Source organism: Frondihabitans sp. Leaf304 (assembly GCF_001423105.1).
Classification (GTDB): Bacteria; Actinomycetota; Actinomycetes; order Actinomycetales; family Microbacteriaceae; genus Frondihabitans.
Genome location: NZ_LMNV01000002.1, coordinates 2089563 through 2204905, shown reverse-complemented (window position 1 = coordinate 2204905; position 115343 = coordinate 2089563). Strand labels below are relative to the sequence as shown.

Annotated in this window: 104 protein-coding genes, 1 tRNA gene and 1 pseudogene (1 of these 106 only partly in view); 51 read left to right on the top strand and 55 right to left on the bottom strand. The window is 67.5% G+C overall.

Going from position 1 to position 115343, the window contains the following annotated elements:
* Positions 1-107 precede the first annotated feature (107 nt).
* Positions 108-455, bottom strand: coding sequence for an MmcQ/YjbR family DNA-binding protein (locus ASF54_RS10010; RefSeq protein ID WP_055961546.1), 348 nt, complete (start codon positions 453-455; stop codon positions 108-110).
* A 36-nt stretch (positions 456-491) separates the two neighbouring features.
* Between ASF54_RS10010 and ASF54_RS10005 the strand changes: the two genes are divergently transcribed.
* Positions 492-839, top strand: a complete 348-nt coding sequence (locus ASF54_RS10005; protein ID WP_055962423.1) for a LysR family transcriptional regulator — start codon at positions 492-494, stop codon at positions 837-839.
* A gap of 31 nt (positions 840-870) precedes the next feature.
* On the opposite strand, the gene ASF54_RS10000 is transcribed toward ASF54_RS10005, so the two are convergent.
* Genes ASF54_RS10000 through ASF54_RS09990 form a run of 3 tightly spaced genes read right to left on the bottom strand, consistent with a single transcriptional unit; the run spans position 871 to position 4260 of the window.
* Positions 871-2604 carry a glycosyltransferase family 2 protein gene (locus ASF54_RS10000; RefSeq protein WP_084816088.1) on the bottom strand — a complete coding sequence of 578 codons (1734 nt, stop codon included), beginning with the start codon at positions 2602-2604 and terminating at the stop codon, positions 871-873.
* A gap of 1 nt (position 2605) precedes the next feature.
* Positions 2606-3802, bottom strand: a complete 1197-nt coding sequence (locus tag ASF54_RS09995) for a hypothetical protein (protein WP_055961544.1) — start codon at positions 3800-3802, stop codon at positions 2606-2608.
* Positions 3799-4260 (bottom strand): MarR family winged helix-turn-helix transcriptional regulator, encoded by a 462-nt coding sequence (locus ASF54_RS09990; protein WP_055961541.1) that lies wholly within the window; start codon positions 4258-4260, stop codon positions 3799-3801. The genes ASF54_RS09995 and ASF54_RS09990 overlap by 4 nt, the downstream gene beginning before the upstream one ends.
* Before the next feature lie 118 nt (positions 4261-4378).
* On the opposite strand from ASF54_RS09990, the gene ASF54_RS09985 reads away from it, so the two are divergent.
* Both ASF54_RS09985 and ASF54_RS16965 read left to right on the top strand, forming a co-directional pair.
* The gene (locus ASF54_RS09985) at positions 4379-5377 is read left to right on the top strand and encodes an alpha/beta hydrolase (RefSeq protein WP_084816087.1); all 999 of its coding nucleotides are present in this window, start codon (positions 4379-4381) and stop codon (positions 5375-5377) included.
* A gap of 82 nt (positions 5378-5459) precedes the next feature.
* Entirely contained in the window at positions 5460-6641 is a 1182-nt protein-coding gene (locus tag ASF54_RS16965; protein ID WP_162237118.1) for a C40 family peptidase, read from the top strand.
* A gap of 241 nt (positions 6642-6882) precedes the next feature.
* Here ASF54_RS16965 and ASF54_RS09975 read toward each other — a convergent pair whose 3' ends face one another.
* The 3 genes from ASF54_RS09975 to ASF54_RS09965 all read right to left on the bottom strand — a co-directional run bounded on the left by ASF54_RS09975 (position 6883) and on the right by ASF54_RS09965 (position 9754).
* Entirely contained in the window at positions 6883-8646 is a 1764-nt protein-coding gene (locus tag ASF54_RS09975) for an MFS transporter (protein ID WP_084816085.1), read from the bottom strand.
* A gap of 80 nt (positions 8647-8726) precedes the next feature.
* Positions 8727-9305, bottom strand: coding sequence for a PadR family transcriptional regulator (locus ASF54_RS09970; protein ID WP_055961535.1), 579 nt, complete (start codon positions 9303-9305; stop codon positions 8727-8729).
* A gap of 95 nt (positions 9306-9400) precedes the next feature.
* Positions 9401-9754: an SdpI family protein gene (locus ASF54_RS09965; RefSeq protein ID WP_055961533.1), complete on the bottom strand. Its 354-nt coding sequence runs from the start codon at positions 9752-9754 to the stop codon at positions 9401-9403.
* A 53-nt stretch (positions 9755-9807) separates the two neighbouring features.
* Here ASF54_RS09965 and ASF54_RS09960 point away from each other — a divergent pair, with 53 nt between their 5' ends.
* Complete coding sequence (locus ASF54_RS09960; RefSeq protein WP_055961530.1) at positions 9808-11322, top strand: cryptochrome/photolyase family protein; 1515 nt, start codon at positions 9808-9810, stop codon at positions 11320-11322.
* A gap of 24 nt (positions 11323-11346) precedes the next feature.
* Here the strand turns inward: ASF54_RS09960 and ASF54_RS09955 are convergent, their stop codons facing one another.
* The 3 genes from ASF54_RS09955 to ASF54_RS09945 form a co-directional block, all read right to left on the bottom strand.
* On the bottom strand, positions 11347-14160 hold the full coding sequence (locus ASF54_RS09955; RefSeq protein ID WP_157510105.1) for a hypothetical protein: 2814 nt from the start codon (positions 14158-14160) through the stop codon (positions 11347-11349).
* A gap of 165 nt (positions 14161-14325) precedes the next feature.
* Complete coding sequence (locus tag ASF54_RS09950; protein WP_055961524.1) at positions 14326-15384, bottom strand: glycoside hydrolase family 6 protein; 1059 nt, start codon at positions 15382-15384, stop codon at positions 14326-14328.
* 152 nt (positions 15385-15536) lie between these two features.
* Positions 15537-16751 (bottom strand): multidrug effflux MFS transporter, encoded by a 1215-nt coding sequence (locus ASF54_RS09945; RefSeq protein ID WP_055961519.1) that lies wholly within the window; start codon positions 16749-16751, stop codon positions 15537-15539.
* A gap of 40 nt (positions 16752-16791) precedes the next feature.
* Between ASF54_RS09945 and ASF54_RS09940 the strand changes: the two genes are divergently transcribed.
* On the top strand, positions 16792-17292 hold the full coding sequence (locus ASF54_RS09940; protein ID WP_055961516.1) for a MarR family winged helix-turn-helix transcriptional regulator: 501 nt from the start codon (positions 16792-16794) through the stop codon (positions 17290-17292).
* A 134-nt stretch (positions 17293-17426) separates the two neighbouring features.
* On the opposite strand, the gene ASF54_RS09935 is transcribed toward ASF54_RS09940, so the two are convergent.
* Entirely contained in the window at positions 17427-18674 is a 1248-nt protein-coding gene (locus ASF54_RS09935; protein WP_055961513.1) for a mannosyltransferase family protein, read from the bottom strand.
* 83 nt (positions 18675-18757) lie between these two features.
* Here ASF54_RS09935 and ASF54_RS09930 point away from each other — a divergent pair, with 83 nt between their 5' ends.
* Positions 18758-19336, top strand: a complete 579-nt coding sequence (locus ASF54_RS09930; protein ID WP_055961509.1) for a molybdopterin-dependent oxidoreductase — start codon at positions 18758-18760, stop codon at positions 19334-19336.
* A 37-nt stretch (positions 19337-19373) separates the two neighbouring features.
* Entirely contained in the window at positions 19374-20093 is a 720-nt protein-coding gene (locus ASF54_RS09925) for an FAD-binding oxidoreductase (protein ID WP_235480998.1), read from the top strand.
* Positions 20094-20179: 86 nt separating this feature from the next.
* Here ASF54_RS09925 and ASF54_RS09920 read toward each other — a convergent pair whose 3' ends face one another.
* The 3 genes from ASF54_RS09920 to ASF54_RS09910 form a co-directional block, all read right to left on the bottom strand.
* Positions 20180-21211, bottom strand: a complete 1032-nt coding sequence (locus ASF54_RS09920; protein WP_055961506.1) for an aldo/keto reductase — start codon at positions 21209-21211, stop codon at positions 20180-20182.
* Positions 21212-21279: 68 nt separating this feature from the next.
* Positions 21280-21639, bottom strand: a complete 360-nt coding sequence (locus tag ASF54_RS09915) for a hypothetical protein (protein WP_157510104.1) — start codon at positions 21637-21639, stop codon at positions 21280-21282.
* 38 nt (positions 21640-21677) lie between these two features.
* On the bottom strand, positions 21678-22838 hold the full coding sequence (locus tag ASF54_RS09910) for a fatty acid desaturase family protein (protein ID WP_084816083.1): 1161 nt from the start codon (positions 22836-22838) through the stop codon (positions 21678-21680).
* Between the two features lie 194 nt (positions 22839-23032).
* Here ASF54_RS09910 and ASF54_RS09905 point away from each other — a divergent pair, with 194 nt between their 5' ends.
* Together ASF54_RS09905 and ASF54_RS09900 are read left to right on the top strand one after the other, a co-directional pair.
* Positions 23033-23731, top strand: a complete 699-nt coding sequence (locus ASF54_RS09905) for a DUF308 domain-containing protein (protein WP_055961501.1) — start codon at positions 23033-23035, stop codon at positions 23729-23731.
* Complete coding sequence (locus tag ASF54_RS09900; RefSeq protein ID WP_200919588.1) at positions 23728-24015, top strand: hypothetical protein; 288 nt, start codon at positions 23728-23730, stop codon at positions 24013-24015. Before ASF54_RS09905 ends, ASF54_RS09900 begins: the two co-directional genes overlap by 4 nt.
* Before the next feature lie 62 nt (positions 24016-24077).
* Here the strand turns inward: ASF54_RS09900 and purB are convergent, their stop codons facing one another.
* From purB to ASF54_RS09885, 3 genes are read right to left on the bottom strand one after another with little or no spacing between them, the layout of a single operon-like run.
* Positions 24078-25460: an adenylosuccinate lyase gene (gene purB / locus ASF54_RS09895; protein ID WP_055961498.1), complete on the bottom strand. Its 1383-nt coding sequence runs from the start codon at positions 25458-25460 to the stop codon at positions 24078-24080.
* Positions 25457-26014, bottom strand: a complete 558-nt coding sequence (locus tag ASF54_RS09890; protein WP_055961496.1) for a low molecular weight protein-tyrosine-phosphatase — start codon at positions 26012-26014, stop codon at positions 25457-25459. Before ASF54_RS09890 ends, purB begins: the two co-directional genes overlap by 4 nt.
* A 3-nt stretch (positions 26015-26017) precedes the next feature.
* Complete coding sequence (locus ASF54_RS09885) at positions 26018-26422, bottom strand: phage holin family protein (RefSeq protein WP_055961492.1); 405 nt, start codon at positions 26420-26422, stop codon at positions 26018-26020.
* A 53-nt stretch (positions 26423-26475) separates the two neighbouring features.
* Here ASF54_RS09885 and ASF54_RS09880 point away from each other — a divergent pair, with 53 nt between their 5' ends.
* The 4 genes from ASF54_RS09880 to ASF54_RS09865 are packed head-to-tail and all read left to right on the top strand — an operon-like array spanning position 26476 to position 31146.
* On the top strand, positions 26476-27540 hold the full coding sequence (locus ASF54_RS09880) for a histidinol-phosphate transaminase (protein ID WP_055961489.1): 1065 nt from the start codon (positions 26476-26478) through the stop codon (positions 27538-27540).
* A gap of 35 nt (positions 27541-27575) precedes the next feature.
* Entirely contained in the window at positions 27576-28739 is a 1164-nt protein-coding gene (locus tag ASF54_RS09875) for a thiamine pyrophosphate-dependent dehydrogenase E1 component subunit alpha (protein WP_055961487.1), read from the top strand.
* Positions 28736-29755, top strand: a complete 1020-nt coding sequence (locus ASF54_RS09870; protein ID WP_055961484.1) for an alpha-ketoacid dehydrogenase subunit beta — start codon at positions 28736-28738, stop codon at positions 29753-29755. The genes ASF54_RS09875 and ASF54_RS09870 overlap by 4 nt, the downstream gene beginning before the upstream one ends.
* A 14-nt stretch (positions 29756-29769) precedes the next feature.
* Entirely contained in the window at positions 29770-31146 is a 1377-nt protein-coding gene (locus ASF54_RS09865; protein ID WP_055961482.1) for a dihydrolipoamide acetyltransferase family protein, read from the top strand.
* Here ASF54_RS09865 and ASF54_RS09860 read toward each other — a convergent pair.
* From ASF54_RS09860 to ASF54_RS09850, 3 genes are all read right to left on the bottom strand, one after another.
* Positions 31143-31811: a DedA family protein gene (locus ASF54_RS09860; protein ID WP_055961481.1), complete on the bottom strand. Its 669-nt coding sequence runs from the start codon at positions 31809-31811 to the stop codon at positions 31143-31145. The genes ASF54_RS09865 and ASF54_RS09860 overlap by 4 nt on opposite strands.
* 173 nt (positions 31812-31984) lie before the next feature.
* Positions 31985-32629 (bottom strand): response regulator, encoded by a 645-nt coding sequence (locus ASF54_RS09855; RefSeq protein ID WP_055961478.1) that lies wholly within the window; start codon positions 32627-32629, stop codon positions 31985-31987.
* Entirely contained in the window at positions 32626-33852 is a 1227-nt protein-coding gene (locus ASF54_RS09850; protein WP_055961475.1) for a sensor histidine kinase, read from the bottom strand. Before ASF54_RS09850 ends, ASF54_RS09855 begins: the two co-directional genes overlap by 4 nt.
* Before the next feature lie 92 nt (positions 33853-33944).
* On the opposite strand from ASF54_RS09850, the gene ASF54_RS09845 reads away from it, so the two are divergent.
* The 9 genes from ASF54_RS09845 (at position 33945) to ASF54_RS09805 (ending at position 40306) form a co-directional block, all read left to right on the top strand.
* Positions 33945-34850: a metal ABC transporter solute-binding protein, Zn/Mn family gene (locus tag ASF54_RS09845; protein ID WP_055961472.1), complete on the top strand. Its 906-nt coding sequence runs from the start codon at positions 33945-33947 to the stop codon at positions 34848-34850.
* A 13-nt stretch (positions 34851-34863) separates the two neighbouring features.
* Positions 34864-35703 carry a metal ABC transporter ATP-binding protein gene (locus tag ASF54_RS09840; RefSeq protein WP_055961470.1) on the top strand — a complete coding sequence of 280 codons (840 nt, stop codon included), beginning with the start codon at positions 34864-34866 and terminating at the stop codon, positions 35701-35703.
* Positions 35700-36620, top strand: coding sequence for a metal ABC transporter permease (locus ASF54_RS09835; protein WP_055961467.1), 921 nt, complete (start codon positions 35700-35702; stop codon positions 36618-36620). The genes ASF54_RS09840 and ASF54_RS09835 overlap by 4 nt, the downstream gene beginning before the upstream one ends.
* Positions 36617-37024, top strand: coding sequence for a Fur family transcriptional regulator (locus ASF54_RS09830; RefSeq protein ID WP_055961464.1), 408 nt, complete (start codon positions 36617-36619; stop codon positions 37022-37024). Before ASF54_RS09835 ends, ASF54_RS09830 begins: the two co-directional genes overlap by 4 nt.
* 168 nt (positions 37025-37192) lie before the next feature.
* Entirely contained in the window at positions 37193-37429 is a 237-nt protein-coding gene (gene rpmB / locus ASF54_RS09825) for a 50S ribosomal protein L28 (protein WP_055961461.1), read from the top strand.
* The gene (gene rpmG, locus ASF54_RS09820) at positions 37429-37596 is read left to right on the top strand and encodes a 50S ribosomal protein L33 (RefSeq protein ID WP_055961458.1); all 168 of its coding nucleotides are present in this window, start codon (positions 37429-37431) and stop codon (positions 37594-37596) included. The genes rpmB and rpmG overlap by 1 nt, the downstream gene beginning before the upstream one ends.
* A 2-nt stretch (positions 37597-37598) precedes the next feature.
* On the top strand, positions 37599-37904 hold the full coding sequence (gene rpsN / locus ASF54_RS09815; protein ID WP_055961455.1) for a 30S ribosomal protein S14: 306 nt from the start codon (positions 37599-37601) through the stop codon (positions 37902-37904).
* A gap of 126 nt (positions 37905-38030) precedes the next feature.
* Positions 38031-38318 carry an HU family DNA-binding protein gene (locus ASF54_RS09810; RefSeq protein WP_055961452.1) on the top strand — a complete coding sequence of 96 codons (288 nt, stop codon included), beginning with the start codon at positions 38031-38033 and terminating at the stop codon, positions 38316-38318.
* A 101-nt stretch (positions 38319-38419) separates the two neighbouring features.
* Positions 38420-40306 carry a cytochrome c oxidase assembly protein gene (locus tag ASF54_RS09805; protein ID WP_084816082.1) on the top strand — a complete coding sequence of 629 codons (1887 nt, stop codon included), beginning with the start codon at positions 38420-38422 and terminating at the stop codon, positions 40304-40306.
* A 116-nt stretch (positions 40307-40422) separates the two neighbouring features.
* Here ASF54_RS09805 and ASF54_RS09800 read toward each other — a convergent pair whose 3' ends face one another.
* Positions 40423-41538, bottom strand: coding sequence for an LLM class flavin-dependent oxidoreductase (locus ASF54_RS09800; protein WP_055961449.1), 1116 nt, complete (start codon positions 41536-41538; stop codon positions 40423-40425).
* A 60-nt stretch (positions 41539-41598) separates the two neighbouring features.
* Entirely contained in the window at positions 41599-45516 is a 3918-nt protein-coding gene (locus tag ASF54_RS09795) for an SCO7613 C-terminal domain-containing membrane protein (RefSeq protein WP_235480997.1), read from the bottom strand.
* A 137-nt stretch (positions 45517-45653) separates the two neighbouring features.
* Between ASF54_RS09795 and ASF54_RS09790 the strand changes: the two genes are divergently transcribed.
* From ASF54_RS09790 to ASF54_RS09780, 3 genes are all read left to right on the top strand, one after another.
* Positions 45654-46265 (top strand): TetR family transcriptional regulator C-terminal domain-containing protein, encoded by a 612-nt coding sequence (locus ASF54_RS09790; RefSeq protein WP_055961443.1) that lies wholly within the window; start codon positions 45654-45656, stop codon positions 46263-46265.
* Between the two features lie 179 nt (positions 46266-46444).
* The gene (locus ASF54_RS09785; RefSeq protein WP_084816081.1) at positions 46445-48226 is read left to right on the top strand and encodes an APC family permease; all 1782 of its coding nucleotides are present in this window, start codon (positions 46445-46447) and stop codon (positions 48224-48226) included.
* Positions 48227-48232: 6 nt separating this feature from the next.
* Complete coding sequence (locus tag ASF54_RS09780; protein ID WP_055961441.1) at positions 48233-49459, top strand: saccharopine dehydrogenase family protein; 1227 nt, start codon at positions 48233-48235, stop codon at positions 49457-49459.
* Between the two features lie 70 nt (positions 49460-49529).
* Here the strand turns inward: ASF54_RS09780 and ASF54_RS09775 are convergent, their stop codons facing one another.
* The 5 genes from ASF54_RS09775 to ASF54_RS09755 form a co-directional block, all read right to left on the bottom strand.
* The gene (locus tag ASF54_RS09775) at positions 49530-51197 is read right to left on the bottom strand and encodes an HAD family acid phosphatase (protein WP_055962410.1); all 1668 of its coding nucleotides are present in this window, start codon (positions 51195-51197) and stop codon (positions 49530-49532) included.
* A gap of 129 nt (positions 51198-51326) precedes the next feature.
* Positions 51327-51728: a DUF6314 family protein gene (locus ASF54_RS09770; protein WP_055961438.1), complete on the bottom strand. Its 402-nt coding sequence runs from the start codon at positions 51726-51728 to the stop codon at positions 51327-51329.
* Between the two features lies 1 nt (position 51729).
* Positions 51730-52968: an ABC transporter permease gene (locus tag ASF54_RS09765; RefSeq protein WP_055961435.1), complete on the bottom strand. Its 1239-nt coding sequence runs from the start codon at positions 52966-52968 to the stop codon at positions 51730-51732.
* Positions 52968-53942, bottom strand: a complete 975-nt coding sequence (locus ASF54_RS09760; protein ID WP_055961432.1) for an ABC transporter ATP-binding protein — start codon at positions 53940-53942, stop codon at positions 52968-52970. Before ASF54_RS09760 ends, ASF54_RS09765 begins: the two co-directional genes overlap by 1 nt.
* A gap of 58 nt (positions 53943-54000) precedes the next feature.
* Positions 54001-55041, bottom strand: coding sequence for a hypothetical protein (locus ASF54_RS09755; RefSeq protein WP_157510103.1), 1041 nt, complete (start codon positions 55039-55041; stop codon positions 54001-54003).
* 78 nt (positions 55042-55119) lie between these two features.
* Between ASF54_RS09755 and ASF54_RS09750 the strand changes: the two genes are divergently transcribed.
* Positions 55120-56430 (top strand): ATP-dependent DNA helicase, encoded by a 1311-nt coding sequence (locus ASF54_RS09750; protein WP_055961427.1) that lies wholly within the window; start codon positions 55120-55122, stop codon positions 56428-56430.
* Between the two features lie 111 nt (positions 56431-56541).
* On the opposite strand, the gene ASF54_RS09745 is transcribed toward ASF54_RS09750, so the two are convergent.
* From ASF54_RS09745 to ASF54_RS09730, 4 genes are all read right to left on the bottom strand, one after another.
* A complete protein-coding gene (locus tag ASF54_RS09745) occupies positions 56542-57207 on the bottom strand; it encodes a biliverdin-producing heme oxygenase (RefSeq protein ID WP_055961424.1) in 666 nt (221 codons plus the stop codon).
* Between the two features lie 80 nt (positions 57208-57287).
* Entirely contained in the window at positions 57288-57713 is a 426-nt protein-coding gene (locus ASF54_RS09740) for a DUF4383 domain-containing protein (RefSeq protein ID WP_055961421.1), read from the bottom strand.
* A 118-nt stretch (positions 57714-57831) separates the two neighbouring features.
* A complete protein-coding gene (locus ASF54_RS09735; protein WP_055961418.1) occupies positions 57832-59091 on the bottom strand; it encodes a chloride channel protein in 1260 nt (419 codons plus the stop codon).
* Entirely contained in the window at positions 59088-60173 is a 1086-nt protein-coding gene (locus tag ASF54_RS09730) for a type IV toxin-antitoxin system AbiEi family antitoxin domain-containing protein (protein WP_055961415.1), read from the bottom strand. Before ASF54_RS09730 ends, ASF54_RS09735 begins: the two co-directional genes overlap by 4 nt.
* A 483-nt stretch (positions 60174-60656) precedes the next feature.
* Here ASF54_RS09730 and ASF54_RS09725 point away from each other — a divergent pair, with 483 nt between their 5' ends.
* Positions 60657-61619 (top strand): glycoside hydrolase family 6 protein, encoded by a 963-nt coding sequence (locus ASF54_RS09725; RefSeq protein WP_055961412.1) that lies wholly within the window; start codon positions 60657-60659, stop codon positions 61617-61619.
* Positions 61620-61635: 16 nt separating this feature from the next.
* A complete protein-coding gene (locus ASF54_RS09720) occupies positions 61636-62427 on the top strand; it encodes an oxygenase MpaB family protein (protein ID WP_055961410.1) in 792 nt (263 codons plus the stop codon).
* A gap of 345 nt (positions 62428-62772) precedes the next feature.
* Here the strand turns inward: ASF54_RS09720 and ASF54_RS09715 are convergent, their stop codons facing one another.
* The gene (locus ASF54_RS09715) at positions 62773-63777 is read right to left on the bottom strand and encodes a ketopantoate reductase family protein (RefSeq protein ID WP_055961407.1); all 1005 of its coding nucleotides are present in this window, start codon (positions 63775-63777) and stop codon (positions 62773-62775) included.
* Between the two features lie 45 nt (positions 63778-63822).
* Complete coding sequence (locus ASF54_RS09710) at positions 63823-64431, bottom strand: helix-turn-helix domain-containing protein (protein WP_055961404.1); 609 nt, start codon at positions 64429-64431, stop codon at positions 63823-63825.
* 190 nt (positions 64432-64621) lie between these two features.
* On the opposite strand from ASF54_RS09710, the gene ASF54_RS09705 reads away from it, so the two are divergent.
* Both ASF54_RS09705 and ASF54_RS09700 read left to right on the top strand, forming a co-directional pair.
* Positions 64622-66292: an NCS1 family nucleobase:cation symporter-1 gene (locus tag ASF54_RS09705; protein WP_084816079.1), complete on the top strand. Its 1671-nt coding sequence runs from the start codon at positions 64622-64624 to the stop codon at positions 66290-66292.
* On the top strand, positions 66292-67032 hold the full coding sequence (locus tag ASF54_RS09700) for an aspartate/glutamate racemase family protein (protein WP_055961401.1): 741 nt from the start codon (positions 66292-66294) through the stop codon (positions 67030-67032). Before ASF54_RS09705 ends, ASF54_RS09700 begins: the two co-directional genes overlap by 1 nt.
* Positions 67033-67131: 99 nt before the next feature.
* On the opposite strand, the gene ASF54_RS09695 is transcribed toward ASF54_RS09700, so the two are convergent.
* Entirely contained in the window at positions 67132-68235 is a 1104-nt protein-coding gene (locus ASF54_RS09695) for a calcium:proton antiporter (RefSeq protein WP_055961398.1), read from the bottom strand.
* 127 nt (positions 68236-68362) lie between these two features.
* Here ASF54_RS09695 and ASF54_RS09690 point away from each other — a divergent pair, with 127 nt between their 5' ends.
* From ASF54_RS09690 to ASF54_RS09640, 11 genes are all read left to right on the top strand, one after another.
* Positions 68363-68575 (top strand): Rv0909 family putative TA system antitoxin, encoded by a 213-nt coding sequence (locus ASF54_RS09690; RefSeq protein WP_055962408.1) that lies wholly within the window; start codon positions 68363-68365, stop codon positions 68573-68575.
* Positions 68576-68826: 251 nt separating this feature from the next.
* Entirely contained in the window at positions 68827-70203 is a 1377-nt protein-coding gene (locus ASF54_RS09685; protein ID WP_055961397.1) for an MFS transporter, read from the top strand.
* Between the two features lie 426 nt (positions 70204-70629).
* Entirely contained in the window at positions 70630-71313 is a 684-nt protein-coding gene (locus tag ASF54_RS09680) for a DedA family protein (RefSeq protein WP_055961394.1), read from the top strand.
* 122 nt (positions 71314-71435) lie between these two features.
* Positions 71436-72878, top strand: coding sequence for a sensor histidine kinase (locus ASF54_RS09675; RefSeq protein ID WP_162237117.1), 1443 nt, complete (start codon positions 71436-71438; stop codon positions 72876-72878).
* A gap of 4 nt (positions 72879-72882) precedes the next feature.
* A complete protein-coding gene (locus tag ASF54_RS09670; protein ID WP_055961388.1) occupies positions 72883-73542 on the top strand; it encodes a response regulator transcription factor in 660 nt (219 codons plus the stop codon).
* Positions 73543-73724: 182 nt separating this feature from the next.
* Positions 73725-74753 (top strand): LacI family DNA-binding transcriptional regulator, encoded by a 1029-nt coding sequence (locus tag ASF54_RS09665; protein ID WP_055961385.1) that lies wholly within the window; start codon positions 73725-73727, stop codon positions 74751-74753.
* Positions 74754-74851: 98 nt separating this feature from the next.
* Positions 74852-76177, top strand: coding sequence for an ABC transporter substrate-binding protein (locus tag ASF54_RS09660; RefSeq protein WP_055961382.1), 1326 nt, complete (start codon positions 74852-74854; stop codon positions 76175-76177).
* A gap of 102 nt (positions 76178-76279) precedes the next feature.
* Positions 76280-77269, top strand: a complete 990-nt coding sequence (locus ASF54_RS09655; protein ID WP_055961380.1) for a carbohydrate ABC transporter permease — start codon at positions 76280-76282, stop codon at positions 77267-77269.
* Positions 77266-78210, top strand: coding sequence for a carbohydrate ABC transporter permease (locus ASF54_RS09650; protein WP_084816076.1), 945 nt, complete (start codon positions 77266-77268; stop codon positions 78208-78210). Before ASF54_RS09655 ends, ASF54_RS09650 begins: the two co-directional genes overlap by 4 nt.
* A 31-nt stretch (positions 78211-78241) precedes the next feature.
* A complete protein-coding gene (locus ASF54_RS09645) occupies positions 78242-80131 on the top strand; it encodes an amylosucrase (RefSeq protein ID WP_055961377.1) in 1890 nt (629 codons plus the stop codon).
* A 277-nt stretch (positions 80132-80408) separates the two neighbouring features.
* On the top strand, positions 80409-80852 hold the full coding sequence (locus tag ASF54_RS09640; RefSeq protein WP_055961376.1) for a hypothetical protein: 444 nt from the start codon (positions 80409-80411) through the stop codon (positions 80850-80852).
* Between the two features lie 688 nt (positions 80853-81540).
* Here the strand turns inward: ASF54_RS09640 and ASF54_RS09635 are convergent.
* On the bottom strand, positions 81541-82428 hold the full coding sequence (locus ASF54_RS09635; protein WP_055961373.1) for a helix-turn-helix domain-containing protein: 888 nt from the start codon (positions 82426-82428) through the stop codon (positions 81541-81543).
* Between the two features lie 102 nt (positions 82429-82530).
* On the opposite strand from ASF54_RS09635, the gene ASF54_RS09630 reads away from it, so the two are divergent.
* Positions 82531-83400: an oxidoreductase gene (locus ASF54_RS09630; RefSeq protein ID WP_055961369.1), complete on the top strand. Its 870-nt coding sequence runs from the start codon at positions 82531-82533 to the stop codon at positions 83398-83400.
* A 156-nt stretch (positions 83401-83556) separates the two neighbouring features.
* Here the strand turns inward: ASF54_RS09630 and ASF54_RS09625 are convergent, their stop codons facing one another.
* The 5 genes from ASF54_RS09625 to ASF54_RS09605 all read right to left on the bottom strand — a co-directional run bounded on the left by ASF54_RS09625 (position 83557) and on the right by ASF54_RS09605 (position 90508).
* Positions 83557-85263 (bottom strand): CBM35 domain-containing protein, encoded by a 1707-nt coding sequence (locus ASF54_RS09625; protein ID WP_055962402.1) that lies wholly within the window; start codon positions 85261-85263, stop codon positions 83557-83559.
* A 59-nt stretch (positions 85264-85322) separates the two neighbouring features.
* Positions 85323-87293, bottom strand: a complete 1971-nt coding sequence (locus ASF54_RS09620; protein WP_055961365.1) for a glycoside hydrolase family 127 protein — start codon at positions 87291-87293, stop codon at positions 85323-85325.
* Positions 87294-87296: 3 nt separating this feature from the next.
* Positions 87297-88190 (bottom strand): carbohydrate ABC transporter permease, encoded by an 894-nt coding sequence (locus ASF54_RS09615; RefSeq protein WP_200919587.1) that lies wholly within the window; start codon positions 88188-88190, stop codon positions 87297-87299.
* On the bottom strand, positions 88190-89167 hold the full coding sequence (locus ASF54_RS09610; protein WP_084816075.1) for a carbohydrate ABC transporter permease: 978 nt from the start codon (positions 89165-89167) through the stop codon (positions 88190-88192). The genes ASF54_RS09615 and ASF54_RS09610 overlap by 1 nt, the downstream gene beginning before the upstream one ends.
* An 81-nt stretch (positions 89168-89248) precedes the next feature.
* The gene (locus tag ASF54_RS09605; protein ID WP_235480996.1) at positions 89249-90508 is read right to left on the bottom strand and encodes a sugar ABC transporter substrate-binding protein; all 1260 of its coding nucleotides are present in this window, start codon (positions 90506-90508) and stop codon (positions 89249-89251) included.
* A gap of 164 nt (positions 90509-90672) precedes the next feature.
* Here ASF54_RS09605 and ASF54_RS09600 point away from each other — a divergent pair, with 164 nt between their 5' ends.
* Complete coding sequence (locus ASF54_RS09600) at positions 90673-91695, top strand: LacI family DNA-binding transcriptional regulator (RefSeq protein WP_055961362.1); 1023 nt, start codon at positions 90673-90675, stop codon at positions 91693-91695.
* Between the two features lie 11 nt (positions 91696-91706).
* On the opposite strand, the gene ASF54_RS09595 is transcribed toward ASF54_RS09600, so the two are convergent.
* The 5 genes from ASF54_RS09595 to ASF54_RS09575 all read right to left on the bottom strand — a co-directional run bounded on the left by ASF54_RS09595 (position 91707) and on the right by ASF54_RS09575 (position 95812).
* On the bottom strand, positions 91707-92912 hold the full coding sequence (locus ASF54_RS09595; protein WP_055961359.1) for a hypothetical protein: 1206 nt from the start codon (positions 92910-92912) through the stop codon (positions 91707-91709).
* On the bottom strand, positions 92902-93516 hold the full coding sequence (locus ASF54_RS09590; RefSeq protein WP_055961356.1) for an ABC transporter ATP-binding protein: 615 nt from the start codon (positions 93514-93516) through the stop codon (positions 92902-92904). Before ASF54_RS09590 ends, ASF54_RS09595 begins: the two co-directional genes overlap by 11 nt.
* Positions 93513-94442, bottom strand: a complete 930-nt coding sequence (locus ASF54_RS16670; RefSeq protein WP_235480995.1) for a hypothetical protein — start codon at positions 94440-94442, stop codon at positions 93513-93515. The genes ASF54_RS09590 and ASF54_RS16670 overlap by 4 nt, the downstream gene beginning before the upstream one ends.
* An 82-nt stretch (positions 94443-94524) precedes the next feature.
* Positions 94525-95040 (bottom strand): hypothetical protein, encoded by a 516-nt coding sequence (locus ASF54_RS09580; RefSeq protein ID WP_055961351.1) that lies wholly within the window; start codon positions 95038-95040, stop codon positions 94525-94527.
* 118 nt (positions 95041-95158) lie between these two features.
* Positions 95159-95812, bottom strand: a complete 654-nt coding sequence (locus ASF54_RS09575) for a DUF6518 family protein (RefSeq protein ID WP_157510100.1) — start codon at positions 95810-95812, stop codon at positions 95159-95161.
* Positions 95813-96249: 437 nt separating this feature from the next.
* Here ASF54_RS09575 and ASF54_RS09570 point away from each other — a divergent pair, with 437 nt between their 5' ends.
* The 3 genes and pseudogenes from ASF54_RS09570 to ASF54_RS09560 form a co-directional block, all read left to right on the top strand.
* Positions 96250-97158: a hypothetical protein gene (locus ASF54_RS09570; RefSeq protein WP_055961345.1), complete on the top strand. Its 909-nt coding sequence runs from the start codon at positions 96250-96252 to the stop codon at positions 97156-97158.
* Positions 97149-98426 carry a hypothetical protein gene (locus ASF54_RS09565; RefSeq protein ID WP_055961343.1) on the top strand — a complete coding sequence of 426 codons (1278 nt, stop codon included), beginning with the start codon at positions 97149-97151 and terminating at the stop codon, positions 98424-98426. The genes ASF54_RS09570 and ASF54_RS09565 overlap by 10 nt, the downstream gene beginning before the upstream one ends.
* Positions 98378-98947 (top strand): annotated as a pseudogene (locus ASF54_RS09560) (ABC transporter ATP-binding protein); the annotation flags it as partial. The gene ASF54_RS09565 and the pseudogene ASF54_RS09560, both read left to right, overlap by 49 nt.
* Positions 98948-99619: 672 nt before the next feature.
* On the opposite strand, the gene ASF54_RS09555 reads toward ASF54_RS09560, so the two are convergent.
* Both ASF54_RS09555 and ASF54_RS09550 read right to left on the bottom strand, forming a co-directional pair.
* Positions 99620-100618, bottom strand: a complete 999-nt coding sequence (locus ASF54_RS09555) for a hypothetical protein (RefSeq protein ID WP_157510099.1) — start codon at positions 100616-100618, stop codon at positions 99620-99622.
* Positions 100619-100802: 184 nt separating this feature from the next.
* Positions 100803-101594, bottom strand: coding sequence for an alpha/beta fold hydrolase (locus ASF54_RS09550; protein WP_235480994.1), 792 nt, complete (start codon positions 101592-101594; stop codon positions 100803-100805).
* Positions 101595-101951: 357 nt separating this feature from the next.
* Here ASF54_RS09550 and ASF54_RS09545 point away from each other — a divergent pair, with 357 nt between their 5' ends.
* The gene (locus tag ASF54_RS09545; RefSeq protein ID WP_055961333.1) at positions 101952-105317 is read left to right on the top strand and encodes a type ISP restriction/modification enzyme; all 3366 of its coding nucleotides are present in this window, start codon (positions 101952-101954) and stop codon (positions 105315-105317) included.
* Between the two features lie 476 nt (positions 105318-105793).
* Here ASF54_RS09545 and ASF54_RS09540 read toward each other — a convergent pair whose 3' ends face one another.
* Positions 105794-106168, bottom strand: coding sequence for a hypothetical protein (locus ASF54_RS09540; protein ID WP_235480993.1), 375 nt, complete (start codon positions 106166-106168; stop codon positions 105794-105796).
* A gap of 374 nt (positions 106169-106542) precedes the next feature.
* On the opposite strand from ASF54_RS09540, the gene ASF54_RS09535 reads away from it, so the two are divergent.
* On the top strand, positions 106543-107334 hold the full coding sequence (locus ASF54_RS09535; protein ID WP_055961327.1) for a hypothetical protein: 792 nt from the start codon (positions 106543-106545) through the stop codon (positions 107332-107334).
* Between the two features lie 974 nt (positions 107335-108308).
* Here the strand turns inward: ASF54_RS09535 and ASF54_RS09530 are convergent.
* The 4 genes from ASF54_RS09530 to ASF54_RS09515 form a co-directional block, all read right to left on the bottom strand.
* Positions 108309-108379, bottom strand: a tRNA-Gly gene (locus ASF54_RS09530).
* Positions 108380-108563: 184 nt separating this feature from the next.
* A complete protein-coding gene (locus ASF54_RS09525) occupies positions 108564-109028 on the bottom strand; it encodes a hypothetical protein (RefSeq protein ID WP_055961324.1) in 465 nt (154 codons plus the stop codon).
* Positions 109029-109067: 39 nt separating this feature from the next.
* Positions 109068-109646, bottom strand: a complete 579-nt coding sequence (locus tag ASF54_RS09520) for a hypothetical protein (protein WP_055961321.1) — start codon at positions 109644-109646, stop codon at positions 109068-109070.
* A gap of 92 nt (positions 109647-109738) precedes the next feature.
* A complete protein-coding gene (locus tag ASF54_RS09515) occupies positions 109739-110581 on the bottom strand; it encodes a hypothetical protein (RefSeq protein ID WP_055961319.1) in 843 nt (280 codons plus the stop codon).
* Positions 110582-111067: 486 nt separating this feature from the next.
* On the opposite strand from ASF54_RS09515, the gene ASF54_RS09510 reads away from it, so the two are divergent.
* From ASF54_RS09510 to ASF54_RS09500, 3 genes are all read left to right on the top strand, one after another.
* The gene (locus tag ASF54_RS09510; protein WP_084816072.1) at positions 111068-111538 is read left to right on the top strand and encodes a GNAT family N-acetyltransferase; all 471 of its coding nucleotides are present in this window, start codon (positions 111068-111070) and stop codon (positions 111536-111538) included.
* Between the two features lie 279 nt (positions 111539-111817).
* Complete coding sequence (locus ASF54_RS09505) at positions 111818-112330, top strand: NADPH-dependent FMN reductase (RefSeq protein ID WP_055961314.1); 513 nt, start codon at positions 111818-111820, stop codon at positions 112328-112330.
* Positions 112327-112854: a flavin reductase family protein gene (locus ASF54_RS09500; protein WP_055961310.1), complete on the top strand. Its 528-nt coding sequence runs from the start codon at positions 112327-112329 to the stop codon at positions 112852-112854. The genes ASF54_RS09505 and ASF54_RS09500 overlap by 4 nt, the downstream gene beginning before the upstream one ends.
* 15 nt (positions 112855-112869) lie before the next feature.
* On the opposite strand, the gene ASF54_RS09495 is transcribed toward ASF54_RS09500, so the two are convergent.
* The 3 genes from ASF54_RS09495 to ASF54_RS09485 all read right to left on the bottom strand — a co-directional run.
* Positions 112870-113733 (bottom strand): ATP-binding cassette domain-containing protein, encoded by an 864-nt coding sequence (locus ASF54_RS09495; protein ID WP_055961307.1) that lies wholly within the window; start codon positions 113731-113733, stop codon positions 112870-112872.
* Between the two features lie 4 nt (positions 113734-113737).
* Positions 113738-114745, bottom strand: coding sequence for an ABC transporter permease (locus ASF54_RS09490; RefSeq protein ID WP_235480992.1), 1008 nt, complete (start codon positions 114743-114745; stop codon positions 113738-113740).
* Positions 114746-114864: 119 nt separating this feature from the next.
* Positions 114865-115343, bottom strand: partial view of a substrate-binding domain-containing protein gene (locus tag ASF54_RS09485; RefSeq protein ID WP_326934334.1) — the 3' portion only. 361 nt of this gene lie beyond the right edge of the window; the window shows 479 of its 840 coding nt (coding positions 362-840); its start codon lies beyond the right edge, outside the window; it ends in the stop codon at positions 114865-114867.

Sequence of the window (115343 nt, the reverse complement as noted above, 5' to 3'; positions counted from 1 at the left end):
CAACTCCGTAGAGCGCAACTCCGTAGAGCTCTGGGCTGGGCGCAGTCCGGGCCTGCGGCCTGCGTCGCTTCCTCAGGATCCGGCGGGTGCGACCGGGCCCAGACGCATCACGCCACCGGCCGCCGCACCCGGGGCAACGTCTGCACCACGAGCCGGTACGACTCGGCGATCAGATCCGCCACGAGGTCGTCGGGCAGGGCGCCGTCGAGGTCGACCGTGATCCAGTGCCGCTTGTTCATGTGGTAGCCCGGCGTGATCTCGTCGTGGTCGCGCACCAGCACGAGGGCGTCCTCCGGATCGACCTTCAGCGTGATCGACCCGCGATCGCCCACGAGCGGCGAGAGGGCGAAGACCTTGCCGCGCACCTTGTAGACCGCCGTCTCGAAACCGAACGGGTGCGTCAGCTCCGCCGACGGCAGATTGGCGCAGAGGTCGTATGCCGCCTGGTCGTCCATGCGTCGATCCTGCCGCACCGACGGTAAGTTGTGCAGGTGAAGATCAGCCAGCTGCGCCATTTCGTCGTCGCGGCCGAGGAGCTGCACTTTCCCCGAGCGGCTCAGCGGCTCGACATCTCGCGCCAGAAACTCAACTCGTCGCTCGCCGCCATCGAGGCCGAATACGGCAAGACGCTCTTCGACCGCACCGACCCCGAACCGCGACTGACGCGGGCCGGTCAGGCGGCGCTCGCCGACGCCTACGCGGAGCTCGCCAAGCCCTCGACCCCGCCTCCGCCCGAGCCGAAGCCGGCAGGCGGCAAAGCGAAGGCCTCGAAGGGTGTCGGACGCGGCAAGGTGCTCAAGGGCGAACCCAAGCCCTTCAAGAAGCGTCAAGGACGCTGACGCGGATCCTGAGTTCTCGACGAGACGAACGCTACGACGTCTGCTGCGTCAGACCGTGCTCGGTTTTCTCCCAGTAGTGCGGGCGGGTCAGCAGCTGCCAGAGCCCCTTGTACGCGGCGAGCGAGTGCAGGATCCAGTACACCGGGTTCAAAAGTGACCACAGGATCAGGTTGAACGTTCCGCGTTTGAAGGGCCCCATCATCGACAGGTACACCATGATCCCGTTGCCGATGAGGAAGTTGAACAGGCAGATCCAGAGCACCCAGACCGGGAACACCGACGAGATGACCGTGCTCGGGATCGCCAGCGAGGCCGCGGTCAGCAGATAGAACGGGATCACTCCGAGGAAGGTCGCCGGGGTTCCTCCGATCAGGAGGGCGAAGGCGAGGAACCGGACGATGCCGACCTCGCGGATGAGAGCGACGGGTCGCCTCGCGTGCACGAGCGTGGTCTGCATGTAGCCCTTGATCCACCTCGATCGCTGGCGGATGAAGTTCGGAATGGAGGTGTTCGCCTCCTCCATCGTCGTGGAGTTGATCACGCCGACGCGGTAGCCGATGGCGGAGGCACGGATGCCGAGGTCGGCGTCTTCGGTCACGTTGTAGGGATCCCAGCCGCCGAGCTCGATGAGCGCCTCGGTGCGGAAGTGGTTCGAGGTGCCGCCGAGGGGGATCGGGAGGTTCGAGCGGTCGAGGCCCGCGAGCATGTAGTCGAACCAGTACGAGTACTCGAGCGTGAACATGCGAGTGAGGGCGTTCTCGGTGGCGTTGAAGTAGTTGAGCGCCGCCTGCACGCACACGGTGTCGTCGCCGCCACGGTCGAACGCGATCAGGGCCTTCTTGAGCTGATCGGGATCGGGGGTGTCTTCGGCGTCGTAGATCACGAGGTAGCTGCCCGAGGCGAGGAAGAGGCCCACGTTGCAGGCGCGGGGCTTCGTCTGCGGGTGCCCCTTCGGCACGGTGACGATGTGGAAGTGCGCTGGCGGCTCGGCCTTCTCGATGGCCTGGCGCGTTTCGAGGTCTTCCTCCTCGATCAGGATGAGTACCTCGAGCCTGTGCACCGGATAGTCGAGTCCGCCGAGGTTGTCGATCAGCTGCGCGACGATGTTCGCCTCGTGGAACACGGGCACCAAGACCGTGTAGACCGGCAGGTCGTCGTCCGAGAGCTCGGCGACCTCGGTGTCGGTGATGCGCTCCACGACGTCGAACCGCGCGCCCTGCAGAGACACGAAGAATTTGAACGCGGTGCCGGCGAGGAACACCAGGCTCACCGTCGCGAGCACGCCGATCGCCGTCTCGCGCGGCCACAGCAGGGCCAGCACGACCAGCGCGATGCCGAAGACGAGGCCCGAGATCTTCTGGCTTCTCGAGAACACGATCCGGCCCGAGAGCTCGGGGTTGCGGTGGAACAGGGCGTTCGCGGCGTCATCGGCGACCTTGTCGCCGAAGACCTTGAGGGCGATGCTCTTGAGCTCCCACGGCCCCACGCGCGTGAAGACGACCGGCTCGTCGAACTCCTCGCTGAGGGCGTCGGCGAGGGCGGCGTCGTTGAACCGCTCGGTGGAGGCGATCAGGAGGGTGCCGTCGGCAAGCCGGCGCAGGGGCAGCCAGTCTTCGGTGATGTAGCGCTGCCCGGATCCTCGTCGAACCAGGTCGAGGTCGATCGAGTGGGCCCAGGCCGGATCGAGCGACAGGGGGCGGCCGGCGCGGTGCCGACCGGCGCCCGGCTCAGAGACCAGGGGGGTCGAGGTCGTCGTGGCGTCCATGTCAGTTCCATCCGAGCGTGTGCGTGAGGGAGCCCATCCAGTCGAGCACGACCGGACGGTTGTAGGCGGCCGCCCAGGCGATGATGATCTGCGCCCCCGCGACGATGGTGATCAGGGTCGTCGCCCGCCTCGTGGTGGCGGCGGGCAGGATTGCGATGCCCATCATGGTCATGATTAGAAACGTGTTGCCGGCCGCGTTCAGCGGGATGAGGTCGAACACGTAGCCGAAGATCAGCGCGACGAAGAGGAACGTCGAGATGAGGATCGCGCCGGGCCGTCGGACGAGCAGCGCCAGGGCCCAGCCGGACAGCATCGGAGCGAGGATCAGAAAGCCGTTCAGGGTTGTGACGAGTTGCGGGAAGAGCGCCCAGCGAGTCGGGTCGTAGGTGAACTGGGTCGTCAGCACGGCGAAGGGCCGGTGGAGGAACACCAGCTGGAGGAAGAACACCGTCACGAAGGTCGACAGGGTGGGGAAGAGGATCACGAGGATGTTCGAGGCGCGCGCTCCGCGCTGACCTCTCCGTGCGAGCGTCAGCAGGGGCGCGGTGACACCGGCGACGGCGATGAAGACGAGGCCGCTGGTGCTGCTCAGGGCACTCACCATGAAGAGGAGCCCGGCCCGGAAGCCCGCCTGGGTGTTGCGGTTCACGATGAAGCGGAACATGTTGATCGCACCCACCCCAAAGAACGCGATGCCGAGGAAAGCCTCGAAGTTCGTGGTGACCGTGTAAGCGAAGAGGGGATTGACCGCGAGGGCGATGAAGAACGCGGTCGCCTTGATCCGGGGGAACCGGCGCTGGTGCATGACTTCGATCATCTGCTGCAGGAACGGCCCTGCCACTACGGCGCCGGCGATACCGAGACCGAGCGTTCCGCCGGGGATGAGCGAGGCCAATACCGTGCCGATCGGCGGGTAGAGGCTGCCGACCCACGACACATCGGCGCGGGTCCAGTCGATCTGCTCGACCCGGGCCAGGAGATCCTGGTTGACGGTCGTGCCCGACGTGAGTCCGCTGGAGAAATGCTCGATCAGCGCGATGACGACGAAGGGCGCGGCCAGCGCGAGTCGCAGCAGCCAGCGGTTCGAGGCTTTGCGGGGGAAGGCGTCGAGGCGGACGCGGGGCTGGCGGGGCGCGACGCGCGGAAGGGCGGTCGACTCTCTGTGTGCGGGGGCCGCGCCGGTCGGCAGGACGGTCATCGCGTCGCCTCGACCGGTATGGCTGCGCTCAGGTCGTCGAACACCCGCGTCAGCCGGCCGACGTCGTCGCGATCGACCACGGTGCTGAACAGCAGGCGGTAGCGCTTCCAGATGTCGGCGACGACTTCTCCGCCGTCCGACGTCAGCGAGACGAGCAGGCTGCGCCGATCAGTGGGGTTCGGTCGTCGCGCGAGGTAGCCGGCCTTCTCGAGGCGGTCGGCGAGGAACGTGATCGTGCTGGGGATCTGACAGAGGAGCTGCCCGAGCCGGGTCAGAGTCATCTCGCCGTGAACGCGCAGAGTCAGCAGGGCTCGAAGCTCGACGGCGCCGACGCCGTGCTCGACGATCAGCTGCGAGGTCATCCGCTCGTTCTGACCCTGAAACCGCTGAAACGCGCCCAACAGGTGGTGCACGCTCGTCTCGTCGGGAGCCTCGGCTGCGCTCTGGGTGGTGATCACGTCTACTCCCGGTGGATCTCCGGTCTGAAGTTCAGAGGCCGGATAGTCCAAGGGTAAAAATTCTCACCGTCCGTGCCAAGCCCCCAAGGGAGGGGTGTACAAGGGTCAGACTGGAACGATGCGCACCCCCACCGCCCTCCTCGGTCTGGCCGCCCTCACCGCAAGCGCCGTCGTCACGAGCGAGCTGATCACGCCCCGCCCGGCGGTGGCCGCGATCCGGTGGCTGTTCGACCGCGGCACCCGATCATGCGTGCGCGAGATGGAGCAGTACTCGACCGCGGGCCCGGTGGCGGGGCGCCCCGGTATTCGCTACGGCAGGATCCGGGACGACCTCCGCTACGACCTCTACCGCCCTCTCGGCGAGGTGCGCCCCCGCCCGACCATCGTGTGGATCCACGGCGGCGCCTGGGTCTCGGGGTCGCGGGCCGACGTTCGCCCCTACTTGCGCGACCTGGCCTTCGAGGGCTACACGACGGTGGCGGTCGACTACACGGTCGGCCCCGACGCTCGCTACCCCACGCCGCTCCGCCAGATCGACGACGCCCTCCGGCATCTGCTCTCGAACGCCGCCGAACTCGGCGTCGATCCCGGCCGGATCGTGCTCGCCGGTGACTCGGCCGGTGCGCAGCTCGCCAGCCAGCTCGCCGCCGCCGTGACGAACCCCGCCTACGCCGCACGGATCGGCTTCGAACCGAGCCTCCGCCCCGAGCAGCTCGCAGCGACGATCCTGCACTGCGGCATCTACGACTTCGAGGCCGTGGCCGAACTGCGGGGCATCATGGCGTGGGGGTTCCACAAGGCACTGTGGGCCTACACCGGCACCCGACGATGGACACGCTCGCCGAAGGCGGCGGGCCTCTCGACGCTCCCCGCTCTCACCTCCGCCTTTCCGCCCTCGTTCGTGTCGGGCGGCGACGCGGATCCCCTCACCAGGATCCAGTCGATCCCGTTCGCCGATCGCCTCACCGAGCTGGGAGTGCCGGTCGCTCGGCTCCTCTGGCAGGACGGGCGCCGACCCGGTCTGCCGCACGAGTACCAGTTCCACGCGCACCTGCCCGAGGCCCGCGAAGCCTACGAGGCGACCGTGAAGTTTCTGAGCACGACCCTCAACCCCTAGTTGAACCGGATATCGCGAGAAGACCGCGACCCTAGGAATGGAGGTTGATCCGGCCCCAAAATCCCCCCTAGGGTGGATGCCGATGACAACGACAGACCTCGCCTCCGTTGAGCCGCTAACCCGCCGCTCCGGTCGTCGAGCGGCTCCTGTCGTCTCCCAGAGCAACGACCTTCCCCGAGTTGCCGGTGCGTCCGAGGTCGTCGGCGCCTCCGGGCCGGTGCTCGACACGGTCATCAGCCCGCGCCGCGCCGCGCGAGCGGCTCGCGAGGCCGCTGCCGCCGCCGAGCTCTCATCCGGTGCTGCCGCGTCGGGTGCCCCCGCGGCTGTGCCCACCTCGCCAGTTGTTGCGCCCATGCCCACCCGGGTTGCGACCGCGGCACCCGTCGTCGAGTCGCCGGCCGCGTCGGATCCTGCGCTTTCTGCCCCGACCTCGTCGGCCACCGGCTCGTTCGGCGGGCTCGCGGCGAGCATCCCCGGGCACGTGCACGGGCGTCGGCAGACGTTCGTCTCGGCTCCTGCCGCTCCCCGCCGCCGCACCGCCCCGCAGACCGCTGCGGTGCGCCCGGCCGAAGTCGCTCGCACCCGTCGCGGCAGTGTCGCCACGACCGCTCGACGCGTCGGTCTGCTCACGATCGTCTGCGGCATCGTCGCGACCAGCATCATCCCGGCGCTCGACGCCACGCAGAGCCAGGCATTCGCCGCAGGCACGGGTACGGGCGCCGCTTCGGTCGCCTCGGGTAGTCAGCAGTACGCGGTCTCGAGCAGCGTGACCACCACAGTCGGAGCCCGCGACGGCTACGGCGCCACCTCGGTCGTCGACTACGAGAAGACCGCGATCTCGGCCCGCGAAGCCCTGGGGGTCACCGACTACACCGGGCCCTCCGCCGCCGACTACCTGGCCAAGCCGCTCTACGATCACCTCGATCGCGCCGAGGTCTTCCAGGTCGCCCTGCAGTACCTCGGCACCCCCTACGTGCACGGCGGCGGCGACCCCTCCGCCTTCGACTGCTCCGGCCTCATCATGTTCGTCTACGCGCAGTTCGGCATCGATCTGCCGCACTACGTGCCCACGCAAGACGCAATGGGCACGACGATCTCGCAGAGCGAGGCCGTTCCCGGCGATCTGGTCGTCTTCGACAACGAAGAGCACGACGGCATCTACGCGGGCAACGGCATGATCCTCGACGCGCCGAAGCCCGGCGGCTTCGTGACCGTCCGTCCCATCTGGGATCAAGCGCACCACTTCGTGCGCATCGCCGGCTAGGTCCGTTCAGAACCCTGGCAAAATCGGCCGATTCTGGCGCCTGAGCGGGTAGAAACGTCGCTTTTGCCAGCGTTCTGAACACGTTCGGGCCCTCAGCCGACGAATTCGGCTTTTATTGGCCTGTCTCGCGCGTGGTCTGACCTGTTTTGTCGGCTGACGGTCCGGCCTAGCGCTACGAGAGTGCAGAAAACGGCCCCCGAGCAAGACTCGGGGGCCGTTTTGTGCACTTTCGCCGGGCGGGTTAGGGCTTCGGCTCGGCGTCGGGCTCGACATCGGCCGCATGCGAGCCGTGCGTCGTCGCGGGCGCCGCGGCGTGGGCCCCGTGCCCGGCGTGGATGGGCTCGGCCGGGTGCTCGGGATCGGCCGCGTGGGCGCCGTGCGCGCCAGCACTGCCGTGCGCGTCAGCACTGCCGGCGTTGCCAGCCACGTCAGCACCCGGCTTGTCGCCTGCACTGGCACTGGCACTGGCACTGGCACCTGCACCTGCACCAGGACCGGCCCCGGGCTTCCCGCCGGCCGGCGCTCCGCCGAACCCGACGCGCTTCGGCAGCGCGAACACCAGCACGAAGGCGGCCACGGCGAAGATCGCGCTGACCATCATCGCGTGCGCCGACGCGGTGGTGAACCCGGCCGCGAACTCGGCACCGGCGTTGGGGCCCGGCTTCGGGGTGACGATGCCACCGAACAGCACCGAGCCGATGATGGCGATGCCGACGGCGGAGCCGATGCGTTGGATGGCTGCGATCACGGCCGAGCCGGATCCTGCGTCTTTGCGGTCCACCGTCGCGACGATGAACTGGGCGTTCGGCGCGATGAAGAGCCCGTTGCCGATACCGGCGATGGCGAGCGGCGCGAGGAGCATCCAGTGCGAGAGGTCGGTGCCGGTGACGTTCAGCAGCAGAAGCCAGATCCAGATGAGGCCGATCGCGACGAGGGCCGTTCCTACGATGAGGACGGTGCGACCGAGGCGCTGCGAGAGACGGTTGCTCTGCGAGGATCCGAGAATCGACCCGACCGCGAAGGGGATCGTGACGGCGCCGGACTCGAGCGCCGAGTGCTGGAGGCCGGTCTGCCAGAGCAGCGAGATCGTGAAGAAGATGCTGGTGAAGGCCGCGAAGTAGACCAGCGCGAGGATCAGCCCGCCGGTGAACTGGGGGTGCTTGAACAGCGACGGCGGCACGAGAGGCGAGCCGTCGCGGCGGGCGACCCGGACCTCCCAGAGGCCGAACAGGGCGAGGAGTACGACGCCGCCGGCGAGGGTGAGGTAGGTCCAGAGCGGCCAGCCGGCGTCCTGGCCCTGGATGAGCGGCACGAGGAGGGCGACGAGGGCGGCCGAGACGAGGATCACGCCGAACCAGTCGAGGCCGGCCGGAGGGCGCGGGGCGCTCTTGTCGCGCTTCGGCAGCCAGATCGCCGCGAAGATCAGGGTCGCTGCGCCGATGGGCAAGTTGACGTAGAAGACGGTCCGCCAGCCATCGGTGTCGCCGAACGCCTGGATCAGCAGACCTCCGACGATGGGGCCGAGCGCCGACGAGACGCCGATGACGCTGCCCATGATCGCGAAGGCCTTACCGCGGGACTGCGGCGGAAAGAGGATCTGGATGAACGCGGTCACGGCCGGAACGTAGATGCCGCCGGCGAGCCCCTGGATCACGCGGAAGACGACGAGCTGCTCGTCGGTCTGCGCAATTCCACACGCGAACGACGCGACGGTGAACAGGGCGATGCCGGTGAAGAACACCCACTTGTGGCCGATGCGATCGCCGATACGGCCGGCCGGGATCAGCGCGAGACCGAACGCGAGCGCATAGCCCGAGATGATCCACGAGATCGTCGACTCTGAGGCGTCGAGCGAGGTGCGGATGGTGGGGAGCGCGACGTTGACGATGGTCGTGTCGAGCAGGGCGATGAACATGCCCATGAGGAGGACGACGAGGGATCGCCACGCCGTCTTCGAAATGGGCGGTGCGCTGGGCTTGGAGGCCGCTGCGGTCGCGGTGGTCATGATCGGGCCTTTCGTGCCGCAGTCCGGTAGGGGCCTGAGCGGCCGGTACTGGTGCGGGGGTTGCGGGGTGTGGGGAGGGGTTAAGAGGTGGCGCGGTCGGGCTCGACCCGCGCGCGTTCGTCGTCGACGATTGCCGGAAGATGCTTCTGCAGTTTGTGGAGCCAGTCGATCTCCGAGCGGAGCCGGTGCTCACCGTGGGCGATCACGAACTCCTCGCCGACCGTGAGCCACTGTCGGGCCCGCTCGTTGTTCGCGACGGTCTCGTCGAGCAGGCGCTCGTACGCGTCGACGCGCTCCTGGATCGTACGCGGCAGTTCGTCGAGGCGCTCACGGTCGAGGCGGGCGAGTGCCAGGTCGAACGGGTCGGGCTTCGGCGAGACCTCGAGAAGGGTCGACCGGTGCAACGTGGCGAGGACGTCACGGCCCCGGTCGGTGATGGCGTAGACCTGGCGCTCAGGGAAGTTGCCTTCGCGCTCGGTCCGCACCTCGGTCAGCAGCTCGTCGGCCGCCAGCCGCTTGAGGGCGCCGTAGAGTGCCCCGACGCTGATGTCGGTCCACAGCGCGATGCGCTCCTGCTCGGCCTGCAGGCGGAGCTGGTGCCCGTGCATCTCTCCGTAGCGCGCGAACGCGTCGAGGATGAACAGGCGGATGGAGGACACGCGACTACTCTCGCGTGACTAGTGGTTCTTGTCAAGCCGCGTGAAACCCCAAAATTGACGGTCGCAGCTGACTGAAACCCGTCGAATTCGAGGTCTCACGCCTCGTCGACGTGCTCGGCGGCGACCGTGTCGAGCGCCGCACGGTTGCCGCGGATCACACCCCACGCCGCGAACACCAGGAAGAGCACGATCACCGCGACGACGAAGAGCTCGGGCGTCGCGGGCCGCAGCAACAGCACGACGCCGCCCGCGGCCATGATGACGCCGCCGATGGTCACCGGCAGCAGCGCGGCGTGGTGCCCGGCCTGCCAGGCGCTCTCCGACGCCATGAAGTAGCGGTAGCGGATGCCGGCGATGCTGTTGATCGGGAGGAGCCCGCCGGTGGCGGCAACGGTCACGCCGACGATCAGGAGGGCGGCGACGAAGAGGACGATGGCGGCGACGATCACCCGCCAAGCCTAGAGCCGGTACGAGACGACGGCGGGCGGGTACCGTCCACCGCATGCCCGAGCACGACGCGCCTCCGGAGGCCCCCACCCGCTGGCTCTTCACAGGCCAACTCGGCTCGCTGTTCGACGACGGCGGCCGGATCCTTCTGATCGAAGCGAAGTCGCTGATCTCGGGCCGTCCGATCCACCGGGCTAAGGCGCACCTGCTGCTCTCCGCGATGCGGCACCGCGCCCGCGAGCTCGGCGATCGCTGCGCGTACCACCGCGTCGACAGCTACGACGAGGCGTTGGCCGCGCGCACCGAGGCGGGCTTCGACAACGCCGACCTCGAGGTGATCGACCCGACCTCGTACGCGGCGAGGCGCTTCGTGCGGAACGTGGGGTGCAGGATCCTGGTCTCCCGCGGCTTCGTCACCGACGAGAGCGTCTTCCGAGAGTGGGCGGATGCACGCAAGCCGGGTTCGAGGATCCTGCTGGAGGATTTCTACCGGACCGTGCGGGAGCGCACCGGGCTGTTGATGGAGGGCGACCAGCCCGTCGGCGGGCAGTGGAACTACGACCACGACAACCGAGCCGCTCCGCCGAAGAACGCCGTCACGCTGGGTCTGCCCGATCCGTGGTGGCCGACCGAAGACGACATCGACGACGAGGTGCGCAGCGACCTCGACCGCTGGCAGGCCGAGGGGAGCGTGACACTGGTCGGGGCCGACGGACCGCGCCGGTTCGCGGTCACCGAGGCGGAGGCGACCCTCGCGCTCGATGACTTCGTCGAGTCGCGGCTCGGCGACTTCGGGCCGTTCGAAGACGCCACGCTGACCGGCGACTGGACGATGGCGCACTCGCTGCTGAGTGCGCCGCTCAACCTGGGGTTGCTCGATCCGCGAGCCGTCGTCGAGCGGGTCGCAGCCGAGCACGCGAACGGCAATGCCCCGCTCGCGAGCGTCGAGGGGTTTGTGCGGCAGGTCGCCGGTTGGCGCGACTACGTGTGGCACCTCTACTGGTATCTCGGTGAGGGCTACACCGCCGGCAACAACGCGCTGGAGGCACACGAGCCGCTGCCGGAGGCGTTCACCACGCTCACCCCGGATGCGATCGAGGCGAACTGTCTGCACCACGCCATCGACGGGGTGCGGGAGCACGGCTGGGCGCATCACATCCAGCGGCTGATGGTGCTCGGCAACTGGGCCCTGCAGCGCGGCTACGACCCGAAGGCGCTCAACGACTGGTTCGTCGACATGTTCGTCGACGGCACGCCCTGGGTGATGCCGGCCAACGTCGTGGGCATGTCTCAGCACGCCGACGGCGGCATCGTCGCGACGAAGCCGTATGCCTCGGGTGGCGCGTACATCAACCGGATGACGGACTACTGCGGCGGCTGTCGGTTCTCGCCGAAGAAGCGGCTGGGCGAGGATGCGTGCCCGTTCACGGCCGGGTATTGGGCGTTCCTCGACCGGAACCAGGCGCGGTTGGCGACGAACCATCGCATGGCTCAGCCGTTGGCCGGGCTGCGGGGGCTCGCCGACCGCGAGGCCGTCGTGGCGCAGGAGCGGGAGCGGCCGCCGCTCTAGGTCGGAGTGCGGCCCCGGCCCCGCCTACTTCTTCGCCGCCACGGTGAACGACCCCGCCGCCCGGTGCGCCGACCCGTATCCGGTTGCCGTCAGCAGGTGCTTGCCCGCCTTGAGGCTGGCCGTCTTCGTCACCGGAAAGCGGATCGTGCCCTTCGAGCTGGCCGTGATCGTCTGCAGGACGACGCGTCCGTCGAGCGTTGCCTTCACTCGCTCACCCACCCGGAACCCGGCTGCGCTGAGTGCCACCGCTTTGCCGGACGTGACTGTGGCCGGGCTCGCGCTGATCGTCGTCGCCGGGGCCTGGGCCTCCGCGCAGGGGTCGCCGGCTTTGCCGACGGCCGGGGCCGACGCGACCGGGCGACCCTTGTCGGTGATCACCCCGTCGTCTTCGCGGACGGTCAGCTGGCCGATCGAGTCGCCGATGATCACGCCACCCTGCGTGTTGCTGAGGGTCATGCCGTAGCCGGTGAGGGGCTGATTGGACGCCTTCTTATCGCCCAGCAGGGGGATGCTGACGGCCTTGCAGGTCTGCCCGGGCTGGAACGTGACCTTCTGCATCACCGCGCCGACCCGGTCGTCGTAGGCGTAGTCGAGGTCGAAGTAGACGGCCCCGGCCGAAACCGCCGGCTTCGACAGGACAATCGCGGCTTTGGCGCTGGCGCGCCCGTTGCCCTCGTCGATGGTGCGGTTCGCCAGGCTGGCTGCGACTCGCGTCGCACCGCCCGGAGTGCCGAGGGTCGGGGTGGGCAGCAGCGACAGGTCACTGAGAAGGATCCCGCCGTTCTTGGCGGGCACGTCGATGGTGACCTCGGTCACGGCGGTGAGATCGACGGCGCCCGCACCGGCACCCGTACCGGAACCCGCACCCGTACCAGCGGTCGCGAAGGCCGAGAGGGGGATCCGCGCCTGCTGCAGCAGGGTCTTGCGTGGCGCACTGGAGCTCCCCGGCAGCACCTGTCCGGCGTCGCTGAAGTCAGAGAGGCGCCTGGTCGACACCTTTCCGGCGGCGTCGTGCAGGCTGATCGAGACGTCGGCGGCCTTGGTCGCCTTATCGTCGGGAGTGAGTCGCAGCGAGAGTGTCGAGAAGCCTGAGAAGTCGCGAGCGGCCGCGGCGACGGGCACGTGCACCTCACCGCCGGTCTTCTTCGCCTTCGGGACGACGTGCAGCGACGGGGTCGACGGCACCGACGGTGCCAGGTAGGCCTCGGTGAAGTCGGGCACCGTCGTCACGTAGCCGTCGACGCAGGCGGGCAGGGCCGGCGCTGCGCCGTACCCCATCGCGCTCGCGCAGGTCACGGCGGTGATGTCACCAGAAGCCGTCACCGAAGGATCCTTCGTGGTGAAGAGGGCGAGATCGCGCCGGGTCGCACCCGGGAGCGAGGCCGACACTCGCAGGTCGGCGTCGCCGATGCTCGCCGGCTGGCGGTTGCTTCCGTCGAACATCGGCAGGAACTGCTGGTCGCCGCCGAGGGTGAGGCGGAAGAATCCGCTGATCAGGGTGGTGCCGACCGCCGACTGGCGATCCGCCGACAGGCGCGTGGTCGTCGCCGACTTCGCCCCGCAGACCGCGTCTTCGTCGTCGTACCAGTCGTCGGACGACGCCAGCTTGTACTTGCTGGGCGTCCAGATCGAGTTGAAGAAGTTGTGGTCGGCGCCCATGACCAGCACGGAGGAGCGCAGCACGTCGTCGCCGAAGGCCGTCCGGGAGTCGTCGTAGAAGTGCTGGCCCTGCAGATCGGAGACGTCGCCGTCGCAGTAGGGGAGCACCACGGCCATGTTCGTTGCGGGAAGGGTCATCCGCCCGAAGTCGGTCGGGGCGAGGGGGAGGACGGCCTTGATTCCGAACGGGGTGGCGCGCTGCTGGTTGAGCAGCGCCGCGCGGACGACGCCGTCGCCGCCGCGCGAGTGCCCCATGAGGCCGACGTCGTTCAGGTCGAGTTTTCCGGCGAGCAGGGGCGACAGACCGGGGGCCGTGCCGGCGTCGGCGCGCTTGAGGAGGTCGAGGTGGTCGAGCACGAGCTGGCCGCGGGCGACCGCTCCGCCGTCGTCGGCGAGCGAGCCGTCGAGGGCGTTGATGGCATTCGCCGAGATCGAGACGACCACGTAGCCGTTGCTCGCCAGCGCGTTGGCCGCCGAGTTGTAGCCGAGGTAGCTCGGAATATCGGTCTGGTGGCGTGTGCACGGCCACGCCTGCTCGCTGGGGAGACCCCCGACGCAGGCTTCGTGGCGACCGTGCAGGAAGACGACGACCGGGCGCTTGCCGGGGGCATCCGTCGGCACGAAGACCGCCGCGCGCATCTCGCCCTTGCGACCGCCGAATCCGCGGAGGGTCACGGCCTCGTCGCCGAGGTCGTAGTCGGCGCGGGCGACGGTGTACTGCCCGGTGGCCGCCGGGTCGGTCGAGAGCGGTGTCGGCTTGTTGTCGGGGGTGACGAGGGGGGTCGCGTCGGCAGCCGCGGCACCGGTAGACGACGCGTCGGAGTCGCTCGACCAGCCGAGCTCGACCGATTGCGCGCTCGCGGCGGCGGGATCGGTGGTGGTCACGGTCAGCTGACGCCGGTCGAGGCTCTCGGCGGCAATGCCGACCGTCTGACCGTCGACCTTCAGCACGGGGGCGGCTCCGCGCAGGGGCACCGGCGAGTCGACGTCGAGCTTGACCTCGTAGCCGCCCGCCGTCTTGGTGACCGTCCAGTCGGAGCCCTCGGCCACGGGCGCACCCGCGGCGGCATGCGCCGGAGTGGCGAGCGCAGTGCCCGCCAGGGCCAGTACGCAGGCGACAGCGGCGGCGCCGAGCAGTCGGCCCCGCATCGGTGTGCGGATTGTCGTCGTTCGACCCATGATCGTCCCCTCGTGCAAGCAGGGGGAGTGCCAGCGCGTCCCCCGCCGGTCACACTAGGGCACCGAGCGGCAGCGGCGCGAGCACTTTTCGGTGCGGTCGAACGCCGACCGGAGCACGGAGCGCAGGATCCTGCGGTTCGCCGCTCGGGTTTCGGTCGAGGGCGCTCAGCTCCCGGCCGCGTTGCGGACGAGACGCTCGGCGTACGACGCGAACCAGACGCCGGCGTCGGGCCCGCCGTTGCAGTTGCCGTCGCTGATGCCGGGGGTCTTCACCCAGAGCAGTGCGTCGAGCCCGGTGGTGCCGTCGGTGGCGTGCGGTTGCTGGCCGAGCCCTGCGCCGTCGGGGTTGCACCAGGTGCCCTTCCAGCCCTGACCGTTGCGCGAGACGTCGATCACGTAGTGCGAGTCGCCGGTCAGTGCCGACACCTTCTCGGCGAAGGCGCGTTCGTCGTCGACCCCGTAGAAGCTGGCGACGTTGGTGAAGAAGCCGCGGGCGTCTTCGATGCCGGCTTTGTCGAGCCGATCGGCGATCACGTCGGGCTGGACCCAGTTCGAGTTGCCGGCGTCGAGGTAGGCCGGGATCTTCGCGGCCTTCAACTGCTCGACGGTCTTCTTGATGAGGGGGAGTCGCCGGTCGGTCTCATCGGGGCAGTTGCTCAGCATCGCGAGCGAGTCGGGCTCGATGAGCACGGCCGCACGGTGGCCCTCGAGGGTGTCGGCGATCGCCTGCGTCCAGATCGGGTACTCCTCGGCGCTCCAGCCGCCGGCCGAGTAGTCGCCGCAGTCGCGGTTCGGGATCGCGTAGAGCACGAACACCGGGGTGGTGCCCTCGGCTTCGGCCGCTTTCACGTTCGCGCTCACGACCTTCTTCACCTTCGCGACGCTGTACTGGTCGCCGAGCCACATCGCGACCGGCGTCTGCGCGATCTCGTCGGCGGCTGCTGCGGCACGATCGTTGCCCTTGTCGCGGAGGCTCTTCGCCGCGCGAGCCGCAAGGCTGTCCTTTTCGCGGTAGAGGCCGCCCTCGAAGATCATCGACGTGGGTTCGTTCTGGATCGTCACGGGGGCCTTCGTGCTGCGTTCCGGGGTGGGCTCGGGGCTCGGCTGGCCCGCTGTGCAGGCGCTGGCAAGGAGGGCCAGCCCCGCGGCGATCGCGGCGACGGCGAGGGGGCGTGTGCGGTGCGGGTGGCGCGTGAGGTGCGGTCGTGTGGTGCGATGAGTCATCGGGCCCCGATCGGCGAAGAGGTTCGGTGGGCGCCCTGCTTCGCACGCGCCTCTAGTCCACCACGCGCCCTTTGCCCAGGGCAATCGTCGCCGCCCGGCGAGACCTCGAATTCGACGTCCCGCCGAGGCGAAAACTGATCGATTCTGGGGTCTCAGCGCCGCCGAGCCGCCAGGGCGAAAGAGGCGACCGCGATCACTGCAGCCGCCACCATCACGACGGCCAGCGGCAGCGCCGTGTGCTCCCCGCCGAGCCCGACGAGCGGCGAGACGAGCGCCGCGAGGGCGAACTGGAGCGCTCCGAGCACGGCTGAGCCGGTTCCGGCTGCTCGCGGGACGGCGGAGAGGGCCAGCGCTGTGGCGTTTCCGAGCACGAGGCCGAGGCTCGTGACCGCGACGAAGAGCGGCACGGGCAGCCACGCGGTGGGGGCGCCGAGCAGCACCAGCGCGAGAATGGCCAGCGTCGCCACCAGGATCAGCGCGAGACCCACCCCGACCAGCGACCGCTCGGGCCGGGTCGCGGCGAGCTTGGCCGAGATCGCGCTCATTGCGACGAGCCCGACCGCGTTGAGCCCGAACAGGAGGCCGTACTGGGGTGCCGACAGCCCGATCATGGTCTGGTAGACGAACGGCGAGGCCGAGATGTAGGCCATCATGACGGCGAACGCGAAGGCGAACGCCAGCGTGTTGCCGACGAAGACGCGCGAGCGGAGATCGCGAAGACCCGAGGATCCGGCCGCCGCCGCCGACACCGCGGCCGCTCTCCGCTCGGGCGTGTGCGATTCCCGCACCACTGCCGCGACCGCGATCGCGCTGACGGCCACGATCCCGAAGACGACCCAGAGGATCCCGCGCCACCCGATGCTCGACACCAGCAGGCTCCCGACGAGCGGTGCGACGACCGGGGCGACTCCGCCGACGATCATCATGAGGCTGAACGCCTTCGCGGCGGCCTTGCCGACGGCGAGGTCGGAGATGATCGCGCGTCCGATCACCATGCCGGCTGCACCGGTCAGTCCCTGCACGAGTCGTGCGGCGATGAGGATCCCGATGGTCGGGGCGAGCGCTGCGACCGCGCTGGCGGCGATGCAGATCACGGCGCCGATGAGGAGGGGACGGAGTCGTCCGAAGCGGTCGGAGAGGGGGCCGAAGACGAGCTGGCCGATCGCGATGCCGATCAGGAACGCGGTCAGCGAGAGCTGCACGGCCGTGGCGCTCGTGTCGAGTTCGCGGGTCATCACCGGGAACGCCGAGAGGTAGAGGTCGGTGCCGAAGGGAGCGAGGGCGGAGAGGAGGGCGAGGACGACGAGGAGACCCGGGGTCAATCCCTTGTGGCCCGTGGGCTGCGCGATCGTGGCGGTGGTAGTCATAGTTATAGAACTATAAGGGAACGACGGCTAGTGTGTAAGCATGACTTCCGGATCCGTCGACGCGTCCACCTGGGCGGAGATCGCCGATCGCATTCTGGTCATCGCCCGCGAGCTCCAGACCCACGGCCTTCCCGACGATGTGATCCACCTCGTCGGCTCCGAGCAGAACGTCATCCGCTTCATCCACCGCAACCCCGGGTCGAGCCCGAGTGCCGTCGCGGCCGGAACGGGGCTCCAGCGCAGCAACCTGAGCTCGGCTCTCCGTGCCCTCGAAGCGCACGGCCTGGTCGAGCGTCGAGCCGACCCGGACGACGCCCGCCGCATCCAGCTCTGGCACACGGTCAAGGCCGACGCGAATCTCGCGCGCCTGCAAGACGGTCGCGCCGAGACCATGCTCAGCGCCGTGGCCGCGGCCGACGGGTCGCACCCGACAGCAGCGGATGTCGAGCGGACGCTGGCCGTGCTCGACCTCGTCGAGGAGGGCATCGCGCACCAGCGGCAGGCGTCGGCCGGGTTCGAGAGCCGGCCCGACGGATCCTGAGGGCGGCCCCGCTCCGCCCCCCGCCGCTCCGAATTTGAAGGAAAAACCTGCGCCGGCCGACGGTTTCATGGCGATCGGCCGGGGTGGCATGCCGGTTTCTCCTTCGAATTTGCAGCAGGCGCCGAACGGATCGGCTACGGCGGCCCGGTCAGCCACAGCGTCACCGCGGCCGTGATCTGCAACCCCATGCCCGAGGCCAGCATGAGTCGCCGGATCGCCCGGTGGTGGGTGACGCTGTCGACCGCGAGCACGGGGGCGAGGGGCATAATCAAGCGCGGCAGGCTCCACTGCGGCAGGAACACGGCGAACAGGTAGAGCGCGTACGACGTCAAGAAGGCCCTCACGTCGAGCCCGAGTCGACGGAGCGACGGCTTGTTCATTCCCCAGAACCAGAGTGCGACGATCGCCAGTGCAACGACCGCGCCCAGAATGCCGAGCCAGTGGACGGTCATGAAGAACCACGGTGTGAGAGGGATGAAGGGCGGCTTGTAGCCGATCATGTCGGTCCACCACGACATCTCGGTCTCGAGGTAGGCGTCGCCTCGACCGGTGAAGGCGGCGGCGATGAACGGCCACGCCAGACCCGCCGCGGCAATTGCCAGGCCGCTGAGCACGGCGATCACGCGTTCGGCTCTCGGGAACTCGTCGCGGTGCTTGACGAAGCGGTACAGGACGACGATCAGCAGGGCGAGGGCGAGGGCGACCGCTCCGGGGCGAGTGAAGGATCCGAGCACTCCGCACCAGGTGAGGATCCCGTAGCGGCGCTTCATCAACGCCCACATGCCGGCGAACAGGAAGAACAGGAACATGCTCTCGGCGTAGCCGGTCTGCAGGATGAATCCCATTGCGCCGAAGCAGAAGAACGTCGTTCCCCAGAGAGCTCCGAGCGCGTCGACGCGGAGCCTCAGGAACTTGTGGAGCATGACGGCCGCGAGCCCGCCAAAGACCGTCGCCACGAGCACGGCGACCGTGCCGGTCTCCCATCCGGTGAGCTGAGCGATGAGCCGGTTGGTCCAGGGGAAGACCGGGAGGAACGCCCATGCATTCGACTGGACGGCGCCGGCCGCATCGACGGGGAGCTGCTGCGGGTAGCCGTGCTCGGCGATGCTCGTGTAGAAGCGGGCATCCCAGACGTTCAGAAAGCCGATCAGGCCGCCGGTCGGGCCCGCGTCGACGTAGCCGTTGCCGTAGTGACCGGGGTCGGAGGCGGCGATCCGGTACAGCACGAACATCAGTGCCGTGGAGAAGACCCGGGAGATGGCGTAGATGACGACTACGGCCACCCACGACGGCATCCGCTGGGCCGCGGCCAGGAGTCGGGAGGGAGCTGCGGCGGGTGCGGTCGACGGGGCTTCGACCGCGACGGGTTCCTGTGCCAGCACAAGTGATTGTAGGCAGGTAGAGCACGCGCCTTTCACTCACGAGCGAGCGGTGCCATGCTGAAGGCCTGAGCTGAGGAGGCGCCGTGGTCGGATTCACCGGTTTTGCCAGCAGGCGTCGCGCGGATCCTGCGCTCCCGCCCGGTCAGTATCTGGAGAAGGGCTTTCCGGTTCTCGCGACCGGCCCCGACCCTCAGATCAAGCGCTGGGAGCTGCAGATCGCGACCGAGAACGGCGCGAAGTCGCTCTCGTGGGACGACTTTCTCGCTCTGCCGCAGGAGACGATCGCGACCGACATCCACTGCGTCACGAGCTGGTCGAAGCTCGGCACGAACTGGCGGGGAGTCTCGCTCGACACCCTCTTCGACGGCCTCGAGACGACGCACGAGTTCGCGATGGCCCGCAGCTATGGCGGCTACACGACCAATCTGCCGCTCGCCGACCTACTCGGCGGCAAGGCCTGGATCGTGCACGAGTTCGAGGGGGAGCCTCTCCGCAGCGAGCACGGCGGCCCGGCCCGCCTCTTCGTGCCGCACCTGTATTTCTGGAAGAGCGCGAAGTGGGTGCAGGGCATTCAGACGATGCCGGTGAATACGCCCGGTTTCTGGGAGGGGCTCGGCTATCACGCGCACGGCGACCCGTGGAAGGAAGAGCGCTACTCGTGACGGCCGAGTGACCAACGCGTGGCGCCCAGCCGTGTGCGTGGGCGCTCGTGACGAGACCACGACGGCGCGCAGCATCCGGCTCCGGGTGGAGGGCCTCGGCCTGGTCGCTCCTGGCCAGCACGTCGACGTGCGCCTCACCGCCGACGACGGCTACCAGGCCGTGCGGTCGTATTCGCTCTCGGCCGTTCCCGGCGGGCCGCCTCTCGTCTCGCCCCTCGCCGACGACGAGGTCGAGCTCACCGTCGAAGAGCTTCCCGACGGCGAGGTCTCTCCGTACCTCGTCGGCGGACTCGAACCGGGCGATCCCCTCGAGATCCGCGGGCCGATCGGTGGCTGGTTCGTCTGGCATGACACCCAGCCCGAGCCGGTGCAGCTGATCGCCGGCGGGTCGGGTGTCGCGCCCCTCATGGCAATGCTTCGGGCGCGCTCGGCCGGTGCCGGCACCGCGCCGTTCCGGCTGCTCTACTCGCTGCGCGATCCCGAGGCCGAGTACTACCGTGACGAGTTGGCCGAGCGGGAGCGGTCAGGATCCTTCTCGGTCGCCCGGGTCTGGACTCGTCGCGCACCCGAGGGCGTCACCACGACGATCGGCCGCCTCGACGCCGAGCGTCTCGCGTCGCTCGTCTTTCCGCCCAGTGCCGGCGCGTCGTTCTACGTCTGCGGCCCGAACGGGTTCGTCGCCGCGGTGTCGGAGGCGCTGGTCGGGCTCGGCCACGACCCGGCGACGATCCGCACCGAGCGCTTCGGCGGGGTCTAGCCCGCGCGGTGCCCCGAGTGCCGCCATTTGCCGCCGCTCAGCCGCGGCTGTCGGCAATCGGCGGCACTCGCGAGGAGGCCCCGACCCTAGCGACCACCTTCGATCTTCCGGTTCCGCTGCGCCGCGCCGGCCACCCCGTACGGGTAGTCGTCGGCCTGTGGGGCGCTCGCCGCACTAAGCCGTGCCACGTCGTCGTCGCTGAGCCCGAGGCCCGAGGCGCCGAGGTTGTCGACGAGCTGCTCGACCGAGCGGGCCCCGAGAATCACGCTCGTGACGGTCGGCTGGGCGAGCAGCCAAGCGATCGCGACCTGCGAGGCGGTGGCTCCGTGCTCCGTCGCGACCGATTGCACGGCGTCGAGCACGTCCCAGGTGCGCGGGTCGGCGTTGCGGGCCTCCCACGCCTCCATGCCCCGTGCCGGGTTCTCGCCGAGTCGCGACGCACCGGTGGGTGCCTCGTCGCGCTTGTACTTGCCCGTCAGCCAGCCGCCGCCGAGCGGTGACCACGGCAGCAGGCCGATTCCGGCGTCGGCGGATGCCGGCACGACCTCGTGCTCGATGTCGCGCACGAGCAGCGAATACTGCGGCTGCAGGGTGACGGGCGGTACGAAGCCGAGCGCCTGAGCGCGGTGGACGGCTTTGGTGAGCTGCCAGCCGAGGTAGTTCGAGAAGCCGTAGTAGCCGATCTTGCCGGCGGCGACGGCGTCGTCGAGAAAGCGCAGGGTCTCGTCGATCGGAGTCAGGGCGTCCCACGCGTGCATCTGGTACAGGTCGACGTGGTCGACGCCGAGGCGCGTGAGCGACGCGTCGAGCGCCGTGCGCAGGTGGCGGCGCGAGAGACCGAGGTCATTCGGCCCCTCGCCCATCGGGAACCGGCCCTTGGTCGCGATGACCACCTGCTCGGCCTCGGTGGGGTGTGCTTTCAGCCAGTGCCCGATGATGGTTTCTGACACACCGGACGAATACACGTCGGCGGTGTCGATAAAGGTGCCGCCGTGTTCGACGAAGGTGTCGAGCAGGGCGTGCGAGGTGGCTTCGTCGGCTTCGGCGCCGAAAGTCATCGTTCCGAGTGTCAGCTCTGACACGACGGCTCCCGAGGAGCCCAGGTTTCTATAGTCCATGGGCGTGACGCTAGTCCGTGAGCGCTCACTCGGTCAGCCACGCGAGAAACTGCGACGAACCGGGCCGCTCAGAGTCGCCGGAACAGCCGCCGCAGCCGCCCCGTCCACTCGTCCGTCAGCCCGTTCGACAGCGCGGCGATGCCCGCCGCGCCTTCAACGGTGGTGAGCTCGGGCAGGGACCGTTGCACGTAATAGGTGCGCGCCGTCTGAAGACTCGCGAACGTCAGGTCGAGTTCGACGGCGGCGGAGCGCAGGATCCTGAGCCGCTGCTCCTCGGGCAGGTCGCCGCTCTCCACCAGCAGCGCGATGCTCGGCGACTCCACGCCGTCCGCGAGCCACGCCTGTGCCCGCCCGGCCAACTCGTCGACGTCGTGGATGCCGAGCATCCGAGCGGCCTCGGCGAGCCGGATGTCGTCGAGGGCGCTCATGCCCGCGAGCCTACCCACGGGGCCGGGAGGCGGCCCGGTTAGCGCGGTCGGTACTCGGCTGCCATCGGGCAGTCGAACGGCACGCGCGCGGCAAGGCCGACACGGTTGAGATACGCGATGACCGTGCCGAACGCCTGGCCGATCGTGGTGCGCGTGTAGGGCACCTGGTGCTCGGTGCAGTGCTCGCGAACGAGCTTCGACGCGGCCCGGAGATGCGGACGAGCCATGTTCGGGAACAGGTGGTGCTCGACCTGATAGTCGAGGCCGCCCATCGCGATGGTCATCCAGCGACCGCCGGTGATGTTGCGCGAGGTGAGCACCTGCTTCGAGAGGAAGTCGACGCGGCTCGACTCGGGGATGATCGGCATGCCGATGTGGTTCGGAGCGAAAGCCGAGCCCATGTAGAGGCCGAAGATCGCCAGCTGCACGCCGACGAAGGCGAACGCCATTCCGACCGGCAGGAACCAGAAGATAAGGCCGAGGTAGATGGTGAAGCGTGCCGTGACCATCGCGATCTCGTGCCAGCGCTTGTCGACCTTCTTGCGGCCGAACAGCGTCTTGTAGGAGAGGAGGTGCAGGTTGACGCCTTCGAACAGCAGGATCGGGAAGAAGATGTAGCCCTGGCGCTGCGTGAAGAGGCGAGAGAGACCGCGCTGCTTGACGGCGTCCTGCTCGAGGAACGAGACCGTGTCGTAGGCGATGTCGGTGTCACGACCGATCGTGTTCGGGTTGCCGTGGTGCTTGGTGTGCTTCGACGTCCACCAGGCGTAGCTCATGCCGACGACGCCCGAGGCGAGGATCCGGCCGACCCGGTCGCTCGTCACACCCGATGCGAACACCTGGCGGTGAGCGGTCTCGTGCGCCAGGAACGCGTACTGCGTGAAGATGAGGCCGATACTGGCGGCGATGAGCAGCTGGAACCAGCTGTCGCCGAGCAGGACGGATCCGGTCACGGCGGCGGCGAGCAGCAGGGTCACGCCCACGAACATGGCGACGTAGAACCCGGTGCGGCGCTCGAGGAGACCGGCATCGCGTACTTTCGCGAGCAACGCCGTATAGGTGCTGATCGGCTTCGAGGTCTCACCCGAGGTGGTGCCGCGGAACCCCGCGGGCAGCTCGGCGTGGTTTCGGACGCGCATCGGCGCCGGGGCCTGCGCGGCGGGCGCGGACGCGGGGGAATCGAGAACGGTCAAAGTCATCTCCCAGAGGGGATCGACTTCTCAGTCGCGGGTGCGAGCGGGTGCTCGGGTGCAGATAAGCCGACCGTAGTGGCGGTTGCTGAGAAGGTATCGGGAGTGGACGGAAGCCGTGCGCTCGACTCCGAGCGACACCGTGAGGCCCCCGCAGCGCGCGGGGTAAACTCGATCGTTCCCCCGACCCCGGAAGAAGACACGTGACGGCCACCCACCACGACCCCGCGCTCGACGCGCGGTACTGGCCGGTCCCCGTCTTCCGGGCGGTGCCGCTCCTCGTTCTCGGTCTCGTCACGACGTTCGTCAACGATCACTCGGCCAGTGTCGGCCTCACCGTCTTCGGGTCGACGACGATCGCGGGCGGCATTCTGCTCGCTGTCGCCTCGTGGCGGTATCTCGCCGATGCGTCGAGTCGTACGCTCGCCGTCGTGCAGGGCGTCGTCGGCGTCGTCTTCGGTCTCGTCGCACTGCTCGCCCCCTCGGGCAGGCTCCCGACGCTCGTGGCCGTTGTCACCGGCTGGGCCGTCATCACGGGCGCCCTCGAGCTCTTCACCGGGCTTCGCCGCCGCCGCGAGAGCCAGCTGGCCCGCGACTGGATGCTGCTCGGTGGGCTCACCCTGGCTCTCGCCCTGGTCTACCTCGTGGTGCCGACCGACTACTCCAAGCAGCTCGGCGGCATCGAAGAGATCCGCGGCACGCTGACGTCCTCGACCATCCTGGTCGGCGTCGTCGGGGCCTACGGCGCCCTCGTCGGCGTCTTCCTCATCATTCAGGGGCTCTCGCTCAAGTGGCAGACCGGCCAGCCAGAGACGTATCGCGCGCCCGGCTCCGGCGCCGCAGAACCCCGCGTCTCGGGCGAGACGCACGACTCGAGCACCGACGGAGCACATTCCTCATGACCACACCCACCAGGCGCGAGCGCGTCCGCCCCGCCGAGCTGCTCGGGCTCTCCGCCGTCTTCGGCCTCTTCACCGGCCTGATCGTCTTGCTCGCCACCCGTGAGATCAACCTCGCCGGCATCTTCCTCTGCATCGCCTTCATCGTCGGCGTCGTAATTCTCGCCATGCTGGCGCTCGCCGCGAAGCCGAACGACGCCGAGCTCCACGAGATCCGCGACGAGAACGGCCGCGTCAAGGGTCTGCTCGAGAACGACGACTTCGACGAACGGCCCCGCGGGCACTGAATTCTTTGGCACGCACCGCCCCGTCCGAAACAGCAGAGACGGGGCCGAGGATCCCGCCCGACCTACTTCTGCAGGAAGTCGACGAGCGAAGCCGCCAGCCCGACGTACCCGCCCGGCGTCAGCGCGACCAGGCGTGCCTTCGCGTCGTCGCCGATGTCGAGGCCCTCGACGAACGCCACGAGCTCGGCCTGCCCGACGCGGTGACCGCGGGTCAGTTCTTTGAGCATCGCGTAGGGGTCGCTGATCGACGAGCGGCCAGCGGTGATCTCGGCGCGGATGACCGTCTGGATGGCCTCGCCGAGCACCTCCCAGTTGCCGTCGAGGTCGGCGGCCAGTGCGGTGGTGTTGATCGAGATCTCGCCGAGGCCGCGGGTGATGTTGTCGAGCGCGAGGAGCGAGTGGCCGAAGGCCACGCCGATGTTGCGCTGTGCCGACGAGTCGGTGAGGTCGCGCTGCAGGCGGCTCGTGACGAGCGTCTCGGCGAGGGAGGAGAAGAGCGCCGACGAGATCTCGAGGTTCGCCTCGGCGTTCTCGAAGCGGATCGGGTTGATCTTGTGCGGCATCGTCGAGGAGCCGGTCGCGCCGGCGACCGGGATCTGCGTGATGTAGCCCATCGAGATGTAGGTCCAGATGTCGGTGGCGACGTTGTGCAGCACGCGGTTGGCGTGGGCGACTCGGCTGTAGAGCTCGGCCTGCCAGTCATGCGACTCGATCTGGGTGGTGAGCGGGTTCCAGGTGAGACCGAGCCCCTCCACGAACGAGCGGGAGACGCTGACCCAGTCGACCGTCGGGTCGACCGCGACGTGCGCGGAGAACGTGCCGGTGGCGCCCGAGAACTTGCCGAGGTACTCCGACGACGCGATCTGGGAGCGGATGCGCCCGAGGCGGTAGGCGTAAACGGCGAACTCCTTGCCGACCGTCGACGGCGTCGCGGGCTGGCCGTGCGTGTGCGACAGGATCGGCGTGGTGGCGTGCTCGCGGGCAAGACCTTCGAACAGGGCGATGACCCTGTCGAACTTCGGCAGCCAGACATCTTCGACGGCGGCCTTCACGGTCAGCGCATACGAGAGGTTGTTGATGTCTTCGCTCGTCGCGGCGAAGTGGGTCAGCTCGGCGACCCCGTCGAGGCCCAGCTCGGCGAGGCGTGCCCGCACGAAGTACTCCACGGCCTTGACGTCGTGGCGGGTGGTGGCCTCGACCACGGCGAGCTCGTCGATAGCGCTCTGGCCGAAGTCGGTGACGACCCGGCGGAGAGCGGCCTTCTGCTCGTCGGACAGCGGCGCGGATCCTGCGAATCGTCGATCGGTCTGATCGATCAGCCACTCGACCTCGACATGCACGCGAGCCCGGTTGAGGCCGGCCTCGCTGAGGTGTTCCCCGAGCCCTTCGACCGCCTGGCGGTAGCGACCGTCGAGAGGGCTGAGGGGCTGCATGGGAAGGCTCATGTGGTCGATCCTTGTCGGAGTGCTGGTTCGATCTGCCGAAACAGCGCGGTCGACGCGTGCTCGACCATGTCGAGCACGGTCTCGAACATCGCGTCGTCGGAGTAGTACGGATCGGGAACGTCAGTCCCGTCGCCGGCGTGAACGGCGGAGCCGTCGCGGTCGAATTTTAGCAGGAGCTGGACTTTCGACCGGTCGTCGTCGGAGGGAGCCCAGCCCTTCAGAATGCGCTCCTGACCGCGATCGAAGACGACGAGGAGGTCGTGCCTGTCGTAATCCGCCGCCTCGAACTGGCGGGCCCGGTGCTGCGAGCCGTCGAAGCCCCGCCCGGCGAGTGCGGCCACCGTGCGTGAGTCGGCGCGTTCGCCGACGTGCCAGTCGCCGGTGCCCCGCGATGCGACGGTCACCCGATCGCCGTAGCCGGCCTTCTCGACGAGATCGCGGAACACGACCTCGGCCATCGGCGAACGACAGATGTTTCCGGTGCAGACGAAGACGACGCGGAACAGCGTCGGCTCATCGCCGACCTCGTCGAACTCGCTGACCTCGAACGCCATGGGTCAGCGACGACCGCGCACGTCACCGAAGAGCGGTCGCAGCACGATGCCGATGAGCCAGGCGATGATCGCCAGGACGAGGGCCCCGAGGATCCCCCACCCGAGATTGTCGACGACCAGACCGAACCCGATGAGCTCCGAGACCCAGGCCACCACGAGCAGCAGGATTCCGTTCACGACGAGCGAGATCAGCCCGAGGGTGAGGATGTACAGCGGGAAGGCCACGACGCGCACCACCGTGCCGACGATGCTGTTGACGAGGCCGAAGATGAACGCGACCAGGAGGAAGGTCAGCACGGTGGGCACCACGGTGCCGTCACCGAACGACACCACGTTGACGCCGGAGACGAGAAGCGTCGTGAGCCAGAGGGCGAGCGCGTTGATCACGAGCCGGACGAAGAATCGCATGGGCACAACTATGCCCATCCGTGGGCCCGGGTGGTAGCCCGTAGTCTGGCTTCGTGACCGTTCCCGTACGTCTTCGCCCCGAGATCGCCGCCCTCCCGCCGTACCGCCAGGGCAAACAGGCCGACCCGGACGCCTTCAAGCTGTCGAGCAACGAAAATCCGTTCGAGCCTCTGCCCGCCGTCATCGAGGCGCTCCACGGGGCTCTCCAGGTCAACCGGTATCCCGATGCCTCGGCTGCCGCTCTCCGCCAGATCCTCGCCGACCGCTACGGCGTCGGCCTCGACGAGGTGCACATCGGCGCAGGATCCATCTCGGTCCTGTCCCAGCTGCTGCTCGCGGTCGCGCAGACGGGCGACGAGGTGCTCTACTCGTGGCGTTCGTTCGAGGCCTATCCCGGTCTCGTCACCGTGACCGGCGCGACCAGCGTGCAGGTGCCCAACCGCGCCGACGGCGGCCACGACCTCGTCGCGATGGCGGCGGCGCTCACCGATCGCACCCGACTCGTGATCGTCTGCTCGCCCAACAACCCGACGGGGCAGATCGTCACGACGGCCGAGTTCGAGACCTTCATGGCCTCCGTGCCCGAGTCGGTGCTCGTCGTGCTCGACGAGGCCTACGCCGAGTTCGTCACCGACGAGGCGGCAGTCGATGGGGAGTCGCTCACCGAGCGTCACCCGAACCTCGTCGTGCTCCGTACCTTCTCCAAGGCCTATGGTCTTGCAGGCCTCCGGGTCGGCTATGCCATCGGCCCCGCCTACATCCTCGATGCCGCCCGCTCTACCGCCATCGCCCTCTCGGTCACGGGACTCGGGCAGGAGGCGGCGATCGCCTCCCTCGCTCACGAGGGCGAGCTCCTCGAGCGTGTGGCCCGCATCGTGCGCCTCCGCGACGACGTCCGCCAGGCGCTCCTCGACCAGGGCTGGGACGTGCCGCCCGCTCAGGGCAACTTCCTCTGGCTGCCCACGGGAGAGCACACGGCCCACGCCGCCGGGGTGTTCGACAGGCACGGCATCGTCGTCCGGGCATTCGCCCCCGAGGGCATCCGCGTCTCGATCGGCGAGGCCGCTTCTGTCGACAAACTCCTAGCAGCCGCCCAGGAGGTTGTTCACGCCCTCTAGCTCTCTCGGAGCGGGTCGCAGATAGGCTCGATCGCATGTCATTCGACACCACGAGTCACGCGGCGCCCTCGACGGCGCCTTCTGCCGGGGCACAGCCCGAGACGGTTCAGCTCCTCGACCCCGCCGGGGTCCTCCAGGAGAACGACCGCACCGCCGAGTTCCTCCCCACCATCGAGGCGCTCTCCGACGAGACGCTCCGCCAGTTCCACCGCGACATGGTGCTCACGAGGCGGTTCGACGACGAGGCCGGCAACCTGCAGCGTCAGGGCCAGCTCGCCCTCTGGGTTCCGAGTCACGGGCAGGAGGCCGCCCAGGTCGGGTCGGCCCGCGCCAGCCGGCCGCAAGACCACCTCTTCCCCTCGTACCGCGAGCACGCCGTCGGCATGGTGCGCGGCATCGACCCGGTCGACGTCGTCCGTCTGCTCCGCGGTAATACCCACGGCGGCTGGAACCCGGCCGAGCGGCAGAACTTCCACCTCTACACGTTGGTGATCGGCTCGCAGACGCTGCATGCCACCGGGTACGCGCTGGGCATCACCCTCGACGGCGACTACGCCACCGGCGATCCCGAGCGCGATACCGCGGTCATCACGTACTTCGGCGACGGTGCCACCAGTCAGGGCGACGTCAGCGAGGCCTTCGTCTTCGCAGCGAGCTTCCAGACGCCCGAGGTCTTCTTCCTCCAGAACAACCAGTGGGCCATCTCCGTTCCGGTCGCCACCCAGTCGCGCACGTCCCTTCATCTCCGAGGAGAGGGCTTCGGCATTCCCTCGACGCAGATCGACGGCAACGACGTTCTCGCGAGCTACGCGGTCACGCTCCGCGACCTCGACGCGGCGCGTTCCGGCGGAGGCCCCCGCTTCATCGAGGCCCTCACGTATCGCATCGGCGCGCACACGACGTCAGACGACCCGACGAAGTACCGCACCGACGCCGAGCTGCAGTCGTGGATCGCGCGCGATCCGATCGTGCGGTACGAGGCCTACCTGCGAGGTCGAGGTGAGTCCGACTCGTTCTTCGCCGCCGTCGAAGAGGAGGCGAACGATCTCGCGAACGACGTCCGGGTGCGCACGCTCGCCCTCGAGAAGCCCTCGACCGACCTCATTTTCGACAACGTCTACAGCGAGCCCCACCCGCGCATCGACGAGCAGAAAGAATGGCTCTCGCATTACGAGTCGTCGTTCGGAGAATCAGCATGACCAACACGCTTCCCGGTACCGCCGAGACCGCCGCGCCCACCACTGAGACGCTGCCCCTCGGCCGCGCCCTCAACGCGGGCCTCCGCAAGGCCATGAGCGACGACCCCCGTGTCGTTCTGCTCGGCGAAGACATCGCCACGCTCGGCGGCGTGTTCCGCGTGACCGAGGGCCTCAAGACGGAGTTCGGGGCCAAGCGCGTCATCGACACGCCTCTCGCCGAGAGCGGCATCATCGGCGCCTGCATCGGTCTGGCCATGCGCGGCTTCCGCCCCGTCGCCGAGATCCAGTTCGACGGGTTCATCTTTCCCGGCTTCGACCAGATCACGTCGCAGCTCGCCAAGCTCACCGCGCGGCACGAGGGCACCATGCCCTTCCCCGTCGTGATCCGGGTTCCGTACGGCGGGCACATCGGCGCCGTCGAGCACCACCAGGAGAGCCCCGAGGCCTACTTCGCCCACACGGCCGGGCTCCGGTCGGTGAGCCCATCGACTCCGCACGACGCGTACTGGATGATCCAGGAGGCGATCCAGTCGAACGACCCGATCATGTTCTTCGAGCCGAAGAGCCGGTACTGGCCGAAGGGTCCCGTCGACTTCACGGCGCCGGGCGCACCCCTGCACGCGAGCCGGGTCGTCCGCACGGGCACCGAGGTGACCGTCCTCGGTCACGGCGCCATGGTCTCGGTCCTCCTGCAGGCCGCCGAGATCGCCGCCGAGGAGGGCATCAGCATCGAGGTCGTCGACCTCCGTTCGCTCTCCCCGGTCGACTACGGCCCGATCCTCGAATCCGTGCGCAAAACGGGTCGTCTCGTCATCGCCCAGGAGGCCCCGCAGAACGCCAGCATCGCCTCCGAGATCGCCTCGACCGTCGCCGAGAAGGCCTTCTACTCGCTCGAGGCCCCCGTCCTCCGGGTGAGCGGCTTCGACACCCCGTTCCCGCCCGCCAAGCTCGAATCGGTCTACCTCCCCGATGCCGATCGCGTGCTCGAGGCCGTCGACCGCGCCCTCGCCTACTGAGAAAAGAAGCCCGCGTGACCACCACCACAGCCAGCAACGAATTCCACCTTCCCGACGTCGGCGAGGGCCTCACCGAGGCCGAGATCGTCGAATGGAAGGTGGCTCCCGGCGATTCCGTCGCCCTCAACCAGGTCATCGTCGAAATCGAGACGGCGAAGTCGCTCGTCGAGCTGCCCTCGCCGTTCGCGGGCGTCGTCGACGAAATCCTCGTCGAGCAGGGCCAGACCGTCGCAGTGGGTGCCCCCATCATCCGGGTGGCCGGAGGCGACGTCCCCCGCACGCCGGCCGACGAGATCCTCGAGGCCGAAGCGGACGAGGCGGCCTTCGTGGCAGCGACTCCGACCTCGGCGGCATCGGCCGAGGCGGTCGCTGACGAGGGGTCGGGCTCGGTGCTCGTCGGCTACGGCATCACGGGCGGGCGCGCGGCGACGCGGCGTCGTCGCCCGACCAAGGGCGAAGCCGACGCCCGGGTGCAACGCGTGGCGGAGGCCAAGAAGCGCCGCCCCGAGTCGGTGCCGGCGGCATCGGCGCAGCCGGTCATCGTCAAGCCCCCGATTCGCAAGCTCGCCAAAGACCTCGGGGTCGACCTGGCAGTTGTCGAGGCCACCGGACTCGCCGGTGAGACAACCCGCGACGACGTCATCCGGCATGCCAAGCAGGCAAGCGTCTTCCACAACATCGAGACGCCCGAGTGGAGCGAGGAGCGCGTCGAGCGGATCCCGGTCAAGGGCGTCCGCAAGGCGATCGCGTCGGCGATGGTGTCGAGTGCCTTCACCGCTCCGCACGTCAGCCTCTTCGTCGACGTCGATGCGACGCGCACGATGGAGTTCGTCAAGCGGCTCAAAAACTCCGCGCAGTTCGCCGGGGTCAAGGTCTCTCCGCTTCTGATCATGGCGAAGGCCGTCATCTGGGCCGTGCGTCGCAACCCCACGGTCAACTCGGAGTGGACCGACCGCGAGATCCTGGTCAGCCACTTCGTCAACCTCGGCATCGCGGCGGCGACCCCCCGCGGCCTCATCGTGCCCAACATCAAAGAGGCGCAGGCGATGTCGCTCCTCGAGCTGGCGCAGGCCCTCGAAGAGCTCACCCTGACGGCCCGCGACGGCAAGACCCAACCGGCCGATACTGCGGGCGGCACGATCACGATCACCAACATCGGGGTCTTCGGCATGGACACGGGCACGCCGATCCTCAACCCGGGCGAGGTCGGCATCATCGCCCTCGGCACCATCAAGCAGAAGCCCTGGGTGGTCGACGGCGAGGTGCGTCCGCGCATGGTCACGACGATCGGTGCGTCGTTCGACCACCGAGTCGTCGACGGCGACGTGGCCTCACGTTTCGTCGCCGACGTGGCGAGCGTTCTCGAAGAGCCGGCGCTGCTGCTTGACTAGCCCGCGCTGCTGCTCGACGAGACCGTCGCGCGGGCCCCGCGGGCAGTCTTCGCGCGACGCTTCAGGATGATCCTTCGGGCCAGCGCGCCGACGATGAGCAGCGCCAGCGCCGCGGCGAACAAGTACCCGAACGAGTGGAGGTACTTCTCTACGGCGGTGAGTGATGAGCGCAGCAGGTAGCCGAGGCCGACGTAGAGCCCCGACCAGATGAACGCCCCGGAGAACGACGCGGCGAGAAACCGCGGATAGCTCGAACCGGCCACGCCCGCTGCGGCGGGCGTCAGGATCCGGACGATCGGCACGGGCCGGGTGAAGAGGATGGCGCGCGCCCCCTGCTTCTCGAGGAGGGCGAGGGCGCGATCCCAGTGGTGCGGCCCGAACTTCTGCACGAGCCGGGTCTCGCGGATCCTGCCCCCGTGTCGCCGCCCGAGGAGGTACCCGACGTGGTCGCCGGCGCAAGCGAATACCGTCACGAGAAGGAACATGACGACGGCGCTCCACGGGGTCGTGAGGGCGGCCGACGCGATCAGGATCGCCGTCTCGCCGGGAAAGACAAGCCCGAGCCCGAGGCCCGCCTCGGCGAACGACAGGGCCGAGCCCAGAGCCCACACGAGACCGACAGGTAGCGCGGCGGCGGCGTCGGTGATCCAGCCTAAGAAGTCCATGGCCGTCAGTCTCTCCGTTCAGGGTGCCGCCGAGCATCGGACGGTCGGATGACCGGGGCCGTCCTTCAGTGCCGTCGTGGAATGCCGTAGCGCGACCGCGTGTCGCCGAATCCATGTACGACATCAGATATTACACACCGGGAGCGGAGTGCGGGTGGTTAGGCCCGAGGGAGCTACACGAGCCCCTGCTGGTAGGCGTAGATGACGGCCTGCACCCGGTCGCGGAGTTCGAGCTTGGCGAGAACCCTGCCCACGTGAGTCTTCACGGTCGACTCCGACAGAAAGAGCGACGCTGCGATCTCGGTGTTCGACAGCCCGCGGCCGATGGCGACGAGCACCTCCTGCTCGCGATCGGAGAGAGGAGAGGGAGCGCCAGCCGAGGTCTCGGGCATCTTGCCGCGGTACATCTCGAGCATCCGCTGGGTGACCCTCGGCGAGATGATGGCCTCGCCCGCCGCGACGGTGTGGATCGCCTGGATGAGCTCGTCAGACGGGGCGTCTTTCAAGAGGAATCCGCTGGCGCCGGCGTTCAGGCCGCCGAACGCGTATTCGTCGAGATCGAAGGTGGTGAGGATGATGACGCGCGTCGCCGCATTCGCGGCCACGATCTGCCGGGTCGCCTCGATTCCGTCGATGCCGGGCATGCGGACGTCCATGAGTACGACATCGGGGGCGAGCTCCGCCGCTCTCGAGATGGCGTCGCCGCCGTTCGTGGCCTCGCCCACCACTCGAATGCCCTCGACGGCCCCGAGCACCATCGCCATACCGGCGCGCAGGAGATCCTGGTCGTCGACGAGAAGCAGAGAGATGTCGGTCATTTCGTCCCTTCGATGGCGGTCGGCAGCATCATGCGAACGCGCCAACCGCCCCCATCCTGCCCGGTCTCGGGGTTGATGGCTGGCCCCGCCTCGACGGTCCCGCCGAAGGCCACCGCCCGCTCGCGCAATCCCAGGAGGCCGCGACCGCTCCCCACCGACTCCGGGCGGCCGACGAAGATGCCGTCGTCGGTGACGTCGAGGGTGGCACACGTGTTGTCGTAGTCGAGCGAGACGAGCACCCGTCCCGGCTCGCGCGAGTAGCGCAGGGCGTTCGTGAGAGCCTCTTGAACGCCGCGGAACAGGGCCACCTGAATCGCCGTGTCGGTCGGAGGCGTGCCCTTCTGCTGCACCGCGACGGGAAGCCCGGCGCTGCGGTAGGTCTCGACGAGGTCGTCGAGCTCGGCGAGCGTCGGCTGCGGGGCGAACTCGACCTGCCCCTCGTCGCGGAGCACCCCGAGCAGACGCCTCATGTCGCGGAGGGAGGAGCGCCCCACCTCGCCGATCTGCCGGACCGCTTCGCGGGAACGCTCAGGATCCGACGTGGCCACGGCTGCGGCTCCATCCGACAGCCGAATCATGACCGAGAGGCCGTGCGCCACGACGTCGTGCATCTCGCGGGCGATCCGTGCTCGCTCTTCGATCGCGGCGAGCTGCCCCTGCTGGTCGCGCTCGCGCGTCAGCTGCGCGGCGCGGTCGAGTAGCGCCTCGAGGTACCGACGACGACCTCCGACGGTCACCCCGATGAGCAGCGTGATGGCGAAGGTCACGGTGAGGAGGGCGAGGGAATGCGGGGAGCCCTGCACCAGGATCTCGACCCCGGCGTTGAGCGCGACCGCGAGAGCGGCGCCGATCCAGGCGAATGCGACACGGTCGTAGACGGCGACGGCGTAGAGGGCGAGCACGAGCACGGTGGCGGGCACCGTCGTGTTGGCCAGCGTGAGGCCGAGGCTGCAGGCGAGTGCGACCCCGAAGCAGGTGAGTGGTCGTGACCGCCGCCAGAGCAGAGCGGCGGCCCCGACGACGGGGAGCGCGAAGAAGCCGCTGACGAGCCAGTCGGCGCCGACCAGGCCGGCGCCGGTGTCGACGGCCTCGAGGTAGCCCACGATAAGCGCGAAGACGGCGAGGAGCCAGTCGGCGAGGCGGGCGTGCCGCATCCAGAACCGCCGCACGAGCCCCGGCGGCCGCGGAAGCAGCGGGTCGACGTCGAGCGGCGCGGTGGACACGGCTCCAGGGTACGCGGAGACGCCGCTTGCTCCCTCCCGGCGGATCCACCCTTTCTTGACAATGATTATCGTTTAGCGATACCGTCGGGAACGTGAAAACAAGCCGCCTCCTGCCCTCGCTCGCCCTCGCCGCCACAGGCGCCCTCGCGCTCGCCGGCTGCTCCGCCTCGGGTGGTGCCGCACCGGACGACAGCACGATCAAGGTCGTAGCGTCCACGAACGTCTACGGCAATATCGCAAAGCAGATCGGAGGATCCTCGGTCACCGTCACCAGCATCCTGTCGAACCCGAACCAAGACCCGCACGGCTTCGAGGCCGACGCCCAGACGCAGCTCGCGATCTCCAAGGCCGACCTCATCATCGAAAACGGCGGCGGCTACGACGACTACGTCGACACCATGCGCTCGTCAACGAACAGCAAGGCAACGCTTCTCAACGCGGTGAAGGTCTCCGGCTTCACCTCGAGCGACGGCGAGCTCAACGAGCACGTGTTCTACGATTATCCGACCATGTCGAAGCTCGCCAACAGGATCGCCACCGACCTGTCGACGGCGAACCCCGACGAGTCGAAGACGTTCTTCAACAACGCGGTGACGTTCAATACGGCGATGGAGAAGCTCGAGGCGCAGACGGCTGCGCTGAAGAAGACCTACGACGGCGATGCCGTCGCCTACACCGAGCCCGTGCCCGGCTACCTGTTCGACGCGATCGGCCTGAAGAACGCCACGCCGGGTGCGTTCTCCGAGGCGGTCGAGGAGGGCGAAGACGTGCCGCCGTCGGCCCTGAACGAGACGCTGAAGCTCATGACCGGCAAGAAGGTCGCCCTGCTCGCCTACAACGAGCAGGCCGGAAGCCCCGAGACCGAGCAGGTGCAGAAGGCGGCCGAGACCGCGGGCGTCCCCGTCGTCCCGGTGACCGAGACCCTGCCGAAGGGCGACGACTATCAGACCTGGCAGCAGAGCAACATCGACGCGGTCAAGGCGGCGCTCGCCCAGTGACAGTGACCCAGCAGTGACGCCGGTCCTCAGTCTCCGGGGCGCCAGCCTGCGCTTCGGCGACCGCGAACTCTGGGCCGGGCTCGACCTCGACGTCGAGCCCGGCGAGTTCGTCGCCGTGCTGGGCCCGAACGGTGCCGGCAAGACGACGCTGCTCAAGGCGATCCTCGGGCAGCAGGAGCTCACGGCGGGAACGGCCGAATTCCTCGGTCGGCCGGTCCGCCGCGGGCACCGGAGGATCGGCTACATCCCGCAGCAGCGGTTGATGGAGTCGGGCACTCCGCTCCGCGCACGCGACATGATCGCGCTCGGCATCACGGGCCACCGCTGGGGTCTGCGGCGCGAGTCCCGTGCCGAACGGGAGCGCGTCGACGCCCTCGTCGCCGAGGTCGGCGCAACCGACTTCGCACTGGCCCCGGTGGCCTCGCTTTCGGGCGGGGAGCAGCAGCGGGCGCGGGTGGGGCAGGCGCTGGCTTCGGATCCTGCGCTTCTGCTCTGCGACGAGCCGCTCATCTCGCTCGACCTGCGCCATCAGCGTGGTGTCACCGACCTGATCGACGAGCAGCGTCGCAAGACCGGTGCCGCGGTGGTCTTCGTGACGCACGACGTGAACCCGATTCTCGACGCCGTCGATCGGGTGGTCTACATCGCCGGCGGGCACTTCACGATCGGCACTCCCGACGAGGTGCTCCAGGCCGACGTGCTGAGCGCGCTCTACGGCACCCCGGTCGATGTCGTGCGCACGATGGGGCGCATCGTGATCGTCGGCAGCAACGACGCCGCCCACGACCACGATGGCCACGGCCACCACGCTGACCACGGTGACGACCTCGACCCAGAAGGGCCCGTGCGGTGAACGCCGACATCCTCACTCACATCCTCTCGTTCGAGAACTTCGGCGAGCTCGTCGTGCTCGTGCGCAACTCGATCATCGCCGGAGCCGTACTCGGCATCGTCGGCGGGCTCATCGGGCCGTTCGTCATCACCCGCAACCTGCCCTTCGCCGTGCACGGCATCAGCGAGCTCTCGTTCGCCGGCGCCTCGATCGCGCTCCTGCTGGGCATCAACGTCGTGACCGGTTCGCTCATCGGAAGCGTGCTCGCCGCCCTCCTGATCGGCCTGCTGGGCAGTCGGGCACGGGAGCGGAACTCGATCATCGCCGTGCTCATGCCGTTCGGGTTGGGGCTCGGCATTCTCGCGCTCGCCCTCTATCAGGGGCGGTCGGCCAACAAGTTCGGTCTGCTGACCGGCCAGATCGTCTCGGTCGACAATCCGCAGCTCGGCTGGTTGCTGGCGATCTCGGCGATCGTGATCGTCACGCTGATCGTCGTCTGGCGGCCCCTCACCTTCGCGAGCGTCGATCCGGACGTCGCGGCCGCAGCCGGTGTCCCGGTCCGCACGCTGTCGATCGTCTTCATGCTCGCGCTCGGGTTGTCGGTGGCCGTCTCGGTGCAGATCGTCGGCGCTCTGCTCGTGCTGTCTCTTCTCGTGACGCCGGCCGCCGCAGCCCTGCGGATCACCGTCTCTCCGTTCTGGGTGCCGGTGCTGAGCACGGTGTTCGCCGTCGTCTCGGTCGTCGGCGGCATCCTGCTCGCCCTCGGGGGCGGCCTGCCGATCTCGCCCTACGTGACGACGATCTCGTTCACGATCTGGCTGGTGTGCCGCCTCGTCGGCGGCCGACGCGAGCGTCGCGGCGGGCGCAGAACGAAGGATCCGACGGCTCGGCTCGCACCTCGACCCACCGCCGCAGTGAACGAAAGGGTGCCCTCATGAAGCGCAACACCTGGCAGCGCGAGGCCGTGCGCGAGGCCCTGTCGACATCGGCCGGATTCGTCAGTGCTCAGGCGCTGCACTCGACCCTGCGGGAGAGCGGTTCGCCGATCGGCCTCGCGACCGTCTACCGGGCGCTGTCGTCGCTCGAGTCGGAGGGCGAGGCCGACAGCCTGCAGCAGGACGGCGAGAGCCTGTTCCGCGCGTGCACCCCCGGCACGCACCACCATCACCTCATCTGCCGCAATTGCGGAACCACGGTCGAGATCTCGGCCGACCCGGTCGAGCAGTGGGCGCGTCAGGTTGCGGCCGAGAACGGGTTCACCGAGGCGAACCACGTCGTCGACGTCTTCGGGCTGTGTGCGGTGTGCTCGGCGCAGGTTGCCCAGGCCGGGCGTGTCGTCTAAGCTTGCTCTTTGGTTGGGTGCTATCTGCGCCCATGTATGCCGAATCTCCTTCGCTGTCACCTCGGTGGCGGGCCGCTCTGGTGGCGGAGACGAAGCGTGCCGACAAGTGACCTTGGGTAGAACCCGTGTGCAAACGCGGGTCTTCTACGGTATTTACGGAGGAAAACCATGGCAGCAACCTGCCAGGTGACTGGAGCCGTTCCCGGCTTCGGGCACAACATCTCGCACTCGCACCGACGCACGAAGCGTCGTTTCGACCCGAACGTGCAGAAGAAGACGTACTACGTGCCTTCGCTGCGCCGTAACGTCACGCTGACGCTGAGCGCCAAGGGCATCAAGGTCATCGATGCTCGCGGCATCGAGAAGGTCGTCAAAGACCTCCTCGCACGTGGGGAGAAAATCTAATGGCAAAGAGCCAGGACGTCCGTCCGATCATCAAGCTCCGCTCGACGGCGGGCACCGGTTTCACGTACGTGACCAAGAAGAACCGTCGTAACAACCCCGACCGTCTCGTGCTGAAAAAGTACGACCCGGTCATCCGCAAGCACGTCGAATTCCGCGAGGAGCGCTAAACATGGCCAAGAAGAGCATGGTTGCGAAGAACAACCAGCGCAAAGTGATCGTTGCTCGCTACGCGACGAAGCGACTGGAGCTGAAGAAGGCTCTGATCGACCCGAACGGCACCGACGAGAGCCGCGAGGCCGCTCGCGTGGGCCTGCAGAAGCTCCCGCGCAACGCGTCGCCGGTCCGCGTCCGTGGCCGCGACGCCATCGACGGCCGCCCCCGCGGTTACCTCAACGAGTTCGGTGTCAGCCGTGTCCGCTTCCGCGACATGGCTCACCGTGGCGAATTGCCGGGCATCACGAAGTCTTCCTGGTAGGTTCTGAGGCGGTTCCCCAGGGGTTTTACCCCTGGGGTCCACTCAGATCCGTCGGTCGCCGCCACCGCGGCGACTGCCCCAAAGAAGTACGCGTGCCACACACAACGTGTCCGAGGAGGACAACACATGGCTGACAAGTCACTGAACCGCACCGAGCTCGTCGCAGCTGTCGCCGCCGAGTCGGGCCAGAGCCAGGCTGCAGTGAGCGGCGTCGTCGACGCTCTCTTCTCCGTCGTCTCGAAGAACGTCGCTGACGGCACCAAGGTCACCATCCCGGGATGGATCGCCTTCGAGAAGACCCACCGCGCCGCACGCACCGGCCGCAACCCGCAGACCGGCGAGGCTCTCGAGATCGCCGCCAGCGACAGCGTCAAGGTCAGCGCCGGCTCGAAGCTCAAGGCTTCGGTCAAGTAACTCAGGCCACACCTGTTCCACAGAAGGAGCGGATCACGACTCAGGTCGTGATCCGCTCCTTCTGGTTTTCGGCGATCAGCAAGCTCGCCTAGGCTTTCCGGGTGCCCCGCCTCTCCCGCCTCGCCGCCCCGGTGCTGCTGGTCGCAGCGGGGCTGGTCGCTCTGCTCGCAGCCCTCGTGTTCGGCGGTGCCGCAGCGCCACTGCCCCTGTCGGATCCTGGAGCGGTCGTCCGGTTCGGTCTGCCGGTCGCCACGTTCCTCGCCGAGCTGGGCGCGTCGCTCACGATCGGCACCCTGGCTCTGGCCTGCTTCGCGCTCACTCCGGCCCGGCCCGAGTGGGGGCGTGCTCTCGACATCGCCTCGGCCGGAGCCCTGTTCTGGACCCTCGCCTCGAGTGTCGCCGGGTTCTTCACGTTCCTCAGCGTCGCCGGAGTCGCGCCGGCCCTCGACGAGAAGTTCGGGCAGTCGCTGGCGTTCTTCTTGACCGGCACCGACCTCGGGCTCGCCTGGTTGATCTCGACCCTGATGGCGGCAACCGTCACCGTGCTCTGCTTCGCCGTGCGGTCGGTCGGTGGGGTCTTCGTCGTCGCACTCCTCGCCGCGGGCGCGCTCGTGCCGATTGCCCAGCAGGGGCACGCCGCCGGCACCGCCTCCCACGCGGCGGCCGTCTCGGCGCTCGGGCTGCACGTGATCGGCGCTGCGGTGTGGCTCGGCGGGCTGCTGGCTGTGGTGCTGCTGCGCCCGGTCATCGAGCGGGCTCGGCTCGCGGTGGTGCTGAGCCGCTACTCGTCGATCGCCCTGGTCTGCTTCGTGATCGTCGCCGTCTCAGGACTCGTCAGTGCCCAGATCAGGATCGGCACCTGGCCGGCGCTCGGGTCGGCGTACGGGCTGCTCGTCGTGGTCAAGGCGGTGCTGCTCATCTTGCTCGGCCTTTTCGGCGTGGTCCATCGTCGCGTCGTCATCGAGCGTGTCGCCGGTGCCAATGCCAAAACCAGCGTCGGCCGGCAGACGCAGCGCGCCTTCTGGTGGTTCGTCACCGCCGAGATCGCCTTTCTCGGGCTCGCCTCCGGCGTGGCCGCGGCGCTGGCTCGCACGCAGACACCGGTGTCGCAGTCCGTCGCGAACGACACGGCCGACCTGACGCCCGCCGAAGTGTTGACCGACGTGAAGCTGCCGGCCGAGTTCACGCCGAGCCGCTGGTTGACCGCGTGGAACATCGACCTGGTCTGGCTGCTCGGCGCCGTCTTTCTCGCGGCGTTCTACCTCGTGGGGGTGGCTCGGCTGCGGCGGCGCGGCGACTCGTGGTCGGTGGGGCGGACGGGTGCCTGGATCCTCGGGCTCGTCGTTCTTGTCTTCGCGACGAACGGCGCTCTGAACGTCTACTCGCCGTATCTGATGAGCGCGCACGTCGTGCAGATAGCGGTGGCGGCGTTGGTCGTGCCCGTGCTGCTCGTGCGCGGCGCACCGTGGACCCTGGCGTTGCTCGCCATCGAGAAGCGCACCGACGGCAGCTCGGGCCCGCGAGAGTGGATGCTCGGCATCGTCCAGTCGCGCGGCGCGGCCTGGCTCACGCACCCCCTGGTCGGCGGGCCGCTGCTGGCAGTGTCGGTCTGGGCCGTCGTCTGGTCGCCGCTGCTGCGGTGGACGGCGACCACCGACCTCGGCCGCTTCTGCCTGATCGCCGGCCTCGTGCTGGTGGGCTGGCTTTTCGCGCAATCGATGGTCGGTCTCGACCCCGTGCCGGTGCGGGCCGGGGTGAGGCTCAGGATCCTGCTCGGCGCAGTGGCACTGCTCGCCGTCAGTGCAGTCGGTGCCGCTCTCGCCCTCACCCCGGGGCTCCGGCTTTCGAACTGGTACGGCGCCATGGGCCGCACCTGGGGGCTGCCGCCGCTGGCCGACCAGCAGGCGGGCGGGTTCGCGCTCGTCGCAGCCGCGATCGTGCTCGCTGTCGCGGTCGGTGCTGTCGGTGTCGCCGCGCGTAAGCGCTGAACCGGTCGCGACGGTTCAGAACTCTGGCAGGACCGGCCCGATAGCGGAGCTATCGGCGTAAAAGTGCGGTTTTTGCCAGAGTTCTGAACGCCTGTTGGCGCGGGTCGAGACGAGGCTCAGACGGCGACGGGCGCGGGGGTCTCGGCCAGAAGCTCGCGTACCATCGGCGCCACCTCGCGGCCGTAGAGCTCAATGCTCTTCATCATCCGCTCGTGCGGCAGGCTGCCCATGCTGTAACGCATGTCGAAGCGCGTCGCGCCGAGCAGACGCATGTTGTGCGCGATCTTGCGGGCAACGGTCTCGGGCGATCCCACGTAGAGGGCACCCTCGGGGCCGGCCGTCGAGAGGTACTGCTCGCGCGAATAGGGCGGCCAGCCGCGCTCGCGTCCGAGCTGGTTCGTCTGGGCCTCCTGGTACGGGTAGAGGATCTCGAGGGCCTCGGCGTCGGTGGCCGCGATGAAGCCCGGGGAGTGCATGGCGATCGGCTGGGGAGCGTGCCCGAACTGATCGAGGGCGCGGCGGTAGAGGTCGGAGTAGGGCGCGAACTGGGACGGGCTGCCACCGATGATCGCGAGGAACAGCGGGAGGCCGTAGTGCGCCGCGCGGATGACCGACTGCGGGCTGCCGCCGACGCCGACCCAGGTCTTGATGGTGCCACTCTCGGGGCGCGGGTAGACCCACTGGTCGGTGAGGGCGCCGCGCTTGGTGCCCTCCCAGGTGACGGGGGCGTCTTTCAGGAGCTCGGCGAAGAGGTTGATCTTCTCCTCGAAGAGCACCTCGTAGTCCTGCAGGTCGAGGCCGAACAGCGGGAACGACTCGGTGAACGAGCCGCGGCCGAGGATGACCTCCGCGCGCCCGTTCGACAGAGCGTCGACGGTGGCGAAGCGCTCGTAGACGCGGACCGGATCGTCGGACGAGAGCACCGTGACTGCCGAGCCGAGTCGGATCCTCGAGGTCTTCGCAGCGATGGCAGCGAGGACGACCTCGGGGGCCGAGACGGCGAAGTCGACGCGGTGGTGCTCGCCGACGCCGATGAAGTCGAGACCGACCTCGTCGGCGAGGACGGCCTGCTCGACGAGGTTGCGGATGGTCTGGGCGTGGCTGAGCAGAGTGCCGTCGAGCGGGGTGCCCGAGGCGGTCTCGGTCACGTCGCCAAAGGTGTCGAGGCCGAGCTGGATCGCGCTCGGATCGAGGGTGGGAAGCTCGCGCTCCGGGTTGCTGGCGGTGGCCATGGTGTCCCCATTTCTATGCGTATGCATATTCAATCACGAAGGGGGCTGATTTGTTCCCGATCAGCGCAGGGACGAGACGGTGCGACCCACCATTCGCGCATCGCGGACGCGCCGCTCGTACGTCGCGGCGACCACGATGAGCAGAACTCCGCCGACGCCCGCCCACAGCCACCACGGCACCGACGTCGTCACGAGCACGAGTCCCGGCCAGAGCTGGGCGATCGCGTGCAACACGGCGACGCCGCCGCCGACCAGGAGCGGCGCCTGGAGCCGGAGCCGCGCACCGGCCAGGAGGCTCGCGACAGCGAGCACTCCCACGGCCACCAGGCGCGGCGTCTGAACGTCGACGTAATCGGCCAGGAGTCCGGGCAGGAGCAGCACGAGGAGCCCGAATCCCAGGGCGCGCCACGAGCCCACGGCCGGATCGCGACCGAGCCGCAGGGCCCCTGAGACCAGGGCGGCGACCGCGACCGGTGCGGTCACCGTCTCGAACGGCACCGATTCCGTGAGCCCGCCGAGCAGGGCTACTGCGGCGATGACTGACGCGGCGACGAGGGCCGCCTGGCGAAGGCGGATCGCCAGCTGGCTCCTCGAACGAGCGGGGCCCCCGAGTGCGCTGGCCAGACAGCAGACGGCGAGAGCGAGGACGGCGGTCACCGGTCGCTGCCAGTCGACGGCCGCGCCGAAAAGACTCGAGAGAAGCGGAACGAGCTCGGGAAGGGCGAACACGACCACGGCCACCACGGCGAGTGCGGGAGCCACGGCCGTCAGGCGGCGCCGAGGATCCCGCGCGGCGTCGACCGAGTCACCCCGGTCGCGCGACCACAGCACCGCGATTCCCAGCGCGAGAAGAGCCGCCGCCGACGACCAGGCGTCGGGGTGGGCTGCGCCGCTCGTGGCGGGGGAGCCCAGCGCCATCGTCAGACCGGTCGCGACGATGCCCACCACGGAGCCGGCGGCCAGCGTGGTGCGGACGTCGACGCGGGTGCGGCCGAGAGTCGTGGCGGCGATGCCGGCGAGGGTGGCCGCGGCGATGACCAGGATCGGTCGGACCAGAGGCCCCTCCGGTGAGGCGATGATCGACGGCAGGAGAGCGGTGGCGACTCCGACGCCGAAGAGCAGGGGGAAGACCGGGTGCGGGTGCGCGGGGTGAGGGGCCGAGCCGTGCGCGAACCGGAGGGGGAGCGCGGGGAGCCCGAGGGCCAGAAGAGCCAGGAGCGCGGCCAGGGGAAGCGAGTAGGCCTCGACGACGGTGACACCGGCATCGGCCAGTACCGCCCACAGTGCCGTGATCGCGAGCACGGGTGCCGCCCAGGCCACATGGTGTCGGAGATGGGCGCCGGTCAGCGCGGCAAGCGGCGACGAGCCCGGTGTCGACGCGATGGCCAGGGCGGCGATCGCGAGGACTGCCAACGTCGGCCACGCGGGCGCCGAGAGAAGCGCAGCGGCGGACGTCACCAGCCCAGCGGCGACGAGCGGGGCATCCCAGGCGAAACGACGCGAAGTCGCACTGCCCGACGGCCCCCGCAGGAGTACGCGGGAGGCGATCGCGAGGCCGAGCACCGTTACGGCGAGGAGCAGCCAGCGTGTCTCGAATACCAGCGAGCCCGCGTTCAGCAGGCGGTCGGCGCTGGCGATCACGGCCGCGGGCGTGATGAAGGCAGCGGCGAGTCGCTCGGCATCGCGCTCCGGTGCCGGGACGACCAGCCAGACGAAGGCCGTGATGGCGACCAGGGCGAGGAGAGCCGCGGCCGCGCGGCCCGTGCCTGCGGGAGCGACCCCGAAGACGACGCCGGCGACCGCGAGCGCGGCGACGGCGGTGGCGGAGACGACCCGGAGGTCGAGGAGCGGAACGCGGCGGAGCAGCGGGATGATCGGCGCGGTGGCGACCACCAGCAGGCTCACGATCGCCGTCAGGATGACGCAGGCGGTGGCGGCACGGCCGCCGGGATCGGCGCCGGTCGGAGCGAGCCAGGCCGGGATCCTGAGGGCCGAGGTGACGACAACGAGCGAGACGGCCAGTGTCACCAGCGGCGCGATGATCCGCGCGGTCGCCTTGGAAAGTGATCGAGTCGACAGCACCCGGAGCCCGACGAGGAGAGACACGAGCAGGAGCAGGGCGGGGATCCACAGCGACTGAGTCAGAGGGGACTGTACGAAGAGCAACCCTGCGGCGACCGCCACGGTCGTGCCGGAGACGCCCCGCGACACGCGCCCGTCTCGGAAGGCCGCCAGGGCGAGGCCCCCGACGAGAGCGGTCAGCGTGAGGTCGCCGGGCGGCAGGGACGTCGACAGGGCGGCGCCGACGAGAGCGAGTGCCAGGACGGCCTCCGCCGTGGTCGTCACTGCGCGCCGCACTGTCGCCCTCGGACAGAGGAGGGCCACAGCGGTCGCGGCACCGAGGGCGGCGAGAGCGAGGCCGAGCGCCGACACGGTGAGTGGAAGGATCTCGTCGGATGGTGCCGCGCGAGACGCTGCGGTCAGGTCGGCGAGGAAGGGCGCCGCGTCGGACCAGCTGACGAGTCGTCCGCTGACGCCCCCGGCCACCACGACGCTCAAGACCGTTGCGACGACGGCGAGTACGACGAGACCGGACCACGACGCCCGTGCGAGTGCGGCCCGCACGACCGGTCGGCGCTCGGACGCAGCACGGGAGGCGAGAGCGAAGGCCAGCACGACGAGGGCGATCGACAGGGGCAGGATCCAGGCGGCCGCGGTGTCGAGACCGGCTCGCACAGCCGCGTCGAACGGGAGCAGGGCCAGAGTCACCCCGGCTGCGGCGGACGCGAATCGGCCCGGCCCCGATCGAGAGCCGGTCACCCCGCGGATCGCGAGGACCATGAACAGGGCGACCGACACGAGCACCGGAACGACCCAGCCGAGTGCGGCGTCGCGCGGGAGCGCGAACGCGGCCAAGGTCGACACGACCAGCGGGCCGGTCGAGGTGACCCGGATCCACGCGCGGTCGGTGCGGTCGCGTGCGAGCCGGGCGGCGGGGGATCCTCCGCTCCTGTCGAACAGGGTCGGGACGATCCAGACGGCTGCCGCAGCGGCCCCACCAGCCCAGAACCGGGTGGCCGAATCGGCGGCGAGGCCGGACGCGAGACCGAGAGCGGCCAGCGGCAGGGCGACGAGCGCGGCGCGGACGAGCGAGTGGAGGCCGGTCAGGCGGGAGGTGACGAGGAGCGCGACCGCGGATCCTGCGCCGAAGATCCCGACGAAGAGGAGCGGGTCGAGGCGGCCCGATCCGAAGAGCCCCTGGCTGCGGATGAGAAGGCCGTCGAGGCCGAGGAGCACGGCGGCGAGCACGCCGAGGTCCTCCGCGGTTCCCGGGAGGCGACGGTGCAGGCGGGTGGCGATGCCGAGCACGGCGGCGACCACGAGCAGCAGCAGGCCCGAGCGGACCCCCGCCGACGTGACGAGGAACGCCACGAGCGAGAAGAAGACGGCCGTCACCGAGACGAGCACGATGCCGACGGTGAGGAGGAGGACCTGGACGCCGCTTCGACCGGAGGGGGTCTTCTCGAGTCGGGTGCTGCGGGGCGGCGTCGGCGGGCGAAGCGACGGCAGCGGCGATGCGGGCGGCGGGGCGGCCTCCGCGTCGCCGGTCTCGGCGGCGCGCAGCAGCGACGACAGCCGGGCGATCTCGTCGGCGGCCTCGGCGTCCTGACGAGCCATGTCGAGTCGCAGCTGGTCGATGAGCGCGCGCCGTTCGAGGTCGACCGCCAGCAGGCGATCCGAGTTATCGGCGAGCCGCGCCGCGACCGGACCCACGAGGCGGAGGCCGCAGTGCGGGCAGGTCGTCCCGTCGAGCGTCGTGAAGCAGGCGGGGCACAGGGTCCGATTGCTCAGCACGGTCGCTGAGGGGGGCCAGACCGTGGTCGGGTGCTCGTCGATGTCGTCCTCCGAAGTGAAGCCCCAGCGGGAGGTGGGGTGGCGCAAACGTAGTGGAGGGCGGCGGGGCATATCGAGAGGCACTGTTGCCCCTACCCGGTCGCGGCGCGGCGCGGCGGCGGGCAGGATCCTGAGCGGTCGACTTCGTGAGTGACCCCACGTCTGGGTCGCACGAGGACTGGGGGGTGAGGCAGGCCCGCGCTCCCTCTAGGATCATCCTCATGTCGACCAGCGACCCGTTCGCACAGGATGGCCCCCACGGGCGCCACGCCGAGATCGACGCTGCCGCGCGCACGATCGCCTTCTCGTTCGGCCTGTCGGGCATCACGCTTCGACGCCTCGCATCGACGGCCGGTCTGAGCCCGGGTGACATCGCCGCGCACGAGCCGTCGATGACCGCGCTCGTCGCCCGCACGTTCGAAGAGCTCGCCGAGATCGAGCTCAACGAGGCGAGGCGCGACATCGCCGGTTCCGACTCGGCACTCGGAGCCCTCCGCCTCCTCGTCGGCAGCCTGCTCGAAGACACGCACGGCAACTTCAACTCCGTCTGGGCCGACGCCTGGTCGATGGGCCGCCACAACGTCGCCCTCGCCCGCGCCGCCCGCGACAACATGACCGCCTGGCACGAGCTGATCTGCTCGGTCGTGCGTCGCGGCATGGATGGGCGCGAATTCGAAGGATCCGACTCCGACCTCGTCGCCCTGCAGTTCTTGGCCCTGATCGACTCCATCACGGCCTACTCGCTCGTCGACTACCGCACTCCCGCCGAGCGCTCGCACCTCATGCGGCGGACGCTCGAGGTGTCGCTGGGGTTGGCTGCGGGTTCGCTCTAGCTCTTGCTCTAGCTCTGACTCGTGTGTGCGCGGGTGCCTCGATCGTCTCCGGGGTGCCAGAACGTCGCCGAGCACCGCCCGAGTGCGACGGAACGGCATTGACGGTCTCTGGCGTCTAACGATTGGGTAGGCCAACCCGTTCTTCCCGCTGCTGTTCCCGCACCGTGATGGAGACTCCCATGACCACACCGACCACGACGACGACGACGCAGCCCGTCGACACCAAGGGGCTCAAGGGCGGATCGCTCGGCCTCGTCTCGAGCGTGGTCGTCGGCATCGCATCGACCGCCCCGGCGTACAGCCTCGCGGCGAGCCTCGGGTTCATCGTCATCGGCGGCACGCTCGTCGCGGGTGTGCACGCGCCGGGCATCATCCTGCTGGCGTTCGTGCCGATGTATCTCATCGCCGTCGCCTATCAGGAGCTCAACAAGGCCGAGCCCGACTGCGGCACGACCTTCACCTGGGCGTCGCGGGCCTTCGGCCCGATCACCGGCTGGATGGGTGGCTGGGGGATCATCGTGGCCGACGTGATCGTCATGGCGAACCTCGCCTCGATCGCCGGCTCGTATTCGTTCACGTTCGTCGGCAGCTTCGGGCTGCCGGCCGTCGCCGCCCTGTCGAGCAACGTGTTCTGGTCGACCGCCGCGGGCATCGCCTGGATCGTCGTCATGACGTACATCTGCTACCGCGGCATCGAGATCTCGGCGCGGCTGCAGTACTTCCTGCTGGCGTTCGAGGTGATCATCCTCATCTTCTTCGCCGTCTTCGCGCTCGTCCGCGTCTACTCCGGCAACGCCGAGTCGTACTCGCTGACGCCGTCGCTCGACTGGTTGAACCCGTTCACGCTCGGCCCGGGCACCATCGCCCCCGCGATGCTCACGGCGATTTTCATCTATTGGGGTTGGGACACCGCGGTCTCGATCAACGAAGAGACCAAGGATCCCGAGAAGACGCCGGGTCGCGCGGCCATCATCTCGACGGTGCTCCTGCTCGTGACCTATGTGCTGGTCGCCGTGGCCACCATCGCGTTCGCCGGAGTGGGCGACCAGGGCATCGGCCTCGCCAACGCCGACAACGCGCTGGACGTCTTCTCGTCGGTCGGGCCGGCGCTGTTCGGGGGAGGAGCGGTGGGCTCGATCCTGATGGCGCTCCTCGGCTTCTCGATCCTCACCAGCGCCTCGGCCTCGACGCAGACGACCATTCTGCCGACCGCGCGCACCTCGCTCTCGATGGCGGTCTACAAGGCCCTGCCCGAGCAGTTCGCCCGAATCCACCCGAAGTACCTCACCCCGACCTGGTCGACCATCGGCATGGGCATCGTCTCGGTGGCCTTCTACCTGATCTTCACTCTGATCAGCGTCGACCTGCTCAGCGCCCTGATCGGCTCGATCGGCCTGATGATCGCCTTCTACTACGGCCTCACCGGCTTCGCCTGCGTCTGGTACTACCGCAGGACGCTCTTCACCTCGCCGCGGAACTTCATCATGCGCGGTCTCTTCCCCCTGCTCGGCGGACTGTCGCTGCTCGGTGTCTTCGTCTACGGGGTCTACGCCTTTGCCGCTCCCGACTGGCTGACCGACGCCGACGGCAAGAACATCACCATCATCGGAATTGGTGCGCAGGCGGTCGTCGGCATCGGGGGCCTCCTCGTCGGAGTGGTGTTGATGCTGCTCTGGAGGTGGCGCCGGCCCGAGTTCTTCCGCGGCGAAACACTCGTCAAGCGCAGCGACTACGTGCTCGCCCCCGGGGAGGGTGTCGTCGCGAACTTCGGTCTGCCCGACTCGGGATACTTTCCGACCGTCGTCGCCTCCGACCTGTCGAACCTGCCCACCGGAGCGATCGCGATCGACACCGAGACCGGCAAGCGAGTTCGCGGCACCCGTCGCACCGGTGTCGCGCCGGCGTCGCCGAACGTTCCCACCAGCCCCTCCGATCCATCCGACTCCAACGAACGGCCCTAGCTCCTCATGAAGATCCTCATCATCGGCGCCGGCGGCGTCGGCTCCGCCGCCGTGCGCATCGCCGTGCGCCGCGACTTCTTCGACACGCTCGTGGTCGCTGACTACGACCCCGCCCGCCCGACCGCTCTGGTCGCCGCCGTCGCTGACACGCGTCTCGTCGCCGCCCAGGTCGACGCCTCGTCGGCCGCCTCGGTCGCCGAGCTCATCCGCGCGCACGAGATCACGCACGTGCTGAACGCGGTTGACCCGCGCTTCGTCATGCCGATCTTCGACGGCTGCTTCGAGGCCGGTGCGACCTACCTCGACATGGCAATGAGCCTGTCGACACCGCACCCGACCGACCCGCACACCCAGACCGGCAAGAAGCTCGGAGACGACCAGTTCGCCGTGGCGTCCGACTGGGCAGGCAAGGGAGCGCTGGCTGTCGTGGGCATCGGCGTCGAGCCCGGTCTCTCGGACGTCTTCGCGCGCTACGCCGAAGACGAGCTCTTCAGCGAGATCGACGAACTCGGCGTGCGCGACGGGGCGAACCTCGTCGTCGAGGGCTACGACTTCGCCCCCTCTTTCTCGATCTGGACCACCATCGAAGAGTGCCTCAACCCGCCAGTGGTGTTCGAAAAGGAACGCGGATGGTACACCACGGCGCCGTTCTCCGAGCCCGAAGTCTTCGACTTCCCCGACGGCATCGGGCCAGTGGAGTGCGTCAACGTCGAGCACGAAGAGGTGCTCCTGATGCCGCGGTGGACCAAGGCGAAGAAGGTGACGTTCAAGTACGGCCTCGGCAACGAGTTCATCGAGGTGCTCAAGACTTTGCATATGCTGGGCCTGGACAAGACCGAGCCGCTGGAGGTCAAGGGAGTGAAGGTGGCGCCGCGCGATGTGGTGGCTGCCGGGTTGCCGGATCCTGCGACCCTCGGCGACAAGATGAGCGGCAAGACCTGCGCGGGTGTGTGGGTGAAGGGCACCGGCAAAGACGGCAAGCCGCGCTCGACCTACCTGTACCACGTGGCCGACAACGAGCAGACGATGGCGGAGTACTCGTCGCAGGCCGTCGTCTGGCAGACGGCGATCAACCCGGTGATCGCGCTCGAGCTGCTGGCGACCGGGGTGTGGTCGGGGGCCGGCGTGCTCGGGCCCGAGGCATTCGACGCGCGGCCGTTCCTGTCGCTGCTCGCCGCCGATGCGCCCGAGGGCTATGGCTCGCCGTGGGGGATCGAGGAGAAGGCGCTGTAACTGGCGTTGGCGTAGCAAGCCCTACGCGGGCGGCGGTCGAGGTGGCCCTGGAGCCACCTCGACCGACCGATCAGGGCAGGTAGTACGTCGGGTTCGGCAGCTTGACCGTGCGCTTGGCGTGCCCGCCGATCAAGTCGCTGAACTGGTCGCCGTAGTTCGCCACCACGGTGTACCCGCCACCGGCTGCCGACTCGACGTGAGCTCGGGTCTGCGACTTGTACTCGATGGTGGTGCACTTCGCTGCGGCGCACGTGACGTACGAGGGTTGCTGCGAGGCACCCTTGCCGGTCCACTTGGTGTAGTAGTTCTCAGCCGTGAAACCGGAGTAGCCGACCTTGGCCAGGTTTGCCAGTGTCGCGGCCTTCTGGTCGTCGTTGCGACCCGTCAGACCGATCAGCGTGCAGCCCGCGGCCTTGGCGACGCCGGCTAGGGTCGTCATGCCAGGGGTGGCGGGGAACCGCTGGTCTTGCACCCACACGTCTTGCTCGGCGGGGTCGAACGTGAAGTGCATGTCGGCCACCTCCATGTCGTACGTCCAGAGCGTGGTGTCGTCGGCGTCGAGAACGATCGCGGGCTTCTGGCCCTTGGTCGAGGCGGCGTAGCACTGCGACGCGACGCGAGGGATCTCGCGCTTGAGGATCTTCTGCATCTCGCTGATGTAGGGCGACGAGGTCTTGTTCGACAGCCCGGTGCCCGTGTCGCCGTAGTAGACGGCGATGGTCGACTTGACGCTGTCGATGTTGGGGATGCCCTCGCCCGACTGCGTCAGACCGGAGGAGCCGTCGGCCTTCATGACGAAGTGCGTACGGGGCGCGAGACGCGGCTCTTTGACCCCGGGCAGGTCGGCCGACGGCAGGTAGTACGTCGGGTTGGGGAGCTTGAGCACGCGGTCGGCGTAGCCGCCCTGCAGGTCAGACCACTGGTCGCCGACGTTCAGCGCGATGTCGTAGCCCTGCTTCTCGATGTGCTTGCGCGTGAGCGCCTTGTACTCGACGGTCGTGCACTTGGCAGTTGCGCAGGTGACGTACGAGGGCTGCTGCGAGGTGCCCTTGCCGGTCCATTTCGTGTAGAAGTTCTTCGACGTGAAAGCGGTGTAGCCGACCTTCTTCAGGTTGCCGAGGGTCGCCGCCTTCTGATCGTCGTTGCGACCGGTGAGACCGAAGATCGTGAAGCCCATCTTTTTGGCGGTCTCGACCATCGACACCATCGACGGGGTCGCGGGGAACCGCTGGTCTTGCACCCAGACGTCTTGCTCGGCGGGGTCGAACGTGAAGTGCATGTCGGCCACCTCCATGTCGTAGGTCATCAACGTGGTGTCGTCGGCGTCGAAGACGATCGCGGGCTTCTCGTGGTGGCGGATCGCCTTCTGGTAGATCGCCTTCAGGCTGCGCGTCTGCTTCGCCACGATGCTCGACATCTCGCTGATGTAGGGCGACGAGGTCTTCGAGGCGATGCCCGTGCCGGGGTCGCCGTAGTACTTCGCGATGGTCGACTTGACGCTGTCGATGTTGGGGATGCCCTCACCGCCCTGCGTGAGCCCGGACGACCCGTCGGCCGCCATCGTGAACTGGGTGCGCGGCGCGAGCGTCGAGCTGCTGCTGCCGCCCCCGTGCCCGCCTCTGACCGCGTGCGTGGGCGCCGCTGCCTGGGCGGGGCCAGCGCTGATCAGAGCTGCCCCCAGTGCCAACGCCGCGACCGCGACACCGGCTTTCAGTCGAAAAGTCGAGTGGAAAAACATGTCGTCCCCTTGCGTGATCACGACCCCCCTCATCGGGGGTCACAGATCACCCTAATCAGACGGTGCGGGATCTGCAGACTTTATCCACAACCCTTAACGAGCGCGTTACACGAGAGGCGTGCCAAAGCCTTAGAGCCGTCGGTACGCCGTCTCGATCACGTAGTCCTTGCTCGGACCGGACGCCGCCCAGCGCATCCGCCAGCCACTCGCGTCGCCGTCGAGCCGCCCCGAATAAAGGTCGGGCGCGCAGTCGTGCACGAGTTCGGCGCCCCAGCGCCAGTCGTGGAATTCGCGGCCGTCCGCGAAATTCGTGGCCCAGGATCCCTCGGGGCCGCGTTCCAGCGCACGCTCGGTCGAGATCGGAACCTCCCCGCCCGGCAGGCCCATCGTGCCCGACTCCACCCACACGATTCGGTCGGGGCCGGAACGGGAGAAGGTCGCGGTGCCGTGCACCGGGATCCTTCGGTCGTCTCTTCGGTCGTCGACCATTCGGGTGAAGTGCCAGGTGCCGAGCAGTTCGTCGGGGGTCACGCTACTTTCCGACCGCCGCCTGGCGCCGGGGCAGGATCGACGTCAGGGACACCTTGCGGGTGTACTCGATCGAGCCGTATCGGAAGAGGCGCACCGCGACCTGAAGCACGATGAGACCGAGCACGAACTGCTCGACGACGACACCGATGGCCTCGGCCGGCGACAGCGACGAGAAGCCGTTGCGGAGCAGCGCGGTGACCGGTGCCGAGTACGGGAACCAGGTGAAGATCTGCACGATGAACGAGTGCGGGTCGGAGACGATGAGCGTGACCGCGTAGAACGGCACGAACATGAGGGCGATCATCACGCCGAAGATCTGGCCCGCGTCTTTTGCCGTCGGCATGATCGCACCGACCGCGACGAGGGTGCCGGTAAAGAGGATGAAGCCGCCGATCAGGAGCAGGGCGCCGATGACCATCTGGAACGGATCGATCTGCAGGTTCGAGAGGTCGAAGGCCGGAAGGTTGAGTGAGTTCCGGAAGAAGAGGAAGCCGATCACGATCGGCAGCGCGAACACGAGCATCTGCACGATGCCGACGACGAAAAGCGAGATCACCTTGCCGATGATGAGGGTCGTCGGGTTGAGCGTCGTCAGGATCATCTCGGTGACGCGGTTCTCTTTCTCCTCCAGCGTCGAGGTCAGCATCTGATTGCCGAGCAGCAGGATCACGACGTAGAACAGCGCCAGGAACAGCAGAGGCGGGATGACGCTGCCGATGCCGCCCGAGAGGTTCCCAGAGGAGTCGTACGTGGTCGCCTCGACCGGCCCGGTGCCCTGGACGAGGCTCGACAGCTTCGAGTCGCCGACCTTCGCCTCGGCGCTCGCGGTGAGGATGCGCGTCGCGACCGACGAGTACTTGCCGTTGTCGAAGATGCCCTTGTCGACGCCGTAGACCTTGGTGGCCTGCTTCGCGGGATCGGCCGGGTAGGCGAAGTAAGCGTCGAGGTCGCCGCTCTTGACCGCGGCGATGGCGTCGGCGCCGGAGGAGGCCTCGGTGCCGCCGAGCGACTTCACGATCGCCGGGTCGACCACGCCGGAGGCGTCGCTGTACGAGAAGCTGAACTTCTGGTCTTTCTGCGACGTGACGCTGTTGTCGGTCGACGTGTTGGCGGCGACGATCAGCGCGACCACGATGCCGATGATCACCGGCACGATGAGGGTGGCGATCCAGAACCGGCGCTTGGTCAGCGTGCGGGTGATCTCGAACGACACGACCGTCGAGAGGTTGTGGCGGGCCATCAGGCAGCCACCCCCGCGGTGGGCTGGGCCGGATCCTTGGCATTATCAGGATCCGACGCGGTGTCGGCCTCGTCGCCATACACGCGCAGGAAGATGTCGTCGAGGCTCAGCTTCGACGTCTCGAAGCCGCGCACCGCGACGCCGGCCCCGACCAGGTCGCGCAGGATGGCCGCCTCGTCGGCGCCCTCGGTCACGGTGAGCTCGGCGTAGTTGCGCTCGCGAAGCGTCACCAGGTATTTCGACGACTCGGGGATGTCGCCCGAGTAGCGCAGGCGCACCATCGTGCCACCGAACTGATCCTGCACCTCGGGGATGGTGCCGTACGCCTCGCTGCGTCCGTTCTTCAACAGGATCACTCGATCGCAGAGCCGCTCGACCTCCTCCATCTGGTGGGTGACCATGAGCACGGTGGCGCCCTGCCGCTTCTGCTCTTCGATGATGTCCATCAGCAGACGCCGGTTGACCGGGTCGAACCCCTTCGTCGGCTCGTCGAGGATCAGCAGCTCGGGCTGGTTCATGATCGTCACGCCGAGCTGCACCTTCTGCTGCTGGCCGCCCGACAGCTTGTCGAGCCGCGTCGCAGCCTTGTCGGCGAGGCTCACCCGCTCGAGGTAGTTCAGCGACCACCGCTTCGACTCCGGCTTCGACAGGCCCTTGAGACGCCCGAAGTAGGTCATCACGTCGATCACCGACTCCTTCTTGTAGAGCCCGCGCTCCTCGGGCAGGTAGCCCAGCCGGGATCCCCGCTCAGGCGAGAACGGCCGACCGTCGATGTGCAGCGTGCCGCCGGTCGGCTGGTAGATGCCGAGCAGCGCGCGGATGGTCGTCGTCTTGCCCGACCCGTTCGATCCGAGAAAGCCGAAGGTCTCGCCGGCCTCGATGTCGAACGACAGATCGTCGATGACTGTCGTACGGCCGAAGACCATTCGGAAGTTCTCGATGTGGACTATCGGTGAACTAGCTGCCTGCCCCATGCGACGACCCTAGCGAACAGTCTCGTTTGGCCGCAGGTCCGTTGTCGAAATCGAGGAGTCAGCGGGGCGTGATGGTCAAGCCGTTGTCCGACCCGATCGTGACCAGGTACTCCACCTGGAACGGCACGTCACGGCTGATCGGCACATCGCTGCCGTCGTACAGCGACTGCGTGTCGACCTCGAGGTGGGCGCGGCCGGTCGCGCGAGTCACGAGCCAGACCCCCGGCGTCGCTGTCGCTCGGAGCGCCACCGGCGGGTAGGTCGTCATGCTCCACCGAGGATCCGACGTGAGCCGATCGTCGACCTCCTCCCCGAATGGGCAGCCCGCCGGGAGCAGCACCCGCTGCGGAAGGCACGTGGTCTTCAGGTACTTGGTCACATCGACTTTGACTTTGCTGAGGAAGCTCGCCTTCGGCACCACCGACACGGTCGCTCGCGCGACAGTGCCCGGGCTGGCCGCCACGACGGTCGTCGTCTTCGCGGTGAGGTAGGTGCTGTCGTGCGTCAGGTCGAACACGGCGGGAGCCAGCACCGTGTAACGGGTGGCCAGGTCGGCGCTTGCGGCGCGGATGTCGACGCCATTGGCCTCGAAGCGGGGGTCGTGCAGCGGAGTGACCTCGACGGAGGCGGTCGGTGCCGTCGTGAACTTCCAGCCCGAGAAGAGGCCGGCGATCGTGCCGTCGCGCTCGACCGCGAAGGTGGCCCGGCGGATCTCGCTCTGGCTGTTCTTGCTGTCCTGGCCGTCGTTGCTGTCTTTGCCGTCTTGTCCGCCCTCGTCGCGTCCTAGCCGGAACTCCGCCGCCACCCGGTGCACCCCACCGGACACGACGTCGCGGGTCGTGTGGAAATCGCGGACACGGCCCTCCTCGGGCACGGCGAGCAGGTCGTCTTCGGCGCCCGGCTGGACTCCGGCGAGATGAAGAGCGCTGTTCGTGTCGCCGCGATCGAGGGCACCGAGGTAGCCCCGCACGAATCCGGAGGCGCTGTAGACGGTCGCGTTGAGAATGACGACCGTTGCGATGAAAGCCACGACGACGAGAGCGAGAAGGCCGCCCCAGATGAGGAGGGCGCGCTTCGTCGTCCCCCCAGGCGCCAGCATGTCCACATCCTAACTTCGTGCGACCGTGCCCCTCGTGGGCGCCGGGTAGATTGGAGGTGTGAACGAAAGGGGTGACGCATGAGTCCAGCCCCCGAGCTGTCGGCCGAGCAGGCCGCGGTCTACGACGCGATCGAGAACACCCGCGAGCACATCTTCGTGACGGGCCGGGCCGGCACCGGCAAATCGACGCTGCTCAACCACCTGTCGTGGAACACCTCCAAGCAGATCGTCATCTGCGCCCCGACCGGTGTCGCGGCGCTCAACGTCGGCGGCCAGACGATCCATTCGCTGTTCCGACTGCCGATCGGCCTCATCGCCGACCACGACATCGAGCAGAACGCCGAGCTGCGCAAACTGCTCAACACCATCGACACCCTCGTGATCGACGAGGTCTCGATGGTCAACGCCGACCTCCTCGACGCCATCGACCGGTCGCTCCGCCAGGCCCGACAGCGACGCAACGAGGCCTTCGGCGGAGTGCAGGTGGTGCTCTTCGGCGACCCGTACCAGCTCGCGCCGGTGCCCGGCGACCCCGAAGAGCGTGCCTACTTCCGAGATCACTACCGCTCCATGTGGTTCTTCGACGCGCACGTCTGGGACGACGCGTCGCTGCGCATCCTCGAGCTCGCGTTCATCCACCGACAGAGCGACGCCGGATTCAAAGAGATGTTGAACGCCGTGCGTCACGGCCGTGTCACCGCCGAGATCGCCGGCGCACTCAACCAGGCCGGTGCCCGAGAGCTGCCCACCGACGGCGGTGCCATCACCCTCGCCACGCGCAACGACACTGTCGCGCGCATCAACAAGCTCGAGCTCTCACGCCTCCCTGGCACCATCAAGACCGCCAAGGCCGACGTCACCGGCGACTTCGGCGGTCGCACGTTCCCGGCCGACGACGCCCTCGAACTCAAGCCCGGGGCGCAGGTCATGTTCCTCCGCAACGACTCCGAGCAACGCTGGGTCAACGGGTCGGTGGGCGTCGTCACCCGCATCCGCGACACCGTGTTCGTCGAGCTCGACGGCGAAGAGGTCGAGGTGCAGCCCGCGGTCTGGGAGAAGTACAAGTACAGCTACTCGGCCACGACGAAAGAGCTCAAGAAAGACATCGTCGCCGAGTTCCAGCAGTTTCCGCTGCGCCTGGCCTGGGCCGTGACGATCCACAAGTCGCAGGGCAAGACCTACGACCGAGCGATCGTCGACCTCGGATCGCGCGTCTTTAGCGCCGGGCAGACCTACGTCGCGCTCAGCCGCATCACCTCGCTCGACGGCCTCTACCTGTCGCGGCCCCTTCGGCCGGCCGACATCATCGTCGACCTCGACGTGCGGCGGTTCATGTCGCAGGCGACGAGGGTGCCGGCGATCCAGGCGGAGACGATAGCGAAGTCGTAGCGGCGCGGGGGCGGCCGGATCCTTGAGTGCTGGTTTCGTGTGGTCTGGCCCGCTCTGCTCCAGCGGCGTGCGGTGCGGTGCGGTGCCGTGCGGTGCTTGCCGGGTGACGCGTCAGGCGGCGCGGACAGCCCGACCGTCGAGCTCGGCGAAGAGACTCTCGGTGAGGTCGTGGGCCGTCTGCGCCTCGTCGATGACGAGCTGCTGCTCGTTCGCCGACCATCCGACATTGTCGAGCTGGCGGCGGTAGGTCGACTTGAACTCCTTCGGCTTGGCAATGTCGGCGAAGACGTAGAAGCCGATGCCGTTCGTGTCGAAGCCGAACTGTCGCTGCATGATCGAGCGGATGATCGCGCAGCCCGACAGATCGCCGAGATAACGGGTGTAGTGGTGGGCGACGAATCCGCCGGTGCTCACAGCCGCAACCCGCTCGATGCGGTCGACGTAGCGGAGAGTCGTCGGCATGGGCGCGATCTCGCTCTGCCAGCCCTCACCGAGCAGAAAGCGGAGGTCTTCGCGGATCGCCGGCAACCGGGTCAGCGCCGGCGACATGAACATCGCCGCGACCGGATCGGAACGCCTGGCCTCCGCCGCGCGCTCAAGTGCGCCGTAGACGAAGAAGTTCTGAGCGACCATCGCGATGTAGTCATCGCGGGTACGGCGGCCGGTGAGCAGATCAGACATGAAGCGCTCGGATGCCCCGGGGCCGGACGCTCCCAACCCGGACACGGGGCGCGTGCCACGATCGCGCAGCGCCTGAGAGAACGGGATGGTCGACATGGGCCCTCCTCGGTCGGGGTTAGGTGACCCTAACCTTAGCCCGAGTGGACGTGTGGCACCAGACGTCAGAACCGAGCGTTTCAGGCCTTCGCGACAGCGGCGGACGGGGCCCGCAGAATCACCTTGTCGGCGCCGAGACCGGCAGCGAGAAGGGCAAGGCCGACGACCAGGTGGAGCAGGATCGTCGGGGTGTTCAGCGCGAAGATGTTGGCGCCCGTGTGAGCGATGCCGAAGCCGACCAGCGCGAAGACGACCAGGCCGAGGCCGAACAGGATGTTGAAGACCTTTGCCGGACGGACCCCGCCGAGACCCGCGAGGAGAAGGACTGCCCCGAGGAGTACGTGGATCAGGCTGAGGAAGCCGTTCGCGGCGAAGAGGCCGATCAGAACGCCGCCCTCCGCGGTAGCGAACGGGTACGGCGTCGCCAGGAAGAATCCGAACAGCCCGACCAGCAGGAGGACGATACCGAAGATCGTGCTGAGCAGGCGGTTGGGCGAGTGGATCATTGGTCCTCCAGAAAGCGGTGTGGGGAAAGCCTACTTGGCGGGGTCGGCGTCAGGCGACGCCTACGGTCGGCGTGCGGCGGCGCCGGTGGTTGCCGTGCCACGGAGCCTCGGGTCGGCGTCACGCGACCCCCTCGCCGCGCGGGGTCTTGGCCCACTCACGGCGACGGGTTGTCATGTAGCCGACCATGACGGATCCTGCGATTGCCAGTAACGCCGGCACCAGAATCGCCTGGCCCTGACCGGTGAACTCGACGACCAGAACAAGAGCGGTCAGAGGAGCCCGCATCGACCCGGCCAGGAAGGCGGCTGCCGCGACGAAGGCGAACGCCGAGATGCTCGAACCCGGCCAGAGCAGCAGCCAGAAGCCGCCCAGCCCGGCGCCGAGACCCGCGCCGAGAGCCAGCGACGGCGTAAGGGTGCCGCCGGCCGCGCCCGCGCCGATCGTGCTGATGGTCGAGATGAACTTGAGCGCGACGACCAGCAGGATCAGCAGCAACGGAGCCGTGCCGGTGAAGCCCAGCTGGCCGAGAGCCCGACCGTTGCCGAGGATCTCGGGGAACCAGATCGAGAGCACGCCGACCAGGGTGAAGATCACGGGCATGACGATGAGGATCAGCCAGTTCTTTGGGCGGATGGCTCCGGCCCACTTCGCCAGGACGACGAAACCCAGGGCGGCGAATCCCACCACCGGGCCCGCGATGATCGACCAGACGATGAGGCTCGGGCTGAGCTCGAGAGGCGGAACGGTATAGAGCGGCGCCGGACTCGTGACCAGGCGAGCGACCAGCGCCGCGATGGCCGACGTCGCGATCGCGGGGAGGACGGTCGCGATGCTGAGCTCGGCGAGGAGGATCTCGACGGCGAAAACGGCCCCGCCCAGCGGCACGTCGTAGACGGCGGCGAGGCCCGCGCCCGCGCCGCACGCCACCAGGATCTTCGCTTCGCGGGCCGTCACGCCCGTCTTGCGCGTGATCCACTGCGCCACCAGGGCGGCGAGCTCGCGCGGCGCCACCTCGCGGCCGATGCTCGCACCCAATCCGACGATGACGATCTGCAGGGCGATGTTGCCGAGGCTCGACCACAGGGGCATCCGCTTGCCCTGCACCGCGTCTTCGACGCTGACCACCTTCGTGCCCCACTTGCGGAGGGCCCACCAGCCGAAACCGCCGATCGTGCCCGCGAGGAAGAGCGCGAACACTTTGAGCTCGCTGCTGGGCGTGGGCAACTCGTCGAGGAACGAGCCCTCGCCGAAGCCGTAGGTCACGTGCTCCAGCAGATGCAGCAGCCAGCTGACGACCATGCCGCTCAGGCCGCTGCCGATGCCGACAAGGACGGTGACGAGGGCCAGACGGAGCAGCCAGCGCGAGGGGGAGGTCACCTGACGATGGTAGCGATGCGCGAGGGTGCGCTCCGCCGCGAGCGGCCGCGGCGGCTGGTGCCTGTGCGTGCACCCGCGCCGGCGCCCGGACCTGCCCCCGCCGCTGCACCCGCACCTGCACCCGCGCCCGCGTCGGCGCCCGGCGGCAATTCAGGCTTGGGGTGCCTCCGGCAAGGCAGGGCCCAGAGGCGCGGGCCCCTGCGAGGCGGCCGCGGCCCCGGGCCTGAATTGCCGACGCCGACGCTAGCACCACTCTCGCGGTGGTTCGAGGCCGCCGTCTCGACGGCGAGCAGCACGCGCTCCCACCCGTGCCGCACCATCTGGTAGCTCGCGCGGATGGCCGCCCGCCCCTCGATGATGATCTCGAGATCTTTGCAGCGATCCTTCTCGAACGAGTCCTGGTGGAACGCCCGGCCATCCAATTCGAGGCCGACGACACCGTCGACCACGATGTCGATGGCCTTGTTCCGGTCGACGGGCACCTGGGTTTCGACGTCGTGGCCGGCTCGGCGAAACCTAGTCCGGCTGATGCTCTCGATGATGCTCTGGCACTTCTCGTCGACCCAGTCGACGATTCCCTGCACGTCTCGCGGGAGCCCCTCGACCAGCGCAGGAATCTCGCCCATGCCGAGTTGCTCGGTGTACAGCGCCCAGTCGAGAACGGCGACTGCCTCCTCGAAGGGCAGCTCGAGGAGGGCCTCACGCAGGGCATCCCGCAGCCCCACGGAGTGGTTGGTGCCTCGCTCGGCGACCTCGGGGGGATCCCACACCACCCGAACCCGACTCGCCCGACGCAGGCGACTCGCGTTCTTCGGCACCGATACCGTAATGCGGGGCTCCTGCCACAGCCAGGCGCCCCACGATTGAAGAGCGGATGCACCGGTCAGGCGACCACCGACCTGCACCGCGATGAATCTCGGGTCGTGAGGGGGCCAGGTCGAGTACCAGCCGCGCCTCGGCCGTCGCACCTCACCCTTACGGACGGCCCAGGTGAGATGCCGATCGTGAGCGCCCTTCTCGACGAGTTGACGTTTGTGCAGGAGGCCGCCGTGCATGTGGACGAGCCCGGAGATGGAAGTCATGCATCCACGGTGTGGGAACGGCGTCCTTCTGTGCCGCGGTGACGCTGATCTGGGGAGAACGGCGTCGAGGAAGGGCCCTGGGGAGGCGAGGATGAGGCCGCCCCGACGCGGCCCCGGCCAGGTGACCCGTTGGCAAATCAGGCCATAAGCGCGCCGCTGCGGAGGCGGGCCCAGGCCTGCGGGGGTGTGAGAGCGGCACGCCGCATGTGGCCTGATTTGCCGACGACGGGGGTGAGGGCTGAGGTGCCGCGGGGCGGACAACGGACGCGAGGCGCGAGGCGCGAGGCGCAAGGCGCGAGGTGCCGTGGGGCGGTGGCGGGGCGGTGTGTCGCGGGGCCGACGAGACGAGGGGCCGCGAGGGGCGATGGGGCGTGGCAGGGCCAAGGCCCACGGCGCGCGGTCCCCCGAAGTGCGGCTACCCGGCCCCCTCGCATAGTGCTGAGGTGAGCTCACCAACTTGGCCTTTACACGATGCGGATCCCCATGCCACGCCTGATCGCCGCTCTCATCGCACTCGCGCTTCTCGCCGTGGCCGCCACCCCGGCGAACGCCGCCACCAGCATCCAGACCGCGCCGAACACCGTCGTCTTCGAGGGAGGCCTCTACAACCAGGTCGACAGCGTGGCCGCGAAGCGTGCCGCCGAGCTCCGAGCGGCGGGCAACTCGGCCGACGCCGCATCGGCCGCGTACATCGCCCGGCGTCCCGTCGCCATCTGGCTGGGCGACTGGTACACCGGCGACAAATTGGCCGCCTACGTCCTGAAGAATGCACGGGCGGCCGATGCGGCAGGCAAGACGGCCGTGTTCGTCACCTACGCGATTCCCGGGCGCGACTGCGGCGGCTACTCCGCCGGAGGCCTCTCGCCGAGCGCCTACGCCGAGTGGAACACCACCATCGCAACCACTCTGAAGGGCCACCACGCCGTCGTGCTGATCGAGCCCGATTCGCTCGGGCACGCCACGACGTGTGCCGCGGTCGGCGAGGAGCGCGTCGCCCAGCTCAAGTCGGCGGCGGAGCAGTTCGCGGCAAACGGCGTGCCGGCGTACCTCGACGGCGGCAATTCGCGGTGGCTGGCTCCCAGCGTCATGGCCGGCCTGCTGACCAAGGCCGGAATTGCCTCCGCCCGCGGCTTCTACACGAACGTCGCCAACTACGTCGATGTCACGAGCGAGCGCGCCTACGCCGACCAGATCAGCGCGCTGACGGGCGATTCGCATTACGTCATCGACGTGTCGCGCAACGGCCGAGGCTACAGGGGGACGTGGTGCAACGCGCCGGGTGCGGGTCTCGGTCAGGACCCGCACGTGACCGCCGGATCCTCGAGTCTTGATGCCCTTCTCTGGGTCAAAACCCCAGGATCCAGCGACGGCACCTGCAACGGAGGCCCCGCGGCCGGCCAGTGGTTCGCGTCGTACGCCACCGCGTTGGTGACGCTCAAGAAGTAGGCGGTAGCGTGCGGCCATGGTCCGTATCGATCCTGTGAGCGAGGCCGTGCTCCTGTTGGGTGCGGGCCGCGCGATTCTGCTGCAGCTGGCGCGACCCGATGTCGGGCACGGTGTCGCTCGGCACAGTGACTTCGCGCGCAATCCGATGGGGAGGCTGCACGGCACGCTTATGTACGTGTATGCGGTGATGGCGGGTACTGAGGCCGACCGCGAGGCGGCCGCCGGGTTCGTCAGCCGCATGCACACGCCGGTGAAGGGGACGGATGAGGGCGTGGAGTACGACGCGCGCGATCCGGAGGCGCAGTTGTGGGTTGCGGCGACGCTGTACGACACGGCGATGCGGGTGCATGCGCGCGTGCTGGGGCATCTGCCCGAGGCGGAGGCTGACCGCCTCTACGAGCGCTACGCGGCACTCGGCACCGCGCTCGACGTACCGCCGGGCATGTGGCCGGAGAGTCGCGCGGCGTTTCGGCGCTACTGGGACGACTCCTGCGCGCGGCTCGAGGTCGATGGCACGGTGCGGGAGCAGGCCGAGGCGCTCTGGCGGGCCAGCGAGGCGCCGTGGTGGGTAAGACGGGTGATGCCGCTGGTACGTTTCGTGACCGCGGGTCTTCTGCCGCCGAGGGTGCGGGCCGAGTTCGGGTTGCCGTGGTCGGCCCGGCGTGAGCGCCGGGCCGATCTGCTCTGGCGTGGTGTGGGGGTCGTGTATCCGCGGGTGCCGGGCGTGGTGCGGACCTGGCCTCAGCGGTACTACCTGGGTCGGCTGCGGGGGATCGTCGCTGCGGCGCAGGAGTCGCCGGGGTCTTAGGGGAGGGCATGCCGGGCTGGCGCCCGCGCCCGGGGCCCCGGGGCCGCTCGGTCGCGTCGGCAAATCAGGCCATAGCCGCGCCGGGTGGGCGGGCGGCTGGACGGGGCGCGGCGTGATCCCGGCCGGGACGCTTATGGCCTGAATTGCCGAACCGGCGGAGCGGAGCAAGCCCGAGCGGCCCGGAGCAGCGCGAGCGAACTTTAGCTGCGCGAGCACCAGGAGCAGCCCGAGCAACCAGGAGCAACCAGGAGCAGCCGGCGCAACCCCCAGCGGCCCGGAGCAGCCGGAGCAAGCCCGAGCGGCCGCAGCAGCCGGAGCATCGCGACCAGCCAGCCAGCAGCCCGGTCAGCCCACCTCGGCGAAGAGCCGCCGCAGCTCGCCCGAGGCCTCGGGCCCCACCCGCGCCAACCGCTGCACCTCGGCGTTCAGCGGCGCCGTGCGCCCGTGGAGCCGCGCGAGCAGCGCGATCTCGCCGTTCAGGTAGTCGGTCTCGATGGATCCGCCGCGCTGGACGGACTGCCACGACGAGCCGCCAAGCTCATCGGGTGCGCCCGGCACCGGCCGGATGTCGAAGGCGTTGCCGCGCCGCTCGGCTTCTGCGGCGTCGGACGGCCACGAGATGCCGAGCGAGTGGTAGAGCTCGACGGCCTCGGCCTCGAGGGCGCCGTGGATGGCGCCGGCCGACGGATCGGACGGACCGAGAATCGCCTGGACGGCGTTGCCGAGGTTCGACAGGAGCTTGCGGTGCTTCCAGCGCATCACGTCGTCGTCGATGAAGACGCGGAAGCTGGCCGCCTCCCAGTCGGCCTCGAGGGTCGCCAGGAGGTCGAGGTCAGCGTTGGATGCCACTGCGCCGAACCGCCCGATGATGAAGGTGCCGCTCGACGGCGCGATGCGGACCAGCACCTCTCCTGGCACGAGGTGCACGCCCGGCAGCCACACGCACACCCCGAAGACGCGATCGAAGTAGCGGGAGGCGATGCGTTCGCCTTCGAGTCCGTTGAGGGCGACCAGCACGGGCAGGGTCGAGCCGGCGGTTCCGGCCACTGCGTCGCCCGAGTAGACGGGCCGATCGACCCAGTCGCGCAGTGCCTCGTCGAGCGACTGCGTCTTGGTTGCGACCACGAGCACGTCGTCGGCCTCCAGGCGTACTTCACCGGGCGAGGCCGCCACCGGCACTCGCACGACGACGTCGCTCTCGGGCGAGCGGATCCGCAACCCATCGGCCGCGATGAGCGCGCCGTGCTCCCCTCTCGCGATGAGCAGGGGCTCGTGGGGCGACCCGTGCTGCGCGAGCCGCACGCCGAGGACTCCGCCGATGGCACCCGCGCCGATGATCACGTATCGCATGCCCCCACGAAACCACCCGCGCCTGAGCCCGGCGAGAAACGGCCGCTACGAGTGGACGATCAGCCAGGTGGCGACAGCGTCGACCGTGCCGGTGTTGCCCATCCGGTGGGGCAGCGCGCATGGGAACGTGATCGAGTCGCCCGCGCGCAGCACCACCCGCTCGTCGGGGAAATCGATCGTCAGCTCGCCGGCCGTGACCGTGCCGACTTCGTAGCCCTCGTGCGTGATGAGCGTGTCGAGGTCGGTCGCGACCGACCCCGCCGGGTACGTCGACTCGAAGAAGTCGACGCCCGTGGTGGTCGCGGGCGACAGTCGACGGAACACCACGCCGGTGCCGAGCGTCACCGGTTTCGAGGCGCCGGAGCGGGCGAGCACATACCCCGAAGGATCCGACGGCGCAGCCCCAGCCTCAGGCTCCCCGGTCTCGTCGAACACGTCTGCTAGCGGTCGGCCGAGAACCTGCACGATAGCGAGCAGCCGGCTCACGGACGGTCGCCTGACGCCGCGTTCGATCTGCGAGACGGCGCTCGCCGAGATGTCGAGGGCGTCGGCGAGCTCCCGGAGGGTCAGCCCCGCACCCTTTCGCAGCACCCGGAGCCGTGCGCCGAGGGCCTCGGCATCGAGCTGGCCGACGGACGACATCTCGTCGGTCATGCTCCCCCTTGGGTCGAGAGGGTGTGAAGCAGTTGCTGTCACACGCTTGTTACAAAGAAGAAACGAGGGCGAAAAAGTGAAGCAATAGGTTCATTTTCGAAGGAGCTTAAGCGCCTGCCGGTGCCGAGCATCGGGATCACCAGCACGTCTCTTCCGCCCTCGAAGGGTACCAGCCGCACAGGAGGTTGCTTTGGCAACGAACGTCGTTCCACCCACCACGTCCGCCGATCCGCGCGAGCAGGCGAACGCGCAGGCAAGCCACCAGGCGGGCACGAAGGTAAGCCAGCAGCCGGGCACGCAGCCCCCGCTCACCGGCCCCCACGACGTCGTCGAAGCCGCCGGTCACCCGGCGGGCAGCGGCCTCGTCAAGCCCGAGTACGACCCCCGCCTCACCAACGAAGACCTCGCTCCCCTCCGCAAGCAGACCTGGGGCGGCTACAACTTCTTCGCCTTCTGGATGTCGGACGTCCACTCGGTCGGCGGCTATGTCACGGCCGGAAGCCTGTTCGCCCTCGGTATCGCGAGCTGGCAGGTGCTGATCTCGCTGGTCGTCGGGATCCTCATCGTCATGGTCTTCACGAACCTCGTGGCGAAGCCGAGCCAGAAGACCGGCGTGCCGTTCCCGGTGATCAACCGTGCGGTGTTCGGCGTGCTCGGGGCGAACATCCCCGCCATCATCCGCGGGCTGATAGCGATGGCCTGGTACGGCGTGCAGACGTTTCTCGCCGCGCAGTCGCTCAACATCATCTTCTTGAAGTTCGTCCCGTCGTCGGCGGCGCTTCTCGACCATTCGTTCCTCGGGCTGAACGCTCTCGGCTGGATCTCGTACGCGATCCTCTGGGTCGCCCAGGCGGCGCTGTTCTGGCGCGGAATGGAGACGATCCGCAAGTTCATCGACTTCGCCGGCCCCGCCGTCTACGTGATCATGATCGCGCTGGCGATCTACCTCGTGGCGAAGGCTGGCTGGGGCAATATCAGCCTGAACCTGTCGGTCGGCGAGCCGTTGTCGCTGAGCGCAGCGATCCCGGTGATGATCTCGGCCGTGGCGATCGTGGTCAGCTACTTCTCGGGCCCGATGCTCAACTTCGGCGACTTCTCGCGCTACGGCAAGACCTTCACAGCGGTCAAGCGCGGCAACTTCCTGGGGCTCCCGGTCAACTTCCTGTTCTTTTCGATCCTCACGGTGCTCTGTGCTTCGGCGACCGTGCCGGTCTTCGGCCGGCTCATCACCGACCCGATCGAGACGGTGCAGGCGATCGGCGCCCCGTTCGCGATCCTCCTCGGCGGGCTCACGTTCGTCACCGCGACGGTCGGCATCAACATCGTCGCGAACTTCATCTCGCCGGCCTTCGACTTCTCGAACGTGGCGCCGCGAAAGATCTCGTGGCGCATGGGCGGCATGATTGCGGCTGTCGGCTCCGTGCTCCTCACGCCGTGGAACTGGTACGGCAACCCCCAGGCCATCCAGTACACGCTGGGCGTGCTCGGCGCTCTCATCGGCCCGCTGTTCGGCCTCCTGATCGCCGGTTACTACCTCGTCGGCAAGCAGCGCGTAGCGGTCGACGACCTCTTCTCGATGGAGCCGACCGGCCGGTACTGGTTCAAGCGCGGCTTCAACCCCAACGCCGTCTGGACCATGGTCATCGCCGGAGGCATCTCGGTCGCCGCGGCGCTCGTGCCGACCATCGTCAAGGATCTCGGCGGCCCCGACTTCACCTGGCTCGGCAACTACGGCTGGTTCATCGGCTGTGCTCTCGGCCTCGCCCTGTTCTGGCTCTTCGAGACGCTGACGCCCCGGATGCCCGAGCTCTCCGCCACCGACGAGACCGTCAACGACGGCACGCTGGAGGAGGCCATCTGATGCTGATTCGCGTCGTCAATCCCAACACCACCGCGAGCATGACCGAGTCGATCGGCCGGTGCGCCCGCGAGGTGGCCGGCCCCTCCACCCTGGTCGAGGCGGTGAATCCGAGCATGGGTCCCGCGTCGGTCGAGAGCCACTACGAGGAGTCGCTCGCCGTGCCGGGCCTGCTCGAGCAGGTGCGCGAGGGGGAGGCCGGCGGCGTGGATGCCTTCGTCGTCGCATGCTTCGGCGACCCGGGCCTGGACGCGGCGCGCGAGATCGCGTCGGGCCCCGTGCTCGGAATCGCCGAGGCCGCGATGCACGCTGCGGCGATGCTCGGGCGCACGTTCGGCATCGTCACGACCCTCGGTCGCACGACCGGCCGCGCTCACGAGCTCGTCCTGCGCTACGGCTTCGCCGACGTGTGCGTCGCCGTCCGGGCCTGCGAGATCCCGGTGCTCGAGCTCGACGACCCCGCCTCCGACGCGTACGGGAAGGTCGTCGCCGAGTGCCGCGAGGTGCTGGCGCTCGGGGCCGACGCCGTCGTGCTCGGCTGCGCCGGGATGGCCGACCTCTGCCACCGTCTCTCCGACGAGATCGGCGCTCCGGTGGTCGACGGGGTTTCGGCCGCGACCGTCTTCGCCGAGTCGCTCGTGCGGCTCCGACTCGCGACCGGCAAGCGCGGCGAGTATGCCACGCCGCCGCTCAAGCCGATGGCGGGTTTGCTGGCCGAATTCGAGCTCGGGGCGCGGGTCTAGCAGGCGCCGCGGGCTAGCGACGACAGAAGCGCAGGATCCGGCGGCTCGCAGTGGGGGCCGCCGGATCCTGCGCTCTTAGGGTCTTCAAGAACCCGCCGCTTACGGGCTGATGGCCAGGAAGACGAACGCGGCCAGGATGATCAGGTGGATGATGCCCTGCAGCCGGGTCGACCGGCCAGGGGCGACGGTGAGCACGCTCACGAGCAGAGTCAGGGCGAGGAGCACGAGCTGGACCGGGCCGAGGCCGAGCACCAGCGGGCCGTCGAGCCAGATGCTGGCCACCGCGATCGCGGGGATCGTGAGGCCGATGCTGGCGATGGCTGACCCGTAGCCGAGGTTGAGGCTCGTCTGGAGGCGGTTGCCGAGGGCGGCGCGCGAGGCGGCGATGCCCTCGGGCAGCAGCACGATGAACGCGATCACGACACCGACGAAGGTGCTGGGGATTCCGGCGGCGGCGAGGCCCGACTCGATGTTCGGCTGCACGGCATGGCCCAGCTGAACGACGGAGAGCAGCGACACGACCAGGAGCACGAGGCTGACGATCGTGGCCCGGTTCGTCGGCGGATCGGCGTGGTCGCCCGAGTCGGTGGAATCAAGGCGGGCATCGGACGGCGGCTTGATCGGCAGGAAGAAGTCGCGGTGACGGCCGGTCTGCGTCGACACGAACGCAAGCCACAGCGCCAGGGCGATGACGGCGACGAACGCCAGCTGGACGCCGGTGAACCGGCCGCCCGAGGCTCCGGTGGTGAACGCGGGCAGCACGAGGGCCGCGCCGGCGAGGGTCGCCACGACGCTGAGCGCCGCGCCGGTGCCCTCGCGGTTGAACCGCGGCAGACCGTGCTTCAGCGAGCCGAGGAACAGCGAGAGGCCCACGATGCCATTGCAGGTGATCATCACGGCGGCGAAGGCGGTGTCGCGAGCGAGGGTCTCGGTACCGCTGCCGCCCGCGAGCATCAGCGTGATGATGAGGCCGACCTCGATCACGGTCACGGCGACAGCGAGCACAATCGAGCCCAGCGGTTCGCCGACGCGGTGGGCGACGACCTCGGCGTGGTGCACCGCCGAGAGCACGGCGCCAATCAGGATCGCGCCGACGAGAATCGCCACCCCAGTCGACAGATAGCGGTGGTACGTCGCGACGACGGCGATCAGTGCGAGTACAGGCATCGCGATGGGTGCGTACGTGCGGAGCTTGGCGGCCATGGAACTCCCCTCCAGGTCGGGCTCTCAGCTTACTGAGGGTCGGCTGGGAGGACCCGGGCGGGCGGGGTGGTCTACCGTGTCGACAAACTGCGGGCAGATCGCTCGGAGCAACGCTCGGGAGGGCATCATGGCGGGATTCGACGACATCGCGAAGAAGGCGCAGCAGTTCTTGAACAACGACAAGGTCAAGGGCGCGCTCACGAACGAGAAGGCCGAAGGGGTCAGTGACAAGCTGCTCGACGCCGTGGCAGGCGCGGCCGACAGGGCCACCGGCGGCAAGCACACCGACAAGATCCAGAAGGCGCGCGACGAGGCCGACAAGAAGGTCGGCGACCAGTAGGGCTCTCTGCGGCCGCGCGGCGGGGCGGGCCGCGCGGCCGTATGGGCGACTCGGGCCACGCTGCCCTGTCGGCAACCCGTGCCGCGCGCGGGTGGCGGCAACCCGGGCCGCGCGCGGGTGTCGGCAATTCAGGCCATAAGCAGCCCGCCGAGGCGGAGCCCCGCGGCCTCGGGGCGCTCAACGGCGGTGCGCGGCTATGGCCTGAATTGCCGAACCGAACGAGCGCCCCACCTCCGCCGTAGGCTGAACCCGTGAGCACAGAAGCCGTCGAGTCGCCCCCGCGCGAGCCCGGCGTCTTCAGCAGGCAATACCTCCTGGCCACCCTCGGCATGTGCGCCCTGATCGGCATCGCGGCCTTCGAGGCACTTGCCGTCACCACCGTGATGCCGACAGTCAGCCGCGAGCTGAACGGCGAAAGCCTCTACTCCCTCGCCTTCGCGGCGCCGCTCGCCACCAGCCTCGTCGGCATGGTCGTCGCCGGCAACTGGGCCGACCGCGCCGGACCGCGCCGGGTCGTGATCACGTCCACGTTGCTCTTCGGTGCCGGCCTGCTGGTCGTGGGGCTCGCACCGACCATGCTCGTTCTGCTGCTGGGTCGCCTCGTGCAGGGGCTCGGCTCGGGCGCGGTGATCGTCGGTTTGTACGTGCTCGTGTCGCGCGTCTTTCCGGAGCGCCTGCACGCGTCGGTGTTCGCGGGGTTCGCTGCGGCGTGGGTGATTCCGGGGCTGGTCGGCCCGGTGATCGCGGGCACCCTGACCGAGACGGTGGGCTGGCACTGGGTGTTCCTCGGGGCGTTGCTGGCCTCGGTGCCGGCATTCTGCATGGTGGTGCCGACCCTGAAGGGAGTGGTGGGGCCGGCGGGGGAGCCGGTGGCGTGGAGCGTCTCCCGGATCCTGTGGTCCGTTGCCGCGGCGGTCGCCGTCGTCGGCCTCAACCTCTTGTCGGAGGTGCCGCCCGTGGTGGCTGGCCTCGTGACGATCGCCGCAGTCGTGGTGCTCGCCGTGGCGCTGCGGCCGCTGCTGCCGAAGGGCACGCTCGGGGCCCGCGCCGGGGTGCCGACGCTCGTGCTGCTGCGGGGGCTGGCCGGTGCGGCGTTCCTCGGGGGCGACGTGTTCATCCCGTATCTGCTGAGCGCGCAGTACGGCTTCTCGCCGGCCGCGTCGGGCATCACGCTGACCCTCGGTGCCGTGAGCTGGGCGTTCGCGAGCTGGTTGGTCGGCAGGCTCGGCGAGCGGGTGTCTCAGCGGACGGGGATCCGCCTCGGCCTGGTGCTGATCGTCGCCGGAGTGCTTTCAGCGGTTGCAACACCCCTCTGGCATCTCACCCCGGCTGTGATCGTGGTGGGCTGGACGATCACCGGCTTCGGCATGGGGTTCGTCTATCCGCGCTTCTCGGTGCTGGTGCTGCGGTATTCGCACGACGACGAGCGGGGCTTCAACAGCAGCGCCCTCACGATCGCCGACTCGGCCGGGGCCGCAGTGGTGCTGGGCCTGAACGGCGCCGTGTTCGGACTGCTCGGCGGGTCGAGTGAGCCGGCCGCGTTCGTGGCGTGTTTCGCGGTGGCAGCGGCCGTAGCGGTGCTGGGGCTCGCGGTCAGCGGGCGGGCCGTGCCTCGGCGAACCGCCTGAAGCAGGGTGCCGATCCGGTCGGCGTCGAGGTGGCTCGAGGCCGGTCGCCCGTGAGGCGAGGCGTACGGCGCGACTGAGCCCCGACGTCGGCCCGAATTCCGACGTCGTGAGCTCAGCCGCGCCACGCGGCCCACTGCGAGATCCCGGGTGTCCCACCACCCGCGTTCTCTTGGTCTGATCCAACCAAAGTGAGCGCTCCTGCGCAGCCCCCAAGGCGGGTGTCGGTCATGAGGGGGACTCCCGGGGGACGCCGGCGTTCGGCTCTCGGCCCGGTGCACCGAGGGGCCAAGGATCCGGCCGCCGCCGCTCGACCTCCCGCCGAGGTAGGGCTACCCCTACTCGAACCGGGCGGGCAGCCCCGTCGTGCGCTCGCGGGGGCGTCCGTAGCGTCGTCGGTGTCGTGAAAACCAACAGATCGGATCCGACGTGGACGCCCTCACCTCTCTTCTTCTCGCCGGAGCAGCCTCGCCGCTGATCCTGCTCGCCCTCTTCGTGCTGGTGGCCATCGACGGCTTCTTCCCGCCGGTTCCGAGCGAGACCCTGGTGGTCGCGCTGGCGTCGATCGGCTTCGCGACCGGTGCCCCGAACCCGTGGCTCGTGCTCCTCGCCGCGGCGGCCGGATCGTTCGTCGGCGACAACATCGCGTTCTGGCTCGGCCGGCGCCTCGGCATCGATCGGTTCGGGTTCACGCGTCGGCCCCGTATGGCCCGGCTGCTGGCACGGGTGCGGGTCACCTTGCGGGAGCGTTCCGCGTCGACGATCCTCACCGCCCGGTTCGTGCCGATCGGACGGGTGGCGGTCAACGTGTTGGCGGGGTCGAGTGGATTCTCGCGGCGTCGGTTCATGGTGCTGAGCGCGATCTCGGGCGCCCTCTGGGCCGGGTACTCGATCGGCATCGGGATCCTCGCCGGTGCGTGGTTGCACGAGCAGCCCCTTCTCGGTGCCGCGGTCGCGGCCGTAGCGGCGCTGGGTATCGGCTTCGTGGTCGACGCCGTCTCGCGTCGCGTCGCTCGCGCGACCGAGGCGCGTCGAGCCCGGCAGGTGCCACGAGCGCCCGCCGTGCGACCAGCCCCGATCGCTCTCGAGCCCAGCCGCAGCGGAACCCTGTGACCGCGGCCCTGGCCGAGAGTCGCAGCACCGCGGCCGCCGAAGCCACCACGGACCGCCCCGGCAGCGGCAGGCGCACAAGCAGCGGCCGCGGTAACCGCACCGGCACCCGCGAGAATGGCAGCGTGACCGACCCCCAGCGCCCCGCGGGCCCCCTCCGGCGATACCTCCGCCGGTGGCGCGACCTGCCGCGCGCCCTCGGCTACCTGCTGGTGTCGCTGCCGATTGGCATCGTGAGCTTCGTGGCGCTGCTGACCGGGTTCGTGGTGGGAGTCTCGACGGCGATCTTCTGGGTCGGGTTTCCGATTCTGGCCGCGACGCTCCTGCTCGCGCAGCGATTCGGATCCTTCGAGCTGCTCCGCCTGAGGCGGGCCGGCCGGCCTCCCATCGAGGCGCCCGACTGGCCGGTGCGACGAGCTCGCGGTTCGCTGTGGCGGCGCTTCGTCGACATCGTCGCGGATGCCCGCACCTGGGGCGCGTGGGTGCACGGCCTGCTCGTCGCGTTCGTGCTCGGGCTCGTGACGTGGATCGTCGCGGTCGCCTGGCTCGCCCTCTCGGTCGGCGGCGTGACGTACTGGTTCTGGGGTCGCTATCTGCCGGCCGAGCCCGGTGAGACGTGGGTGCATGTGACGGTGCTCCGGGCGATCCCGGGGTATCTGCCGGAGAGCACCAGGGAGGGGCTTCTCGCCGGCGAGAGCGTCTTCTATGCGGCGGTGGGCGGGATCCTGCTCGTCGTTCTGCCGCTTGTCGTTCACGGTCTGGTGCGCATCCACGAGGGGGCGGCCCGGCTGCTGCTCGGCGAGAGCAGCTCGGCGGTGCTGCGGCGCGAAATTGCCGACAGCGAGGTGTCTCGGGTGTCGGCCCTCCTCGCCGAAGACGACGCTCTGCGCCGGCTCGAACGCGACATCCACGACGGCCCGCAGCAGAGCCTGTTGAGGGTGCAGTACGACCTGTCGAGTTCGCTGCGCGCCCTGAAAGACGACGACGAGACGGTGCGGCCGCTCCTCGAGGGAGCGCTCGCGCTCACCAAAGACACGCTGCAGGAGCTCCGCGACCTGTCGAGGGGGATGGCACCGCCGCTGCTGCAGGATCGCGGCCTCGTCTCGGCGGTTCGCTCGCTCGCGTCGCGCAACCCGGTGCCGACGACGACGGCGCTCGACGTGCCGGACGACGAGGCCTCGGTCGGGCCGATCGAACGCAGCGTCTACTTTGTGGTGTCGGAGTTGCTCTCGAACGTGGCCAAGCACTCCGGGGCGACGGCGGCTTCGGTGGCCATCCGCACCGAGGTGACCGGCGCGCTGCTGCCCCGGCGCCGGCGCACGCTCGTCGTCGAGGTGATCGACAACGGTCGGGGCGGGGCGACCGAGACGCTCGGTCATGGGCTCAGCGGGCTGGCCGCGCGGCTGACCGGCCTCCGCGGATCGCTCGCCGTCGACAGCCCGGCGGGCGGCCCGACCCGCATCACCGCGGCCCTGCCGCTTGCCGGCTCGGCCCTTGCAGGCGCAGCTCCGGCAGGCTCAGCCCCGACCGGCTCGACCCCGCCCGCACCCCGCCCGCCCGTACGCTGATCGGATGAGCCCCTCCGCCGTCCGCGTCGTTCTCGCCGACGACTCTGTCCTGCTCCGCGAGGGCGTCGCGCGCCTCTTCCAGGAGGCGGGGTTCGACGTCGTCGGCACGTACGGCGACGCCGACTCGCTGATGGCGGGTCTCGACGAGGTGCGCCCCGATCTCGCCGTGCTCGACATCCGGATGCCGCCGACGTTCCGCGACGAGGGGGTGCGCGCCGGTGTCGCGATCAAGGCCTCGCATCCCGCGGTCGGCGTGCTGCTGCTGAGCCAGTACGCCGAGGCCGAGTACGCCGCCGACCTGCTCGACACCGGCGCCTCCGGTGTCGGCTATCTCTTGAAGGACCGCGTCTCGTCGCTCGACGAGCTGCAAGACGCCGTCGAACGCATCGTCGGCGGCGGCACCGTGATCGACGAGCAGATCGTCCGCGACCTGCTGGCACGTCGGCACGATCCGCTGTCGAGGCTCACTCCCCGCGAGATCGAGGTGCTCTCGCTCATGGCGGAGGGCCGCACCAATCAGGGCATCGCCTCGGGGCTCCACCTCGCGGTCGCCTCGGTCGAGAAGCACACGACGGCGATCTTTCAGAAGCTCGGGCTCGACGATTCGGGCACCGCGCACCGGCGGGTTCTGGCCGTTCTCGCCTGGTTGCAGAAGACGAGCTAGGGCCAGGGGCCAAGGATCCGGCAGCCGCCGCTCGGCAGCCGGCCCGGAGGCGGTGCGCGCCTTCCTGCACCCACAATGGCGTATCTTCATGTGCACACACCCCCGAACTTCGACCGTTCGCCGCTCGCCGCCACCTCGCGAGGGCCCGTCGATGGTGGGGATCAGCCATGGGAGGCAGTGCGATGAGGCAGGAGAAGCTCGGAATCCGGTCCGTCGCCGAGGCCGCCGGCGTCTCGGTCACAACCGTGTCGCACGCTCTGAACGGCCGTGGCAAGGTGAGCGACAAGACCCGCATCCGGGTGCAGCGGATCGCCGCCGAGCTCGGCTACGCCCCCAACCGCATCGCGAGTGCGCTCCGGTCGAGCCGCACGAATCTGATCGGCTTCGTCAGCGAGGAGATCGCGACGACGCCGTACGCCGGCCTGATCCTGGTCGGTGCGCAGGAGGCGGCTGCCGAGCTCGGCCTCATGCTGATGATCATCAACGTCAACCGCGACACTGTCGAAGACGCGCAGATCGATGCTCTTCTCGCCCAGCAGGTCGACGGGCTCATCTTCGCGTCGTCGTCGCACCGGGTGGTCACCCTTCCGGCGCGGCTCGATCCGGCACGCACGGTGCTGGTCGACGCCTATGACCCGGGCACGACCAGCCCGACCGTGGTGCCCGACGAGGTGGGGATCGGCGTGTTGGCGACGCGGCATCTGGTCGAAGCGGGGCACCGCAGGATCCTGCACCTCACCGTCGAGGAGGACGTCCCGGCGGTCGGTGGTCGCGAGGAGGGCTACCGGCAGGTGATGGAGGCCGAGGGGCTCGAGTGCGAGATCGTGCGCGTTCCCGGGCCGGCCGATGCCGCTGCGGGGGCTTTCGCGATCGCCCAGGCCAGGCGGGGCCCCGACCGGGCGACCGCCGTGTTCGCCTTCAACGACGAGATGGCGATGGGGGTCTACCAGGAGGTCGTGCTGGCACCGGGCATCACCATTCCCCACGACGTCTCGATCGTCGGCGTCGACGACCTCCGCATCGTCGCGGCCGCCCTTCGCCCCGGGCTCACGACGGTGGCTCTGCCGCACGCCGCGATGGGGCGTCGCGCCGTCGAGCTCTCGGTGCGTCAGTTCCAGCAGGAGGGGCCCGCACAGGCTTCGGTTGAGCGTCTTCCCGGTCGTCTGGTGGAGCGCGGATCGGTGGCGGCTCCTGCCGTTACCTTTTCGTGACGTATCGGGACTGGTGGAAAGCTCGTTCGGGGCGTAGCGTCACGGCCAGCGAAATCGTTTTGGTTCTGCACCACTTTCATTGACGAAAGGTCGAAGCAATGAGGCTTCAGAAGAAAATCCTGTCAGCGGTCGCCCTCTCGGCGGCGGCGGCTCTCGCTCTCAGCGGCTGCTCCGGCGGCGGCGGCAGCTCGGCCGGCAGCAACACGGTCACCATCTCGGGCGCCTTCACCGGTGCCCAGGCCACCGCCTTCCAGGCCGACCTGACCAAATGGGGCAAGACCCAGGGCATCACGGTCAAGTACAGCGGCAGCAACAGCTTCCAGACCGGCATCGTGACGCAGGTCAAGGGCGGGCAGGCTCCCGACCTCGCGATCTTCCCGCAGCCCGGTGTGCTCAAGTCGCTCATCAGCAACAGCATGGTCCCCCTCGACGACCTCGTCGACGTCAAGAGCGTCACGGCCGACGAAGCACAGGGCCTCCCCGACATCGCGAAGGTCAACGGCAAGACCTACGGTCTGCCCTACTCGATCAACGTGAAGTCGCTGGTCTGGTACAACCCCTCCGCCTTCAAGAAGGCCGGCTACAAGGTGCCCACCACCGACGCCGAGCTGCAGGCGCTGCAGGCCAAGATCATCTCGAGCGGCGCCGGCTACCCGTGGTGCGTCGGCATCGCGTCGCAGGGCTCCAACGGCTGGCCGATGACCGACTGGCTCGAAGAGTATGTGCTCCGCTACGGCGGACTGACCCAGTACAACGACTGGATCACGCACAAGGTGAAGTTCGACTCGCCGCTGGTCAAGAAGGCCGCGACCAAGGTCGAGTCGATGATCTTCGCCGACGGCGCGGTCAACGGCGGCGGCAAGGCCATGGCCTCGACCGACTTCGGCGCAGCGGGCAACAACCTGTTCGTCTCCGGCGGCAAGGGCAAGGGCCAGTGCTTCATGATGCGTCAGGGAACCTTCATCACCGGCTTCTTCCCGAAGGCCATCCAGGCCGAGATCGCCAAGGGTGACACCTCGAACGTCAACGCGTTCACGCTGCCCACCCCGTCTGACGCCGCTACCTCCGGCACACTCGGTGGCGGTGACCTCGTGTCGGCCTTCAAGAACACGCCCCAGATCAAGAAGGTCGCCGAGTACCTCGTCGGCAAGGAGTTCGGCACGAACGGCTACGCGAAAGACTGGTCGGCCTACCTCTCGGCGCACAACGACTTCCCGACCGCGTCCTACGACAGCCCCTTCCAGACCGTCGCCCAGAAGGCTGTCGCCGACTCCAAGGTCTTCGGCTTCGACGCGTCCGACCAGATGCCCGGTGCTGTCGGCGCCGGAACCGAGTGGACGAACCTCACCCAGTGGACTGCCGGTCAGGAGAGCCTCGACGACGCTCTGAAGGCGATCGACGCCTCGTGGCCCGCCACTAGCTGATCCGCCAGCGGACGGCCGGTGATCGCATCCCTACAGCGATCGCCGGTCGTCCTTCACCCCCGCACTCTTCCGCACCCTCACAACGTCGTCAGGTGGTCACCCGTGCAGATCCTCAGCGTGTTCATATCCGTCGTCGGCGGTCTCGCCGTCTCGTTCCTCATCTATCTGGGGCTCAACTTCATCGTCGCCAAGACGAACACGAGGTGGAACGCGAGGCTCCTGCCCTACGTGTTCCTCGGGCCGGTCCTGCTCCTCATCATCGTCTTCCTGCTGGTTCCGACGGGTCTCACCGTCTATCAGAGCCTTCTGAAGACCGACCAGTACGGCTTGCAGTCGTTCGGCGGACTGTCGAACTACGTCGCGCTCTTCACGACGCCGTCGTTCATCCAGACGCTCATCAACAACCTGCTCTGGATCATCGTCGTTCCCGCGATCACCGTCGTCATCGGTCTCGGCGTCGCGACCCTCGCCGACCGCATGGGCCCGAAGCGTGAGAAGACGTTCAAGTCGATCATCTTCCTGCCGATGGCCATCAGCGCGATCGCCGCCTCGTCGATCTGGCAGTTCGTCTACTACTACACGGCACCGGGTCAGCCCGTCGTCGGTCTGCTGAACGGCATCTGGACGGGCCTCACCAAGGCTGACCCGGTTGCGTGGCTGCAGAACGACACCGCCCACGTCAACAGCCTGCTGCTCATGGTCGTCGTCATCTGGCTCAACGCCGGCTACGCGATGGTGCTGCTCTCGGCCGCCATCAAGGGCGTGCCCGAGGAGACCATCGAGGCCGCTCGCATCGACGGCGCCAATGAGCGCCAGGCGTTCTTCCGGGTGGTCGCCCCACAGATCCGCGCCACGATCGTCGCGGTCTTCATCACGGTGCTGATCACGGTCATGAAGCTCTTCGACATCGTCTTCGCGATGACGAGCGGCCAGTTCAACACGAACGTGCTGGGCATGGAGTTCTACAACCAGTTCTTCTCGTTCAACAACCCGGGGAAGGCGTCGGCCGTCGTCGTCATCCTCATCATCGCGGTCATCCCGGTCATCATCTACCAGGTCCGCACCTACCGTCAGCAGGAGGTCCTCCGATGACCGAGATCGTCCCCACCGTCGTTACGCAGAAGACCAAGACGGGCACCCGCGCCGCGCGGATGACCAAGACGTCCGCCCCCAAGAAGCGCCCCACGCTGACGATCATCCTGGGTCTCGTCGCCGTGCTCTGGATGGTCCCCGCCATCGGCCTGTTCGTGACGAGCTTCCGCAGCACCACCGACGCCCAGACGACCGGCTGGTGGAGTGCGCTCCTCAAGCCGTTCACCTCGGCCTGGACCTTCGACAACTACGTCAACGCCTTCAACGGCGCCGGCGCGGGAACGGGCCAGAGCCTCGGCGGCGAGTTCTTGAACAGCCTCGCGGTCGCGATCCCGGCGACCGTCCTCCCGATCATGTTCGCCGCCTTCGCCGCCTATGCCTTCACCTTCTTGGAGTTCCGTGGCAAAGAGCTCTACTTCGCCGTGATCGTCGGACTCCTCGTGGTGCCGGTGCAGATCGCGCTGATCCCCGTGCTGCAGACCTACAAGGCGATCACCCAGGCGACGGGCATCCAGATCACGGGTACCTACCCGGCGGCCTGGATCGTCCACTCCGCCTTCGCGCTGCCGCTGTGCATCTTCATCCTGCGCAACTACATGTCGACCCTGCCGAACGCGCTCATCGAGGCCGCTCGCGTGGACGGGGCCTCCCACTTCCAGATCTTCTGGCGGCTCGTCATGCCGATGTCGATCCCGGCGCTCGCCTCGTTCGCGATCTTCCAGTTCCTCTGGGTGTGGAACGACTTCCTCGTCGCCTACATCTTCCTGGGCAACGGCTCGCCAGTGCTCCAGCAGGGGCTCCTCGGCCTCCTCGGCCAGTACAACCAGGGCTGGAACCTCGTCGCGGCCGGCGCCTTCATCGTGCTGCTCGTGCCCCTCGTCGTGTTCCTGTCGCTGCAGCGGTTCTTCGTGCGGGGCCTGACCGCCGGATCGGTGAAGTAGAGGCCGGCCGGGCGCGGATCCTGGGCTTCCGATGACGATCCACAACGACGTGGCCGCCACCCGGCGACAGGGGTTCACAGAGCGGGTCGAGGTCGAGAAGCTCCGGCTCCGCGAGCTGCTCGGGCGTCTCTACGGAGGCGACCCGCGGCTCCAGGAGACCCTCGACGGGCTGCTGGGCGACGTGCGCGAGGCCTGGTACTCGCGGCCCGACGAGCTGAAGGAGCTCGACGAGCAGCGCCAGCGTGACCCGCGCTGGTTCGAATCGACCAGGATCCTGGCCGGCGTCTGCTACGTCGACCTGTACGCCGGAACCTTCGCCGATCTCATCGAGCGCATCCCGTACTTCGAGGAGCTCGGGCTGACTGTGCTGCACCTGATGCCGGTGTACGACGCGCCCGAGCCGAACTCCGACGGCGGGTATGCCGTGTCGAGCTACCGGGCCACGAAGCCCGCGCTCGGCTCGATCGAGCAGCTCCGCGACCTGGCGACCAAGCTGCGCGAAGCAGGCATCTCGCTGGCGCTCGACTTCGTCTTCAATCACACCTCCGACGAGCACGAGTGGGCACAACGGGCGCTCGAGGGCGACCCCGAGTACGAGGACTACTACTGGATCTACCCCGACCGCGAGATGCCCGACGCGTTCGAGCGGACCACGCGCGAGATCTTCCCCGACAACCACCCGGGCAGTTTCGTACCGGTGCAGGGCGATCGGTGGGCGTGGGCGACGTTCCACTCGTTCCAGCTCGACCTCAACTACTCGAACCCCCGCGTCTTCCGGGCCATGGCGCGCGAGATGCTCTTTCTCGCGAATCTCGGCGTCGAGATCCTGCGCATGGACGCGGTGGCCTTCATCTGGAAGCGACTCGGCACCTCGAGCGAGAACCTCCCCGAGGCGCACCTGCTGCTGCAGGCGTTCAACGCGGTGGTGCGGATGGTCGCCCCCGGCGTTCTGTTCCTCTCGGAGGCGATCGTCCACCCCGACGACGTCGTCGACTACATCAGCCCCGACGAGTGCCAGCTCAGCTACAACCCCCTGCAGATGGCGCTGCTCTGGAGCACCCTCGCCACCCGCGACATCGGCCTCCTCGCCCAGGCGCTCGCCCACCGGCACGCCCTGCCTCCGGGCACCGCGTGGGTCAACTACCTCCGCAGCCACGACGACATCGGCTGGACCTTCGCCGACGAAGACGCACGCCAGCTTGGCATCGACCCCGACGCGCACCGGCAGTTCTTGAATCGCTTCTACGTCGGACGGTTCGAGGGCAGCTTCGCGCAGGGCACCCCGTTTCAGACCAACCCGAAGACCGGCGACAGCCGGGTGTCGGGGGCGACGGCGTCACTGGCCGGCATCGAGGTCGACCCCGAGGGGGCGATCCGGCGGATCCTTCTGGCGCAGTCGATCGTGCTGTCGACCGGCGGAATCCCGCTGCTGTACCTCGGTGACGAGGTCGGGCAGACGAACGATTCGAGCTACCTCGAGGATCCCGGAAAAGCCGCTGACAGCCGATGGTCGGGCCGACCTCCCTACCCCGGGGCACGGTACGCCGAACGGCACGATCTCGCGAGCGCTTCCGGCCGCCTCTACGCCGGGGTGCGGCGGCTCCTCGCGGTGAGGGCGGAGCTGCCCGCGATGGCCGGCGGGGCGCTCGTGCCGTTCGAGACGCACGACCCGCGGGTGCTGGGGTTCGTGCGGCCCGGGGGTGAGGTTAGCGGTGCCGGTGCTGCTGCTGGTGCCGGTGCTGCTGCTCGGGCTGCGACTGTGCTCGTTCTCGCGAACTTCGGGGACGACGCTGCGACCGTCTCGGCGCTGACCCTGTCGGGGATGCCCGCTTCGGCCGTCGACGCGATGTCGGGCGAGACGTTCGACCTGCGGCAGCCGCTGGTGCTCGGTCCACAGCAGTTCGTCTGGCTCCTGGTCTGAGGTGGGCGGCGTGGTCTCCGGCGGTTCGGCGGAGGAGCATCGGGCCGAGCTCGAGCGTGCCGCCTACTCACCGGACGCCTCGCCCGAGCAGGCACGCCTGGCGCTAGCGCGGCTGCAGGCGTGGGATGCGGCGGCTTCGCTCCCCTCTTCGCCGCCTTCCGCTCCTTCTTCCCCGCCTTCCCCTTCCTCCTCTGCTTCGGTGGCGTCTCGCCCTGTAGGGCTAGTGCCGCGCCCTCGGGCCTCGCGTCGGCGGATCGCCCTCGTCGCAGGCATCGCTGTGCTGCTCGTCGCAGGCGGAGTCGCCGCCGGCCTCCAGCTCGCTCAGCACAGCGCCGCCGCTGCGACCGCCACCGTGCTGAGCCGCGCCGAAGCCGACTCCGACCTCGGTCGCGCGCTCGCCCGCCCGCAGCAGCCGTCCGACCTGCCGCTGGGGTACCAGTCGGGCTCGGGCTCGGCCTACCCGGGCGACTCCTACCGCCTCCTCTTCGACGGTCAGCCGCGCGCGGGATCGGCCGTTCTCCGCTGGCGCGTCTGGATCGGCCAGGGCATCGACGCCGATCACCTGTGCCTCGTCGCCGCCTACGACTCGTCGCGCGGTGTCTCGACCTGCCTGCCACGCGCCGAGATGCTCACCTCGACGGTCACACTGACGAGCCCGGTCGGCGTGCAGCCCCTCTCGGTCGCGATCACGGCCGGTCGGGTCGTCGTCGACGTCGGGTGAGTGCCTGTCACATCACGCGGCGTTGGCCAGGGTGCCCGCGACGACAATTCAGGCCATAGGCGTCAGCCTGGCCGGGGCGCTGCAGGTTTCGCCGGGCTGTGCCGCTTATGGCCTGAATTGCCGCACCCGCGTGAGCCGGTGGCCGGGCGGCGGGTTGGGCCGGCCGCGGGTGGGCGGGTGGCCGGGCGGCGGGTTGGCCGGGCCGCGGGTCGGGCGGCGCTCGGGTCGGGCGGCGCGGCCGCGTTCGGCAATTCAGGCTTGTGACGTGCGGCTGGGCTGAGCGCCGCAGGTTTTACGAGGCCGGGCTGCTTATGGCCTGAATTGCCGCACCCGCGTGAGCCGGTGGCCGGGGCGCGGGTCGGGCCGGCCGCGGGTGGGGCGGGGCTCGGGCGGCGCGGTCGCGTTCGGCAATTCAGGCTTGAGACGTGCGGCTGGGCTGAGCGCCGCTGGTTTTACGAGGCCGGGCTGCTTGTGGCCCGAATTGCCGCACCCGCGAGAGCCGGTGGCCGGGCCGCAGAGCGGGCGGGCTCGGGCGGCGCGGCAGCGTTCGGCAATTCAGGCCAGAGACGCGAGACTCGGCGCCGCGGGGGCTTGGCACAGGGGACCTGTTGCCTATGGCCTGAATTCCCGACGGCGACGGCGACGGCGACGGCAACGGCATTGGCAACGGCAATGGCAACGGCAGCCGTCAGCCGCCGACCCGGCCCGGCCGGTCGGCGTCAGCCTCCAAGGCGTCCACCTCAGGCGCCGCCGCGACCCCCACGCTCAGCGTCCCGAGCAGCCGCAGCAGTCCGGCCGAGTCGGCGTCGTCGGCCGCATGCAGGATGACCAGGAGTTGCCCGTCGGTCCCGCGGATCCCGAGCTTCTCGCGACGCAGCGTCAGGTCGCCGACCTGTGGGTGGCGGTACTGCGTGGTGCCGCCCTGGCCCGCACGCACATCGTGTCGGGCCCACAGTCGGCGGAACTCGTCGCTGGCGAGCGACAGCTCACCGACGAGCTGCACGACGCGCGGGTCGTCGGTGTCGGTGCCGATCGCCGCCCGGAAGTTCGCGACGATGCCGGGGAGGAGGCGCGACCAATCGGGGTAGAGCGCGCGCTCATCGCGGTCGAGAAACACATCGCGCAGGCGGTTGCGGCCGACGGCGAGGCTGGGGTTGAGGGCGGTCGCTAGGTCGTTCGTGGCGAGCACGTCGAGGGCGCGGCTCTCGACGAAGGCCGGCAGGCCGAGCACTCCGAGCAGCTGGCGGATGGATTCGGGGGCGACTTCGCGTCGGATCCTGGGCTTCGCGGTGCGACCGGAAGCCGGCTGACCGAGCCGGACCAGATGCTCGGTCGCCTCGTCGTCGAGCTGGAAGACCCCGGCGAGCGCGGTCAGCACCTGCACTGAGGGGTTGCGGTCGCGGCCCTGCTCGAGGCGGAGGTAGTAGTCGGCGCTGATCCCGGCGAGCATCGCGACCTCTTCGCGGCGAAGTCCGGTGACGCGGCGGAGGCCCCCGACCCGCAGGCCCACGTCGCTCGGCTGCACGAGTTCGCGGCGTGCGCGGAGGAACTCGCCCAGCTCCGTCGACTCGCTCATGGGGCAACGCTAACCCCGCGCGCCCCGATCGTGCCTGGCCCTGCCAGACCCAGGAACGCCGGGGCACTGCCGCCCACGCTCCACCGGGCGCACGATGGATGCATGACCAACACGACTCTCCCCGGCGGCGTCTTCTCGGCCGCGCCCGACCTCCAGCTCACCCGCGTCGGATACGGCGCCATGCAACTCGCCGGCCCCCACGTCTTCGGCCCTCCCGCCGATCGCAATGAGGCGCTCGCCGTGCTGCGCGAGGTCGTCGAGCTCGGCATCACGCACATCGACACCGCCGACTTCTACGGCCCCTTCGTCACGAACGAGCTGATCAAGGAGGCGCTGCAGCCTTATGCGAGCGACCTCCGCATCGTCACGAAGGTCGGTTCGCAGCGCGATGACGAGGGCAACTGGATCCCGTCGACCACTCCCGAGTCGCTGACGAAGCAGGTGCACGACAACCTCGGCCGTCTCGGCGTGGAGGCGCTCGACGTGGTGAACCTCCGTGTGGGCGGGTTCGACGCCCCCGAGCCAGGCTCGATCGCGACCGAGTTCGAGGCGCTCGTCGCCCTGCAGAAAGAGGGGCTCATCAAGCACCTCGGGCTCAGCACCGTCAACGCCGAGCAGATCGCCGAGGCCCAGTCCATCGCGCCCATCGTGACCGTGCAGAACTTGTACAACATCGCCAACCGCCGAGACGACGCGCTGATCGACTCGCTCGCGGCGCAGGGCGTGTCGTATGTGCCGTACTTCCCGCTGGGCGGCTTCACTCCGCTCCAGTCGGAAACTCTAGGATCCGTCGCGGCCGAACTCGACACCACCCCGATGTCCGTGGCCCTCGCCTGGCTCCTTCAGCGGTCGCCTAACCTGCTGCTGATTCCGGGTACCTCGTCGCGTGCGCACCTCCGCGAGAACGTGGCCGGCGCCGGGCTCGAGCTGTCGGCCGATGTCGTCGCGCGCTTGGATGCGATCGGCGCCTGACGCCGACGCCCCGGGGCTGACGGGATCACCCGACGCGTATCCGGGGCGCACGCGAAAAGCGGAGCCGGCGCCACACGCGCCGACTCCGCTTCTTCGCAGCCCTGCCTCACCGGGGCAGAGCAGCCCCGCCCTCCCGGGGCGAGACGTCGCCCCGCCCTACCGGGGTGTGACCGTGATCGAGTCGAGCTCCGCGAATCCGGTGCCGCCCGCGTAGTTCGGGCTGCCCTTCGCGAGGCGGATGACGTTCGATCCGGCCTTGAGCGTCACCGGGGTCGTCACCGAGTTAGCGAACGTTCCCCAGCTGCCGGTCGTCGGATACGACACGTTCGTGAACGCGCCGCCGTTGTAGGCGAGCCCCTGGGTCGCGGTGGCCGTGCCGCCGTTCGCGTAGCGGATGCCGAGCGTGTAGTTGCCGGCGGTCGGCACGTCGACGAGGAAGTCGACGAAGCTGTCGCTGCGCATGTCGGCGGAGCCGTCGATGCGGCCGACGTAGCCACCGTTGCTGGCGCTCGCGGCGCTGAGACGGCTGGCGTTCACGACGGTGGCGTTCTCCGCCTCGTACGTCTGCTGGTACGCGGTGGTCGGTCCGCTGGTCGGGGTCACGACGATCTGGTACGACGCCCGCGAGTCCTGGTTGGTGATCGGCACCGTGACGGAGCCGTTCACGACCGGGAGCGTGGACGTCGTCGGCGTCGGCGCGGCAGCATTCGTCTGGCGGCCGGTGATTCCGGATGCGGCGAGGCTGACGCGAACGGACGACCCGAAGCCGCTGAGGCCGTCGATGCGAACGCTGTTGTCGCCGTATGTTCCGCCCGCGACGACGGTGGCGATCTTCCGTGTGCTGTCGAGCGAGGCGATACCGTCGAAGTCGCCGGACGCAGTGACGGGAACCATGTTCCCCGTCATGGCGCCGTACCACTTGTACATCCAGTAGCTCGCGGTCGGGGCGCCGTTGTACAGGAGGCCGTTCATCGTGCCGGATTCGTACCAGTACGCCCGCTCGGCGTCGCGGACGCCGTACCTCTCGAACTGCGAGATGTAGTGCAGAGCGGCGCTCGGCACGTCGACCTGGTCTGTCCAGGCGTATTCGTTGATGGAGATCGGTCGGGGGCTGATGCCGAGAGACCGTTCGATGGCACGGTAGTCGGCGATGTGGTCGCCGATGCCAGCCCATCCCTGTGACAGCTCGTGCCAGACGACGACGTCGGGCAGTGTTCCGTCTCTCTTCGCCTGGGTCAGGAACGAGACCATGAAGTCGTGGTTGTAGATCGATGTTCCGGGTCCGATGATCGGAGTCACCGTGTCCTTGGAACGGATCTCCCGGTACGTGCGGGTCCAGCCGTCGTTATAGGGCCCTGCCTTGGCGGTGTCCCAGGTGCCGTCGGGCTCGTTCCAGATCTCCCACCCGTTGATGCCCGTGGTCGACTTCGCGGCGAGGCGCGCGTCGACCATGGTGTCGACCTTCTGCAGCCAGTCGGACCAGCTGACCCATTTGTAGGGGAAGTTCGGGTAGATGTCGGGCATGCGTATGCTCTGCTGGGCGCCGACGGAGGTCAGGGTGTTCGCGACCTTGAGCGCGTCGCCGGTCGGCTCGGTCGCGCCGTTTCCGAGCTGTTGGACGCCGGGAGCGGGCTGGGTCATCTGGTTCAGATGGAGGGGAACGAGCAGTGACGCGTCGGGCGTCGTCGCTGTCGCCACACCGTAGAGCCCGCCCGAGGCCACGTGGGTGACCGGCCGAAGGGCGCTCGCCGCGTTGACGACGAGTGTGTTGCCGGCTGCGTTGGCCGGAAGTGCCGGGATGATCAGGGCGGCGCTCAGCGCGGCCGCCGTCCCCAGCCCGATGGCAATTCGTGTTTTTCTCATGACGCTCCTTTGCGTTGTCGTCGCGCACCGGTCGGTGCGCTTTCTTTCGTCCGAGGCGATCAGGCGGTCGGCAACCACACCCGCATGGTCGACGGGCCCTCGTTCGCCCAGGTGGCATAGGGGCGAAGGATCCCCTCCGACGCCCCCCGACCCTCGTCGGCAGGGGCTTCGCCGTACGGCCACCCCGCGCGTCCGAGGCCGTCCGTGCCCTCCGCTCCCGCCGTTCCGGGCGCGGCAGGCGTCACCAGCGTCACGCCGGCCCCGGTGTCGGTCGTCAGCAGCGGTGCCGAGGTGTCGACCCGCACGTCGTTGACCGTGCGCTCGGACGCCTGCTCCTCGAGGCAGAGCACGAGCGGCCCGCGCTCGACGGCGACGGTGCCGCGGACGGCGTCGATCCGCGGGTCGGGTGTGACCCAGCGCGCCTCCATCGGCAGGTCGAGAACGACGGTGTCGCCGGGGGCGAACCGGCGCGTGACGCTGACCGTCTCGCCGTCGACCCGCTCGGGAGCGTCGTGATTGACGGTGACGTCGGCGTGGCCGGCCCAGGCGGGGATCCTGAGGGTCAGCGTGACCTCGCTGGTCGTCTGCTCGCGCGCGGTGACCACGATGCGACCCTCGGCGGGGTAGCCGCTGACGACCGAGAACGAGACCGGGGTGCCCGACTCGAGCGTCGTGTCGATGTCGTAGCTGCCGTACTGGTGCAGCTGCACACCGTCGTGGGTCTTGGTCGCGAAGTAGAGCTCGACGCTGGCGAGAGTGCGGGCGACGTTCGTCGGGCAGCACGAGACCTCGAACCAGGGTGCGCGGAGGCTCGACAGGGCCCGGGCGTTCAGCTCGTCTTCGTCGGGCACGGTGCCCGGAACGCGCTGGTGCAGGGTGTTCGTGTAGAAGAACGCCCGACCGTCTTCGCGCGGTGAGGCCATGACGTTGTTCAGCAGCGTTCGCTCGAGTAGATCGGCGTACTTGGTGTCGCCGTGCTGCAGCAGCAGCCGCCACGACAGCATGTTCGAGCCGATGCCCGCGCAGGTCTCGGAGTAGGCGCGGTCGGGCGGCAGCTCGAAGTCGGCGCCGAAGGCCTCGTCCTGGTGGTGCGATCCCATTCCGCCGGTGATGTAGGTGCGAGTCGCGACGGTGTGGCTCCACTGCCGCTCGACGGCTGCGGCGAGGGCCTGGTCGCCCAGCTCGACCGCGACGTCGAGCGCTCCGGAGGCGAGGTAGAGGGCGCGCACGGCGTGACCGCGGAGGGTCTCGGCTTCGCGCACCGGCTGGTCGTCCTGGAAGTACTCCTGGCCGTACTCGATCGGCTTGAGCAGACCGCGGCCGCGACGCTCGACGAACAGCGCCGCGAGCTCGAGGTAGCGGGCGTCGCCGGTCGCGCGGCCGAGCTCGGCGAGGGCGGGTTCGATCTCGGGGTGTCCGCACACGGCCTCGCGTCCGGACGGGCCGAAGGTGGCATAGAGGTGGTCCGCCAGGCGGATGGCGACATCGACGAGACGGCCGGATCCTGCGGTTCGGATTCGCGCGACGGCCGCCTGGATCAGGTGCCCGAAGCAGTACAGCTCGTGGCCCCACTCGAGGTTCGAGTAGCGGGCGGGCTGGCCGGGGCGGCCGAAGCTGGTGTGCAGGTAGCCGTCGGCCTCCTGCGCGGAGGCGACCCGGTCGACGAGGGAGTCGTAGCGTTGCTGCAGGTCGGGGTTCTCGCCGTGGCCGAGATCCCACGCCATCGCTTCGAGCAGCTTGTAGATCTCGGAGTCGACGAACTCGATGCCGGAGTGCTCCCAGCCGGTGTCTCCGCTGGCCGCCCGGTCGAAGTTGCCGATCCAGCCGATGCGCTCCATCCACGCCTCGCAGTGGGCGAGGACGACGTCGGAGTTCTTCTGCTGCCACGAGCGCCAGTAGCCCTCGGTCAGCCGGATCTCGGTGGAGTCGAGCGGGGTGAGCTTCGAGGTGGTTGGGGCGACGGGGCCGCCTCGGAAGGCGGAGTGCGTCTGTGGGTCGGAGGGGGTCGGGGTGTCGACGAGCTGGGTCATGGGTCAGTCCTTCACGGCGCCGGCGGTGACACCGGCGGCGACATAGCGTTGGGCGACGACGAGGAGAATCGTCGCGGGGATGGAGGCGACGACGGCGGTGGCCATGATCGCGTTCCAGTCCTGGTTGTTGTTGCCGATGTAGCGGTAGATGCCGAGCGTGATCGTCTGCGACGTGCCGCCCGAGTTGAGGGTCGACGAGAAGACGAAGTCCGACCAGGCCCAGAGGAACGCGAAGAGGCTGACCGTGACGACCGAATTGCGGCTGACCGGCAGCACCACCGAGGTGAACGTGCGCCAGGTGCTGGCGCCGTCGAGCTTCGCCGCCGACATCAGCTCGTCGGGGATGCCCGACATGAACGCGGTGAAAATCAGCACGCCGAACGGCACGGCGAGGGTCGAGTCGGCGATGATGAGCCCGCCGGCCTGATTCAAGATGCCGAGGTTGAGATAGATCGCGTAGAAGCCCATCGCGATGATCACCTGCGGGATCATCTGCGCGACGATCAGGATGAATGACAGGGCGCCACCGCCCCGGGGGCGGAGCTTGGCCAGCGCGAACGCGGCCGGTGCCGAGACGGCGACCGTCAGCACGACGGTGCCGAGGCCGACCAGCAGGCTGGTGCCGAGGTAGGGCAGCTGCTGCTGGATCACCTGGGTGTAGCCGTCGAAGGTCGCGTGGAAGGGGAACCACGATGGCGGGGTGCTGCGCATCTCGGAGGCAGGGGTCAGCGAGACGTTGACCATCCAGTAGACGGGAAACAGCATGATCGCGGTGAAGAGCACGCCGAGGGCGGTCTTCCACATTGTGCGCGGGCCGCGGTTGCGCTTGGGTGCCGAAGCGGTCGACGCCCCGGGGGCCGGGCGGGCGCCGGCGGGCCGGGTAAGGGTGGCGGACATTACTGAGCCTGCTTTCTCTGCACGCGCAGGTACAAGAACCCGAAGATCAGGGCGATGACGATGAGGAGGTTGCCGACGGCCGCGGCCGGGCTGAAGTTCGGCAGCGTCGAGCCGAATCCGAGCTGGTACGACCAGATGGCGAAGGTGGTCGACGCGTTGCCGGGGCCGCCCTTGGTCATGATCCAGATGATGTCGAAGACCTTCAGCGTGTAGACGAGGCCGAGCAGGATCGTGATCGCCGAGACCGGCTTCAGCAGCGGGAACGTGATGCGCCAGAACTTCTGCCAGGCGTTCGCCCCGTCGAGCGAGGCGGCCTCGTAGATGTCGGTCGAGATGTTCTGCAGCCCAGAGTAGAGAATGACGAGGTTGAACGGGATTCCGATCCAGATGTTCGCGATGATGACCGCGATCAGCGCCCACTGCGGCGACGTGAGCCAGTTGATGCCGGTGCCGCCGAACGACGTGATGACCGAGTTGATCACGCCCGAGTCGCTGTTCATCATCCACGACCAGGTCGAGGCCGAGACGATCAGGGGCAGCAGCCACGGCACCAGGAACAGCGCTCGAAGGGTCGACGAGAGACGGAAGTTCTGGAAGAAGAACACCGCCAGCGCCATCCCGATCGAGAACTGGAAGGCGATCGACACCCCGGTGAAGAGGAGCGTGTTGCGAAGGGCCGGGCCGAACGTAGGATCCTGGAACACGGCTACGAAATTGGCCAACCCGACGAAGGGCGCTGTGCCGTCGATGAACGACCGCACCGTGTAGTCGCGCACCGCCAGGTCGACGTTCTTGATCAGCGGGTAGGCGTAGAAGATCACCAGGTACGCCACGACGGGCAGGATGAACGCCCACGCGGTGAGCTGGTCGGCGCGGAAGCGCCTCTTCAGCGAGGGGCGGACCGGGGGCCCGGCGTCCACGGCCGGGCTCCCGGCCGGCGGAGCGGCCTCGGGGCGTTCGATGATGGTGTTGCTCATGGTGCGTGCTCCTTCGAGGCCGCTGGTGTTCGGGGTGCTGCTGGCCCGGTGTCGGTCTGGCCGTGCGCCGGGCCGCTGGTGCTACTTGGTGGCTGCAGCCGCAGCCGTTTGGGCCTGCTTCAGTGCGTCCTCGGCCGACTGCGAGCCGCTGAGGCTGTTCTGCACGGCCTTCCACATCTGCTCCGAGATCTTCGGGTACTTCGTGCCGAGGTTGTCGCTGGTGCGGCCCTTGGCGTCGCCGACCGCAGTCACCCACGGCTCGAGGTCGGGGTTGTCAGCGACCTGCTTCTCTTGCGCGGCCTTCGTCGGAGCGACGTACGAGAGCGTGTTGTCGGTCGAGACGACGTTCGCGGTGCTCGTGAGGCACGACTGGATCTTCGCCGAGACGGCGTAGCGGGCGGAGTCTTTCTGCACGGGGATCGTCAGGAACTCGCCGCCGGTCGGAGCGGGAGCGGCTCCGCCGTCTTTCGCCGGGATCGAGATGATGCCGTAGTCGATCTTCGAGGCCTTGACGCCGGCGAGCTGCCAGGTGCCGTTCTCGCTGAAGGCGAAGTCGCCGGTGAGGAACTCCTGCCACGACGTGGTCTGGGTGTTGTTGATCACCGAGTTGGGGGCGTAACCCTTGTTGACCCAGTCGGTCCAGAGCGACAGGGCTGAGACGGCGTCGGACGAGTCGAGCTGGTCGAGGTTCGCGCCCGATCCCCAGTACCAGGGCAAGAACTGGAAGCTGCCCTCTTCGGTGCCGATCCCGGCAAAGGTGATGCCCTTGTCTCCCTTGGCCTTGACCTTGGCGAGTGCATCGGTCAGCGACGACCAGTCGGTGATCTTCGCGGGGTCGACGCCCGCTGCCGACAGGATCTTCTTGTTGTAGTAGAGGGCGAGGGTGTTGGCGCCGATGGGCACGCCGTACGTCTTGCCGTCGACCTGACCGGCGGCGAGGATGTTCGCCTCGATGTCGGTCGTGCTCGTCTTCGTCTCGGCGGTGTCGGTGAGCAGGCCGGCGTCGGCGAGCGTCGAGACGACGGGGTTGTCGACGAGCAGCAGGTCGGGCGAGTTGCCCTGCTGGCCGGCGAGGAGGGCCTTGCTCGTCAGATCGGAGGTGTCGTAGCCGGTCCGCTTGACGGTGACGCCGGCTTCGGTGCCGCACTTCTCGACGAGCTTGGTCCACGCCGACGAACCGTCGAACTGGGGGTACGGATCCCAGAACGTGTAGGTGCCGGAGGCGGCCGAGCCGCCGTTGCCGCCGGCGCCGCCGGTCGAGCAGCCGGTGAGCGCGGCGGAGGCGGTGGCGATGCCGACGAGCGCGGCGAAGGCGCGCTTGCGGCGAGGGGTGAAGATCACAGTGATTCCTCTCTGAATGCAGAGTGTCTGCAGGTTGCCTGGGTCAAGAGAGGCCCGCTGTGAGGGTGATCTCTCCGATGAAATCAAAACCGAAAGCGGTTTCGGTAGGAACCTAATAGCCGATTAGTTTGCTTGTCAACGACTTCATGAACTAATTTCGGAACATGGCCGAACAGCAGCGGGGCGACACGGGCGCTCTCCCGAAGTCGACGCTCGCCGACGTGGCCCGCCTGGCCGGTGTCTCGATCGCCACCGCGTCGAAAGCCTTGAACAAGAAGACCCACGTGCGCGAAGAGACACGCAGGCGCGTCGAAGAGGCGGCCAGCTCGCTCGACTTCACCCCGAACTTCTTCGCCAAGGCCCTGAACTCGACGCGCACCAACACCATCGGCATGATCACCAGCGACCTCGACAACCGCTTCGTGCTGCCGATCCTGCTCGGCGCCGAAGACGCGTTCGGTTCGGGCTCCCTCTCGGTGCTTCTGGCCGATGCTCGTGACGACGTTCTGCGCGAGCAGCTCCTGGTGCAGACCCTGCTCACCCGGCGCGTCGACGGCCTCCTCATCGTGGGTCGCACGACGAACTCTCGCCCGCCGGCCACCGTTCCCGGCGACGTGCCGGTCGTCTACGTCTACGCCCCGTCCGACGACGACACCGACACGTCGTTCACGCCCGACAACGTGATGGCGGGCCGTCTCGCCGCCGAGCGCCTACTCAAGGCGGGCCGCACCCGCATCGCCCTCGTCAACGGTGAGGCCTCGTACGCCGCCGCCCGCGATCGCGCGGAGGGTGTCGCCCAGGCGATGGAAGAGGCAAGGATCCCACTGGTCGGCGGCAAATCATTGTTCGGTCAGTGGGGCGAGGGCTGGGGTCGCGACTGTGCGCGGCTCCTCGCTTCGGCGCACTCCGACCTCGATGGCATCGTCGCCGGCAGCGACCACATCGCCCGCGGCGTCATCGACGCCCTCCGCGAGGAGGGCCGCCGCGTTCCCGACGACGTCTCGGTGGTCGGCTTCGACAACTGGGACATCCTCGTGCGCGAATCCCGCCCGCCCCTCACCAGCGTCGACATGAACCTCGACGACCTCGGTCGCTCCGCCGCCCAGGCCCTCGTCGACGCGATCGACGGTCGGCCCCGCACCGGCCGGCACGTGGAGCCGGTGCGGTTGGTGGTGCGGGAGAGCTGAGGCGTTCAGTATTAGTCGAACTCCCGCTGGAGCCGCATCAAGTCGAGGACAGGTCTCCGCGCATGCCGGGCGAGCATCACGCGCGAGGCGAGGACGTACGCGACTAGAAGCAGCACGGCTACGGCACCCGCGTTCACGAGGGCGCCAACCAGTGTGAAGCGGGTCGGGGCGATGAGGAGCGCGAGGGCGCTGACCGGGATGCCGATGGCGGCCGCCATGGCGAAGAGCCGTCGCATCCGCGTGCGGTAAATCGTGATGACAAAACGCGGTGAGAGGTTGAGGTTTTTCATGACGCCCATGTCTCTGTTGGAAAGGGTCAGCCAGGAGTTGAGATTGAGGAAGACGAAAAGGAGGCAGAAGAGGGTGGCCGCCGCAACGATCAGATAGCCCATGCCCGTGTTGGCATTCAGCGAGGCCGACATGTCGGTGAACGATCGGAACGTGTAGTCGGTGTCGAAACCCGCCTTCTCGATGGCCTGGGCGCTCTGATCCACATGGCCGAGGTCGTCGACATAAACGAAGATCGTCGAGAGGACACGCACACCGTAGGGGTTGTCGTCGTCGTACCGTTTCTGGAAGGTCGCCCAGTCCACCCCGTAGGCGACCTTAGTGATCTCGGCGAACGTGCTGCCGTTGACGAGGATGTTCTGGTCGTCCAGTCGACTGAGCACCTGAAGGGGAGTATTGGGGCTGAGTCGTGTAGTTCGTGGAACGTCGACGGGAGCTGCCGATGCGCTCGAGAGCCCGCCGGCCTCGACGCGAATCTTCGGCACCGACAGCTTCAGGTCCCGACCGCTCGTCGAGGTGGAGAAGGCGTCGCCGTCCGGCATCGACGGCTGGTCGATGAGGCGCTGACCGCCCGGGCCGAGTCCCGTGATGAAGTACGTCCGTCCCGTGGAGTCCTGGACTCCGAAATCCAAGTCGAACCGACCCGTCGTGAGGGCGGAAGGATCGATCGCCGAGACGACCTTTTCGATCTTGGTGATGTCGGAGAACTTCAGGGGAGTGGGCTGTCCGGCGTCCCCCGACGCCGTCACGGCGATGACGTGCACGTTCGCATTCTCGGTGAAGTCCTGTCCTGCCTGTGCGTGCTGGCTCTGCACCACGGCCAGCAGAATCCCGAGGAGGGAGGCCGTCCCGATGAGGAGCACCGCGAAGATGCGCAGGTACTTGGCAGCCTTGCCGGTGACCTTGTGGGCGAGTGCGTCATGCCGCATGGATGACCTCCAGCCCCGAAAGCGTGAAGAGCTCCGGGTCGATCAAATTGTCCGCCAGGTGCGGGTCGTGGCTGACCACGATCAGCGTCGCCGTGAAGGCTGCGTCGATGGCGTGCATGACAGCAGCCGCCGTAGCCGGGTCCAAGGCCGAGGTGGGCTCGTCTAGGAGGAGGACGTCAGGATCCGCCACGAGGCTCTGCGCCAGGCGAACGCGTTGGCGCTCGCCACCGGACAGCAGGACAACCTGCTCGGAACCGAGATGCTCGACTCCCATGGCTCCCAATGCGGCTTCGGCACGATACCGGGTCTGTCGCTGCGTCAGCCCGCTCTCCGCCAGCGCGAAGCTGACGTTCTCGACAGAGGTGAGCTTGGAGAACAGGGTGTCGTCTTGGAAGACGTAGCTGACACGGCCGGGAGCGGCGATTTCACCGGATGAAGGGGTGAGGTAGCCGGCGATGAGGTTGAGGACGGTCGATTTGCCCGAGCCGCTCGGGCCACTGAGTACCGCCCTGGATCCTTGACTCACCCGAAAGGTGGTGTTGCGAAGTACGGGCCGCGTCGAGAAGCCGAACGAGACGTCGGTGAAGTGGATGGTCCCGTTCACGGCAGATCGATCGTGGCGATGTCGCCGTTCTTGTACACGGTGATCGCTTTGGGGCCGACCCGGAAGTCGACGAGTCCGCTTTCGCTTCCGACGATCTTGTGGGTGGTCGCGTCCAGGACATCGAGCCGGAGGTCGGACTCCTTGTCGACGTAGACGCGGGCAAACAGATTCTCGTCGTCGAAGAAGTAGCAGAGGTCACTGCAGTCGAAGTGGTCGGAGCCGGAAGTGACTCCAGTGGCATCGGCAAGGTAGAGCCGTCCGGCATGGCTGTACACGCCGCCCTTGGCGAGGCCGGTCTCTTTCACGGTCGGCGTGGCGTCCGCGTCGGCCACCGGCAAGGAAAGCAGCGTGTATTTCTCGGTGTCGTCGTCAAGAGTCGTGTAGTAGAGGGTGGAGCCGACGATCGCCCCGGAATCGATCAGGCCCTTCGTCTGCGGGTATGTCACCAACGAAGAGCCCTCGAGCCGCACGATGACGCGGCTCTTCTCCGCGCCTGAGGAGTCATAGCGGCTGGAGGTGAACAACGATGTCGTCCCCGCGTGGGCCAGGGGGAAGAGTCCCTGGTCGGAGTCGGCCCTGACGACCGTGTCGACGGAACCGCCGTCGACTTTGACGATTGTGAACCCGTTGGTGAGGCTCGACCCGGCGGTGTACAGCTCTGACGGGTTGGGAAACTCGTACTGGAAATAGTTGTCTTGATCGCTCTTGGAGACGACGGTCTTCGTCGCCGTGTCGTAGGCAAGAAGCCGCTGGCTGTACCGGTCGAACAGGATGATCTGGTGCTCACCAGTCGCCGCGGGAAGCCGGACTGCGGGCGGGGATGACTGCGGCGCGGCAGGGGTGGACGATTGGCTCGTGCAGCCGGAGACCGTGATAAGGGTTACCGCGGCAGCGGCGAGGATGACGGAGATGAGGGGGCGGTTCACGAGCATAGGGCCTTCGGTGCGGGAGTGGTCGGACGTGACGATCGGGCTGCCGGCATCACCGGCAGCCCGATCCGTGTTGCTGTTACGCCCCGGCGCTGATCTGGTACACGCGGGTATCGGAGGAGACCTTGACGACGGCGGTGTTCACGATCGAGATCGTTCCGCCGCGGTAGTCCTTTCCGGGCGTGACGATCATGTTCGAGCGGTAGTCGGAGCTTTTGGCGCCGTTGGTGTTCTCCCAGTACTTCTCCGGAGTGTTCACCTGCACCCACGAGGAACCCTGGCCGTAGCTGATGCCGCCGGTGCTGACGCCGATGTCGAAGCTCGCGCCGTTGCGGATGGCAGCGCCACCGTGCCAGGAGGTGCGGATTCGCGTGACCTTCTTCGAGCCGCTGTAGACGGCCGAAACCTGGTACTCCCACTTGCGAGTGTTGCCGGAGACGGTGCCGTCACCGGTGGTTCGCCACGCGTTGGACGTCAGTGTCCCGCCGCCCCCGGAGAGTGTCACCTTGCTCGAGTCGGCGGAGGCATAAGCCGGAATCGCCGTACCGGTCAGAGCAACAGCGAGGACAGCCGCGGCGATGATTCGTTTCTTCATGTTTTCCCCATGTGATCTGCTCGCATGGTCTTGGCGCCAACTGCCGGCCCCCACCGATGCGATGCTTTTGCCAGAAATTACTGGGTGGATTCCCAGGGCGTCAATAAGGTACTTGTGTCTATCCGATCAGGCCGGACGCGAACGCTATGTCTTGGATCACGAAGACGGCCGCGACGGACAGGGGAATGGCGAAGGCGAGGCTGAGGATCCGCTGCCACCGTGTGCGTCCCATCGCGATGACGCCCACCGTGCACACGACATCGAAGAGCGCTTGCCCGAACCGCGTTGCGGGGGAGGCCTCGAGGAGACCGCGGAGGGAGAGCCACACCTGAATGACGGACTCATCACTGAGGGTGACGGCGATCGCGACGGCCAGGGCAGCAGCCCCGAGGACTGGGTTGGCCCTTCGAAGAGCACGGGAGGTGATGAAGACGTAGAGGGGGCACGCCGTGACCGCGAGAACACCCCAGATCATCGCGAAACGCGGCGTCGGAAAGCCGTAGACGATTTCGGACGTGGCGTAGTACGAGAGGCACATGGCAACGAACAGCACGGCCGCCGACACGGTCGCCGTAACGCGACCGGGAACGAACCGAGCAAGGACGACGAGAACCACGACCCACAGAGCCGGGTAGGTCGTGACATCGGCGAGCCAGTTCACCCCGGACTGGTCGGCCGCTTTGGCGACGAAGCCGAGGACGCCCCCGACGAGGAGGCTGAGACCGACGATGACGAGGGGAGTTCGGGTTACCCGAAGGGAGCTCTGGGCCATGAGATCTTTCTGCTTTCGTGCGACCGGCACGCGCCTGCGCTGAGCGAGCATCGCTCGATTCGCTACAGTAACGGCCCTCACGACCGGGAGCTCCTTGCGTCGGGGTCTCGGCCGGCAGCCGGCTTCGCACGTCCTCTCAGAACAGGCCTCGACCTGAGCAGCCGAGGACCACGTGTGGAGTGTCGACGCGCGACGTCGACGTCCTCGGGAGGTGAGCCGCCCAGCTTGCGGGAGGCCCGGCTCTCCAGTATTAATATTCCAAAGGGAAGCAGATATTCATCTGCTGGGGACCGGTCGGTGAATGCGTGCTTTGCGATTGGCGTGCAGCGCGGTATTCGTCGCGCCAGCAAAGGCGCGCGACCAACCTTGTGCCTTGCCCGTGAAGCACAATTGGAGTGAAAATACACGCGTCTGAGCGAATGAGTCCACTACGCCTCGTGACCATCGCCCTCCTCGTGAGTCTCTTTTCGACCATGGGAGGGGTGCTCGGAACGTACAACCAGATCCAGACCGCACTCTCTCTCGAGGGGAACAACCTCTACTCCAGTCAGAGCGTCGACGTGGACGAAAAGCCTTCGACGATTCGGGATGCCCTGGAAAAAGCCGGTGCGAATGCCCGGGTCTTTCGCGATCTGACGAACGACGGAACGGTACGGGCCGTCATGGAGTTCGGGCGTCCGTCACCCTTGCCTCTCCATTCAGGACGGCAGCTCGGGTCGAGCAGCGACCGCGGCGCGCTGGTGGGTGCTGATGTCGAGGTGACTACCGACAAGGGCCGCAAGTCGTACGTGTTCCAGGGTGTTTCTTACCCCGTCGTCGGTCACCTGGGGCTTCATGCCGAGAGCCTGCTTTCTCGCGCCGTCCTTCTGAAGGGTGCCGATCTGTTCGACGGGGACGGCAAAGCTCGAATGGTTGTCGATGGCCCTGATGTCGCCGACATCCTGCAGGGCTACTCCGTGACACCCGCGACCCACGACGGGGGAACAGATCGACGGACGAACATCGATTTCGTCTCACCGGTTCTTCTGGGCTTCGGTTGGGCGTTGACCGTAGTCGGGTCGGTCGTAACCCGCCTCCTCGCTGCGTCTTACGGCCGTCGGCTCTGCGCCGTCCGGTTTCAGCTCGGGCACCAACGCGTGAGGATCCTCGCCGCAAGTACTGCCCGTCTCCTCCTCGGCGCGGCCGGCCCGCTGCTGCTTGTCTGTGTGATCACGCTGACCCGGTCACCCCCGGTTCAATCAGCTGGGTCGATTCTGTGGAACACGCTGGCGCCAGCAACTCTGATCGTCGTCAGCTTCGTCCTCGCGAGCGCCCGGACCATCTGGAGGAAGCCTTCATGGGCCTGATCGACAACTTCCGGGGAACGTGGCTCCCGACCCTGGCCAAAGTGGTGATCATCACCTTGCTCGCCGTGACGGTCTACAACCTCGCCTCGTTCGGGCAGTCGAGCCGCGACGCGGTCAACCGAAGTTTCGCAAGCTCCGCCAGCGTCAACTTCTACGGTCTATCGGACCAGCTCGCGGATCCTGAGCAATTCGAGCAGTACCGGTCATCGCCGGAGAACATCCGGAAGATCGCGAGGTTCTATGACGACGTCCGCGCCGACGACCGACTCAAGGTGTTGTCGATATTCGATCAGAGCCTCCCGATAGCCGACTTCACAGGTGACGAGTCGTTCGAATACGGGTACGGAACCGAGATCGGAACCCAAGGGCCGCACGACGAGGAGGGCCTCGGCACCGACGTGGTGAACGTCAAATCCGTGCAGATGAATAAGACCGCGTTCTACTTCTTCAACCTCAAAACGGAGTCCGGCACTGCCCCGAACTGGGACGAGGTCGATTACGCCGCCGACTCGATTCCGATCCTTCTCGGCGCCGATTATCGCGACGTGTACGAGATCGGCGACACTCTCAAAGGCAACTACTACTCTCAGATCGCTGAGTTCAGGGTGGTCGGATTCCTCGAGTCCGACTCATCGGTGTTTTACCAAAACACCATCAACTTCTTTCTCGACGACTACGTCGTGATTCCGTATCCACCGACCATCGCTGACTTTCCCGAGTCGGAGTCGTACTTCTACGGCATTCTCGCCTTCGCGATGATCAACGCGAACGTCGCTGCGAGTACCGACATGAGCAGCGACGCCGTGCTGAGTGCACTGCAAGCAGCGGCCGCCCGGTCGGGGTTTCACCAATTCGCCCTGATAGGGGTTCCGGCCTACATCACCCAATTCGGCCTCGTGAGATCTCTGATCACCGACAACCTGGGTCTGCTCGTGGCGATCGAGATAGTGCTCGCGCTTGGGGCGGCCGTGGTCGTCGCGGCCCTGACGCACCGAAACCATCGTCGCCGCGGCCAACGCGTCCGCACGCAGTGGGCTCTCGGGTGGAGTCCTGGGCGTCTCGAGCGAACTGCCATCGCGACGGTAGTCGTCGAGTACGCGATGGTGGGGTCTCTCCTCGCTCTCGTAATCAGGCTTCTTCCCAACCACGACCCCGGCAGCGGGTACCTACTGTCACTCGGCGTAGTCGTGATGTTCGTGGGCGACGCCGTTTGGCAGCGATGGCTGCTGAAGAAGACCATCTCCGAAGCTTCGAGGAACACGGCATGAACCACATCATCCAATTGCGCGGCATCTCGAAGTCGGTCAAGGAGCCCAACGGTGAGACGCGGATCCTCTTCGACGACCTCGACTTCTCCCTGTCGGAGAACGAACGATCGATCGCGCTCCTCGGCAGAAGCGGAAGCGGGAAGAGCTCGCTTCTGAGGATCCTGGCCGGCCTCGACATCGGCTACCGGGGCGACTACTTCTACCGAGACCAGCTACTCCCGCGCACGGCGAGCGCGATGGCGAAACATCGACTGGACCACATCGGCATCGTGACGCAGCGCTACGACCTCATCAGCGACCTCAACGTCGTACGGAACGTCAAGCTGGCCCTTCGCGGCGGTGCAAGTGCTGATGAAGAGGCCGAGAAGGCTCTCTCCGCGGTCGGCCTCACCGGCTTCGGCAACAAGCGAGTCCGCAGGCTCTCCGGTGGTGAGGCCCAGCGAGTAGCGATTGCCCGGGCCATCGTGAAGGCTCCCGAGCTCCTCCTCGCCGACGAGCCCACGGGTGCCCTCGATGAGGACACCGAGAACGAGGTGCTCGATCTCTTCACCTCCCTGGGCGATTCAGGGGCACGGCTCGTCGTCGCGACCCACAGCACGCGGGTGGCGGACTCCTGCGACCGCAGGCTCCTCCTCGAGGGGAATCGGCTCGTCGAGATCCCGTGACCCGTTCATCCGTTGATGGTTCCGGCTTGCGGGGAGTCGAGGATCCCACTGGTCGTCGCGTGAAGCCGGTGCGGTTTGGTAATTTCCCACGTCTCGCACACGCGGCCTGACGAGCGCCCCCAACTGGTGGCAGCGATGCCAACGCCTCTCCTTCTACGGTGGGCGAGGGGCTCCGGCTGGGCGCTCCGGGGAATGGGGGCTTCATGTCCGATACGACACTTGCAAATCGAGTTCCGGGCGAGTCGCTAATGGCAGCGCTCCGGGATGCCGTGGGGCCCGAGGGCCCGACCTCCTTCGCGTCTCGGCTCTTCGGCCACAGTCCCATTCCTTCGACGGCGCGCAGCTGGTACGTCGGTCTGCTCGGCGAGCAGGCAGTCGCAGAGCGGCTCCGCCGACTTCCGGAGGGGTGGCGCGTTCATATGAAATGGTCAGCTGATTCCCCGCTGATAGACCAAGGGGGCGCTGGATCGTGGTGGACCTGCTGTGGCAGCGAGACAGGTAGCGTCCACGCTTCCGCGGGTGATGAGCCTAGGGCTCGATGATTTCGAAGCCAGTGATGTGGCCCGCAGGCACCGCGAGCCGGATTGCTTGTCGGCCAATGAGATCAACGAGGTCGTCGGTTGGCAAACGCGGAAGGAGGATTACTGGACGCGCCACAATGCTGTGCCGCTCCGCGGTAGCGATGTAGTCGAGCACCTGTCCGATGGCGAGTCGGACATAAGGCCGCGCCTCTGACTTCTTCGCCTCAACTATCCATGACCGAGCGGGCACGTAGAAGTCCGGTTGGATCACCGATCCACCGATCGGGAGTGATAACAGCTCAGCTGGCGTGTTCTGCGATGCCAGCCACGCACCAAAGCTCGCCTGGAGCTTGAATTCTTCGTAAGTTACAGTCCGCCCGAGGTCTGCAGACAAGTCGTCCGTGGCTGACCGCGCGTGGAAAACACGGCTATCGTGCTTCGGTGCGCTCCAGACGCGCCGAACCGGGGCCGTGCTGACGCCTTGTCGAAGATTTCCGGGTTCGCCCGACAGGCTCGGAACCTCAGAGGCGCCGTTCGAGATTTGGGCTGTAGGCGCGGCGCCCTCGATCAAGTCGACGATTGCTCCTCCAGCTTCTGCGGTGAGGTCGAAAAGGTAGCCGAGATTTACATAGCCGACGCGGCCGCCCTGGAGGAAGAAGGGGGCATTGGTGTGTGTTTGCGACCTACGAATCTCGAGTGGGATCTGATCGCGATGAAGAGGTGTCGGCAACTCCTCGTACGCGGTGAGAATGAGCTGACCATCGTCATCCCAATCGTTCGATTCGAACGGACGCGCGGAAGCCACTGCCGCCCGGGTGACGCGGCTGAGCGCTCGCACGTGGAGATCGGCGTAGTGAATGACGATGTCGCCAACGGCAACCCTCCGCATCGAGGACCAGTGCGACTTGCGATGGCCATTGTTGTTTCGGGAGGGCGCCCAGAGGATTCCCCTGTCGCGCTCATCCTGGTAGTTGCCGCCTTGCACAACCCACCAATACGACGTCACTATCGGCCCCTTTATCGCATTGCAAGTGCGTGAATGTGCGCGGTGGTCGTCACGCTGGGCCATCTGAAATCAATTCGCTGCCGTCCAGGCGTCGCATCAAGTCGGCCGCACGGGGCGATAATTGCTCAGTTTAGTCGCGAGCAGTAGGTCTCGCCGGCGGAATGGTGCGGCGATGCCCGGGTGTTTAGTCCGCGAGGACAGTGCGCAAGGCGCCTATCCACTGGTCGAAAGCGTCGAGATGCGCATCGTGGGAGGCAGCGGTCGCGTCGATGCATCGAGCATTCCGGCCGCGACGGACGAACTCCGACTTCTGCTCCTCCGTGAACATGCCGCCGTCGGCGTAGACCAGCAGGGTCGGTGCCTCGATCGCCTCCCACTCGGTCCAGCGCGGTTTACCCATGGCCTCGACAGTGGACTGCATGATGTCCGCGTCGAAGCGAGGGTGCAGGCCGTCGGGTCGCTCGTCGAGATCCTCGACCCAGGCGCGTTCGAGCGGCCCGTCCCCAAGGGCCGCGGCTGCCTCAGCTCGATCCGAGAACGGGACGTCCCAGGAGCGGAAGAAGTCGCCGAGGGCGGTGTGCTCGCTCGCCGTCCCGCCGCCCTGGTTGCCCTCGATTAAAACGAGCTGACGCACGAGGTCCCCCCGCGCCGCGGCGACGAGCATGGCCGTGTGGGCGCCCATCGACTGGCCGATGAGGATCACCGGCTCGGATGCTTGCTTGGTGATGACGTGGACAACGTCAGACACGAAAGCGTTGCGAGACGTGTCGGCAGGCCTGGTGGTGCTGCGCCCGTGACCTCGTTGATCGATAAGGATCACTCGCCGCCCGCTGAGGGCCTCGGCGGTCGGGATGAACTCTCGGCTGCTCCCGGCGAGGCCATGAAGAATCACGACTGCTGGCTCAACACCCTCGAAGATCGTGTAGGCAATCGTCACCCCGTCGCTGACGGTCGTCTGCTTCATCACGGGGGCCACGGGTTCAGCCTATGGGGGCCTCGTGCCCATGTTGAGGGCCCAGAGGCGAACCGCGGTGGCGTCGGCGAAGCGGGTACGTCCTTGTCCCCCTTATTGGGGTCACGGGGATTCCTCATAACCCCTGAGACTTGGGTTCTTCTCACTTTTCTCCAAGGAGCTCCATGTCGTCCACCGAACCTGTCGCTCGCCACCGGGTCGCCTGCCTCGTGCGGGGAATCCGTCCCCTGACTTGGATCGGCTTAGGCGGCACGCTGCTTCTGGGGCTTCGTAAGATGAGACCGACAGGTTCGAAGTGATTTGTGACTTCGGCCACTCCGCAGTGTCACTCGACATTGCTCATTCGCAAGGGGGCAGGGCGTGACAGCTACGGACGTCTATTTGAAGACCATTACGATAATCGCGGCATCCGGGGACGCGACCGAACACACCTACCGTCCAGCTCTTAAGACGTGGATCGAGGGTTTGTCCCCCAAAGTCACGGCGACCAACGAGCCCAAGCAGGCGGCCGCGAATGCTCCGGACTTCGACATCAAAATCACCCGACGGCATGGGGCTTTGTCAATCGGAAAAGTTGAGGCCAAGGATCTGGCGATATTGCCTGGCCTAAAAGCAATTGAAGACGATTCAGCACGGGAGGTTCCGAAAACGACGAACGGGTCCCAATTGCGGCGTTACCGCCGTGCATTCCCGAACCTCTTGATCACGGACTATTTAAGTTTTCGCTGGTATCAGAACGGCGAGCTCAAACTAGTTGCCTCCCTGGGCACCGCTAAGGGTGGAAAAGTCGCGATTGACTCCAGCGGAATCGGGGAAGTGGAAGGACTCGTTAGGGCGTTTGCCGCTCATATTCCCGAGAAGCTCAATTCTGCGCCTGCTTTGGCGAGGAGGCTGGCCGGCCTTGCTGCAATCATCCACGATGTAATTCGCCAATCATTTGCGACCAAATCTTCGTCGGCCGAAACCTTGGGCCTCCTCCAGGCGTTCCGAGACACGCTCGTGCCAGACCTCAGTGAAGAGTCTTTTGCCGACATGCTCGCGCAGACAATCGCATACGGCATGTTCGCGGCGCGCGTTCAACAAGACGATGGAAAGGCTTTCACCCGCGCACAGGCGGCTGCCCTGATTCCTAGGACCAATCCGTTCTTACGAGGCCTCTTTGCCCACATAAGCGGCCCCGATTTGGCGGATGAGCCTTACGCCGGCACCGTCGAAGATCTTGCCCAGCTGCTCAACGACGCCGATATGGAAAAGGTTCTCCGTAATTTTGGTGGCGAGAAGAGGGACCCCATAGTCCATTTCTACGAGACCTTTCTAAGCGTCTACAACCCCGAGCTACGGGACATCCGGGGCGTTTACTACACGCCGATGCCGGTGGTTGAGTTCATCGTGAACTCCGTGGACCGAATCTTGCGCAGTACCTTCGACATGGCCGAAGGCGTCGCCGACATTTCACAGGGTGACGATGGCGAGCATAAGGTTCTGGTTCTGGATCCGGCTACCGGGACGGGAACCTTCCTATACGCCACGGTGGCGAAGATCCGTCAAGAATTCATCGATCAGAAGAAGACGTCCATGTGGTCGTCCTACGTCTCAGAACACCTCTTACCGCGGATGTTCGGTTTCGAACTCATGGTGGCTCCCTATGCGGTGGCCCATCTCAAGTTGGCTCTGCAGCTCGCAGGAAAAGATCTGCCCGCCGACGAACGTGAAGACATTGCGTACGACCTGACCAAGGACGAGCGCATCGGCGTTTACCTTACAAATGCACTAGACCCAGGCGAGGCCCACTCCACACTTCCACTTGGCAAGTTCATCTCGGATGAGGCCAACGCGGCATCGAGTGTCAAAACGGACAAACCCATCATGGTTGTGATTGGAAATCCGCCATATCAGGGACATTCCGCCAACTCTTCGACAAGACGCGAGCAGTGGCGAAAGGTGAAAGGAAAAACACAGTACAAGACTATAAAAACGGCAATAGGTAAGTTACTCGAGGCCTATTACCGGGTTGGAGCAACCCCCTTGGGGGAGGGGAACTCGAAGTGGCTACAAGACGATTATGTGAAGTTCATTCGGATGGGTCAGGCGAGGATCGAGGAGACAGGGAAGGGCGTTCTCGGCTACGTTACGAACCACACCTACTTAGATGCTCCGACCTTCCGGGGCATGCGGCATTCGCTACTCGAGACTTTCGACGACATCTACGTCCTGGACCTACACGGATCGACGCGACGGCGCGAGGTAAATCCGAACGGAGACACGGACGAAAACGTCTTTGACCAGATTCAACAGGGTGTGAGTATCGCAATTTTTGTGAAATCCTCGGGAGAAACTGCGTCCGCTCAAGTCCATTACGCCGACCTTTGGGGAACACGCGCGACTAAGTATGCGTGGCTTGAGACTGAGACGGTGGAAACGGTCTCTTGGGAAACGTTCACACCGACGGCGCCATTTTTTGCTCTACGGCCGCAGGATGCCGTCATTCGAGAGGAGTGGGATGAGGGCGTATCCCTGACGGATCTCTTTCCCATTTACTCGACGGGTATCGTTACCCATCGCGACGAATTTGCGACCGATACCCGCAAGCTTCGACTTCTCGAGCGGCTGACGGATTTCACAGATGTATCCCTTACGGACTCTCAGGTGAGAACGCGTTTTTTTGGCACCAAAAGTCGCACGACTAGCAAGGGCATCACGTATTTACCAGGAGACAATCGCGATTGGACGATGTCCGCTCGCCGAGCCGCCCTCATAGCAGATCCAGACCGAGCCAAAAAGGTGTTGTCCTACGCCCATCGGCCATTCGACAGTCGTTGGGTCGTGTATCACTCCGATGCCATTGACGGCATGAAATACGAGGTCATGCGCCACATGATGGCCGGTGCAAACCTTGGATTTATTTCCGCGCGGAGCAACAAATCACAGATTCAGGACCAGTTCTTCGTAACTGATCAGATGAGTGAGGTGAAGCTTGGAGAGGCAACCACCGGTTCAGTTCTATTTCCCCTTTGGCTCTACCCACTTCAGGAAGACTTACAGGCACGTAACGGCCAGGCAAGCTTTGCCCTGGACGAAGAAAGACTTCCTTCACCAACCGCAAACATTAGTCAGCTTGCAAAAGATCGCCTGCAGGATGACCTCGGCCTGATCTTCGTCGAGATGGATGAGGGTGATTTAATCACCACCGTCGGCGCTCGCGATATTTTCGACTATGCGTATGGAATCGCTCACTCGCGAAACTACCGGCTTCGCTACGAACAATTTCTTCGCTCGGATTACGCGCGAATTCCCATTACTCGAGACGTGCAGACCTTCCGCAATCTCCGGAATTTTGGACGCCAGTTAGCGGATCTCCATGTCCTAAAAGCCGCTGGTCTAGACACAGGGATCGTCAATTCTCCAACGCATGGAAACAACCTCGTGGACGCAATTCAGGTCTCCAAACGTTGGGAGGAAACCAACGACTTGGTCGGTCAAATTATTCTGAGCACGGACGGCGGCAAAAGTGGCGGACCGCAGGTCATTGCTGGTGTGCCGGAGCGCGTTTGGCGTTTCCAGGTGGGTGGACATCATGTGCTGCACAAGTGGCTCGATGCGCGAGCGGGAGACACGCTTTCTCATTCCGAGATGACCCACTTTCTTCGGACGATTAATGCGATCGCCCGCACTCTCGAGACGATGGATCTAATCGATGAGAAGATCCCTGATTGGCCTCTCGTATAACTCCTCAAGAACAACCTCTTCTTTAAAGACCCTGCGGGACAGCTGAGGCAACAGCGCAAGATCAGGGAATTCCGACAAGATCGTAGTAGTTCGACCAGCTGCCCTGTGCCGTCGGGCGATCGGTTCGGAGGTGCGACGAGGCGGGCTTTCACCTGAACGTGCCGCCCGGCGGAGTCAGTGAGGTCGTAGCTCATGTCCGAATTCGGGGCGGGCGCGCCGCCGAAGGCGCGAAGGGCCCGCGTCTCAGCGAGGTCGCCAAGGGGTGTTCCGAGTCCTGAAAAGTCCTCGCTCGAGCAGCTCGTCGATGATGGCGACCTGAGTGCGGTGCAGTGCGCGGTGTTCATCGCGGTTGGTCGAAGGGGGCGCTGCTCACGATCCGAGCCTAGGGGTCAACGAACGAGCGACTGAGATGCAGAAAGCCCCGCCGCAAGTCGTGTTTGCGGTGGGGCCGTTCCAGCGACCAAGTCGAGCCCGGCCTATTCCTTGTGGAGCTTGACCGTCGTCGTCGTGCCCTGGAGGCTGGCGGAGTAGCTGATGACTCCAGTGTCGTACGTAAATGCCTTCGTGTCGTCCGTTGACGCCAGCAACGCACTGTCCGTCGCAGCCTTGTCGCGGGAAGACGTCCACTTGAACGGGCTATCCGCTGTGGTTGGAGCCGTGAACGAGCCGACCCAGTAGATGTACTGGGTGTCGCCACCGTCCCCGACCCAGTTGATCTTGATGACGTCGCCCGCGATGGTTGCCTCCTGGTAGGAGTCCGGATCCGACGTCTCCGACTTCCACGTACCGGTCAGGACGGGCGGTTTCGGCGACGGCTTGGGGGTCGGCGTAACGACCGCGGTCGTTCTCACGGCGCCAGCTTCGGACCCCGCAGAGGCTTCGGAGCTCGATGAGCACCCGGCGAGTAGGACGCTTCCAGTAAGTGCGGTGGCGATGGCTAGAGATGTGATCAGCTTTTTCATGACGATCAACATGGTGCCAGAGAATGACCATTGCTCAGAACCGCCTAATTCGGGTGCCGGTCGCAGCACCGACGACCCGATCTGGTCCTTGTGCCTTGCGGGGCACACTCCTATGGCATAGCGGCCTCAGAGCTTGAGAAGTAAACCAGACCAGATGGTGTGACCCCAAGAAGGGGGCATTCGCTAGAAATGTCACAGGTGCCGGATAAGTTGAGACTGCGTCATCACCCGAATCTCACCCGAAGAAAGTTCTCTGCTTCTCCATGTCACTTCGCAAGTCACTCACTTTGATCACCGCCGTTGGTGCGGCCGCCCTCCTACTCGCTGGCTGCAGCAGCTCGTCGAACTCGTCAGGGGGAACCACCACGACGACGTCCAGCGCCGCGGCCAAGCCAGCCGAGACGAAAGCGCCAGCCATCGCCGCCTTCAATGTCGGCGGGCTCCTTGCCGGCAATGCCAAGCCGTCCTACCCGGTCGGGGACGCGGGCAAGATCGCAGTCGTTGGCCAAGCGACTCTCGTAAAAGACTCCATCGGTGCGGCCACGCTGCCGATCGCTTACCGCAACAACACGGGCAAGGCCGTCGCTCATGTTGATTTCACCGGCGCAGCCCGCGCCGGCGGCAAGCTCGTCGCGACCGGCCAGAGCCAAGGATCGACGCCCTCGGTCCTTCAGCCCGGCGAGATCGGTTTCGCCTTCCTCTACTTCGACGACGCGTCGACTCTTCCCGATTCTGGCGAGACATATGAGTTCACGGCCACCTCATCGGCAGCGGACGCCTCGTCGTACAACACCACGGGCCTGACAGTCACAGAGCAGACCAACAACGGCACCTCGATTGTTGGATCGGCCACGAACAAGTCCGGGAAGGCGCTCACGGGCCCCTACAGCGTGGATGTGTACTGCTTCACGGGAACCACCCTGACGGACCGAGTCGGCGGCTTCGCCGACCAGGACGATGACGTGGCGGCGGACGGCACCGTGACCTTCACCGTGTCTCTGGGCGACACGAAATGCAGCACCTACACCTTCGGTGTCAATGGCTACTACAAGTAACTCACTCTCCAAGAAGAACAGCCTCGACTACTTAGTTGTCGAGGCTGTTCTGTTTCGAAGACGCGCAGCTGAAGGGGCGGCGCGTTCAAGCCCGCCACTCCCTTACTGCATGATCGGACTTAGCTGGTCCAGCTTTCTTTCGAATCGCGAACACCTCGGACCCCGCAGAGACATTAACTCGCCGCATAAGAGAGCGCCGTTTACTCCTCAACGAGCTACCAACTGGACAGATCCGTAACCCTCAGTTCCAGCGAGCCCGTGCCAAAGTGCTCGACATTGCGCACGTCACGGCTAAATCCCTCGGGGAGGTCGACGGAGTCCGGGTTCACCTTGAGGTAGATGGGAAGGTTCTAGTTCGAGTTGTGCACTTTATCGCGCGCGAAGTTCTTGATGAGCTGGGAGGCGCCGGGGGACCGGACCTGAACTGAGCACCGGCTCAGGTGCCGCGCGGTTGGGCATTCGGCTCTGTGCGTGCTCGCATACGCGGAGAGAGACATTTGGCCGGCCGCGCGGTATCGAGAAGCTTGTTGACGGACCCGTCACACCGCCAGGTTGCGGCCCTGAGCCGAAAGTAGAGCCCACGACCTGGCCGGGTCGTGGGCTCTGGTTTGGCTTCCGAGTGGAAAGCCAGGGGATAAATGTGATCCCCGAGACTATTTCGCTCGCGATCAGTGTCATCGGGTTCGCTCGGTTGCGCACCCGCCGGCCCCGCTTCTTGTGTTCGCCTGCCGCCTCGCGGGCCGACAGGAGGACGGCACGGTGGCGGTCCCAGTGGTAGAGCCACCAGTCCGAGTCGGCGGCCATGGACTCGCTCATGCCAGCCGCGACGCGCGAGCAAGAAGTGTCAGCAAAATCTTCTCTTCCCGGTGACCGTGCAGCACTCCTCCGGAGACATCGAAAAACCAACAGCCGGCTGTGGCTTCGACAGCGTGGACAGACGTCCAAGTTGAGGGCAGAGTCCGTAGGTAGATCAGAGCGAGTGACGGGAATCGAACCCGCGCTATCAGCTTGGGAAGCTGAAGTTCTGCCATTGAACTACACTCGCGCACCGCACCCGGGGGAGCAGCAGGCCTAGCGTAGCAAAGTCGCACCGAGAGCACGCCGAGGTGAGCGGCGGCCGCGGAAGAGGGCGCCGGGTGTGGTGGCCGAGGAACTCGGCGCGGCGGCGGTTGGGGTGCGGAGGGGACGCGAGTCGGATCCTGAACTGGTGTTTCTACACGCGCACGCCGCTACGCCGCGGCCTCGTCTTTGAGCCTGTTCTTTCGTCTTGCCCACAGGACCACGGCGGTGATCGTGAGGGCGCTGATGAGGACGGCGATCCCTGCGAGGACGGCCTCCGTTGGTGTCGGCGAACGATCGTCGCCGCCGAAGTTGATGTACGACACGAAGACGACCAGAGCACCGCTGAAGAGGATGAGGGCGGCGGTCAGTGCGACCTCGGGCGCGTTCGTTGTCGGACGGCGAGACGGCTGCGGGTCGCCGTCTGCGATTCGCTTGCGTTCCGACGCGCGTGACTCTTGGAATCCAGCCGTGATGAACCCGCCCCAGAGAATGACGGCCGCACCGCCGGAGGTGTCGTAGTACGAGCTGATGAATCCGACGAGAACTGCCGACATGACGAGGCCGGCCACGTAGATCCAGGGCACGTGGCGCCAGAAGCCGACGGGGACCTTCTCGATGGGCTCCTCTGGCATAGGGGAACTGTAGTGGGACGGCGGTTCCGTGCGGGGCTGCTACCCAGGCAGAGCGGAGCAGGCCAGATCGTCCACGCCGAGGCCGACAGATGCTCGGATCATCTGGGTGTGGAGCGAGCCAGAAGGGCCATCCGATGTCAGCTCGAAGTCGCCGGCACTCCCGGCCCTTGCGCCATCTGCCAGCGTCATGCTCGTGATGATCGTTGCGAACGAGTGCGGGGCGATTGTGGTGCCGTTGGCCGCGACCGGCGAGCTGTGAGCCACTTCCGTAGCCGGAACGCCGATTGATGCTGCCACCTCGTAGCCGTCCGTCTTCTTGTCGTCGGCTCCCGGAGCGAGCGTCACCGTCGCAGAGGCGAGCCCCTTCAGGGTCTGAGGGCGGATGGCGCGGATCGTCACCGGTGACCCTGAGGTGTTCTTGATGAGGAAGCTCGCCGCCATCGAGTGGAAGGTCGCGGCGTCTGATTCTTGTGGTGATCCGCAGACGCCGATCTGCGGCCCCTGGATCGGCTCCGGCCCCCGAACTGGTTGCGAGGCGCTGATCGCGATGACCGCGCCGACCGCCGCCGTGATCGCCAGCGCCGTCGACACCCCGAGTACTACCGACCCCACGTTCATGCCCAGAGCGTATCGGCTCGGCGACTCACTTTATGGCTGCGGGGTCTTCGTCAGCTTTGCAACGGGGCCCGAAGTTCACCCCGCGAGAGGCTCTAGCTCACGGTGCGAGCGTCGACGTCGAAATGATCGGTCTCGTGAACCTCGAATGCCTCGAGGTCGGGATGGTTGACGATGCGCTCGATGAGCCCTTTCGAACCCCCGACGACGGTGGAGTCGAAGTCGATTTCGCTGGCTACGAGCCACTGATGGTCGCCGGGCCAGATCAGGTTCACACCCATTTCGAGGTCGTCATCGTGCTCGGCCAGGTCTCCCAGCTCATGCAGGGTGGTGACCGCCAAGTAGTACTCGCGGTTGGGCAGCTCGAGAAGAGGAACCTGCGATGGCTGGGGCGGGTTTCCCGTGAGGAGCTTCGCAACCGATGCCTCAGCCAGGCGCTCCGTCAGTGCCCACAGTTCGGCGTCTGTCAGTGCCGCTCGGGGTTCTGCTTCGTTCTGCCCGGACCAGACCGCGAGGGCGGCCTCTGAGCTTGTACCGGTCTCGAGGCCGAATCCGTCCCAGACGCCGATGGCGATGTCATCCGGGGTCGACGTGGCTCCCTCTAAGACGCCGACGAGGTGGCGCAGCAAGCGGGGTTCGAGAAGACCCTCCTGACCGGGGGAGAGGAAGAGGCCATCGACCTCGACCGGGCCGTCCTGGCGTCCGATCGTGTTCCAGCCGACGAGGGGATGCATGCCGACTCCGCGGCGCCGGGCGGCCTCGGCCCACGTCCACTCGTGCTCGACGAACGTGCCATCGACTTCACCGGACGCCCTCACGGGATGCAGGATGCGGGCGTAGGCCTCCCAGCCGGTGCCGGCAACGGTGGCATAGCCGCCGTCGAAGGGAATTCGCTCTCGAAGCCACGCACCCCGGTCGATGTCATCCGTCCACTTCACCCGCTCAGTCTGAGGCACGTCGACCTGTAGCTGCCGCAGGTCGGTCAGTCACCACGTCGTCGTGCCGGAGGTGACGCCCATTCAGCTGCACGCCTCCCGCCCCCGCGGGCGGTGAGTGTCCGCGATCTGCTGATGCCCGGCCCCGAACACCAGCAGATCGGGGACAGTCACCGCTCACGGCGGGCCACCGCCGACGAGAAACCGGATGCAGAGGCGGGCCCGGGCCGAGCGGCGGGGGTGGCGCCGCAAGACTCCCGGTTCGTGCATGCGCTGGCGCCGGATCCTCGGCCCTTGCGCCACTTTGAGAGTGATCGTGGCCAGAAGCCGGGCGGATCCGCGTCGAGTCATGGGTTTCGCTCTCAAATTGGCGCCGTGCGCGATCGCCGGGGCGCTTGCCGCTCAGGTCAACGACACCACCCGCACGTCGACCACGGCGAGGCCCACCGAGCTCGGATCGGGCCTGGGCGGGGCCGGTAGCCTGCCCAGATGGCTGACGAAACCGGGTCCGTTGTCCGCGCTGTGATGGGGGAAGACGAGGCGGAGTGGAAGCGGCTCTACCGCGAGTACCGCGCCTTCTACGAGCTCGCTTCCGACGACGACGCCGTCGACCGCACCTGGGAGTGGGTGTCGAACGGGGAGTTCGGGCTGTCCGGGCTCGTCGTCGTCCGCGGCGGGGAGCTGGCGGGCCTGGCAAACCTCCGGCGTTTCGCGCGCCCGTCGTCGGCCAGCATCGGCGTCTACCTCGACGACCTGTTCACGAGCCCCGATCATCGGCGGTCGGGCGTCGCATCGGAGCTGATCGACGAGGCTCGACGGATCGCCGGGGCGGAAGGATCCACCATCGTCCGTTGGGTGACCGCGGCCGACAACTCGACGGCGCGGTCGCTCTACGACTCCGTCGCGACGGCGACCCGGTGGGTCACGTACGACCTGCCCGTCGAGTCGTCTAGTCACTAGGCGGCCTGGTCGGCGGCAGTGTCGCTGCCCCCTGTCGTGCGGCGGTCGATGCAACGGGCCGTGAAGCCTCGAGCCGAGCGGCGGCCGCGGAAGAGGGCGCCGGATGTGGCGGCCGAAGCACCCGGGGCGGCGGCGGTTTCGGGGTGAACGGGACGCGAATGGGATCCTGACCTTGTGTTTTGTCGCGGGGTGCCCGGCGTAATCGAGGCTTAATTCAGCGGGCACACGACAGAAACGCGGCGGGCGAAGACTGGGCGCAGCCAACCCCGAGGAGCGCGAATGATCGTCACCATCGTTGCCGGTAATCCCAAGCCGGCTTCTCGCACGCTCGATGCCGCCCGGCACGTCGCCGAGTCGCTGACCGGTCGAGCGCCCGAAAGCGTGGTCGACGTCGTGACGCTCGGGCCCTCGCTGCTCGGCTGGGGCGACGAGACCGTGAAGGCCGCCGTCGAGACCGTCTCGGGCAGCGACCTCGTGATCGTCGCGTCGCCGACGTACAAGGCGAGCTACACGGGAGTGCTGAAGTGCTTCCTCGAGCAGTTCGCCGGGGCGACCGGGCTCGCGGGCGTCACCGTGGTGCCGCTGATGCTCGGGGCGGGGCCGACGCACGCGCTGGCTCCGGAGTTGCTGCTCAAGCCGATCCTCGTCGAGTTGGGCGCGACCGCACCGACGCAGGGGCTGTATCTGAACGAAAAGACGTACGCCGACGAAGGATCCTACGAGACGTGGCTCGGGCAGTGGCGCGACATTGTGCTCGCGACCGCCGGTCTCACCGTGGTGGGTCAGAAATGAGCCTCGCCGAGGTCACTCCCGCCCTGCTCACCGGGGTCGAGCACCCCGACGCCGCCCTCGCGATCAAGTCGGCGTTCGGCGCGTTCCCGTCGGGAGTGGCGGCGCTCGCGGCCGAGATCGACGGCGTCAAGGTCGGCATGGTGTCGTCGTCGTTCAGCGTCGGAGTCTCGTTCGATCCGCCCATGGTGATGTTCTCGGTGCAGAACTCGTCGACCACCTGGCCGGTGCTGAAGCAGGCCGAGCGGATCGGCATCTCGATTCTCGCCTCTGCTCACGACGAGGCCTGCTACCAGCTGTCGAGCCGCACCCGAGACCGCTTCGCCGGGCTCGACCTGCACCAGCCCGACTCGGGCGCGATCTTCGTGCACGACGCCGCCGTCTGGCTGGAATGCAGGATCCGAAGCGAAGTTCCGGCGGGGGATCACCACGTGGTCCTGCTGGAAGTGACGGCCGTGCGGGTCGGCGAGGGCCAGGATCCTCTGATCTATCACGGGACGCGTTTCCGTCAGCTGACGGCCGTGTAGAGGACCCCGCCTCGCCTACTTGATGTTGAGATCCGCGTCGAGGGTCCGGATCGCATTTGTCATCCCGCCGAGTGCTTTGAGCTCGTGGCTCAGCTCGGTGAGTTCGTCGCCGCCGGCCATCTGACGGGTGAGCTCATCGAGTTCCACTTCGTCACGGCGCTTGTCGAGGACCGTCTGACCGAGCTTCAGGATGATGAAGTGGTCACCGACCATGTAGGCGTGGTGGGGGTTGTGGGTGATGAAGACGACTCCGAGCCCCGCGTCGCGGGCGGCGGCCGTGTACTTCAAGACGACGCCGGACTGCTTGACGCCGAGGGCCGCGGTGGGTTCATCGAGGATGAGCACTTTCGCTCCGAAGTAGACGGCTCGGGCGATGGCGACGCACTGACGTTGTCCGCCGGAGAGGGTGCCGATGGGCTGGTCGATGTCTTTCACGACGACCCCCATTTTTCTCAACTCTTCGTCGGCGATCTCTTTCATCTCGCGAACACGCAGCCCCGAGAACGGCAGCTTGCTTCCGACGAGTTCGGCACCGAGGAAGAAGTTCCGCCATGTTTCCATGAGGCCGACGACGGCGAGGTCTTGGTAGACAGTCGCGATTCCGGCGCCGAGGGCGTCTCGGGGTGAGGCGAAGGTGGTTTCGACGCCCGAGATCGACATCGTGCCCTCGTTGTGGTTGTGGAGGCCCGCCATGATCTTGATGAGCGTTGACTTGCCGGCGCCGTTGTCTCCGAGAACACAGGTGACCTCACCTGCTCGGACAGTCAGGTTGATGCCCTTGATCGCGCGGACGGCTCCGTAGGACTTTCCGACGTCGGTCATTTGAACGAGGGGAACGCTGGTCGAAATCGACGTGTTGTCGGTGGATGTGTCAGACATGACGCTAACCCACTTTCCTGGTGGTCGAGAGCTTCTTGATGTAGAGGTTCATGAGCACGGCGAGGACGAGCATGACGCCCAGGAAGGTGCGGAACCAGTTGGGGTCCCATCCGGCGAAGACGATGCCGAGTGAGGTCATGCCGAAGATGAATGCTCCGATGGCGACGCCGAGGGCGTTGCCATAACCGCCGGTCATCAGAGTGCCGCCGACGACGGCAGCAATGATGTACAGGAACTCGTTTCCGACGCCGTTGCCCGCTTGCAGGGTGTTGAAGCGATAAAGACTGTGCATTCCGACGAACCACGACAGGAATGACACGGTCATGAAGAGGCCGATCTTGACCCGCCGGACGGGGACTCCGACGGCTCGTGCGGATGCGGCGTTGCCTCCGACGGCGTAGATCCAGTTGCCGACCCGCGTCCGCTGCAGGACCCAGCCCGAAATCGCGACGAACAGGATCCAGAAGATGACGGTGTTCCAGACGGTCACCCCGCCGACGACGAAGGAGCCGGCGAAGAACGAGGAGAGCACCCCGAAGCCACCCATTTTGGAGATGTCGGGGCTGGAGACAGCACCGGAGACGAGCTTCGTCACTCCGAGGTTGGCGCCCTGGAGGACGAAGAACGAACCGAGGGTAATGAGGAAGCTGGGGATTCCTGTGCGCATGACGAGGTAGCCGTTGAGGAATCCGATGGCGAGGCAGAACAGGAGCGAGATGACGGCCCCGATGATGAGGTTGACGCCCAGGTAGTAGCTGAAGAGGGCGTTGACCAGCCCTGCCGTGGTGACCATGACGCCGGCCGAGAGGTCGAACTCTCCGCCGATCATGAGCATGCCGACGGCCACCGCCACGATCCCGATGGTCGATGACTGATAGAGGACGGTGAAGATCGAGTCCGGTGAACGGAACGAGGGTGCAACGACGAGAAAGAACACGAGGATGACGGCGGCGGCGACGGCGGCGGCGAAGTCAGGGCGTCGAAGCAGTCGGTGTGACCAACCCAGGGTCACACGGTTTGATGCATCTGAGGGGGTGACCCGGGGGGCGACCCTTGTTTCTTGGCTCATGGTATTCCTTCGGGTAGACGGAGAGAGGGCGGCCCGGAAGACCCGGGCCGCCCTCGTGCGGGTCAGCGTGTGTTGTTCTTGGCGAACGGAAGGATTTTGTCGATGTTGGTCTTATCGACGTACGAGGGGCCCGTGAGAACGGGGCCGCCGCCGCCGAGGTCGTTGCCGTTCTTCAGGTACAGGTACAGCGCGGTCACTGCCATGTATCCCTGAACGTAGGGTTGCTGGTCGACGGAGAACTCGATCTTGCCGTCTTTGATCGCTTGCGCCGCGTCGACGTTGAGGTCGAAGGTGACGAGCGTGGCTTTGCTGTTGGCGGCGGTCTTCGACTTCAGCGCGTCCATGGCGATCGGGGCGCCGAGGGTCACGATCGCGTCGATCGAGGGGTCCTGTGTCAGCTTGGCCTGAATGCTCGACACCACAGCGGAGTCGTCTGACCCGTTGACCTGAATGTTCTCGGTACCGGAGTTCTTCGCCTTCACGCCGGCGCAACGCGCCTCGAGGGCGACCGAGCCGGCGGCTTGGATGACGCACAGCGGGT

Coding starts and splice junctions, on each gene's coding strand:
- ASF54_RS09525 (WP_055961324.1), bottom strand. CDS start 109,028: ATGCCAGAGGAGCCCATCGAGAAGGTCCCCGTCGGCTTCTGGCGCCAC.
- ASF54_RS09645 (WP_055961377.1), top strand. CDS start 78,242: ATGACGATCCACAACGACGTGGCCGCCACCCGGCGACAGGGGTTCACA.
- ASF54_RS09855 (WP_055961478.1), bottom strand. CDS start 32,629: ATGACCGACATCTCTCTGCTTCTCGTCGACGACCAGGATCTCCTGCGC.
- ASF54_RS09760 (WP_055961432.1), bottom strand. CDS start 53,942: ATGGGGCAGGCAGCTAGTTCACCGATAGTCCACATCGAGAACTTCCGA.
- ASF54_RS09915 (WP_157510104.1), bottom strand. CDS start 21,639: ATGAGCGCCCTCGACGACATCCGGCTCGCCGAGGCCGCTCGGATGCTC.
- ASF54_RS10010 (WP_055961546.1), bottom strand. CDS start 455: ATGGACGACCAGGCGGCATACGACCTCTGCGCCAATCTGCCGTCGGCG.
- ASF54_RS09740 (WP_055961421.1), bottom strand. CDS start 57,713: ATGATCCACTCGCCCAACCGCCTGCTCAGCACGATCTTCGGTATCGTC.
- ASF54_RS09720 (WP_055961410.1), top strand. CDS start 61,636: ATGGTCCGTATCGATCCTGTGAGCGAGGCCGTGCTCCTGTTGGGTGCG.
- ASF54_RS09830 (WP_055961464.1), top strand. CDS start 36,617: ATGAAGCGCAACACCTGGCAGCGCGAGGCCGTGCGCGAGGCCCTGTCG.
- ASF54_RS09715 (WP_055961407.1), bottom strand. CDS start 63,777: ATGCGATACGTGATCATCGGCGCGGGTGCCATCGGCGGAGTCCTCGGC.
- ASF54_RS09890 (WP_055961496.1), bottom strand. CDS start 26,014: ATGGCGTTCGAGGTCAGCGAGTTCGACGAGGTCGGCGATGAGCCGACG.
- ASF54_RS09620 (WP_055961365.1), bottom strand. CDS start 87,293: ATGACCCAGCTCGTCGACACCCCGACCCCCTCCGACCCACAGACGCAC.
- rpmG (WP_055961458.1), top strand. CDS start 37,429: ATGGCAAAGAGCCAGGACGTCCGTCCGATCATCAAGCTCCGCTCGACG.
- ASF54_RS09565 (WP_055961343.1), top strand. CDS start 97,149: ATGGGCCTGATCGACAACTTCCGGGGAACGTGGCTCCCGACCCTGGCC.
- ASF54_RS09670 (WP_055961388.1), top strand. CDS start 72,883: ATGAGCCCCTCCGCCGTCCGCGTCGTTCTCGCCGACGACTCTGTCCTG.
- ASF54_RS09710 (WP_055961404.1), bottom strand. CDS start 64,431: ATGACCGACGAGATGTCGTCCGTCGGCCAGCTCGATGCCGAGGCCCTC.
- ASF54_RS09875 (WP_055961487.1), top strand. CDS start 27,576: ATGTCATTCGACACCACGAGTCACGCGGCGCCCTCGACGGCGCCTTCT.
- ASF54_RS09810 (WP_055961452.1), top strand. CDS start 38,031: ATGGCTGACAAGTCACTGAACCGCACCGAGCTCGTCGCAGCTGTCGCC.
- ASF54_RS09695 (WP_055961398.1), bottom strand. CDS start 68,235: ATGGCCGCCAAGCTCCGCACGTACGCACCCATCGCGATGCCTGTACTC.
- ASF54_RS09945 (WP_055961519.1), bottom strand. CDS start 16,751: ATGACTACCACCGCCACGATCGCGCAGCCCACGGGCCACAAGGGATTG.
- ASF54_RS09700 (WP_055961401.1), top strand. CDS start 66,292: ATGCTGATTCGCGTCGTCAATCCCAACACCACCGCGAGCATGACCGAG.
- ASF54_RS09600 (WP_055961362.1), top strand. CDS start 90,673: ATGGCCGAACAGCAGCGGGGCGACACGGGCGCTCTCCCGAAGTCGACG.
- ASF54_RS09690 (WP_055962408.1), top strand. CDS start 68,363: ATGGCGGGATTCGACGACATCGCGAAGAAGGCGCAGCAGTTCTTGAAC.
- ASF54_RS09750 (WP_055961427.1), top strand. CDS start 55,120: ATGAGTCCAGCCCCCGAGCTGTCGGCCGAGCAGGCCGCGGTCTACGAC.
- ASF54_RS09510 (WP_084816072.1), top strand. CDS start 111,068: ATGGCTGACGAAACCGGGTCCGTTGTCCGCGCTGTGATGGGGGAAGAC.
- ASF54_RS09730 (WP_055961415.1), bottom strand. CDS start 60,173: ATGACTTCCATCTCCGGGCTCGTCCACATGCACGGCGGCCTCCTGCAC.
- ASF54_RS09575 (WP_157510100.1), bottom strand. CDS start 95,812: ATGGCCCAGAGCTCCCTTCGGGTAACCCGAACTCCCCTCGTCATCGTC.
- ASF54_RS09765 (WP_055961435.1), bottom strand. CDS start 52,968: ATGGCCCGCCACAACCTCTCGACGGTCGTGTCGTTCGAGATCACCCGC.
- ASF54_RS09625 (WP_055962402.1), bottom strand. CDS start 85,263: ATGAGAAAAACACGAATTGCCATCGGGCTGGGGACGGCGGCCGCGCTG.
- ASF54_RS09960 (WP_055961530.1), top strand. CDS start 9,808: ATGCCCGAGCACGACGCGCCTCCGGAGGCCCCCACCCGCTGGCTCTTC.
- ASF54_RS09505 (WP_055961314.1), top strand. CDS start 111,818: ATGATCGTCACCATCGTTGCCGGTAATCCCAAGCCGGCTTCTCGCACG.
- ASF54_RS09940 (WP_055961516.1), top strand. CDS start 16,792: ATGACTTCCGGATCCGTCGACGCGTCCACCTGGGCGGAGATCGCCGAT.
- ASF54_RS09985 (WP_084816087.1), top strand. CDS start 4,379: ATGCGCACCCCCACCGCCCTCCTCGGTCTGGCCGCCCTCACCGCAAGC.
- ASF54_RS09775 (WP_055962410.1), bottom strand. CDS start 51,197: ATGTTTTTCCACTCGACTTTTCGACTGAAAGCCGGTGTCGCGGTCGCG.
- ASF54_RS09790 (WP_055961443.1), top strand. CDS start 45,654: ATGTCGACCAGCGACCCGTTCGCACAGGATGGCCCCCACGGGCGCCAC.
- ASF54_RS09495 (WP_055961307.1), bottom strand. CDS start 113,733: ATGTCTGACACATCCACCGACAACACGTCGATTTCGACCAGCGTTCCC.
- purB (WP_055961498.1), bottom strand. CDS start 25,460: ATGAGCCTTCCCATGCAGCCCCTCAGCCCTCTCGACGGTCGCTACCGC.
- ASF54_RS09615 (WP_200919587.1), bottom strand. CDS start 88,190: ATGTCCGCCACCCTTACCCGGCCCGCCGGCGCCCGCCCGGCCCCCGGG.
- rpmB (WP_055961461.1), top strand. CDS start 37,193: ATGGCAGCAACCTGCCAGGTGACTGGAGCCGTTCCCGGCTTCGGGCAC.
- ASF54_RS09660 (WP_055961382.1), top strand. CDS start 74,852: ATGAGGCTTCAGAAGAAAATCCTGTCAGCGGTCGCCCTCTCGGCGGCG.
- ASF54_RS09955 (WP_157510105.1), bottom strand. CDS start 14,160: ATGGGTCGAACGACGACAATCCGCACACCGATGCGGGGCCGACTGCTC.
- ASF54_RS09520 (WP_055961321.1), bottom strand. CDS start 109,646: ATGAACGTGGGGTCGGTAGTACTCGGGGTGTCGACGGCGCTGGCGATC.
- ASF54_RS09725 (WP_055961412.1), top strand. CDS start 60,657: ATGCCACGCCTGATCGCCGCTCTCATCGCACTCGCGCTTCTCGCCGTG.
- ASF54_RS09870 (WP_055961484.1), top strand. CDS start 28,736: ATGACCAACACGCTTCCCGGTACCGCCGAGACCGCCGCGCCCACCACT.
- ASF54_RS09580 (WP_055961351.1), bottom strand. CDS start 95,040: ATGAAGAAACGAATCATCGCCGCGGCTGTCCTCGCTGTTGCTCTGACC.
- ASF54_RS10000 (WP_084816088.1), bottom strand. CDS start 2,604: ATGGACGCCACGACGACCTCGACCCCCCTGGTCTCTGAGCCGGGCGCC.
- ASF54_RS09665 (WP_055961385.1), top strand. CDS start 73,725: ATGAGGCAGGAGAAGCTCGGAATCCGGTCCGTCGCCGAGGCCGCCGGC.
- ASF54_RS09900 (WP_200919588.1), top strand. CDS start 23,728: ATGACCACACCCACCAGGCGCGAGCGCGTCCGCCCCGCCGAGCTGCTC.
- ASF54_RS09785 (WP_084816081.1), top strand. CDS start 46,445: ATGACCACACCGACCACGACGACGACGACGCAGCCCGTCGACACCAAG.
- ASF54_RS16965 (WP_162237118.1), top strand. CDS start 5,460: ATGACAACGACAGACCTCGCCTCCGTTGAGCCGCTAACCCGCCGCTCC.
- ASF54_RS09860 (WP_055961481.1), bottom strand. CDS start 31,811: ATGGACTTCTTAGGCTGGATCACCGACGCCGCCGCCGCGCTACCTGTC.
- ASF54_RS09635 (WP_055961373.1), bottom strand. CDS start 82,428: ATGAGCGAGTCGACGGAGCTGGGCGAGTTCCTCCGCGCACGCCGCGAA.
- ASF54_RS09780 (WP_055961441.1), top strand. CDS start 48,233: ATGAAGATCCTCATCATCGGCGCCGGCGGCGTCGGCTCCGCCGCCGTG.
- ASF54_RS09535 (WP_055961327.1), top strand. CDS start 106,543: ATGTCACTTCGCAAGTCACTCACTTTGATCACCGCCGTTGGTGCGGCC.
- rpsN (WP_055961455.1), top strand. CDS start 37,599: ATGGCCAAGAAGAGCATGGTTGCGAAGAACAACCAGCGCAAAGTGATC.
- ASF54_RS09595 (WP_055961359.1), bottom strand. CDS start 92,912: ATGCGGCATGACGCACTCGCCCACAAGGTCACCGGCAAGGCTGCCAAG.
- ASF54_RS09500 (WP_055961310.1), top strand. CDS start 112,327: ATGAGCCTCGCCGAGGTCACTCCCGCCCTGCTCACCGGGGTCGAGCAC.
- ASF54_RS09800 (WP_055961449.1), bottom strand. CDS start 41,538: ATGGCCACCGCCAGCAACCCGGAGCGCGAGCTTCCCACCCTCGATCCG.
- ASF54_RS09745 (WP_055961424.1), bottom strand. CDS start 57,207: ATGTCGACCATCCCGTTCTCTCAGGCGCTGCGCGATCGTGGCACGCGC.
- ASF54_RS09920 (WP_055961506.1), bottom strand. CDS start 21,211: ATGGACTATAGAAACCTGGGCTCCTCGGGAGCCGTCGTGTCAGAGCTG.
- ASF54_RS09610 (WP_084816075.1), bottom strand. CDS start 89,167: ATGAGCAACACCATCATCGAACGCCCCGAGGCCGCTCCGCCGGCCGGG.
- ASF54_RS09910 (WP_084816083.1), bottom strand. CDS start 22,838: ATGACTTTGACCGTTCTCGATTCCCCCGCGTCCGCGCCCGCCGCGCAG.
- ASF54_RS09630 (WP_055961369.1), top strand. CDS start 82,531: ATGACCAACACGACTCTCCCCGGCGGCGTCTTCTCGGCCGCGCCCGAC.
- ASF54_RS09755 (WP_157510103.1), bottom strand. CDS start 55,041: ATGCTGGCGCCTGGGGGGACGACGAAGCGCGCCCTCCTCATCTGGGGC.
- ASF54_RS09975 (WP_084816085.1), bottom strand. CDS start 8,646: ATGACCACCGCGACCGCAGCGGCCTCCAAGCCCAGCGCACCGCCCATT.
- ASF54_RS09995 (WP_055961544.1), bottom strand. CDS start 3,802: ATGACCGTCCTGCCGACCGGCGCGGCCCCCGCACACAGAGAGTCGACC.
- ASF54_RS09885 (WP_055961492.1), bottom strand. CDS start 26,422: ATGCGATTCTTCGTCCGGCTCGTGATCAACGCGCTCGCCCTCTGGCTC.
- ASF54_RS09950 (WP_055961524.1), bottom strand. CDS start 15,384: ATGACTCATCGCACCACACGACCGCACCTCACGCGCCACCCGCACCGC.
- ASF54_RS09650 (WP_084816076.1), top strand. CDS start 77,266: ATGACCGAGATCGTCCCCACCGTCGTTACGCAGAAGACCAAGACGGGC.